Genomic DNA, 111925 nt, shown 5'->3' with positions numbered 1-111925 from the left:
CAGGGCTCCGCATATCCGGGCTTTCGTCGCGATGATCGACCATATGGATGAGGCCGAGCGATGATCGACCCGAGTGCCTATGTCTACGATGTGACGACGCTGGCGGCCGAGGATGGCGGCGGCTTTCTCGTCACCTTTCCCGACATACCGGGCGTGATCGGCATCGGCGAGAACCGGCAAGAGGCCGTCGCGGACGGTCAGCAGGCGTTGATAGCCTGCCTCGATGCGTTCAAGGCCGTCGATCGTGATCCGCCGGCCCCCTCGGCGGTCCGGCGCGTGGCGCCGCTGGCGTGATTCTTGATTGATGTCCGGGACGCGACCGCTCGAACGCTGTGGGACGAACATGCCATTGAATGAGGACGCCATCCAGGTCGGCAAATGCTACAAGACGAAGATCGCGGAGAGCTACAGGGTGATTTCGATCACGCGCGGCATCGTCACCTATCACACGCTGACCTCTCCCTTGCGCATCAATACCGGCATCAAGGCGTTCGCCGACGCCGTCTACAAGGAGATCAGCTGCCCGGGGCAGGGCTAGCTGCGCGGCTCCATGGTCGTTGTCGCGCCCGGAGGTCGGATGAAACTCGAAGAGCGCGAACATGGCGTGCTGGCGTTCGTCGATGAGGATGGCCGCATCTGGGCGCAATGCGCCAAGCCATCTCCGAATCCGGCCGACACGGATTATGTGATCGAAGGTCCCTTGAGCGGCTTCATCTATGACGAGGGCACGTTCACCGCGGACAGCGAGCAGGCGTTTCGCGCCTGGCTCGACGACCGCCTGATGAGCGACGACATCTTCTACGTCAGGGACGAGGAGACCGCCTTGAATCTGGCGAAGCGCATCGCGCTGGCGGCCCGCCAGATCCTGAAGGATCGGCCGTGCTGACCGATGATCAGCCCACGCCGGAATGATGCTGCAAATGCCCCTTCGCCGCCCGTCGAGCAAACCACCCCGCCTCCCGAAGATCTCTGTCAAGCCCTTCGGAAAAACATAAATCGTTTCGCGTTTGCCCCAAATCAGTTTTATCGTGTGCTCGTTCCGTTCCGCCGGAGGGGCGTATCGCGATCGTCACGGACGTTGGCTACGGAATGCGATGGACGCGCTGGCGCGCAGCGGAGTTATCACTTCGCCGACGAACGCGCCGATGCGGACGGCGAAATCGTGTGGTCCTGGCGTCCCGGTGCTGGCGCCAAGTCTGTAGGTCGCGACGAGCGCGCGGACGACGGGGGCAAGACAGCCGGTCCCCGGGGAGATCACGTATAAGCCGTTAAAACCATTCGCGCAGGGAGGGCCGGGCGTTTTCGGCCAGACCTGTGGTGACTGCCGCCTGCTTTTTTTGCTGCAGGCGGGCCACGGGCGCGGCCAGCGCCCGGCCTTCCCTGCGCCCTCCACATGATGAGGGCGATGCGAGACGCAAAGCTCGGACGCGTGAACGCGCCGCGAGGATGCGGGCGCTCATCTTCAGATGCTGTTTGAGATTGTGGATCAGAGATGCCACGGGCACGCTGCTCACCCTCCCCCCTCCAGGGGAGGGCGGGAGCCCCGACATCAACGTCGTGTCCGGCAGGACAGGACCAAAGACGTGGATGGCCGGGACGAAGCCCGGCCATGACGTTCCTTAGTGGGGGCGCGTCAGCGGCGCGAGCGCGTCCGTCTTCACCCCACCAGCACGGCATCCGCCGCCATCACGCTGTCGGCGGCGTCGGTGACGGTCTTTTCCAAGGACGGCGCCTGCACCGCGAAGGTCTCGGCGAAGAAGCGGGCGAGGGCGACGTGACGGGCGCCATCTGCTTCACCCTCGCTGCGCGCGGTCAGCGCCTCGTTGGCCAGCATGCAGCCGCCGAGCGCCGAGCCGAACAGCCGCAGATAAGGCGTCGCGCCGGCGAGCGCGTCGTTCGGGTTGGAGGCCAGCTTCTCCAGCAGCCAGCGGCTGGCGCGATCGAGCGAAGCGAGCGCGTCGCGCAGCTTGGCGCCGGTGGTGCCGAAGGCCGGATCGTTGGAGGCCTCGACGCGGCGGACGACGTCGGTGAGCTCGTCCATCAGCTTGAACACCGAGGCGCCGCCATTAGCGCCCAGCTTGCGGGTGACGAGGTCGATCGACTGGATGCCGTTGGTGCCCTCGTAGATCGCGGTGATACGGGCGTCGCGATAGTGCTGCGCGGCGCCGGTCTCCTCGATGAAGCCCATGCCGCCATGCACCTGCACGCCGAGATAGGCGACCTCGTTGCCGATGTCGGTGGAGAAGGCTTTCGCGATCGGCGTCAGCAGCGCGCCGCGCGCGGCGGCCTCCGTGCGCACCGCCGGGTCCTTGGCGCGCACGGCGACATCAAGGGCAACAGCGGTGGCGTAGCAGATCGAGCGCGAGGCGGCGGTCAGCGCGCGCATCTGCAGCAGCATGCGCTTGACGTCGGGGTGCACGATGATGGGGTCGGAGCCGGTGCCCTTGCTGCCGATCGCGCGGCCTTGTTTGCGCTCCTGTGCGTAGGCGAGCGCCTGCTGATAGGCGCGATCGGCGACGCCGACGCCTTCGAGGCCGACGCCGAGCCGGGCCTGGTTCATCATCGTGAACATGCAGCGCATGCCGGCATTCTCTTCGCCGATCAGATAGCCGATGGCGCCGCCGTGATCGCCCATGGTCATGGTGCAGGTGGGGGAGGCATGCATGCCGAGCTTGTGCTCGATGCCGGAGGGATAGATGTCGTTGCGGGCGCCCAGCGAGCCGTCGGCATTGACCAGGAATTTGGGGATCAAGAACAAGGAAATGCCCTTGGTGCCGGCCGGCGCATCGGGCAGCCGTGCGAGCACGAAATGCACGATGTTGTCGGTCATGTCGTGGTCGCCATAGGTGATGAAGATCTTGCTGCCGGTGATCCGGTAGGTGCCGTCACCAGCGCGCTCGGCGCGGGTTCGGAGCGCGCCGACATCGGAGCCGGCCTGCGGCTCGGTGAGCTGCATGGTCCCGGTCCACTCGCCGGAGATCAGCTTGGCGAGATAGATGCGCTTCAGCTCGTCGCTGCCATGGGCATCGAGCGCCTCGATCGCGGAGAGCGTCAGCAGCGGGCAGAGGCCGAAGGCGACGTTGGAGGCGCTCCAGATTTCCGTGCAGGCGGCGTTGATGGCGAGCGGCAGGCCCTGGCCGCCGAACGCTTCGGGGCCGGAGACGGCGTTCCAGCCGGCCTCGGTCCAGCGCCGATAGGCGTCCGGCCAGCCCGGCGCGGTCGTCACCTTGCCATCGGCCAGCTTGACGCCGTTGCGGTCGCCGATCTTGTTCAGCGGCGCCAGCACGTCGGAGGCGAACTTGCCGGCTTCCTCCAGCACGGCGGTGGTGATGTCGAGGTCGAAATCGCCGTAATGGCCGGCTTCGACGGCAGCTTTGAGCCCGGCGCCGTGGTTGAGGGCGAGCAGGATGTCGTTGATCGGCGCGCGGTAGGTCATGACGCTTCCTCGAATGGAGATTGGGATTTGGCGCCGTCTTCCCATGAAACCGCCCAAGCCTCAACTTTTTCGCGCGCTTTGCGAAGGCGCTGGGATCGCGGTTTGGGAGATCGGCGCAAGGCATTCAGAAGCTTGATGAATCCGCATCCGCCGCGGATCGGGGCGGAGGCCCCCAAAATTCCCGCCGGCAGCCGGTTGAAAACCCGGACCCGGCTCTGTAGACCACCGGGCGGAAGCCGGAATCGGCAAGGCGGCGAGGCCGCCTTTGTCCCGGTTTGTCTGGTGGGGCGTAGCCAAGCGGTAAGGCAGCGGATTTTGATTCCGCCATTCGGAGGTTCGATCCCTCCCGCCCCAGCCAGTTTAGTCTTGAAAAATCAGCAGGTTATTCGTTCGCGACTTTGTCATTCTGAACGGCATTCCCTCGCATATTCTGAATGGATGTTTCTGGTGCGTTCGCCAAGGCACGCGCTCGCATATCGGAGCCGCTCCGTCTGCCGCCTAACTCTTTGCCAATTTTCATCGGGGCTGATCCGCCACGACGTCCGCTTAAGGCGACCTACCGGGCCGGTCACTCCGAAGGCCTCCAATGATCCAAAGGCGGCATTCTTGGCTAGCGGGAGCTTGGCAACGAACGCGAGTGCTTGCTACATTTCAATGCGGGGTAGCCGTTAAAGCTATATGCTGAATTGAGGGGCACGGGTTGGCGACGCACGATCCACGCAAAGTTCTCGAAAGTCTTCGGAATCATTTGACGCAGCCGGAAGCGAATATTGCATTCCTGTTTGGAGCAGGAACGTCCTGCGCCGTGCGAGTTCCCATCATAACAGCCGAGGCTGCTGCGCCAGACGAGCCGCCAAAGACGAGGTCGCTTATCCCGAACGTTGCGGGATTGACCGATATTTGCGTCAAGGAAATCCGGAAGCTCGATCCGGAGGGAGAAAAGGAGCGGTTCGGTCCCGCTTATGATGCGATAGAAAAGGAAATCAAGCCTCCTCATCGCGCAACAAACATTGAAGACATCTTATCCTGCGTTCGCCGGAAGCTTCACGCGATCGGAGCTGCCGACACGCTTTCCGGATTATCCGCTGAGGACCTCAAACTGCTGGAAAAAACAATCCGTGCGACGATCGCTGCGCAGGTCAACCCTGATCCGACAAGCTTCCCAACGAAGCTGCCGCACGAAGACTTTGTCCGCTGGATCGCTCGCATGCCGCGCTCTCAACCGGTCGAGATTTTCACAACCAATTACGACATACTGATTGAAACTGCACTAGAGGCAGAAAGGGTCGCTGCCTTCGACGGGTTCGTGGGCTGCAATCACCCGTTTTTTTCTCACGAGAGCTTGACCCGTCCCGAGAGCGCCCCTGGTCCGGCCTGGACGCGGCTTTGGAAGGTTCACGGATCAATAAATTGGAGGCTAGATATAATCGGCGGCCGGCAGCGGGTTATTCGAACCGCGCCGCATAGCGAAGGGGAAATGATCTTACCTTCCCACCACAAATACGACGAGTCGCGAAAGCAGCCCTATACTGCGCTCTTGGACCGTCTCACGCGAGTTCTCGAAAGGGATGATGCGATCTTGTTCGTGTGCGGCTATAGTTTCTCCGACGATCATATAAACGCAATCATTTTTGATGCATTGGAAGCTAAGCGACGACCGCACGTGATTGCCCTGCAATATGCCGAGGCCGAGGTCGAAGCCGGAACTGTCTTAGCCGACCGCGCTGCCCGATATTTGAATCTGATGGCCCTTGGCCCGCGTACCGCCCACATTGGTGGCCGCCATAATGAGTGGCGTTTAGGAGAAGTCCGCGGCGCGCCACATATTGCTCAGGCGTTTCAGCTGGATGCCGTGCCAGACGGTGAGCAACCAAATGGTGCTGGCATGTTTCTATTAGGCGACTTTGCGCGCTTTGCAGGCTTCTTAAGTTCGCTTACGAGGGCCGACTAGCGTGGCCAGTACCGATCCAACTTATGTAGGTCAGGTTGCCTCGGTCACAGGCGGGATTTTGCGGGTTAGGCTGCGACGCGACCTCCCAACGACCCTCGTGCTCGTCGAGGGAGAGTCTTATCGAGTTGGGCAGATAGGCGGATTTCTCCGGATACCGGTAGGATATACCCAACTTTACGCTGTCTGTTCCCAGGTCGGCGCAGATGCGGTGCCGCCGGCGGTTTCCGGAGACGCTATTGCTCTGGAGCGAGATGTTGCTAAGGACGAAGGCCTTGCCGGTTACCGATGGATGACAATTGTTCTCTTCGGAGAGTCGACGGGCGGTCTCTTTGAACGCGGCGTTGGCCAGTATCCGACTGTCGGAGACGAGGTGCATTTTGTCACTGCATCTGACCTCGCAATCATCTATGGACGATCTCACTCGGCCACGGGCCTCACCATCGGCACCGTCTCGTCAGCAAGCGGCATTCCCGCAACACTCGATCTGGATCGGTTTGTTAGCCGACACTGCGTTATCGTCGGATCGACCGGCGCCGGAAAGTCCAATCTGGTCTCAGTGATTCTAGAGACTGTAGGTTCAGCAGCGTTTCCGTCTGCTCGGGTTTTAGTGATCGATCCACACGGAGAGTACGCAAAGATCGCTCCTGCACGCTCAAGAGTGTTTCGCATCTCGCCGGACGAGGGCGAGCACGACTTGGTAGTCCCATATTGGGCACTTCCCTTCGACGAATTGCTGACCATTACGTTTGGAGCAATGTCTCCCACCAATGAAGCGCTCGTCCGCGACATGGTTCAGGAGATGAAGCGCGCCGCGGCCAAGCTACTAGCCAGCCCGCCGCCCGCTGAAGCGATCACGGCTGATACTCCTATTCCGTTCAGTATCCGCAGACTGTGGTTCGAGCTGGATGATTACGAGAGGCAAACGTTTAAAAACGTAGCAGGGCAGCGGGTTCCCACTGACGTAGAACAGAAAGGCGATCCACAAAAGCTTATTTCAAATGTCTATCCCATCCACGGTCCCGGCGGGAAGGAGCCGTTTAAGAACCCAGCGCCACGTGGCATTGGGCGACAGCTTGAGCTCGCTCGCAGCCGATTAACAGATGTTCGCTACGCGTTTCTGTTTGACCCAAAGGGTGGATACGCGCCCGATTTGGCAGGTAGAATCGAAGCAGACATCGATGGCCTTGTAGCTTCGTGGGTTGGTCACGACAAGCCACTCACGATTGTTGATGTCTCAGAGCTGCCCTCCGACGTAGCAACCGATGTTGTTGGCCTACTCTTGCGAATTGTCTACGATACCCTTTTTTGGGCCAGCGCGCTTGCCGTCTCTGGGAAGTCTCAACCGTTGCTGATTGTTGTTGATGAAGCGCATCGCTTCCTTCCCGATGGCGGCTCCAACAGCTGCCAGCGCATTTTGACCCGAGTAGCGAAAGAAGGCCGCAAGTATGGCGTTGGCCTCACTGTGGTCACGCAGCGGCCCAGCGAGATTGACGCAACGATAATCAGTCAGTGCGGCACGATGATTGCTCTTCGAACGACTAATCCGAGCGACAGGAGTCGCGTGGCGGCCGCCTTCCCTGACGATCTCGGTGGGCTTGTCGATCTCCTCCCCTCGCTGCGGACCGGTGAGGGACTCTTTGTTGGCGAAGCCATGTTCGTCCCGTCTCGAGTTCGAGTGTGGCTTACGCAGGCGCCGGAAGGGGGCGCCGAGCCAAACGTCACGACAGCTTGGTCCAAAGATCCAAGGCCCGATCCGAAGCAATACGAACAAGCCCTCCGAAATTGGAGGAATCAATTGAAGGGATAGTATATGGATTTTATCTATGTGGATTCGAAAAGCGTCGATCAAATCGCTTACGATGAAGAACAGGGAGAAGCACACGTAATTTTTCAGCGTGGAGCACACTACATTTACAGTGGCGTGACGCAGGAGGTGTGGGACCGCTTCCGAGACTCGACGTCCAAAGGCACGTTCGTAAATGAGGAGTTCAAAGCGAAAGGTTACACGGTTCGGCGTGCGTGAGCCACGGCAGTTGCGGCTGCCGCGGTCTAGGAATCATTGATCGCCAATTTTTCCCTCTGAAACTCAGTCCCCCGCGTATTCTGAAAGCCCGCTTCCGGTGCCTTAGCCAAGACGTGCGCCCGACGCTTCCTGGTCGCGGCCAAAACGCGCTTCTCGGTGCGCTTGGCATACCCGGCATAGCTCTCCTTGGTCCGGTGGGCAGACAGCGCCCGGCCCTGGCCTTCGGTCAGCTCGGCTTCCTCCAATTCGGTCATGCCTCCGTGCCTGCAGGCATCAAGCGTGAAGTAGATCGGGAGCCCGATTTCCTTGCGGAGCCTTTGGACGATTTTCTGCATACCCGAAAAGCTGTAGGGCTTGGCATAGGCCTTGGCGCCGGGCTTGACGAAGCGCTTATCGGTGGCGGGAAGCACCTCGCGGAGGATCATGGCAGTACCTAGCCGCTTCAAATGCGCCAAGATGGCTTCGGCTTCGGGATAGAGCTGGATCACCTCGCCGTCATCGAGCACGTCTTCCAAGGGGTGGTCGATCCGCGCGCCGGTCTTGTGGTGAAAAATGCTGATGGTCGGCTTTTCAGGCTTCGCCCGGTATCCGGTCCATGTGATATGGCCAGCCAAGACGTTCTCCGGGCGCTGGAGCCATTCGAAGCAAACGACCGCCGTAGCAGCCGCGCCGACTTCGCCGCGCTCCACGGCTCCGTCGGCGAACGTGTAGACCTGATCGCGGGTGACTGCGTGCTTGGTTGCCTTGACGCGCGTCTTCACGGTGACGCCCGGCCACGGGTTAGGCACGTCCTTGGCGAATTCCTGCGGGTACAGCCGATGCACCACGCGCCACGCTTTGCGGCACAGGCCCACGAATTTCTCGCCCTTGCGGAAAAACTCGTCCTCGCCCTTATCGTTCTTGATGAACCGCTCATAGAGCTTATCGGCCGCGCGCGGCGAAATGCTCTTGATCGGCAGCGAGCCAATGCGCTCGCCCTTCTTGTTGCGCACGTCGCAAATCTGCAGCATGCTATTTTCATAACCGCCGCGCGATCGAGGCGAGACCTTTTCCAGATAGGCCTTTGAGCGCTTGTATTCGCGGAAGAGCCAATCAATCGTTCCGACGCGGGCGCCGGCAAGGTTCTCCTCGCTCGGCTTGCCAATCATCTTGTTAAACCACTCGTCAAACAGCGCGTTCAAGACGGCGGCTCGGCCGCCTTCACCGTCAGCGCCGCATGCGGTGATGTAGTCGCCAAGGGGTTCGTTCGGGATGGTGCAGCCGAGTTTTCGATATTTGGTTGGCACGGTGTAGTAGAACGCCTGCCGGCCTCCGGCGAGCGTCTTGGGCAGGACGTAGCGCGGCAGCTTCAGTGCCACAATCACAGATCCTCTGCGGCGTCGTATTCGATCGACACCGGTGCAATTGCGCGGTCCAGGTCCTCTCTTAGCCATAGCTGCCGGCGGCCCTCTTTAACTCGGGGCCATGGATACTCTTTCCCGACCCGGGTCAAGAATCCCTCAACCGTCGTTTCCCCGCAATAGCCGGCGGCGAGTGCCGCTGGCATTCGGCGCGGCCATGAGCCGTGCGGAATTTCTGAAGGGCGTTTCGGGCGGGTCATTTGGGCAGCCAGCTGTCGGGCATGGATGCTCAGTCCTCGACGTGATGGGCGGTTACGATCTCGATTTTGCGGGCGGGGTAACGGAAGCCGAGCGGCGTCAGCTCCACTTCGACCAGATGCCAACACGGCTTGCCGCAGCGCTCGATCTCGACCCGCATCTGAGCGCCGGTAAGGTTCACCTCGATGCCGTCGCGGCGAACAACGGGAAGGGTCTCGAAAACCTGCCGGGACATCACGATGGGCTCTCGGAATTCAAAATGCGGCTGGAAGGGGCGCGGCTCGATTGCGATCATCGGCCCGCCTGCAGGGGAATCGCCAAGAAAAGCTGGGTGCGGGCCGAAGGTTCTGCGGATATAGCGCCGTTCATGTTCTCACCAATCAATACTAACATAATAAGTTAGATTGAGTCGGTCGCGTACTCAACTACCTTCGCTAGATTTGCACAAAAATCGCGCCGCACGACACCATCGCGGCGTGCTCTGCTGTGCACACAAAAGCCGGCGAGGATGACTGCGCCGGCTCTGCTGCTCGCGTTATCGGCGCTGCCGATGTTTCAATCATCTTCGCGGGAAAACACCCTGCGAACTCGGCCCACAAGTTCGATGTGGGCGTTCTCCGTGTCATCCAGTCGCGCCCACTGTTGATGGTTGGGATGATCGGACTCGGGCTTGAGCCAGTAGGACCCATCAGCGGCTTGGCTCAGCAGCTTGATGGAGTCTTCCACCATGCCATCCTTGCGAGTCATCCTGACGTGGTACCGCTTGCCGGCTGCGATTTCGCCGGGCTTCTGCTCGACCTTGGACAAGATGACAATGGAACGGGGTGGATAGCGCAGGTTGTTCGATGGCCCCCTGATCTCACCCGCATAAAGCGTTGCCCCTCTTAATTTTTCATCTTCCTGTACCATGAGGTCGTACTGCTTCTCCTCGGGCAAGGTGCTTGTCTGATGCCAATTCCCTCCTTCGAACGCATGGGTGACGCGCACTCGAATGTGGTTCTTGGCAGCTGGCGGAGAGATGATTTCGGCCGGCGGCACTCCGAAGACTTCGCCGAGCACGTTCATCCACTCTTGCGAGAGCGTGGTGCTGCCTATCGCGAGTCGGTTGACCGACACCTCGTGAACGCTAGTCCGCCCGGTATCTCCACGCTCTGCTGCGAGCTTTCTGATGCGCGCTGCAACCTCGGCGTAGGTCCACTTTCTCTCTTTGGTCAGCTCGGCAATTCGGTTTGGGTAGGCCTTCGGCTTCCTGGCTTTGCGCACGGGGGCGGGGCTCTCTGCGAAAGAAATTTCATCACTCATTTCAAGACGATACTCGTTATGATTGGAAAATACACGCAACTCGCAAGATATAAATGTTGACTAAAATCTAGCGAATCAGGTTAGGAATTGCCACTGCCAAGACGGAACTCCCGTCTTGACCTGTAGATCGCTGGGCGCGCCGGCACGTTTTGATATCGGCGCGGAAGGGTTTTCAGATGGTTGGCCTGACGCCGGGCGGCATCGCCGTTTCCGGAGACGCTATCGCTTTGTCTTTCGTGGTCGCCGGCTTGCTCCTGCTCGCGTTTGTCGCGGGTGTTTGGGCGAGTCGGCGGCCGGTGGATGTCCTCGACCTCCTACAAGGGTCGCCGGACGTTATCCCGGATGCGCCGGGGCCTCTGATCATCTTGGGCTGCTGCTGCTCGGCGCGCCTGCCGTCCTGCCTCTGCGCGGTTGATGGCCTTCGCAATCCTCGCGGTGCCGGTCGCGGCCGCTGCCGCTCCTCCCATCCGCATCACTGAACCGGGGCAACAGCATGCGCGCAATTCGATTGTCGGCCGAAAAGACCGCTGAAGTTCAACAGGCATGGCATGGGACAATGACCCGCGCTCGGGTGGCGCAGGAATACGGGCTCTCCGAGAAGGCCGTCCGCACCATTTGGAAGCGCGCTCGAAAGGCCGGCCTGTTGCCTATGGCAAGCCGCCCGCATTTCGAGCCGGTGCCGTCATCGCCCGTCCACCTTGGCGCAGAGCCCGCCGCGGACCTCACCGATGCGGAGATCGTGTTTGAGGCGGCAGAGATGCATGAGGCCAACGTCCGATGTTCCGGCGGCCTGCTCGCTGCGCTCCATAGGCACCACAGCGGGGACCCCGCTGCGCATGATCGGCCCTCCGACTACGCCTTGCGTTGCGAGCTGAAGGGCGAGGCCGTCCCGACGCCGGCTGACATCATGGCCTTGTGCCGCATCCACGACCTCAACTCCAGTAACTAACAGGCCATTACCATGAAGAATGAGCGCCAAATCCCGGCGTGCGTCACCGTGCGCGGCTTCCGGGTGGACTCCACGGGTGTTTTCCCGGTCGCGCATCTGGCGGATGCCAACGTCGCCCGGATCGATATGGACGGCCTCCCGGCAGGGCTGCAAATCGACATCAGCGGTAGCGAGGGCTCCGGTCGCTTCTGGTGGATCATGCGCGCGATCGGCGAGGCTTATGCCCTCGGGAGCGACAACGGCTTTCAGAACGGACGCCGTGACGTCATCGACAAGGTTGGGAAGGTATTTGCCAACCCGCGCGTGCCGTCCAGTGGTCGGGGCGCGTGATGATCCGTCTTGTTCTCCGCATCCGCGCGATTGACGCCACTGTCACGGCGTGGCTGTCCCGCTGCAACGCCATTCGCGCTCTTTGCGGCGCCATCGAGCGCAAGCGTGAGCGGCTTCAGGCGCTGATCAATCTCGACATCCCGGGCCTGTTCGGCGGGCTCGCTCTCGGCGGCGCTGCTGTTGCCGTCGCCCGCTACGTCATCCCGCAAATCGAAGGCTCGATTGCGATTTTCAACTATGTGCTTGGGGGAATGTGAAGTGAAACCGACCGTTTATCTCGCGGGTCCGATCACAGGCGAAACCGTCGCCAGCGCCAACGATTGGCGAGGGGACATGACCGAGCGCCTTGCACGTCACGGCATCGTCGGCATCTCTCCTCTGCGCGCTCAACCCGTGCAGGGCGAGCGCTACGACCTGCATTTCCCGGACCCATGCTTTGGCATGCCCAAGACCATTGTTTCCAAGAACTACTTGGACGTGAAGCGCTGTGATTTCGTGCTCGCTTATTTCCCGGAGCCGCCGGAGGTCGCGGAGCTTGATGGCATCCTCGATCGCATGGGCGATCTGGTTGGGCAGATTGAAGAGCGGTTCGGGCCGCTTGATAGTGAGGCGCAAGACGCGGTTGTCTCGGACGTCGCTGCTCTGAAGCGTATTGCTCGCCGGGGCCTTCTGCGGACGCTCGGCACCACGGGTGAGGTTTCTTGGACCAAGCCTCTCGGGAAGCCCTGCGCCATCGTCACGGATGACCCGTTCATTGAGGATCACCCGTTCATGTCGGTACAGGCCGACTACATGCTTTCGACGTTCGATGAAGCCGAGCGGCTGATCGTTGGCCTTTTTGCGGACTATGCCCGATGAGCGCGCCTTCTGTCACCTTCGCGCCAAGGGAGGCTCGCCCCTGTCGCCTTCGCGCCGCGCCCCTGCCAGTTCGCATCACCGAGCAGGAAAGCGGCTCCAAGATCGAGCTACGCCTCGGCGTTATCACGGTCGGGCTGATCACTCCGAACCCGGCGAGCAACGGTTACTTCTACGCTGTGAACCTGCCGGGCTTCTCTCCGGCTCCTGTCCCGGCGCGCGATGTAGAAACGGCTCGCCGCGCACTGCAACGGAAGGTCCGCGAGTGGTGCGAGGCAGCATCCTTGGTGACCGAGTGGCGGGGGCGGCAATGAGTGGCGCTTCCTACACGCCGGAGGAGCTGGCTGAGTTCGACCGGCTCACGCGGGAGATGTCCTCCACGGATCAGGTGACCCGCATCATGGGCCGTCTGCATACCAGCAAGTTCGGGTCGTCGCACGGCAAGGCCAAGTGTGACGCGATGTTCGCCGAATTGAAGCGCCGGGAGGCTCGCAATGCCTGAAGCGCCTGCAACGCCGGCCTCAAAGCGCAAGGTCGTTGCCGTGGGCTGGACTGAGATGTTGGCCGCCGTGAAGAGCGAAACTGCGCGGTTCGATGCCCGCCTGATCTCCTTGAGGCAGGAACTATCGGACCCCTCCTTGACTGATCGCGAGCGCGACACAGTGCAACGGGTCATTGAGCAACAGGAGCGGCACGCGGAGGTGTTCGCAGCGGCTTGGCGTGTCCTCTGGAGCGTCCGCAGCGATGAGCGCCTGTTGAAGCGTCTCCACGAGGTGCGCCGCGCTGAGCAGGTTTCCGACGATAACCAGCCTGATCACGTTCAGTACGAATAACCAATGATCACAGATGACGCGCTGAACGCGCTCAAAGACCGCATCTCGGTTGATGCGGTTGCGAGCGAATGGGTGACTCTGCGCCGAAAAGGCAAGGGATACGTGGGGCCGTGCCCCATATGCTCGGATGACCCGCACTCGAAAACCGCTATGCGGTTCGAATGCACCGGAGACAAATGGATTTGCGCCGTCTGCCCGGACGCAGGCGACGTAATCAAGCTGATGATGAAGCGCGAGGCCATCGGCTTTCGTGACGCGATCGAGCGGCTCGGTGGCGCGAAAGAAGAGGCGCCCACGCCCAAGCTCGCCCGTATGGCCGGCAAGAGGGCTTTCAACTCGGCTGATGGTCGGTCGATGCCGGACGTTCCCGCGCCCTATGACGCCGATGCGGCCCTCCGCGTGGCTTGGTGCGCCGGGTGGACTGATGGCCGCAAGGCGGACGAAACGAACGCGATCTATCGCGAGCGCGAGCGCAAGAGGCTCCATGATGCCTTTTGGCTTCCTGCCAAGCATTGGCTCGGCACGCCGGTTGAGGCCTATCTGAGAGGCCGGAGCGTGATCCTGCCGCGCAATGCGCAGGTGCGCTATCACCCGAGCATGCCGATGTTTGCGGATGGCCGGGAGGACCGGCCGACGCTCTTGCATCGCGGCCCCGCGCAACTCGCGGCGTTCTTTGACGCCGGGCAGGTGTTTCGCGGGTTGCACATCACCTGGCTGGACCCGAGCGGCCCGAAGGGCAAGGCCGCGATCATAAACCCCGAAACGGGCGAGCTGATGCCGGCAAAGAAGATGCGCGGCACGAAAGCGGGTTGCTACATCGACCTGGGCGGCGCCGTAGCGCCTCGGCGCATCATCGCGGGGGAGGGCATAGAGACGGTAGCGGCTGTCTGCACGGCTTTGTACCGCGCCGGCCGCGATCTCTCCTCTACGGCCTTCCGCGCGGCCGGTGACCTCGGCAATCTCGCCGGCAAGGCTTCCGTGTCCCTCCCGCACCCAACGCTTAAAGACGGAAGCGGCAAGCCTCGAAAGGTCCCCGGACCCGAACCCGATATGGCCTCGCGGGCAATGCCGGTGCCCGATGGCGTCTCCGAGCTGGTGTTGCTCGGCGACGGGGACAGCGAACCAATCCTCACGCGCCTCGCGCTGGAGCGAGCTTCACACCGTCACGCAAAGGAAGGTCGAACAATTCGGGCCGCCTTCGCCCCTGACGGAACGGACTTCAACGATTTGATCAAGACACGGCGGACAGCCTGATGGACTACCATGGATATGACGATATCGTGCGCGCCGTTGAGGGCGATGGGGATTTCCCCTCCGCACCTCCCGCGCCTCCGGGGGAGCCCTCGCACACCCCCGCGCCCCCCTCAAGAGCAGAGCCAAGCGATAAAACCATCGCGGAATGCGCCCTCTTGGATGAGAGCGACACGTCAAACGGCGTTCGCCTGATGAGCTACTTCCCGGATCAGCTTCTGGTCATGAAAGTGTCCAGCGTCGCAGGAGGTGACAAGCTGATTTGGTCGGGGACGCATTGGGACATTGACGAAGGCGAGGCGGGCGCGGCTCTGATCGCGCAGAAGGTGGGCGACTACATCCAAAAAGAGGCGACCTATCTGGTCGCAACGGAGGACGAAACACGCGCTATGGCGGCCGTAACCGAGGCTGTCCTAGACGAGTTGGACGCGCTGAAAGCCATCTCGGCCAAGGAGCGCACGTCGGAGCAGCGCAGGCGGCTCCGGGAGGTCGATGCTATTGCGAAGGCTGGTCACAGCGCGGCTGCTGCTGTCAGGCGTCGTCAGGAGCGTCGCCAAAATTTCGGGGTGCAGTCCAAAGATCAAGGTCGCATCGAGAAAATGTTGGAAAACGTTTCGCCACGCCTCCGCAAGAACATTGAGGAGCTGAACGCCTCCGCGCTGTCGGTAGCAACGCGGACCCATACGCTCGTGTTCCATCAGGAGATTGACCCGGAGTGTCCGGACCCAAAGGCGACGCGCTACAAGTCCTGGATCGAAGCCCGGAAAGGCCATCGTCAGGAGGACTACATCACAGCGCTCGTGCCTGTGAATTACGACAAGAAGGCCAAGGCCCCGTTATTCGAAGCCTGGATTGAGCAGATGATGCCGGACGCGGAGACACGGCGAACACTGCAACAATTCTGCGGCTGCTCGATCCTCGGCATTCCGCTGCAGTTCTTCATGTTTCACTACGGCGAGGGCGCGAATGGAAAATCGGTGTTCCTTGAGATGCTGGTGCGGCTGCTCGGCAAGAGCTTTGCGGTTGGCCTGCCCACGGAAAGCATCATCGGCAGCGGCGAGCGCGCCGGAGGCGGTGCATCGCCCGACCTGATCAGGCTCTTTGGCAAGCGCATGGTCCGTGTTCTCGAGCTTCCGGAGGGCAAGCCGCTGCAAAGCGAACTAATCAAGAAACTGACAGGAGGCGAGGAAATCCCGGTGAGGACGCTGTACAAGGGCTATATCGACTTTATGCCTCGGGCCAAGCCTCATATGAGCGGAAACGGCCTGCCCAAGATCCTCGACACCTCAAACGGCATTTGGCGCCGAATGCTGTTCGTGAAGTGGCCGATCATGATCGCTGAGGAGGATCGCCGCGACCCTGAGGTGATGGTGCGGGAATTCCTTTCCGAGGCACCGGGCGTGTTCAACTGGCTCTGCGAGGGGGCGCGCGACTTCCTCTCGGGCGGCCAAATCTACATCGCTCCGAAAGTGAGGGCGGACGTGCAGGCGTACCGAAAGGAAATGGATATCGTGTTGCAGTTCGTTGAGGACTGCGTTGAGAAGGCGGAGGGGGAGACCGTGCAGGCCCGTGACATGTACTTGGCGTTTAAAGATTGGTGTATTGTCAACAGCAAGAATGTGGTATTCGAGACCCGTTTCGGCCGAGATATGAAGCGGCATTGTCAGAAGGACGATAAGTCCCGCGTCCGCAAATACCTTGACGTGAAGCTTCGCGAGGACCGACCGAGGCCGACCGAAAGCGAATTGCGGGCCAACAAGGCCGCTGAAATCAATAGCGACGTGGTGCCATAGCGCATTTGCGTCAGGTGTTGCCGAATGGCCGCCGAGGGTTGCGAGGGTTTTGCGAGGGTTTCGGTCCAACCCTCGCAGCTGAAAAACCGAGTCGCGCCAACTACTTTCCGAACTGAGCGAGGGTCGCGAGGGTTTTCGCGCACACGCATGTAGGCGAGCTGAAAATTCGTCAGCCCATGAAATCTGTAAGCGGCCCCATATGACACTCGTACAAACCCTCGCACCCTCGCATCATGATGTAGTTACATACATTATGTGTATGTAATTTATAGCAAATATTGTTTGCGATAGTTTTTCAAAGACCCTCGCAAAACCCTCTCACACTATCGGTTGCATAATAGCAACATTGAGAACAGCATGAAAAAGCCGATCGATATCGAAAAGCTCTTGCAGTGGGCGATCAGGGATGAGCTGCCCAAGGGTCAACGCGTTGCAGCGTCCTCATGGGACGTGATCGAGCAGTTTGGGATGCTCGGCACCAAGGTCCAAACCGGCGGCTTCAATGCGGACACGTTCGGCATGGTCCCGGGCGAGCCCGACGAAGATGCGTTGGTGATTGCCGGCGCTGTGAAGGCGCTGGAGCGCGAGGCGAGATTTGATCATCTCGCGGACGTCCAATCGTTGTTTGGCGAATGGGCGGCCATCGCTGGCGATGCTCCGGGCCTTCTGCTGATGAGCACGTTCGATCCGGCCGCGCTGGTGATCTCATGCGCGACACAGGGCACGCGTCCGAAATGGGCGTTCGAAAACCCGACGCCTCGTCAGCAATTCGCGCAGACAGCCACCAAGCCGCGTCCGATCGTTCATGGGATAGATCGCAGCGGCGAAGTGATCGAAATCAGGCCAATCAGGAAAACCGGCAAATATCCGGTGACCATGCGCCCGCGCTCGCCGCTGCTCTGGCATGATCCGGCGCCGCTTCACGTCGGCGAGTGTCGCGCTGAGTGGGTCTGCTGGCACGGTGCGCTCAACACGTTGGCCGCCGCGCTCTCCGGCAAGCTGCGGGCCTATGAGCCCACGCCTACCACTTTGCCCCTGATGCCGTGGATCACGGGCATGGATGAGCCGCGCATCCTGCAGGGCCGCGATCTATCGGCAGTGTCGGCCTTCGATCCTCGCCTAGCCCCGGTGCGGAATATCGTGACGCCCGAACCTGTTTCGTCCCCGATAGAGGCGCAAACGGCCGCCTCGTACGCAAAAGCGTCCCGTCTGAAAATGAAAAATGCGAAAGCAGCGTAATGGCTTACGGGACACATGGGCCAGCCCCCCTTTGACAGGGGGGTGATTGCTTGACATAGCTCCGGACGCCTCAAAAGGTCTCAGAGAAGAAACAAGCCCGTCGGTGCCCCGGCGGGTTTTGTGTTTCGTGCGATACAAAGCGAGGACGGACCAATGAAGTAGCAGCCGGGTTATTGGTTCATGGCTGTAGGTCGAGCGCTGGTGCTCGGCCGGGAGACGGCACCGCCGCACATGGCGGTGAAACATAGCAACCCTAGCCGCAAGGCTCTGTTGCATCCTACTGACGACGCAACGCGCTCGCCATTGAGCAGCGCAATCATCCCTGACGGGCGACCAATCGCACGGTTCGTAAAACATCGCGAGTATGCAGGGCGCTTTGATCCTGCCGACCAGCCCGGGGCGCACGCCGGGCACCCTTTCGCCCATGTAGCTCAATCGAGAGCAGCCAAACACGGCGCGTGATGGCCGTATCCATCCGTGGGCAATCCAACATCGTCACGGCGCGGCGGGCGACCGACAACAAACAACGCAGCGCAAGAGAGCACGCGCGTGACCATTCCATTCGAGGTGCAGACATGAGCAGCAAGCCAAGCAAGCGCTATGTTCTCCATCCCGGTCACGTCCGCAGCGCCTACGATGGTGATACCCACTTTATCGACGGCCTGGCGCTCGCTGGCCTCTACCACGTAGACCCTCGGGAATGCGTGTCGTGGTATCCCGGCATGCTGCCGCTCGCTGGCGCGGTGCATCTCTATCCGCGCGATGATGGCCGCTATTCGCTGGAAACGGCGGCTGCATCATGAGCGGTTTCGACGTCAAAGTTTCGGGCAACATCGGCACCATCCTTGGACCGATATCGAGCCTAGCAGCCGGCGGCGGCAGGCAGGCCCTGCAAGAGGGATTGAGCGACGGCGGCGACAAGGTGCGCACCAAGGTCCGCAAGGCGATGCGGGCGCAAACCAACCCGCTCAAATACGAAACCATCACGTCTCGTGTAGACGGCAAGCGGTTCGGTCTCGCCTACATCATCAAGGGCGATGGCAAGAAAACGCCAATCGCGCTGTTCCCGCACTCGGTGGCGGGGGCAGTGACTGCAGCGCCGTGGGGTGTCTCCCGCACATTCAAGCGGTCATTCGTTCGGCCTGACACTGGCGCGCTCTCGGCGCGAACGACTTCCAAGCGCTTCCCTGTCCGCAAGCTCTACGGGCCGAACATGGCGAAGGAAGTCGTCAAAGGGCAATCGCTGGCAGCGTTTGAGGTCGGGGTGAGCACTGATGTGCTGCCCGCGATCGAGCGGCGACTAGCGCGGCTGCTCGCCAAGGGGTGAGGGCAGGCGTTCCGGCGTCGGCGGCGGGTGTTTCGCCGTCCGGGCGCGGGTCCTTCCCGACCCCGGGGGTGCCGCGCGGCGCGCGCAGTCCGGGACTTTTCCCAATTTCGGTTTTGAAAATCAGGGTTGACGACGTTGACAGAGCACCCCCCAAAAGTTGACGGGTCGGGCCTGCCGGCGGACCCCGCGCCGTTCGCGCCGTTCATGACCGTTTCCGAAATCGCGGAGCGCGATGGCGTGTCGAAACAGGCCGTTTCGAAGCGCGTCAGAGCCATGGTCGAGATGCACGGGCTTGAGGTTGAGCTTGACGGGCAAGGCCGCGTCGCTCGCATCAACGTTGCCCAATATGACCACCTGCGCGACCGTCACGGTGACCCGTCGAAAGACCAGCGGCCGGAGACGCCGGAGCCGGCGGCGCCTGCCGCCGATAGCTACGAGGAAGCCCTACGGCTCAAGACCCACTATGAGGCCGTGCGCCGGGGATTGGAGCTTGATGAGCACATTGGAAAGCTTGTCCGAGTGGATGAGCTGGTCAAGGTCGGTGATGAGATCGGCGCGAAGGTCGCGCAAGTCATCGGCTCGCTGGACAACGAGGCGGAGGCCTTCGCCATGGCGCTCGATCGCGACGGCGCGCACGGCCTCCGCGTCCTGCTGAAGCAAACACGATATCGGATGCTGACCGAGGTGGCCGACGCGCTCTCCGCGCTCGCCAAGCTCGCCGCGCAGAAGGCGAGAGCGTCCGCAGAGGACTAACACACCATGCGTTCGCATCCGTCCGCGCTCGCCCTGGTCGCCGAGCGGATGGCGAACGTGATCAGGCCCCCGACGCCCGTTCCCGTCGCTCAATGGATGAGCGAAAACATCGTTCTCGTTGACGGCCCTGAGCAGGGCAATCTCTGGAACGCGAAAGGCGCGCCGTACCTTACGGAAATCGCCAACTGCCTTTCGGAGGACCATCCGTGCAATTTCGTCACGGTGCGGAAATCGCAACAGACCGGTGCGTCTATCTTGGCGCTGGGATGGTGCCTCTACGTGGCCGATCGCGAGCCGGCAAACCTGCTCTATGCGGTGCCCGGTATCGACGCGCTCAAGGAGGTGAACAACGGCAAGCTCCAGCCGCTGATTACCGCGTGGCAAAAGAAGATCGGCCGCAAGGTCCTGGAGTCGAAACAGGACGAAAAGGAATTCGCTGGCGGGCGGCTGATCCTTGCGAACGCCAACAGCGTCTTGGACCTGTCGTCGGTGACCATCAAGAAGGGCGTTCGCGACGAACTATCGAAGTGGACGGATATTCCTGGCTACGGAGATCCTGAAAACCTGTTCTTTGGCCGCTTCACGGCGTTCCGGCGCAAGAAGACGTTCAAAATTCTGGACATCTCGACGCCGGAAATCGACACGGGAGACGAAACGGGCGAGACCGAGGGCCATTGCCGCATTGACCGACGCTTCAAGCTGTCGGATCGGCGCTTCTGGCACTGCCTCTGCCCCGAATGCGGGCAGTTGTTCATTCATCGGGATGAATTCCTGATCGTTGATGAGCAGCATCTGCACAAGAGCCGCTATCAGTGCAGTTGCGGGCACCATATCAGCGACGCGGAGCGCATCTTCGCTATCGACAACGGCGAGTGGATACCGACCCACGCTCTTGGCGACCATCCGGGATTTCATATCGACGCTTTCATCAGCAAGATGATGTCGTATGAGGCCATCGCGGAGGAAAAGCGCAAGGCCAAGACCGAAACCGGCCGGAAGGACTACTCAAACCTTGTGCTCGGGCTCGCTTTCAGGCTTCGAAGCGACGCGCCGGAAGTCGAAAAGCTGATGATGCGCCGGGTTGAGTGGATGAAGCGCGGGCATATCCCGCCCAAAGGCATCCTCTTGACCGCAGCGGCTGACGTCCAGATGCGCGGCATTTGGCTGGAGATCGTCGCCCACGGTTCGAACCGCGAAACATGGCTTGTTGATGCGCTTTACATCGACGGCGACACCGCGAACCATCGCGGCGAGGTGTTCAAGCGTCTCCGCGAGCTGACGCTTGACCGGAAATTCCCTGACGCTTTCGGGCGGGAGCGGACGATAGACGCGCTTGCGATCGATACCGGCTACCGGGCGAACACGGTCTATGGATGGGTCAGGGAAAATCAGCGGCTGCACCCTGACACGGGTTACGAGTTGATCCTTGCGACCAAAGGCATACCCGGATGGGGCAAGCCGGCGATTGGAACGCCCACGCTGCAAGACATCGACCTTGGCGGGCGCAAGATCAAGCAGGGCGCGAAGCTTTGGGGCGTCGGCATCTGGCCCCTAAAGGCGGACTTCTATTCGTTCCTGCGCCAAGAGGGCATGAAAGCCGGCGCAGAAAAGGACCCTGACGGCTACTGCCATTTCGGCATGTGGGTGGATGAGGTCTATTTCAAACAGCTAACCGGCGACCGCCTAGAGGACGTGAAGGTCAAGGGCCGCGTCGCCGGCAAGAAGTGGGCGCAGATCAAGGACAACCATTTCCACGATTGCCGCATCTACAACGCGGCCATGGCGGAATATCTCGGCATGTCCTCCACCACGGATGAGCAATGGCGCGACCTCGCCTTGCGCCGCGGTCTGCCCGACGAACTAAGCGAGCCGAGCCTTTTCGGAGGTTCGATCGCGCCGGTTGCTGATACGTCGAACGCACCTCGCACAAATGACAGTGACGGGACGCAGCAACCGGCAAACACCCACGGCCCCGAGCCGGAGACCGATCAGCCGCATGGCGGCGAGGTCTACGAGACTTGGTTAGGTCGCGATACGAGCAATTGGCATCGCTGATCGCTCGCTGTTCGCGCTGGCGACCCGGTCGCAGCGCGGTAACCGCATCACCTGACGGCAGCCGGGCGCGCGACGGGCGCGGCGCCTGGCGCTCGGTGGTGTGGGTCAAGGCCGCTCGGACAAGCGCATGGTGGGCGCGCTGTCCGGGCGGCCTTTCTCTTTGGGAAAGGCCTTCGCGAATGTGGACGAAATCCGACCTCGACAAGCTGGACGCGGCCATCGCGACCGGCGCGAGCAGCGTGCAATTCGGCTCCGGCGACAACGCCCATAGGACCGAGTTTCGCAGCCTCGAACAGATGCTGACCATCCGCCGGCTGATCATCGCGGACGTCTACGGCACGACATCGCCCGTCACCTACGTCTCTCACACCCGGGACTGATGCATGTCGATGTTTCTGAAGGCGCTCGCGTGGGTGTCGCCGCACGCGGCTGCGTCGCGCATGGCGGTCCTGTCCGCGATTGACGTCAAGCGCTCGTATGACGGCGCGACCATGGGCAGACGCGGTGCCAGCTTCAAGGGTGCGAAGGCTGATAGCGCCAACGGTGCGTTGGGTCCAGCCCTCGCAAAGCTTCGCGAACGCTCCTCCGACCTCGTGCGCAACACGTGGATCGGCTCTCGCGCCGTTGACGTTCTCACGGCTCACACCATCGGCACGGGCATTACCGTGGCTTGGAAGGATAAGCGCCTTCAGGACCTATGGGATGAATGGTGCCTCGTTGCGGATATCGAGGGCGAGAAGAGTTTCCCCGGTATCCAGAACGTTGCCTATCGGTCGGCGCTGGAGCGCGGAGACTCGGGCGTCCGGATGGTGCCTCGCAAGATCGGCTCGGGCCGCGCGGTGCCGCTGGCACTGCAATGCGTTGAGGGCGACATCATCGCAACGGAACGCGATGGCGTGTTTGATGGAAGGCGGTCGCGGCTCGGTGTCGTGCTCGGCGATTGGAATGAGCGCCTTGGATATTGGCTCTACAAGGATCATCCTTCCGAACCGACGCTCTGGAAAACGCCGCAACTGATACCGGACTTTGTTGAGCGCCGGGACTTCTGCCACATATACCGGCCGCTGCGCGCCGGGCAGGTCCGCGGCGTCCCGCTGCTCGCGCCGGTGATGCAGAGCACGCGCGATTATTACGACGCTCTTGACGCCATGGTGGTCAAGCTCCGGATGGAAGCTTGCTACGGCATGATCATCAATTCGAATGATCCTGTTGCGGGCGTGGCGGCTGCGGCGGCTCGGAAGGATCGGGACGGGCGCAATATCGAGGGCATGGCGCCGGGGATGATTTACCGGGCGGCTCTTGGCGAGACCGTGACAGCCTTTTCGCCATCGGGGGCAGGGCAGTTCGAACCGGTCGGGATGACGGCGCTCATGGGCATCGCCTCAGGCGGCATGATCACTTACGACCAACTGACCGGGGACCTCCGGCAGGCGAGCTATTCGTCAATGAAGGCGGGCGAAAGGATCTTCAAGCGCCTCGTTGAGCAGCAACAGTGGCTGACGCTCGTGCCGATGCTGATGCACCGGGTGACAGAGCGGTGGCTTGATATCGCCATTGCCGCCGGCAAGGTGAAGGAGCGCAAGGCCCCGTACCTCCGCGAATACGTCATGCCGGCGGTGGTGCCAATCGATCCTTTGAAAGACCTGAAGGCCGATATTCTCGCCGTGCGCGCCGGGCGCATCTCGCCCCAGGAATTCATCAACGAGTGGGGCCGCGATTGGCGCAAGGTCTTGGAAGAGACCAAGCAGTTTTGGGCGGATGCCGACAAAGACGGCTTGGTGCTCGATATCGATCCTCGCCGCGTTGACCAGTTGGGCGCGGCGCAAAAGGACCCTGACGCAAAGGAAGATGCCGCGTCGGATGACGACACGCCGGCTGACGGCAAAGAGAAGCAGCCGGCAGATAGCGAGGCCTGATGAAGAAACACAAGACGCGGATGCGCTCAATGGCGCGTCCGCGAATGACGCCTGATGGCTTTGAGCCGGGATTGGTGATCGCGCGCGCCGCGACCGATGATCTTTCCGCGCGCTTCACGGCATCAAGCTACGACGCGGAGACGCATACGGTTGAGGCGGTGTTCTCGGCCGGCTCGCGGGTCGCGCGATGGGGCGCTTACGAAGAGCTGGAAATCTCCGCTCTTGCCATCGACCTCAACCGCGTGGCGCTCGGACAATGCAGGCTCCTCGACACGCACAAACAGGACTCGGTCGATAGCATTCTTGGCATCGTCGAGTCCGCACGGATCGAGGGCGGCTTGCTCGTTGGCCGCATTCGGTTCGCTGATACGGACGCCGGCCGACGCGCTGAGGGCATGGTTGTCCGCGGCGAGCTGACGGGCATTTCGGTCGGCTATCGGGTGACGACGTGGACGCTCGCGTCACTTGAAAACGAGGTTGAGGTTTGGCGCGCGGTCAAATGGGAGCTGCTTGAAGTCTCCCTTGTGGCCGTACCTGCCGACCCACAGGCGTCAATTCGATCGACGCCGGTTGAAACGCAACGGGTCGATGACCCAAATCCTACGGAGAATGACGACATGCGGCGTAATGCTGCCCCGACCGCCGAGCCTTCGGCAACGACCACGACCGTGCCCGCGCCGGAGACCCGCTCCGCGCCGGCTCCGCAGCCTGCGCCCTCGGTGGCCGCGCCTGCGCCGACCTTCGACCTGACTGCCGAACGCAGCCGCGTCGCCGACATCATGACCATCGGCACCCGCGCCAACATGTCGAATGACGACATCCGTGCAGCCATCTCCGGCGGCGTTACCGCCGACGCCTTCCGCGCCCGTGCCTTCGAAGCGCTCGCCGCTGCGGCCGACGCAACGCGCTCCAGCCCTGGCCTTTCGGTGCAGGTGACGCAGGACGAGACCGAGACCCGCGTACGCCAGTTCACGGATGCGCTGACCGTTCGCATGGGTGGCGCTTCCGCGCTGCGCGACGAAGAGGGCAACGTCCGCGCCCTGGACGCCGGGGCACGTGCCTATCTGAATTATTCGTTCGCCGAAATGGCGGCGGTGGTGATCGGCTCGCGCTCCATGCTGCGCACCTCCGCCGATCGCGAAGACGTCCTCCGCCGCGCGATGCATACGACCTCGGATTTCCCGGTCATTTTCGAGTCGACCATCAACCGCGTGCTGGCCTCCCGCTATCAGCAGGCGTCGGCGACCTACCGGGAGATTTCGGTGCGCCGGAACTTCGTGGATTTCCGGCCGCACACTCAGGTGCGCGTCGGCGACTTCCCGCAGTTGCAGCCGGTCAATGAGTCGGGCGAGATCAAGTTCGGCACGTGGGGCGAGAGCAAGGAAAGCATTTCGGTCGCGCCTTACGCCATTCAGTTCGCCATCTCCCGGCGCATGCTGATTGACGACAACATCGGCGCGATTGACCAGATGCTCGGCAGCTACGGCGATAGCGTGTCGCGTTTCGAGGAAGGCATCTTCTACAAGATGAAAGCCCTCAACGGCGGCGCCGGCCCGATGCTGCAGGAAGGCAAGAAGCCGGTCTTTGATGCCTCCCGCGAAAACCTCGCTGCGGCCGGCGGTGACATCTCGGCGGATGGCCTCTCGATCGGCCGCGCCGTGATCCGCAAGCAGACCAATCAGAGCGGCGCCAAGCTCAATCTGAAGCCGGCTATCCTGCTCGTTGGTGCTGATCAGGAAACGAACGCGGACAAGGCGCTCGCGATCATCACCCCGACCAAGGAGGGCGATGTCAACCCGTTCGGCGGCAAGCTGCGGACCGTGGTTGCGCCGCTGGACGGTGATCAGTGGGAGCTTTACGCGGAGCCCTCCGCTGCCCCGGTGTTCGTGTGGGGCATGCTGGACGGCTACGAGGCTCCGCGCATGCGCATTGAGAACCCGTTCGGTGTGCAGGGCGTCGGCATCTCGCTGGAGCATGATTTCGGCTGCGGCGCAATCGATTACCGCGGTGCCTATCGCTCGCCGAACGTCGCGAAATAATCGGCTCGCGCAAGCGGAAACCATCGGGGGCGGCCTTCGGGTCGCCCCTTTGCGTTCTCGATCAAGGAAACAACGGAAGTGAAGAACAAAATTCAACACGGCAAGGTGCTGACGTTCACGGCGCCGGCCGGCGGTGCCGTCTCGGGCAACGGCTACCTCATTGGCATCATCTTCGGCGTCGCCGCTTTCTCCGCCGACGAAGGCCAGCCCTTTGAGCTGGACCGTGAAGGCGCCTACACGCTGCCCAAGAAGACCGGCGAGGCCTGGACCGAGGGCGCGGCCCTGTATTGGGACACCGCAAACGGCGTGCTCACGGTGACCGAGGGCGTGTTGCCGCGCGTTGCAGCCGCAGCCGCTGCCGTTGCCGCCGTGGCGACGTCGGGGCCGGCGCTGATCCTGCCGCCCGCGTAAGAGGGCGCAGCATGTCTCTGTTCATGGCCTTGGTGCAGATTTCGTCAAACACTGTCGATGCTGTCATGGGCGAGCGCATCCGCATCACGCCATGGACAGAGGCGGTTTACTCGGCCGGCGGCGTGGACACGACGCGGCCGGTTGCCAATGTCACGGGCGCCTATCGAGAGACGGACAAGCAAAAGCGCATCACCAATTCGGCGCCGGAAGGTCGCGATTTCGAGCGCCGCTTCGTCACGCCCAAGATTTGGTTCTCCGTGCAGGCCTCTGAGCTGAAGGGCGTTGAATATCGCCAAGGCGACCGCATCACCCGGCTGGAGCTGCCGGGCCTGCCCGAATTCACCATTTCGCTGATCGAGCCGCTTGATGATGGGCGGCTGGCCATCAGCGTCCAGACACTGGAGCCCGCCGCATGAGCCTTGCAGTCTGCGCCGTTCGCATCTGCGCCTACATGGCGTTGAAGAACGCCACCTCTGTTGCCGATCGCGTCTTTGATAGCGTGGTCGATCCCCGCGCGTTGCTCGGCAAGGATGCGTCGCCGACCATCGTTGTGCTCGCCGAGCAGGGCAAGAAAATCATCATGGGTCGGGACCTGCTCGCCGCGGAACACTCGGTTGACTTGGCCTTTGAGATGTTCGTCGCGAAGGCGACTACCATCACAATCCCGGCGGCGCACACAGACAGCGGCGAGGATGAGCCGGCCGATATCATCGAATACGCGGCGACCGATGCGGCCTATGAAAATCGCCTGCGCCGGATCGCCTATGAAATCGACGCCGTCCTGACCGGCGACCCCGGGCCTTGGGCCGAGATGTTCCGCCGCCTTGTCGTGCGTTTTCTGCCGGAGGCGGGATGGGGCCGTGGTGCCGATAGCGACGGCGGGCGCAAGTTCAACTTCATCCGCGAAATCTATTCGGTTGAGCCGGTGGCCGACCCGGTGCGCGGCGCGCCGCTCTCCGAATTGTGGTCCGACCTTCTCGACCTGATGGCGACTGTTCCGGACTTGAAGCCGCTCTCGCTCGATTGGCGGTCGCTGATCACAACCCCGACGTTGCCCGCATGGCGCTTGGCCGCCGCGACGCTCGGCCTGACCTATCGCGAGCTACGGAGCATGGGCTTGGCCCCGGCGCTCGATCATCAGGCAACCGGCGCCGCGGAGCCCGCGGTGCTGGCCTCGGTGACGCTCGATCCGGATGATTTCGCGATCTATCAGGATGCGGCGGATGGCAGCGCTACATGAGCAAATCGTCTCGCTGATGCGGGACGTGGCGGACCTGAAGCGACGCGCTGACACGATGGTTCGCCATGGCAAGGTCGTTAAGGTCGATGCCAAAAAGCACCTGGTCAAACTCCAGATCGGCGGCACGGATGAGGAGCCGCAGGAAAGCCCGTGGGTGCCTTACGCGCAGATTGCCGGCGCGCTGAAGGTGCACACGCCTCCGAGCGTCGGGCAGCAAATGACGCTGTTCTCGCCCACGGGCGACTTTCGGCAAGGCCTGTGCCTGCCGCTGACATGGTCCGACGACAACCCGTCGCCATCGGACGCGCCGGACCAACACATTCTGACGTTTGAAAACGTCAACATCACAATCAAAAAGGACAGCGTGAAGCTCACGGTTGGTGATGCCTCGATCGAGGTCACGAAAGACTCGATCAAGAACATTGCCAAGGAAGTCATCAGTTCGAAGGTCGGCGACGGCAGCGACATCGAACAGAAGAGCGACGCGATTACCTCAACCGTCTCAGGCTCCGAGATCGAGCAAACGGGTTCGGTCGTGAACGTGACGGCCTCCGCCGTCCGCACGGTCGGACGGACGTATCTCGGTGTCGATGGTAAGGGCGAGTCTCCGGAAATGCAGGTGCTGCTGATCGGCGACATCCCGGCGAAGCAAACCTTCTCCAAGCAGTGAGAGAACATGACAAACAAAAATTACAATCTGACCGGCAATGCCCCGCGCGAGCTGAAGCGCAGGGGCAGGGCGGGCACCATCACGTTGAGCGACCGCGCGGCGCGCTTCGAGCTGCGCCGCGGAACGATCGAGCTCCCGGGCGCCGAGGCGGCGCTTACGGCGACCGTGCAGGCGGCCGCCGTCACGCCGGCTCCGTCCTCCGCCCCGACCACGGAAGCCGCTCCGGCGGCTCCGGAGGCCGCTTCCGTGGCCTCTCAGGCCATCGCCTGACCAACCGTAAGAAAGGACTTGATATGAAAGTTGCCGTCATCCTGGGCTTGTTCGCCCTCATTTGCTTCATCGGCTATCTGATCGCCCGCGCGGCGCTGCCGGCGGAGGACGCTAGAACGGTCGTCGGGGATCCCGCGACCGAGCCCGCGGATGTTTCGGACGATACAAATGCGGCGGACCCGGTGCCCTCTGTCTCGGCGCCGGTCGCCTCGGTGCCGTCCGTGCCCGTCGCTCCGGTTGAGATCCCGGCGACCTGATGGCAGGCATCAACCGCGACACCGGTAAGGCGTTGGACGGTTGGGGCCATGTGGTGCAGTCGCTGCACGTGCTGTTTACGACCCATATCGGCGCGCGCTTGATGCGCCGATATTTCGGCTCTGAGGTGCCGCCGCTGCTCGGCGAGAACCTGACTGCACGGACGGTGACGCGCTTTTGTTACGCGGTCGTCGTGGCGATCGAGCTTTGGGAGCCGCGCTTCCGAGTGACGCGGGTCTACTTCAATCCAGCCGGCAACAAAACCGACCAACTGCGCTCCGGCAAGCTCTCCATGGCAATTCATGGGCAGTACCTGCCGCGCGGCCATCTCGGCGACCCGACACCTGCGCGCGGTGACTACGTCCTCGCGATCGGCGCCGGAGATGGAAGCATAACGGTGCAAGCAGCATGACCCGCTTTACCAAGCTCGATCTATCCCAACTGGCCCCGCCGGCTCTCATTGAGACGGTCGATTACGAGGCCATCCTTGCCGATCAAAAGGCGTGGGTACAATCAACCTGGGACGCCTACCGCGTAGGGCGTCCTGATCTTCCGACCCTTGACACGCTGATGCTCGAGACCGAGCCGATCGTGATCATTCTTGAGGCCATCGCCTATCGCGAGACGCTGTTGCGGGCGCTGGTGAATGACAAGGCCCGCGCGCTGCTCCTGGCCTATTCGGTCGGAACGGACCTCGATCAAGTGGGCGCGCTCTTTGACACGCCGCGCCGGTTGATTGATCCGGTGAACAAAATCTATCAATCGGATGCCGAGTACCGCGAAGAAATCCAGATGGCTCCGGAGGCGTTCTCCGTTGCAGGCCCGGAAGGCTCCTACGTCTACTTCGCCCGGCGCTCGCATCCGTCGCTTAGCGACGCGATCGCGATCAATCCGCACTCCAACCGGGTTGATGTTGTGGTGCTGGCGCGTGACGGAAACGGCGTTGCGACATCGGAGGCGGTGACGGCGGCCTATAACGCGTTGTCGCCCAAGACCACGCGGCCCCTGACTGATGACGTGCACACCATGTCGTCAAAGCCCATTGATGCCGCGGTACGCGTCTTGATCCAGATCGGGGGCGGCCCCGCGCCTGAAACGGTGCGAGCGAACGCAACCAAGGCCTTGGACAACTACCGGCTCTTGCGTCGGCGCATCGGGATGGCCCTTCGGACTGACGGGCTGATTGGTGCGGCTCGATCCGGGGCGACGGGTATTGAGAAAGTCATCGTGGAAAGCCCGGCGGCGGACGTGATCCCGGACGGCTACAGCCACGTGCATGTCACCTCGATAACGGTTGACGTCGAGGTGATCGATGACTGACCTCGCGGAGATTGACGACCCCGACATCCATCTGTTGCCCTCGAATGCCTCTCCGCTTGAACGGCTCATGTCGGCGAGCGCTCAGAGGCGGTTCGATGGCATCCCGACGCCCATTGAAACGATCAAGCGGCCGTTCGATGCGCCGCTCAACTTTCTCCCGCATCTGGCATGGGAGGTGTCGCTAGACGTTTGGGAGGAAGATTGGCCCGAATGGCAGAAGCGTAGGGCCATCGCCAATTCGATCCATCTGCACAGGATCAAGGGCACGCTGCCAGCCCTCATCGGATGGCTGGAGCTGATCGGCGCCGAGCTGCAAAGCTATGTCATTCCGCCCGTGGGCGCCTATGCCGCGCCGAGCGCAACTCCGGAGGAGAAGGCGGCCTTTGCAGCGCAGTTCCCCGAGCTGCGGATTTATCTGGAAAGCGACTACGGCACTGCGGATGCCGACCTCTACACGAATGACGGCTTTTCGGACGATGAGTTCGTCACGGTCTCAACCGCCGCTGATCGCTACGGCAACCGGGCGTACCTCGTTGACAAGGGCGTAAGCACTCCGGTGCCGATGCTTCCGGTGACGTGGGCAGGGGCCAACGCGATCAACGAGGGCTTGGTCGGGGTGGTGATCCCGGGCGAGGATGATGGCGGGTTCTTCATCGCGGATGCGGCAGCGGATGCCTCCTTCGTCACGGCGGCCAAGATCACGTCAAAGCTGCTGACCATCGCGGCTGATCGCTCCTATGTGCCGATCACGCCGCAGCCTGTCATCTTGCCGGGCGACACCCCGCCATTGACGCTCATGAACGTCATTCCGGAAAGGATCGCGACAACGGGCATCATCGGCCTCGACGTGCTCCATATTGAGGTCGGCTATGTGGGGGATTATCTCGGCGACAAGGATAGTTCGCTCCGCATCTATGACCGCTATTACCTCTATGACGCCACGCGGCTCGTAGGGACGCCGGGAAGCGATGGCGGGTTCTTCCTCGATAGCACGCGGCTGGAAATCCCGCCGTTCTATGCAGAGATGCGGGTACACTTCGGGGGCTCGGCTCCGGTGCCGTCGTTCATGCTTGATGACGGCTTTGTTGATGAGGCCTGCACGGTCCCGGTTCAAGGCCAGTTAGACCGCGTCGCCGCAGCCCTGCGCGCCGCTAAATCCCATCGTGATCAGATTTGGTTCACGACACAAATCTCACGCCCCGTTGAATTTGACGACGCTGTCCCGCTGGACGGTTCGATCGCGTTTGACGCTGAAATTCCGCTCTACGACTGACAGAGGTGAAATGGAACAAATCGTAAAGTTCGGCGCGCGCCAAAAGGTGACCGTCGATGACATCAACAATCTCGGCCTCTACGCACGTGACAGCATGGACCATGTCGTCAGTGACGCGCTTGTCCCGACCGCGAAGTACGCCGGCGGGGACGTCTCGATCAGCGGCACCACCACCATCAAGGTTGCAACGCCATTCCGCCTCTGGAGCCAAGGCCGCGTTTACGGCAACGAGACTGACAACGGCGTCACCATTGACCTGATCGGCCAGCTTCCTACCACGGGTTTCAAGCGCATCTGTGCTATCTGCCTCGTCGGCCTTGATCAGGCGGACAAGGTTGAGGAGCGGGACTTCCTCGTCAATGCCACGACGCGCGAGACGCAGGCGCAGCCCACGGCGACCCGCGACATTCGCACGGCCTCGGTGCAGGTGGTTGCTGGCGCAGCGGCTGTTGACCCGGCTGCGCCCGCGGTGCCGATCGAAGCCCTGGTGATGGCCTATGTGACGCTGACCCCGAGCGCGGTGCAGGTGGTGACGCAGGTGACCGCCAACCGGCTCGCGTCGCTGGTGGACGTGGATGGTCGGCTCATTGTGGTCGAGCAGTGGAAGGACATCACGCAGCCGATCATTGACGGCATGCGCTCGGACATTGCCAAGCTGCAGCAGCAGGCGCAGGGCAACCAGTCCAAGGGAATGACCGTCTACCTGCTTGAGCAGGTGGCGCGCCTCTCTGACATGGTCGGCGTCGATGACGCGGCGAGCTACAGTAAGACCGATTGGTTCCTCGATCAGCGGGACTCGGACATCACGGACCCGCGCTATGTGGCGAAGGTGGAGGAGGGGCTACGCTTCGCCGATGCCAACGCGGAAACGTCCTCGCCTGTCCTGTCCAATCCGGCCGATACCAAGTTCGTGGTTGGCTCGGATGGCCTGCTGTTGCCGGCCTTCACGTCGGTGCCGCTGGTCTCGAACATCGGCAAGGATAGCGAGGTCGCGCTTTCGAATGCCGGTGCGCAGAACATCACCTCGGTGCAGCGCACGGTTTCGCAGACCCGCATTCGTTGGGGCACCACCTATCTGATTTGCACCAACTCGGCGATGTGGCAGAGCGGCCGTTATGACCCGGTGTCGGGCATCTTCACGGACGCGGCCGGCAATACCTATCAGGTGCTGGACCCGCAGCTCGCGCTGATCAATCATCAGATGATCCGGATCGAACAGTTCTGGACTGACACGTATCAGGAAATCTATTGGGATACGATCGTCACCACGGCGGCTTTTGTCGGCAACGTCTGCTCGCAAACCTTCATGGCTCCGCGCGCCGCGTGGTTGACCAAGGTGCGGCTAGGCTTCAGCCGGTTGGACACGCAAGGTGACCTCCGCATCCTCATTGCGAAGGTGACCCCGTCGTCCTCGCCTGATCCGGTCAACGTCCTGCAAACGGTCACGGTCCCGGCTTCGCAGTTGAAGCTTTACCCGACCATCACGGACATCCCCATTCCGCCGGTCTATGTGGAGGCGGGGCAGCGGGTCGCGGTGATCATGATCACGCCGGGCAATCACTGGCTCGCGATGTGCGAAAACAACAAGTACGCGCAGGGGACGTTCTTCACCTCGACCGATGGCGCGTGGTTCCAGGGCGATATCTCGCGCGATGCCTGCTTTGAAATCCAGGCTGCGGCGTTCTCCGCGCCGCGCGTGGTTATCGATCTCGATCCGTGGTCCTGCAACGGCGGCATGACGGATATCGACATGATGCTGACGCAGATTGCGCCGGACCCGACCAACATCGTCTTTGAGGTGAAGGTCAACAATGTCTGGTATCCGATTGCGGCACCTCCGACCGCTACGACGCCGCATCCGCTGACCGGGCAGCCGGCCTCGGTAGGCGCGCGCATGACGCTTAACGGCACCACGGAAGTGATGCCGGGCATCTATCTCAACCTGTCCAAGGTGACGCGCTCGCGGCCGCGCACGGATGGCGTGCACGTTTCGACCGAGCGCGACGTCCCGGGACCGGTGACCGAGGTGCAGGTGATTGCGACGCTGGAGGATTTCCAGACCGAATACAACAAGGTGGATGTGAAGCTCCTCACGGGCGGAACCTTCGCCAACCAGATCACGGCGAGCACCGTGGCTGACGTGCTCCAGCCGGACGGCTCCGTTCGGCGGACCTTCACCTATTCGGGTCTCCCGAGCCTGACCAAGTTCAAGCGCATGATCAGCATCGGCACCGACTCGCCGTTGCGGACCTTCCATGTCGCTTGCCTCACTGACGTTGCTATCCCGTAAGGAGCGGATGACATGGCAGACACCACCACAACCGGGGCGCAGGCCCCGGTTTCCACGGCGACCATCGTTCCCGTTGTGTCGTACGTTACAAACGCGATCAACACGGCAGAGACGGCCACACAGGCGTCATCCGTCGCGCCGGCTCCGAACGCTGCTCCGGTGACGGAGAACGCGTCAGCGCCTGCGGCTATCGATCCGGAGACGCAATATCGAGTGAACCTCCGGACCTCAATTCGCGTCGGGCGCGCGAAGGTGCATCCCGGGCCTCGCGTCCTGCTGCGCGGTGACATCCTGTCATCGGTGCTCGCCTCTGACGCCACCATCGTCACCGGCTACGCGAGGGCCTGACACGATCGGCCGGGGCCTGGTGCTCCGGCCGATTTCGTTCAAGGGGGACAGATGAGCGATTACACACCCTTCCTGAGCAGCCAAATGAAGGTCTTGGGCGGTGCGGCCTGGGACCGGCTGATCAGGCAGATTGCGGCCGACCTCGCCGCGCTCTTCGAAAAGGAGGACGTGCAGACGCAATTGGCGAATTCGCTGCTCGCGCGCGGCCTGCAGGTGATCGAGGATTTGGTTTCTCCGGTCGCGCTGGACGCACAGACCCGCGTTTCGGCGATCGATGCGCTGATCAATGCCGGGACCGAGGTGGTCAACACCTTCACGAAGACGTCGCAGCAACAGCTTGACCAAATCAGCGGCTATCTTTCGACCATCGAACACGGTGGCGTCACGGCCAATCTTGTGGTCGAGACCGCGGCGCGCGTGTTCGTGGATGCCGTGCTCAAGGCCAAATTGGCCGCAATGTTCGCTGGCGATGTTCCGGTCGCGCCGACGCCGGCGGCTGACGCGAGCGATGCCCAAGTCGCCAATATGGCGGCGCTGCGGGCGTTCCTGAATTCACCGAGCTTTGCGGGCGCTCCGAAGGCACCGACGCCAGACACTGACACGACGGACGACACGATCGCGACGACGGCGTTTGTTCATGCGAACGTGGATGATGTGAAGTCCAAGGCCTTCAACAAGGCCGGCGACACAATGACCGGCGCGCTCAACTTCAACACGCCGGCCGGCACGCCCATCGTGATCAGTTCCGAGCATGCTGGCGCGGCCGGGTGGACGACGTACCTTGACGACGGCGCCGGCAATTACACGCTGTCGCATGCCGGGGCGGTGGCGCTGAAGCTGGCCGCCAATGGAGCACTGACGATAAGCGGCGCGCTCGCGGCCAATGGCCTCACGGTCAACGGCGTCATGGCGACGCTCAATCAGGGTTTCCAGGCCAACAATGATAGCCGGATCGAGCGCGCCGGCACGAACACCGGTTATTTGTTGTTCGGCAACGGTGGAAGTTACCTCGGGTTTGACGGGAGCAACTTCGTTTCGACCAACTGGCTCATTGGTCCGCGCGGCCAGCGATACATGGACCTTTCGGACCAGGCGCCCAACACTGTGAGCAGCGTTCGCGGCGTATATGCCGGCCAATCTGCGCCGGCATGGAACGACTGGAGCCAAGGGCAGATTGCCCACGCGTTCTTCACCGGCGCGATGTCCAATGACGGCGGGTGGAACTTTCAAGCCCGTTACATTCAGTATCTGATCAACGGACAATGGGTCACAGCGGGGTGGGCGTCATGACGACTATCGTATCTTATGGCACGTGGTCGAGTTATGTTCCGGACCCGTGGCCGACCGGCCTGCCGAACAACATCGCCTTTTGCAAGAGCGACGCGGACGGAACCGATTGGTATGCATTCCAGGCGGCGCGCGGGCTGTCGGACGAAAGCGTTAAGCTGGTGTGCCGAGCCGATGCCAATGGCCGCATGATCGTGCAGGTGGCGACGATCGAGGGGAGCCGGCTATTCCCGGCAGGGTCTCTGCTGCTCGAAATGTACGACGCAATGGACATGACGGACCCGGCTGCGCCTGATCCAGAAACGGCTTTCGGCGGCAAGATGTACGACGCTGCCACCAACGCGCTCATTGACGCGCCGGCCCTTGTCGTGGTGCCCGATAGCGCCACCAAGCTCGGCCTGAAGCGTGCCTTTGACGAACTCGCCCAATGGAACGCCGTCAAGGCGATCATCGCGGCCGATGCCAAGACGCAAGAGGAATGGGATTTGGTGACGGAAATCAAGCGCACTGACCCATTGGTGCAAGGTGTCATCGCGGCGCTCAATCTGACAAGCGATCAGGTGGACCAACTCATCATTCGGGCACGCGCTCTCACGACGTAGCCAACCACCAACACCAGACAAATCAACCCTTCGAAGGCCGTCCGTTTCGGGCGGCCTTTTTCTTTGGAGACGAAATGACCGATCCGGTTTTTGGCATTACCATTACCCGCGACAATACCGACCCGAGGCCGGTAGTCGCATCTGACCTTTCCGTGGTGGGGCTAATCGGTCCCGCGCCCGCGGCGGACCCGAACATCTTCCCGCTTGATACGCCGGTCTATATGGCGTCCTCCGACCCCGCCATGCTGACGGCGCTGGGCGCCGGGGATCTTCAGGAACAGCTTTCGCTGCTCAACGACCAGTTGGCCGATTACGAGGTTGCCGCCAAGACCGTCATCGTTCGCACCGAGGAAGGCAAGACCGAGGCGGAGACCATCGCCAACATTCTCGGCGTTGAGGCCGATCGGAGCGGCCTTTACGCCTTTCTGCTCGGTGGCCCCGAGCTGGGCGTCATCCCGCGCCTCATTGGCGTCCCGGGCTATACCCATCAGCGCAACGGCGCCGACGCAAACCCCATCTGTGTTGCTCTGCCGGGCATATTGGACAAGCTCATCGGTCACGCGGTCGTGGAAGGCCCTGGCACCAACGCCACGGCAATCAAGGCTTGGCGCGAGACGATGAATTCCAGCCGGCTCATTCCAATCGATGCGTGGGTACGCATTCAGGCGGGCACCGAGGCCGTTTCTGCCCCGGGCGTCGGCGCGGTGCTCGGCATCGGCGTGCGCCGGGACTATGAGAACCGCGGCGTTCCGGGGAAGTCCTTTGCCAATCAGGCGGTGCAGGGAATCCTCGGTCCCAACCGTTTCGTGGCGTTCTCGCTCACGGATGGCGCGACCGAGGGGCAGGACATCTTGAGCGCCAATGTCGGCGTCCTCCTGCGCGGCGAATTGGGCGTGGAAACCGCGATCGCGGACAGCGGTTTCGTGTTCGTGGGGACGGATAACGCCGGGACGGACCCGCTATGGCAATTCTACAGCGTCACCCGTATGCGGGATTACATCCACCTCGGTTTGCTGAAAACGCTGCGGCTGTATCTCGGCGGGAACAACATCACACGCCAGACCGTGCAGGCGCTGCTCAATACGGCCTCGCGCTTCCTGCGCGATCTTGTCGCGACCGATGACATTCTCGGCTTCAAGGTCGGTTTCGAGCCGAACAAGAATTCGCCGGAGAACCTGCGCCTCGGAAAGCTGCGTTTCTACTTCCAGGCGGAGGAGCCGCCCGTCCTGCGTCGGATCGACATCGACTCACGCCGCTACGAGCACGCGTTGGAAATCCTGATCGCCGATCTTGCGGCCGACACCAACGACCTGACGGGCTGATCGGCCTGCGCCTCGCCGATCACGGCGGGGCGCTTCCTCATTCCGGAACACCAATAAGGATCACGCCACATGGCGAATACCGTTTACGTCCAGACCGCGGCCAACCTGTTTTGCGGCGACGATGACCCGACCAAGTCCAAGCACCTCACGCTTGAGGAAATGCGCCTGCCGTCGCTGGAGGAGAATTACGGCGAGCACACGCCCGGCGGCGCGCTGATCGGCGTTGAATTCTCGCTCGGCATCAAGAAGCTGGAGGCCGGCTTCAAACTGAAGGGCTTCGACCCCGACCTGTTGTCGCAATTCGGCCTCGGGGGCAAGCAGCGCAACGTCTACACGTCCTATGGCGTGATCGTTGACAAGCGCACCGGCCGGGCGATCGAGAGCAAGGCAATCATTGAAGCCCGGCTCGGCCGGATCAGTCAGGACGCGTTCCAGCGCGGTCAGTTGGCCGGCTGCGACTATGCGCTCAACGAAATCGTGAGCTATCAGCTTTGGTTCGATAACAAGGAAAAGATCGCCTGGGATTTCTTCACGAACGTCTGGCGGATCGACGGCATTGACCAGAATGCCGACGAAAACACCATTCTCCGCATCGGGACGGCCTAACAGGCCGTCTACCGCACGCGCTGTCCCATCCGAACATTCACGGACCATCACCCCATGACTGACGAAGTTGAGACCAAGGCCGCTCCGGCGTCGCCGAGCTTTGTTGACGGCCGCACCAAGACCATCCCGCTTGAATGGCCGCTCGAATACGACGGCGAGATTTATACCGACGTCACCGTGAGGCGCATGACCGGCGCGGAGGTGTCGGCGTTCTTCGCACAGCCGGAGGAGACGCGGCGGCTGCCGATGTTCAATTGCCCGGCGGAGGTGATTGACGCGCTGGACGCTGACGACGCGGCAGCGGTGAGCAAGGCGGTGATGGATTTTTTGCCCCGCTCGATGCGACCGGCGGGCGGATAAACCCGCTCGCCGTTCGCTTCTATGTGAGCTTCACGGCCCATTGGCTTCACACGCCCATTGACCGGCTGCTCGCGATGGATTGGCTCGAATTGATCGGCTGGTTTCAGCAGGCGGTTGAAATACGAAAGATGGGATAGCCAATGGCAAATCTCGTATCGAGCTTGATCATCAAGCTTGTAGACGGCATCAGCGGCCCGGCAAAGGGCGCGGCCGCATCACTCAAGCAGGTTGAGCAAACCGTCGCGCAGGTGGGCAAATCTGCGGGCGGCGCCGAAAAGGTCGCCAAGTCAATCCAGGACATCAACAAGGCCGCGTCCAACAACGCGGCCATCGGTTGGTCAAAGGGGTTTGCGGCCGACATCGGCAAGCTCGGGCTGTCGGCGGACAAGGTGAAGGAGCTGGAGCGCACCTTCAAGGAATTCTATTCGACGCTCGGCAAGGGCAAGACGCTCCTAGACAACCTGCCCAAGCTTGATGTTTGGGAAAAGGACACCCTCGCGCACCTGCGCCGGGTTGAGAGAGAGGCAAGGAAGCTCGGCGGCGGGGGCGGCTCCGGCGGAGGCGGAAACGGTTCCGGCGCGTCGGCCGGGGGCGGACAGGGCAATATCGCGGGCCTGCTTGGCCTGGCTCGCGGCGCGCTGCCGACCATCGGGGCAGGCTATGCCGCCTATAGGCTCGGCAAATTCACGGTCCACAACGAGGCGGATTGGCAGCGGGAGAAATGGCGCGGCGCGCTCTCGGGCATGACGCCCGAGGAAATCGCGGAGGCTTCTGCGAAGGCGCATGAGCTGTCCATGAAATACAAGAACGTCGGACAGCAAACCGCAATGGAGCATATCCGCAAGCTGCGCGGCACGCTCGGCGACCAGCATCATGCCTTGGAATTTGCCGAGCAGATCGTCCAGGCGCAAAGCGTGCTGTCGTCCGGTCCCGGCGGCGCTGAAGGCGGGCAACACGACCTTGAGCAGCTGACGAAAGGCTTGGAGGGCGCGGGTTATGCCGGTTCGCCTGACAAGTTCGGGCGCATGCTCAACGCCTTCGTGAAGGCCAAAAACCTCTACGGCGAGACGTTGAGCGGCGAGGACTTCCGTACCTATCTGCAGCGGTCGAAGTCATCAAAGCTCGGTCTTGATGAGGAATATCTTGCGCTGGTTGCGCCGACGATGATCCAGCATGAGGGCGCGGACCAATTCGGTACGGCGCAGGCGACTACGTTTAGCTCGCTGATCGGCAAGCGCCAAACGGATGCGGCAAAGAAACGGCTTCGCGATTTCGGCGTGCTCGGCAAGGGCGATCAGCTGAAGGAAAAGGAGCTGTTTATCCGCAATCCCTACGAATGGGCGACAAAGTTTCTCAAGCCCAAGATGGAAGCGGCGGGCATGAAGCTGGAAACCGATGCCGGTTCGGCGGAGCGCAACAAGGCGGTTGACTTCCTGGCAACGCATTTCAGCAACCGGAACGCGGGCGAATATTTTGCCTCGCTGCTCGCCAATCAGGGCGTCATCGAAAAGGATAAGCTGAACCTGCAGAAGGCGAAGGGCATGGAAGCGGCGCAACAGACGACGCAGAATGACCCTTATCAGGCTTGGGCGTCCGTGGTTGAGCAATCGAAGAACCTTGCAACGAACATCTTCGAAAACGTCACCATCATCACCAACGGCCTCAACGGTTTGGCTTCCGCCCTGGCGACGCTCGCGGACTACTTCAAGGGCGATTGGTGGCAGAAGGTCAAGCCGGAAGACAAGAAGGCCTATGAAGACAAGGCATCGACCGGCTACCCGGGCGAGGGTCTGACATTTAGCCCCGATGATGCGGACAAAGCGGAGAAGGCGCGCAGAGACGCGGAGGCTGCGGAGCGTGACAAGCGGCGATCGGAGAACCCGAACACCTTCAATTTCGGCATGTTCGGCGATCAGAAGGGCAGCGAGGCGGCAGCGGCCGGCGAGAAGACCGGCTCCAGCTTCCGCGAGAACCTGCAAGGCCAGCTCAAGGGCGCGGAGGACGACATCAACGCCTTTGTGGCGAAGGCCCTGAGTAGTTTGAGCTTCAGCGCATCGCCAACGGTGACGCCGCAGATTGGCGGCGTACCGCCAACCTCCGGCCCCGCGCCGGCAACGGCAGCATCAGGCCGCAAGAGCAAGAAACAGAGCGCCTATGACGCGTCGATGCATCTCGGCGCGCTTACGGATGATCACATGCTCGGCAGCCTCCATGACCATGAGTTCGCATAATGCTGTACGCACTCGGGCCGCTCGATTTCGAGGTGGCGCCCTTCAATACGCATCAGTTCGGCCGCGACCACGCAGCCGACTTCGCGCCAAAGGACTTGCTCGGCTCGCGCCGCGGTCATGAGTTCGTCGGCGATGGCGAGGAAATCATCAAGATGGTGGGCAAGCTGTTTCCGCACAAGCTCGGCGGGCTGGACTCGCTCGATATGCTCGGGGCACTCCGGGAAAGCGGTGCGCCTCAATTTCTTCTGCGCGGCGATGGCGTCCCGCTCGGCTGGTATTTGATCACGCACGTAAGCGAGACGTCGACCCATCTGGACGGGCAGGGCGTCGGGCGCATGATCGACGTTGAAATTGAGCTTGTGAAGGATGATCCGCCGGACCCGGCTGATTACGTCGCCTCGCTCTTCACGCTGTTCGGGTGACGCATGGCCGCAGCAACCGAAACATTGGTTGTGACCCGTGAGGGCATGACGCTGGACCTTCTCCTCTGGCAGCACTACCGGCGCGAGGTCCCGGGCCTCGTTGAGCAAACGCTTGACCGAAACCCGACGCTGCCGCGTCAAGGAGTGGTGATGGCCGTGGGCACGAAAGTGGTTGTCGTGGTGCCGCGGCCTCCGGAGGCGACGGCAACGAAGGTCATCTCGCTTTGGGATTGACGACATGGCTGTAAGACGCAAGGCCGCCTTCATGGTGACGGTTGGCGGCCGACCGGTTAGCTCTGCCTTCAATAGGCTGCTGACCGAAATTCAAGTCACCGACTCGGCGGGGCAGACGGCGGACACGGCAGCAATCTTGCTGTCGGACAAGGGCGGCGTGATCCTGCTGCCGTCAAAAAATGACCCGCTGCAAATTGCGCTCGGTTGGGAGGGCGGAACGCTCGGTGTCGTGTTCGATGGCAAGATTGAGGAGGTGCGCTCGACGGGCGGGCGGTCGCAAGGCCGAATGCTCTCGATCAGCGCCAAGTCTGCCGACACGGACAGCAAGATCAAGGAACACCGGGAAAAGCATTGGGACGATAGCACGCTCGGCGACGTCATGCAGGATGCCGGCAGCTATGCCGGCGTCTCGGTGCAGGTGCATCCGTCGCTGGCCTCGATCAAGCGCGATTGGTGGGGCATGAATGGGCAAAGCTTCATCGCGTTCGGCGACAAGATCGCCCGCGAGGTCGGCGGAATGTTCAAGATCAGGAACAACCAAGCCATCTTGGTGCCTCGCAATGAAGGCATTGGCGCCGGCGGCGCCGCGCTGACGACCATCACGGCACAATGGGGCAGGAACCTCATTGAATGGGACCTGACCCCGGCGCGCGGCCGGCCGCAGTTCTCCAGCTTCGTGACGCGCTGGTATGACTACACGAAAGCCAAATGGAATAGGAAATCGGTAGACGGGCAACAGGCGGCGCAAAGCGCCTCAACCGACCGATATTCCGAGTATGACGAAGACACGGCAGGCAACCGCGCAGGATCTTCGAAAAAGGGCGGAGACCGCGAAAAGGGCGGGGGCACTGTCGTGATTGACGGCGAGCCCAATGCCAAGGCTGAAGCCAATTGCAACGTCATCGGAGCTCGTCCCGGTATTGACGGCACCTACCGCATTGACAGCGCAAAACATCAGTACAGCCGCAGAGGCGGTTACGTCACGTCGCTAACGGTCAAGGAGCCGGACGGCGACGCGGGCACCGATGGCCGGACGCCAACCGATGGCGGCGGCGGATCATCAGGCGGCACCCCGGAAGCTGGTCAAGCCGCCGGCGCGGGCAACGTCGGCTAACTCAACACACGTTCAAATCACAGGACTGACCATGCGAATGCTTTTCGCAATGGTGGTGCTTTGCCTGATCGCAAGCAACGCCAGCGCTCGGCCGCGCGTGCATCACGCGCGGCACGATCACACGCACCACCATCATCACCACAAGCGGCATCACAAGGCGACGCCCTCGGCGGTCCCGGCGCATAGGGAGGCCATCGGCGGACGTCCGATGGCCTGCGCCGGCATCCCCTGGTGTGGCTGCTGGTTGCGGCTCCGTCACGGCCTCAATGACGTGCGGCTCAATCTCGCGGCGCGATGGGCGAGGCTGGGAAGCCCGGCAAGCACCTGTCGGCCGGGGCTCATTGCCGTGTGGCCGCATCACGTCGGCGAGGTCACGGCCTGCCTGGGTAATGGATCGATCCGGATGATTTCGGGAAATGACGGACACGCCGTGCGCGATCGCGTGCGGCCGCTGGGTCGCGCTGTTCTCCGCGACCTTCATTAAGGGGGACCATGAAAATCCGATTGGTTGAGGATTGGGAGCGCGTGCTGCGTCACGCGTGGTCAGTCCGATTGCTCGCGCTGTCGTTCCTATTCGACGGCCTTGAGGCGGCGTTCTCGGTGCTTGCCGACAACCCGCCGTTACCTCGCGGGACCTTCGCCCTGCTGTCGTTCTTCACGACCGTTGCAGCCGGCGCGTTCCGCTTCATCTCGCAAAAGGAATTCAGAAATGGCGAAAACTAGGAAGGTAGCGGGCTTGTCCGCCGCCGGCGCCGTGCTTGCAGGCGCGCTGGTGTCGCATTGGGAGGGCATGAACCTGACAGCGGTGCATCTGAGCTTTGATCCGCCGGGCGTCGTCACGGTGTGCGGCGGCATCACGAACTATGACTGGCCTTGGCTGAAGGTCGGCGACAAGTTCACCAAAGAGCAGTGCCAAAGCGCGTTGCAAGAAGCGGCAGAGCGCTACGCTGATAAGGTCGTCGTATGCGTGCCGTCGCTTCCGACCATGCCGCCGCATCGGCAGGCTGCTATTGCGTCGTTCGCGGTGAACCTCGGGCCGAGCAAGGTTTGCGGCACGTCGATTGCTAGCGACCTCAACGCTGGCCGGATCAAGCAAGCCTGTGACGCGATGGTGAAATACGTCAACGCGAACGGCAAGTTCCTGCAAGGTCTCTACAACCGCCGCACGGATGCCATGTGGGGTGAGCGGCCGTGGTGCTTGCGCGATGACTGATATGCTTTGGTCGCTCGCAACCTCGAATCTGGCGCTCGGCATCATCGGCTGTGTGTTGGCGGTGGCGCTGGTCATCGGCTTCATGCCGTTGCTGTCCTACTTTCCGGTGATCGGGCCTTATGTCCCGGTCTCCAAGCTCGTTGCGTTTCTCCTGTTCGGTCTCCTCTGCGCCCTGATTGATCGGCGCTCGGCCGATAGCCGCGAGCAGATAGCGACGCTGCAAAAAGACCTCGCGTTTTCGCAACTCCAATTGAACAACTCGAGCGCTGCGGCAGCGGACAAGGCGCGCCTTAATGAGGCGTCAAAAGCGGCTGCTGCAGCCGATGACCTGAAAGCAAAGACCTATGAGCAATGGCTTAAGACGCAGCCTGCCTCTCCGGCTGGTTGCGATGACCTGTCTGACGACGATGTGCGGTGGTTGCGCGACATGCAACCTCGCCGCGCTGCAGGCTCCATCAAAGCCGGCCATTAACCTGCCTCGCGATTGCGAGGACTTGGCGAGGGACCCGACCATTCCACAGCCGGTCAAGGGGCAGAGCCGCAAGGTGCTGTTGATGCGAACGCGCAAGGCGCTGGTTGAGGCGGCAGATAGCATCGGCGACACGCGGGAATGTCAGGCGCGGCAACGCGAGCGGCTGGCGAAAGGCGTATGGTGATGACGACGCACGATAATGCCGCGCTCGCGGCGGACGTTGCCCGATTGGAGGAAGGGCACGCCGCGGTGCGCGGCGAGGTCCGAGAGCTGAAATCCGACATGCGCTCTTTGGAGGGCAAGGTTGACAGCGGGTTCGCCATGCTCGGGCAGAAGCTGGACGCGAAGACAACGCCGCAATGGCAGCCAATCACCATCGCTGTGACCGTGCTGCTGTTTATTGGTGGCGTGTTCATTTCCTCGATCAAGGAAGCCCTCAACAAGAATGAGAACGCCTTGGCGGAGCTGCGCCGGGAGAATGAGGCCCGCATCATCAAGCTTTGGGACGCGGAGAATGCCACAGCGCGCGCGGTAGCGACCATGCAAGGGCAGTTTAATCCGCTGCCCGGCAAACCATAAAGCTGCTATCGCCCCGCACGTCGCAAGCATTGCAGCTGGCGATGTTTACAAAGAACGTGCGCGCGGCGGCGAGAGCCGCCGCCACAGAGGCGCGCTCGCGAAAGCTACTGGTCGACGTCGCTAAAGATTGAACGGGGATGAGGAGACGCGTTGCTTCTCGTATCCTCCGCGGGCGGCACGGTTACTTGGGATTGGGACCGTGAACGAGTGCTTTCGTCCAGTTCTTCCCACATCCAATCGTCGCGCTCGCGCTCTCGCTGGCGCTTTTCCTTATTTTCAGCGACTCTCTCGATCCCATTTTCAATTGAGTTACTGAGCATTTGTGCGCTTAGCAGCGCGTCAGAATCTTTATCATCGAGGAAATGCTGTAGATCAGTCACTGCCGAGGATAGATCCTCGAAGTTGTCACTTGGCTCAAGATCGAGATCGGCATCTTCGACGCACGTTTCGATGGCTTCCTCGTATTTGGGAATAAGCTCGTTCTTTATTCGAGAGACTAAGCCTAAAAGCGTTGATGTTGAAAAAAGCTCCAAGATGCGATCATCATCCAAGAACGAGACATCCATTTCGTCAAATAGATCGTCTTCGAGGACAGCGGCCATCGTTAGTCGCGCTTGTGGCGGAAGAATATTGAGGCTGTGGGCGCGTGCGCATGCGCGAAGTTTTGGATCATAACCAGCGCGATGACTAGCGATTGCTTTACGATCGAATAGTCCTGGAGCTTTGGCGAATAAAGCTCGGAGGACGGAATCTGATGCTTTATCAGCTAGAAAACTGAATAGCTGACGATTCAGGCCGGGTTCATCCGGTGTTTCGAGCAGGCGTTCCACCAAGAGACCATCGAGAGTTTCCGGTATTAGAACGAAATTGCCAATCACGGGTTCAGACACGCATGCGGTATTAGACAGAACGGTTTCGACCTTTACGCCGCGCAAATACAATTCACGCATTCCTTCGGTCTCACCGAGTGTAGAGGCGAGAGCGTCGGCAAGCGTTGGGTGCTTGAACGTCCAAAACAGTTGGCCGCCATCCGTTTTCTCCACGAGAAACGAGCCTTTCAGATGGCCAAGGGCCTCTCCGAGTGCTTCGCGATCTATATCGTAATGGCGGATGACAAGTTCCTGCATATTCGGAGACGGATTTCCAATGGCCATCTTGCCGCCATGTAAAAAAACCATCGTGAGCGCAGCGCGACTGTCCTTCGAGAGCTCTTTGATTGTTTCGTTTAAGAAAGTGCGATTGTCGCGGATAAAATGAAGGAGAGAGTCTCGAGTAAGTTGAACCCTCTGGGTATAGGCTCGGTCGCCGAGCTGCCGGGCGATCTCTGGGATTAATAGTGCTTCCCTAGCAAGTTCCTCCACGTGATTGTTTTTAAGATGCGTTTTCCAATGCTTTGGCTGATTGCCAGCTTTAATGTGATTGTAGAGAATCTGACTGCGCTCGCCCTGTGTCAGATCGCCAACCTGGACGATTGCGTCCTCGTTTCGAAAAAGTGGATGGTTGCGCGAGCCTAGCTTGGGCTTTGCAGCCTCGTAGATGTGCCGCCGCGATGTAAGAACGAACGAATTGCCTCCCACAATTGCTGCTTGAACTTTGGGCATCATTGTTATCCATGCATCGACGAAATCCTGCCTTAGCTGGTTTGGCCCAAACGCGTCATCAATCCAATACAGTGCCCCGCCTTCGTCAGGATTCCAGTTTGCCATCAGTTCAATAGGGCCATCTGCCTTGAAGCAACGATGGCGTGGGTTGTCAGCTGCGACTGTTGCTAAAACCGCCGCTATAGTTGACTTACCAGTCGCAGGGTCTCCGAGGAGCAAGACGATCTTGTGCTTTGCGAGCGAACGCACGGCTTTAACGTGTGGTGCGGTGGTTACATAGGTGCGCAGCGAGCTTTGGAGGTGACCAAGAACAGCTTTGGCCTGTTTTGCGCGCCGATCATCCAGGATGATTGAAAGATCGCCAAGGCCGTAGACAAGCGGCACGAGCGCGCGGAGCTTGCTGCTGCCGCGGATCACTCTCGTCAAAAATTCCTTCCCAAAAACGTGAGGGCGCTTTACGCCAAGTTCTCTTAACCGTTTCCGTACTTTGACGGCCGCCGGCGCGGAAACGGACATGTTCGTCATTAGTATGTATCGGTCAGAAAGCCCCGCTCGCGTTAGCTCTTCAATGTGTTCTTCCTCGATTGCCAAATCACTCGGCTTCAAGGTGCGGCTGGCAACCGCGCTAAATTTGCATTGGACCGTTGTGGGTTGTTCTACACCCCGCGCGTTTTTCGAGTTTAGAACGGCATCCTGGCCGTCGTCATGCGCTTCGCGGAAAACCTCTACCGGTGTACGGAGAACATCCTCCATGACATGTGCGCATAGGTCTTGAAATGCTTTCCAACCGATCGTGTGGAGGGCTAGGTCTCGGTAGGGACCTTGAGCTTGACCGCGAGATGCGGTTTGACCAATTTTTGGCACGCTCAAATAACTCCGTTTATCGTGTCCTTCGGTTGTATCGTTCGATACAATCAGGCACTGTCCTCTTTTCTCTGCTGTTTGGCGTGGGCCTCGATCAGGCGGCGTACCTGATCCGGCGTCAAAAGGCGCAACAGGATTGCGATGGGCATTGGGATATCTGTCGAATATCCACCCTCAGTTACCTTGAGCCATTTGCGGAGGGTGCTGGCGTTAACTCCGATCGCGCGAGCGAATGAAGTTTGAGACACCTCAAGCCGTTCGTCTAGATGCCACCGAGCCTCCTCCGGCCCCATGCGCGACACGTCAAGCGGCTTTTCCTTCGATCCCGACGCCATCGTTCCTTACCGATCCCTACGGCCGCAGCGTTGCCAGAACCATCCCTGCGCCGCGTCCCGCTCGTTCGATCCGCCGCTGTTGTCCAAGGCGCAGACATCGGCCATGAACCGTTGCAGAGCCTGATCTGGCTTGAGGCCTTCATCCCCGCATTTCTCGGCGAATTCGTTAGGTATGGCAATCGTGATGCGCATAGTTTCCCCCTCCTATCAATGCTGGTCGGCGTATTCGTTGGCGCCGCTCAAAATGGCGGCTATCTCCGCCCGGTCGCTCCAATCGTGGATGACGTCGCAGCCGTTGCCCCAAATGAAGGTGACGGAGCCGATGCGGCCTCCCGGCCCGGTTCGGAAGGTCAAGACGTCGCAATCGGTCGAAAACATCGCCTCCAGCACCTGCCGCTTGCTGTAGCAGCGCTTCAAGGTGGTTTCTCCGCCGTCATAGACGTCGATAGTGTAGCCGGCGGCGAGTGCGTCGCTGATGACGCGGTCGGCAATGCGCTTTTCAAGGTCCAAGGTACTCATGGCGTCGGGTCTCAGTTGAAGAAAGATGTTGTGGTCGATGATGAAGCCAATGGCGGCCCCAAGGGGGGCCGACAACGGGGGGTGTAAACGTTGATGGGTATCAGTCCTCTGTGCCTTCGTCGTCTCCGCCCATCGCGGTGCACTCCATGGAGACTTCGCAGTCTCCACATATGAGGCTTGCCGACGCCTTGGCCCATGCCTTCGCGCTGCAATCGGGGCACACGAACGCGGCTTTGCTCGCTGCCTTCTTCGCCCGCTTCTTCTTCGTCTCCTCCGACTCCTCCCAAAGATCGGCGAACAGGGCGCCGATGCCCTGTGCCTCCAGCTCAGCGAAGGCAAGATCAAACGAGCCGCCCTCAACAATGTAGTGGGTCATCTGCTGCCCGGTTTCTTTCCCGCCCGGCGCGCCAGTGTTGGACGGATAAAGGCCGATGGCTTTCATCTTCGTGCCCCATTCCTTGTTGTGGTAGCCGTTGCGCGAGGGCGAACCGAAGTTCTGTTGCCACAGGTGCGCCATCTCATGGGCGAGCGTTGAAAGGATTTGCTTGACCGTGCGGCGGGCGAAGGTGGTCGGGTTGAGCGCGATTTCGTGCACGACGTTTTCGCCATCCAGGGTGCCAAACCGCTCCGGAGCAAAGAAGCCGAGCGCACCCTTGTGACGCTGCAGGGTGATCAGGCAGCGGGGAAGCTCGTTGCCGAACAGCCGCTCATTGAAGAAATCATAGGCCTTGTCAAAGCCGCCGTAGGTGTGCCCGGTCGGGTTCATGGCGGGGGAGGTTTCGAGGAACATTGTCTGCCTTGCATCTCAGCCGCGCTCTAGTCACGCTGACCGTGAAATGAGAGATAGCGAAATATTCGCTATACGTCAAGTACAGATTGCATCGGACGATACAAAACGCTTCCCCTGGTCCGTCACCAGCCGCGGCGGATCAGGGGTGTAGGCGATGGCGGGACGCGCACCGCTATTGCTTGCGGCGGATATCGCGCGTCGTGATATACGCTGCGCAGTCAAGCGGTCGCTGATGATGAATGCCGATTAGTTGAGGTCGGAAGCCGAGACCGTTCGTGGACTCCACCTCAAACGTTCGATAGCGGGCGAGTCATCGTAACGGAATCGGAGGTCGAACGGTGCAGGGCGTTGAGTGCGTCGCCTACTATCGGGTATCGACGGCGTGGCAGGGGCGTTCGGGCTTGGGATTGTCCGCAGCGTAGCGGCTTCACTGAAGCTTTGTTCCGGTTCTTCTCCTTCGCGGCCGACGCCACCACGCAACGATGGCCGGGGAGACCGCAAGGTGCTCGGAAAAATTCGGTGTCGCCGGCAATAAAAAAACCCGCCTTGTGGGCGGGTCTTTGTCTCAGGCGACGGCCTATCAGGCCGCCATTGCTTTCTTTGCAGCAAGCGCGAGGAAGCCCGATCGCGTATAGCCTTCGTGCTCGGCGTGGGCGTCGATCGCGCTAAGGACATCGGCGGGCAGGGTGATGTTTACCCGCACGCTCTTGACCTCCGCCGCCGGGGCCTCGATCAAGACGGCCACGGCGTCCTTGTTCTGGGCGTCGGCCATGATCTCCTCAAGGCTCGACGGATCTGGAACGGCCTCTCCGTCTTCGGCCATACCCCGGAGATGAAGGGCAAGGGCTTCAACCGCCATGGCCCGGGCTTCGTCTACAGTGCTGCCGGCGGAGATCACGCCGGGAAGATCGGGAAAGGAAACGCCGTAGTCGCTATCGGCGTCCTTATGGATGAGAGCGATATAGTGCCTCATTGGACTTTTTCCTATGTCAGGGCGAGCCGCGATGGCTCGGCAGTGCCCGGCCTCCGCCGGGGTGGTCTCCGGCCTCCGCCGGACTGGTCAGAGCCGGCGAGGCGCCGGCTGCTGTCACTTCAACTTCAAGCCCGATTGCTTTTCGATGCTCTTGAGCGTTCCTATCGGGATGTCCTTTTTTGGGTGCGGAACAGTTACTCGGCCTTTCTTCTCTGGGTGCTTGAATTGAACGTGGCTCCCCTCTTGAGCAACCTGGGTCCAACCGTCTGCCTTCAAGGCTGAAATAATGTCCGCTGATTTCATGTGTGTACATGTACACACTTATACGGTGCTCGTCAAGTGTATAAATACACACTGTACGGTATCGGTTCCATCCAACTTGCAGACTGGACTCTGTGTTCCTTTTTTGTTCTAATTCGCCAATCCAGAATTTAGCGGGATTAGGCCATGGCGGAATTGGACCGCATCAATGGCGAGATCGAGCGCGCCCGCAAGGCTGTCGCCCGTCTGCGCCGGGACATCGCGGCTCTCAAGAGGGCCAACAGGGCCACGGCTGTGACCGAGGCGGACTTGAACCTGGTTTTGAAGCGCGTCGATGCCCTCATTGGCGAGCGCAATAGGCTGCAGGCTCTGGTGATGCGCCCGGTAACAAGGCCCCGCGTGCTCGGTGGTCGCAAGTGGTGATGCGCCGCCTCGAAAGTCCGTGGTTCATTGAGGAGTTTCCAAGCTCCTTCGTGATCCGGACGGCTAACGCCTTGGTCGTGTCCGTCATCTATGCGGATGAGGAGTCCAAGCGCGCCGGCTTGTCCCTGACGCATAAGGAGGCTCGCTGGGTTGCGCTCGCAATTTCGCGCTTGCCGGAATTGCTCGACCTTGAGCGCGATGTTCGCCGCAGCGAGCCGGGCTCGGATGACGACCTTGAGGGCGAGGCCTAGTGTCGCCGTTCGTGCGCCGGCAGCTATTGCAGGCCTTCCTATGCGCCGGGCTTCTCGCGGCCTATTGGTTGTCGACCGCGCTGCAATCGCCAACCGCGACTCGTGCTGTTGCCGGAACCGAGTTGAAACCCGGCTCCGCCGCGAGGTAGCTTGGTTGTAACCGCAATGGAGAGGGCGACGCGATGGCCGGTGATGATGAGGCGGAGCGCTTTAGCAAGGCTATAGACGACATGCTTGAGGTGGACGAGTTCAAGAAGAGCCTCCCCGGGGGATTTCCCGGCATGCCGGCTGTTGATGTTGATGTGAAAAAGGCACGGGACGCGCTCGAAAAGGCTGGCGACGATATCGGCACAGGTTCCGAGCCGGATAGCGGCGAGACGTCGCAGGAATAAACGCCTAGCGGATGATCCTGGCGGGCTTAGCCTTCTTGAGCCGGGCTTTCTTCGGCCTGGGTTTCTCATGGTTCAAGGCCTGCATCATCCCGATATGGGCAAGCATGGTTGGCCCCGTTTTGCTCTCGACCACCAAGAGCAGGGCCTGTGCAGCCGCCTGCCAATAGTCCTTAGCCTGCTCGCTTTCGGACAAGCCGCGGATGTACTCGCCGGCATCGCGCAGGGTGACTAGCTTCCGGCCGTCGGGCAGGGTGATCGGGCTATCGAAATGGCGGGACCAAGACACAACGCAATTCGGAGCGGGGAGGGCTCAGTCGAACCGCCAGATGATAGCGGAAACCACCAGCGCGAGGGTGGTAGCGGAGGCCTCTCGTTGCTCCGCATGAAGACTTTGCGCCACAGTTCGCGTCAGTTGGTTAGGTCCTACCACCTCGCCAGTGCGGTGAATATTTCGGCGCGGCAGGAGATTGGCCTTCTGAATCACCCGCTAACGTATTGAAACTACTGGGGATGAAATCTGCGTCATATTCAGAATTGGCGTTGATTTTACAGCGGACACCCGCAGCTTTTGATTCCGCCATTCGGAGGTTCGATCCCTCCCGCCCCAGCCAGTTCGCCGATCTCGGGAACGATCGGCCGTCGCTGCTCGTTAATCCTTCATGATGACGAGCATCTCCAAGGACACCCGCGACATCCGCTCCGGCGCCTACGACCCCATCAACAAGGATGGCTTGCCGCAAGGCCACCAGGTGAAGGACGCGACCACGCCGCGCCAGCGCGAGCAATGGGGCGCCGATGTGCGCGCCGAGCCGCTGCCGGGCACCGAGCCGGTGTTGCCGGAAGGGTTGCTCCGCGAACGGCGCGATCCGCTCAATCGACGCACCGGCCGGCGCGCAACGGATTAGGCGCGCTGCGGCCAAGGCGGATCGATCGGCGGGTGGTTTTAGCGGCGCGGCGAACCGCGTTTGCCCTCGCGCAGCGGCCGTGTTGCAAATATTTGAAGGTTAAAATATCGTCCCGCATCGAATGGTCGGCAGATGCGAGGAGGACGCGCATGTCGGGTTTGCCTGTTTCGGCCCATGCGCTGGTCACCGGCGGTGGCCGCGGCATCGGTCGCGAGATCGCGCGTGTCCTGAAACAGGCCGGCGCCACCGTCACGATCGTCGGTCGCAATGCCGCAACTTTAGAAGAGGCGGTCGCGGGTGGCTGCGCCGATCATGCCGCGGTGGCTGATGTCGCCGACCAGGCGGCGCTGAACGCCGCGGTGGCGGGCGCCGCGGCACGGCAGCCGATCGATATTTTGATCGCGAATGCGGGCAGCGCGGAATCCGCGCCGTTCGTGAAGTCGGATGCGGCGCTGTTTCGTCGCATGATCGACGTCAATCTCATGGGCGTTGTGCATGCCGTGCAGGCGGTGCTGCCCGCGATGAAGGAGAGGCCTTACGGCCGCATCGTCACGGTGGCTTCGACCGCCGGACTGAAAGGCTACGCTTACGTCACCGCGTACGCGGCGGCCAAGCACGCGGTGATCGGCCTGACCCGGTCGCTGGCACTTGAGCTCGCAGCGACAGGCGTCACCGTCAACGCGGTCTGCCCGGGCTTCACCGACACCGATCTCGTGGCCGGCAGCATCGAGACCATCATGAAAAAGACCGGCCGCAGCCGCGAGCAGGCCGCCGCCGAGCTCGCCAGGCACAATCCGCAAGGACGCCTCGTCACGCCGCAGGAGGTCGCCGACACCGTGTTGTGGCTCTGTGGCGAGCACGCCAGCGCGATCACCGGCCAGGCGATTGCGGTGGCCGGCGGCGAGATTTGAAGCGGGTCGAGGGATAGGAAGCAGAGGGAGTATTCATGATGAGACCGGCCAATCCCGTCACCGTGCCGTTGGCGGACTACAAGCCGAGCCATTTCCTGCTGACGGTGACGGACCGGGTCGCGACCGTGACGCTGAACCGTCCCGAGCGGAAGAACCCGCTGACCTTCGAGAGCTATCGCGAACTGACCGACTTCTTTCGTGCCTGCGCGTTCGACGATGAAGTGAAGGCGATCGTGGTGACCGGCGCCGGCGGCAATTTCTCCTCCGGCGGCGACGTGTTCGAGATCATCGGCCCGCTGGTGCAGATGGATACCAAGGGGTTGACCGCTTTTACCCGCATGACCGGCGATCTGGTCAAGGCGATGCGAGCCTGTCCGCAGCCGATCTTAGCTGCCGTCGAGGGAATCTGCGCCGGCGCCGGCGCGATCGTCGCGATGGCGTCGGACATCAGGCTTGCCGCCGCGAGCGCCAAGGTGGCTTTCCTGTTCAACAAGGTCGGGCTCGCCGGCTGCGACATGGGCGCTTGCGCGATCCTGCCGCGCATCATCGGCCAGTCGCGCGCCGCCGAGCTGCTCTACACCGGGCGCTTCATGAGCGCGGAAGAGGGCGAACGCTGGGGCTTTTTCAGCCGCCTCGTCGCGCCGAGCGAGGTGCTGTCCCAGGCTGAGGCGATGGCGCGCGAGATCGCGCATGGGCCGACCTTTGCCAATACCATGACGAAGCGCATGCTGGCGATGGAATGGGCGATGTCGGTGGAGGAGGCGATCGAAGCGGAGGCAGTTGCCCAGGCGTTGTGCATGACCACAGAGGATTTCAAGCGCGCCTTCGAAGCGTTCGCCGCCAAGACCAAGCCGGTATTTCAAGGCAATTGACGGTGCCGAGTGGGCGGGGGACTTGTCAGAATATATTTTAGGTTTAAAATAATTCGAGGTTGGCTCGGCATCGGTCGGGAGGCATGAATGAAGATCGCGATCATCGGCGGTGGACCGGCTGGTCTCTATGCGGCGATCCTGCTCAAGAAGCAGCGCCCGAGTGCCGACATCGCGGTCTACGAACGCAACCGCGCCGATGACACCTTCGGTTTCGGCGTGGTGTTTTCCGACGCGACGCTCGACAATTTCGAGAAATACGATCTGCCGAGCTACCGTCGCATCACCGAGGAATTCGCCTATTGGGACGATATCGCTGTCCACTTCCGCGGCACCGTGCATCGCGTCGGCGGCAATGGCTTTTGCGGCTGCTCGCGCCGGACTTTGCTGACGATCCTGCAGGAGCGCGCACGCGAACTCGGCGTTGTCATCCATTTCGAGGTTGAGATCGATGATGAGGCGCGGTTTGCCGATGCGGATCTCATCATCCTCGCCGACGGCATCAACAGCCGTTTCCGCGAGAAATATTTCGACCACTTCCAGCCCGAGGTCGATCTCCGCAGCAACAAGTTCGCCTGGATGGGGTCGACCAAGCCGCTCGATGCCTTCACCTTCATTTTCCAGGAGACCGAATGGGGCCCGTTCATCGCGCACGCTTATCAGTACGAAGCGGGCCGTTCGACCTGGATTTTCGAGACCGATCCTGAGACGTTCGTGCGCGCCGGGCTCACCGGCCTTGATGAGCGGCAGTCTGCCGATCGGATGAAGGAGATCTTCGGCTGGTTCCTGGGCGATCACCCGCTCCTGACCAACCGTTCGATGTGGCGCAATTTCCCGATGATCCGCAACAAGCGCTGGGTCAAGGGCAACATGGTGCTGCTCGGCGATGCCAAGGCCAGCGCGCATTTCTCGATCGGTTCGGGTACCAAGCTCGCGATGGAGGACGCGATCGCGCTGGCGGATGCCATGCAACATGCGCCTGATGTCATGGCTGCGCTCGATGTCTATGAGCACGGACGGCGCGAGGAGGTCGAGAAGACCCAGCATGCCGCCGACGTTTCGCTGGTCTGGTTCGAGCACGTCGACCGGTTCTGGGATTTCGATCCGGTGCAGTTCGCCTTCGGCGTGATGACGCGCTCCAAGGCGATCACCTATGACAATCTGACACTACGTGCGCCTGATTTCGTCGCCGAGGTCGACAAGGCGTTCGCTCGCCAGGTTCGCGCCAAGGGTTTTGACGTCGATGTCGGAAAGCCGGCGGCGCCGATGTTTCAGCCGCTGCGTCTGCGCGAGATGACGCTGGCGAACCGTGCGGTGGTCTCGCCGATGTGCATGTATTCGGCGGCTGAGGGTGTGCCGGGCGACTTTCATCTTGTGCATTACGGCTCGCGCGCAATCGGTGGCGCCGGATTGATCTTCACAGAGATGACCTGCGTCGGCCGCGACGCGCGGATCACGCCCGGCTGCGCCGGCTTGTGGAACGATGAGCAGGAAGCGGCGTGGAAGCGGATCGTCGATTTCGTCCACGCCAATTCGCACGCGAAATTTGCGCTGCAGCTTGGCCATGCTGGCCGCAAGGGCGCGACCAAGCTGATGTGGGACGGCATCGATCGGCCGCTGGAAGAGGGCGGCTGGGAAGTGGTGTCGGCATCGCCATTGCCCTATTTCCCGGACAGCCAGGTGCCGCGCGAACTCGACCGCGCGGCGATGGATCGAATCAAGGCCGAGTTCGTCGCGGCGACCGAGCGCGGCGTGGCCTGCGGCTTCGACATGCTGGAGCTGCATTGCGCCCATGGCTACCTGCTCGCGAGTTTCATCTCGCCGCTGACGAACAAGCGGACCGACGCGTATGGCGGCTCGCTGGAGAACCGGCTGCGCTTTCCGCTCGAAGTCTTCAGCGCGATGCGCGCCGCCTGGCCGGCGCATAAGCCGATGTCGGTGCGCCTCTCCGCCACCGACTGGGCCGAGGGCGGCATCACAGGCGATGATGCGGTGCTGATCGCGCGGGCCTTTGCCGAGGCGGGCGTCGATCTCGTCGACGTCTCCACGGGGCAGACCGTGCGCGACGCTCAGCCAGTCTATGGCCGCATGTTCCAGACTCCGTTCTCCGATCAGGTCCGCAACGAGGCGCGCGTCGCCACCATGTGCGTCGGCAACATCACCACGGCCGACCAGGTCAATACGATCCTCGCCGCCGGCCGCGCTGACCTCGTCGCGCTCGGACGGCCGCATCTGGTCGATCCGTCCTTCACCATCAAGGCTGCTGCCTGGTACGGCGCGGAGGTGTACTGCCCGCCGCAATATCTGCCGGGCAAAGAGCAGATCTTCCGCAACAGCGTGCGCGATCGGCAGGATTTCGAGGACCTGAAAATTAAGGCTAAGCCGAAGACCCGGGCCGAGCTGAAATTGGCGGCGACGAAGCCGCTTGCGGCGGAGTAAGCCGCCGTGCCACGCTGGTGCCGGCGAGGTCTTGTGCGAGTGGAGTAGAGGCGATGAAGGCGATCATCGTGGGCGGCGGTATCGGCGGACTGACCACCGCGTTGATGTTGCGGGCGCGCGGCATCGATTGCGAGCTGTTCGAACAGGCCGATGCGATCCGCGAGCTTGGCGTCGGCATCAACACCTTGCCGCATGCGATCCGCGAGCTGGCACAGCTCGGGTTGCTCGATCGGCTCGACCAGGCCGCCATCCGCACTTACGAGCTGTTCTACTTGACCCGTCACGGCCAGCAGGTCTGGCACGAAAAGCGCGGGCTCGACGCCGGCCATGACGTGCCGCAATTCTCGATCCACCGCGGCCGGCTGCAGGGTGTCATCCATCAGGCGGTGCTGGAGCGGCTCGGACCGGAGAAGGTTCACACCGGCTGCCGACTTGGATCCTTCACCGAGGATGAGGGCGGGGTGGCCGCCTATTTCTTCGACCGCTCCGGTGCTCATGTTCATACCGCGCGGGGCGATATTCTGATTGGCGCCGACGGCATCCATTCCAAGGTGCGGCAGACCTTGTTCCCGAACGAAGGCCCGCCGTGCTGGAACGGGCTGATGCTGTGGCGCGGCGCGACCGACTGGCCGGTGTTCCTGACCGGGCAGTCGATGATTATCGCCGGCGGGCTCAACGCCAAGGCCGTGATCTATCCGATCGCGGAAGGCTCGAGCCCGGCCACGCGGCTCACCAACTGGGCGGTCTTGGTGCGCATCGGCGATGCCAACACCGCGCCGCCGCGCCGCGAGGACTGGTCGCGGCTCGGCCGGGCCGACGAACTGATGCCGCATGTCGCGGGCTTCCATATTCCCCAGCTCGATTTCGGCGCGCTGGTGCGCGCGACGCCGGAGTTCTGGGAATATCCCTGCTGCGACCGCGATCCCTTGCCCTATTGGAGCAGTGGCCGGGTGACGCTGCTCGGTGACGCCGCCCATCCGATGTATCCGGTCGGATCGAATGGCGCCTCGCAGGCCATCCTCGATGCACGCGCCTTGGCCGATGCGCTGGCGCAGGCCGAGCATCCGCGCCAGGCGCTGATGGCCTATCAGCAGAAACGGCTGCCGATGACCGCCGATATCGTCGCCTCGAATCGCCGCGGCGGCCCGGAGGGGGTGATCGATGCGGTCGAGCAGCTCGCACCGCAAGGCTTCAGCGACGTCGACACCATTCTCAACTTTGAGGCCCGCGAGGCGATCGTGCGCGGCTATGCCGCCCGGGCCGGCTTTGCCGCGCGCATGCTGACGCGGCAAGCCTCTTGATCCCTCCGCTTATTGCGGAGGGGGCGGCAGGAAGTGGATGTTGTATTCGGCCGCAAGCTTGACGACATCATCCGGGTTCTGCTCGCGCATGTTGTGGATGGCCCAGAACAGGTCGTACAGCCGCCGCGTCGGCGACACCCAGAACAGGGTCTTCGCGGTCTGACCTGACTTGTTGAAGATGCCATGTGGTTTGCCCATCGGCAGCCGCACTGTATCGCCGGCCGTCGCATATTCGTCGGCGCCGTCGAGCATGAAGTCGAGCCGACCTTCCAGGATGTAGAGATATTCGTCCTGGTCCGGATGGATGTGCGGCGGCACGAAGGTGCCGTTCGGAAACGTCGCGTGCCAGGAGAAGCTGTGCTCGGTGCGGTTCTTCGGCACATAGGTCTGGCCCAGGATGCTCCAGGAAATGCCCTGGATGCCTTCATTGGCGCGGGTGATGCCGGCGATTTCCGGATGGCTCATATGTTTCGCTCCCTTTGTTACTTGGCTGGGCAGTCTTTGGCGTAACGATCGCCGTAATTCTCGAATACCTTCTGCACGATCTCGGTCTGGAATTTTCCGTCCGGACGCTTGGCGACCTTGGTCAGGTAGAAGTCCTGGATCGGATAGCCGTTGCTGTTGAACTTGAAGTTGCCGCGCAGCGAGGTGAAGTCGGCCTTCTTCAAGGCTGCGGACACGGCGTCCTTGTTGCCGAGATCGCCGCCGACGGCCTTCACCGCGCTGTCGATCAGAAGCGCTGTGTCATAGGCCTGCATCGCGTAGGTGCCGGGCACGCTGTGATAGGCTGCCTCGTAACCTGCCACGAACTTCTTGTTCTGGGGATTGTCGAGATTGGGCGCCCAATCGGCGCCGCCGAACATGCCGACCGCGGCGTCCTGCTGCGCCGGCAGAGTCGATTCATCCACTGTGAACGCCGACAGCACCGGGATGCTCTCTGCGAGGCCGGCCTGCTTGTACTGCTTGACGAGATTGACGCCCATGCCGCCTGGCATGAAGGTGAACACGGCATCGGGCTTCTGCGAGGAGATCTTGGACAGCTCCGGCTGGAAGTCGAGCGTGTTCAGCGGCACGTAGGACTCTTCGACGATCTCGCCCTTATAGTCGAGCTTGAAGCCGGCAACCGAGTCGCGGCCGGCCTGATAGTTCGGCACCAGGAGATAGACCCGCTTGTAACCGCGGTCCTGCGCGACCTTGCCCAGGACCTCATGCACCTGATCGTTCTGGTAGGAGGTGACATAGAAGAACGGGCTGCACTCCTTGCCAGCGTAGCTCGATGGTCCTGCGTTCGGGCTGATCAGGAAGGTCTTGTTCTCGATGACCGGACGGTGGATCGCCTGCAGCATGTTGGAGAAGATCGGGCCGACCACGAAGTCGACCTTGTCGCGCTCGAGCAGGCCCTTCGCCTTGGTAATGGCCGCATCCGGCTTCAGTTCGTCGTCGGCGACGATGACCTCGACGTCCTTGCCGCCCATCTTGCCGCCGAGATCCTTGACCGCGAGGTTGAACCCATCACGGACCTGCTGGCCCAGTGCGGCGGCAGGTCCCGACAGCGTCACGATGACGCCGATCTTGATCTTGTCGGCCGCGATGGCCGGCTGCGCAATCAGCGCGGTGGCAACGCCAAAACTGGCCAGCTTCAGAAACGCTTTCATGACAACTCCCCCGGATTCAGACATTCGACACGGTGCTGTTGCACTCGGCCAGGCAAATGCTTCCACCTCAAGCCTAGTCCGATGCAGCCCTTCGCCGCAAGCAAGACGCAGCGCCTGGAGGCGGGCGACGCAGACATGCAAGCAACGCGCCAATTACTTGAAGCCTAAAGGAATTGCAGACGAGATATGGTATTCGATGTCGAACGCACGTTTTCCCTTGCGCCATCGATGCGCGGAAGGCCAGAATGATTCTCCGCTTACAACTTTCGATTTCACGCCGATGATGCTGACATGACCCTTGATGCCGAAACCAAGGCTGTCGAAATGCCCGAGGACCACGCCGAGGAGCTGCGGCTGTGGCTGCGACTCCTGACGTGCACCAACCTGATCGAGGGCGAGATCCGCAGCCGGCTGCGCGAGCGCTTCGACGTGACCCTGCCGCGCTTTGACCTGATGGCGCAGCTCGACAAGGCGCCCGACGGCATGACGCTGTCGGACGTGTCGAAGCGCATGATGGTATCGAACGGCAACGTGACCGGGCTGGTCGAGCGCCTGGTGGACTCCGGCCATCTCGACCGCCGGACCTCGGATACCGACCGCCGGGTTCAGGTGATCCGGCTGACCAAGCTCGGCCGGGCCGAATTCCGCAAGATGGCAGCCGAGCACGAAACCTGGATCGCCGATATCTTCGGCGAACTGACCGAAAAGGACGTGCGCGACCTGATGCGGCTGCTGGCGAAGACCAAGGGGTCGGCGCAGAAAGCCGTGCAGCGGCGGGAAGCATGACGTGAGCAGTGCAGGCGCAATCGACTACGAAGCCGAGTACAACAATCGCGCGCGGGTGCCGGAAAACCCGCAGCTGATGGCGGGGTGGGCGAGGGATGCTGCCGCCTACCGCGAGCAGAACGCGCCGCGCCGGATGACTTACGGTCCCGGGCCGCGCCATATCGTCGATCTGTTCGAAGCTGGGGGCGACGGTCCGATCGTCGTGTTCATTCACGGCGGCTACTGGCAGGCGCTCGACGGCTCCTCCTTCAGTCACTGTGCGCGCGGCCTGAATGCGCACGGCGTCACGTTGGCGGTGCCGACCTACGATTTGTGTCCGCAGGTTTCGGTCGCTGCGATCATCGACGAGATGCGCGAGGCGATGCGCGCGCTCGGCGGGCTCGGACGCCCGCTCGTCGTCAGCGGGCATTCTGCCGGCGGGCATTTGGCTGCCTGCATGCTCGCAACCGACTGGCCCGCACGCGACGCTGCGCTGCCGAAGGATCTGGTGATCGCCGCCTACAGCATTTCCGGCCTGTTCGAGCTCGAGCCGCTGGTCGGGACCTCTATCAACAAGGCGCTCGGGCTCGACGCTGCGGCTGCGCGCGCGGCGAGCCCCTTGTTCTGGATGCCGCCGACAACTGGCAGCCTCGATGCCGTGGTCGGTGCCGAGGAGAGCGCGGAATATCTGCGCCAGAGCCGGACCATCGTCGAGCGCTGGGGGGCGGCCGGCGCTGCGACGCGTTTCGGCACCGTACCCAGCGCTAATCATTTCACCGCGATCGCACCGCTCGCCGATCCCGCCTCCGCCATGGTGTTGCGGCTGAAGACGTTGGCCGGGCGCTGACCGCCTAAAGAACGTGCGCGCACTGCACAATGTTCGGCTCTTGCGTCCAAATGTTTTAAGCCTAAAATGTTTAGGACTGAAACGTGCCGGGCGTCCCTTGAACGAGAGGAGCGTGCGATGGCCAGTGCCGCCAAAGCCCAGATGCCGGAAAGCTTGAACTCCAAGGCCGCGACGGCCCATACGGATACGTTCGCGCGGGACAATCTGCCACCGCGCGAGCTGTGGCCCGAGTTCGTATTCGCGCGCCCCGAGTTGCAGTATCCGCCGCGACTGAACTGCGTGACGCATTTCCTCGACCGCTGGGTCGAGGAGGGGCGGGGGGATGCGCCCTGCATCATCAGCCCTGAAATCAGTTACAGCTATGGCGATCTGCAGGCGCTGGTGAACAGGATCGCGAACGCGCTGGTGAACAAGCTCGGGCTGGTCACCGGCGGTCGCGTGCTGCTGCGCTCCGCGAACAACCCGATGATGGTGGCGACTTATCTTGCGGTCATCAAGGCCGGCGGCATCGTGGTCGCCACCATGCCGCTGCTCCGCGCCAAGGAGCTCGCTTATCCGATTCAGAAGGCGCAGATTGCGCTGGCGCTGTGCGACGGCAAGCTGGCCGATGAAATGGAAAAAGCCAAAGAGAGCGCGCCGGCGCTGCAGCGCGTGGTCTATTGGGGCACCGGGCGGGCGGATTCGCTGGAGGCGCTGATCGCCGATCAGAGCGCGGAGTTCGCCGCCGTCGATACCGCCTCGGATGATCTCTGCCTGATCGCCTTCACGTCGGGCACGACCGGCGATCCGAAGGGCACGATGCATTTTCACCGCGACATGCTCGCGGTCTGCGACGGCTATGCGCGCAACGTGCTGCGGGCGCGCCAGGAGGACCGCTTCATCGGCTCGGCGCCGCTCGCCTTCACCTTCGGCTTCGGCGGCGTGCTGTTTCCGATGCATATCGGTGCGTCCTACGTGGTGCTGGAAAAGACCTCGCCCGACGATCTGCTCGCCGCGATCGAGCGTTACAAGGCGACCGTCTGCTTCACCGCGCCGACCGCCTATCGCGCCATGCTGGGCAAGCTCGCCGGCCGCGACGTCGCGTCTCTGCGCAAATGCGTCTCGGCCGGAGAGACCTTGCCGAAGGCGACGTTCGACGCCTGGTTCAAGACAACCGGATTGAAGCTGATGGATGGCATCGGATCCACCGAGATGCTGCACATCTTCATCAGTGCGGTCGAGGACGAGATTCGCCCCGGCGCGACCGGCAAGCCGGTGCCGGGCTATGAGGCGAAGATCGTCGACGACGAGGGGCGCGACGTGCCGCCGGGCACCATGGGACGGCTCGCCGTGCGTGGCCCGACCGGCTGCCGCTATCTCGCCGACGAGCGCCAGCGCAAATATGTCCAGAACGGCTGGAACATCACCGGCGATACCTACCTGATGGATGAGGACGGCTACTTCTGGTACCAGTCGCGCTCCGATGACATGATCGTGTCGGCTGGCTACAACATCGCGGGCCCCGACGTCGAGGCGGCACTGCTCAGTCATCCGGCGGTTGCCGAGTGCGGCGTGGTCGGCGCGCCGGACGAAGCCCGCGGGATGGTCGTGAAAGCCTATGTCGTGCTGGCACCGGGCGGCGTCGGCAATGATGCGCTGGTCGCCGAGCTTCAGGAGCATGTCAAACGCGAGATCGCGCCTTACAAATATCCGCGCGCAATCGAGTTCGTGCCCCATCTGCCGAAGACCGAGACCGGCAAACTGAAGCGCTTTGCGCTGAGACAGATTGCGCAAACTCAAGCCGAGAACCAGGCCTCGCCCGGCGCGGCCGCATAACAGGGAGAGACGTTCGTGAGCACGCCGAAAGCACCCACACTTGCGCTTACGAAGCCGCAAGGGGCCAATGGTCCGCGGGTGCTGCAGCCGAGCGGCTGGCCGATGCCGAAGGGTTACGCCAACGGAATGACCGCCGAGGGGCGCCTCGTCGTCACCGGCGGCGTGATCGGCTGGGATCAACACGAACGGCTGCCGGACGGCTTCCTGGCGCAGGCGCGGCAGACGCTGTCGAACATCGCAGCCATTCTGGCCGAGGGCGATGCACGGCCGGAACACCTGGTACGGCTGACCTGGTACGTCGTCGACATGGACGAATATCTCGCGAACCTGAGGGAGCTCGGGGCTGCCTATCGCGAGATCTTCGGCAGCCATTATCCGGCGATGGCACTGGTCCAGGTGGTGCGGCTGGTGGAGCCGGCCGCGCGGCTGGAGATCGAAGCCACTGCCGTTGTCCCGCACTGATGGTGGGAGCCCTTTCGGGGCGCGCCACCAATTAGGAACGACTGCGTGGTTCGTGCCTTCTCCGATATGGCACGTTTGATCTGCAACGATTTCCGCGACCCCGCCGCCGCTGAGGCCTATGAGATCGCGCTGGACTATCTCTGGCGCACCGGCGTCGTGCGCAACGAGTTCGAGACCTACCGGTTTCTGGCCTGTCAGATCTCGCAGATGATCGACCATGGCCAGACCAACAAGCTCCGGATGGCCAACAAGGCGATTTCCGAATATGAGCGGCGCTTCGGCTGAAGCTGCATGCACTGGAGCGGCCGGTCCTGATCGGCCCAGGCGACGTCCGGCAAGATCGCGACCGCCCGGCGTCCACGGTCGGGCTGCAAGCTGATCCGAAGGCATACATCTGCGTCCTCGCGGCATGGCCTGCCCGAGTTTTGTGTGATCGCGACCCTCCGAAAATCGAGAGGGCGCAGGGAAGGCCGGGCATCGGCTGATGCCCGTGGCCCCCGTGCGTGAGAAAAGCACGGGGCAGGAACCACAGGTTCAGCCGGAGTGCTCCGGCCTTCCCTGCGCGATGGCTTACGGCTTATACGTGATCTCCTCGGCGCGCCGGGCTGTTTGGCCACCGTGTCGCGACGACGCGCAAAGCGCGTCGCGCTGGATACCAGCGTCGGGGTATCAGGACCACACGATTTCGCCGTCCGCGTTTGTGCCAGTCGTCGGCTGTCACTCACACGTCCACCGCATCCCGCACTCCACGTATCGTGACGACGCGTACGCCCCTCTTCGATGAGGCGGGATGCGCGAGATCATCGTCGTGATTTGCCCGACGCGGCAAGCCCGGCGCGCTGCGACACGTTAACGCGACGGGCAGTCACACAAGGGATCACAGTACGTCGGGGGGCACTTGGGGTGGGCTGCTAGCCGAAGCCAAACAAACAACAGATGTCGTCCCGGCGAACGCCGGGACCCATACCGCGGAATCTCTTTTAGGCCCGCGTGGCTGAGATGAAGCGCTGCAACATCGCACGGTGAGTATGGGTCTCGGCTCAAGGCCGGCACGACAGCGGAGATATTATCGGCTTCTGTTCACTTCACGCCCGACTCGCGCTCGTGCCGGACGATGCCTCGCGTTGCGGGAAGTTCGTTTGACTAGGACGGGGGTTGATCACATAGCACGGTGCCTCATCGCCGTCATTGCGAGGAGCGGAGCGACGAAGCAATCCAGAATCTTGCCTGCAGGGCTGGATTGCTTCGCTTCGCTCGCAATGACGGATGCTGCAAGCGAACAAATTTGCGCAAGGCGACCTAACGGTACGTCGCGACGATGTCGCTGACGGCGCGCTCGAGCTGTTGGGCCGTGGCACATTGGCGCACGACGTTGCAGAAGGTTTGGTAGCGCGGCATCTCGGAATCGCCCCAGCCCCAGGTCATGCGCCCTTCCGGATTGAGCCAGACCACGCGCTTGGCGCGTTCGGCGATGCGCTTCAAGATGTCGGCGCGCGGATCGAGATTGTTGCTGCGGGCGTCACCAAGCACGATCACCGTGGTCTGCGGCGTCACCGAGGCCATGAACGCCTTCTCGAAATCGGCGAGCGAGGTGCCATAGTCGGAAGAGCCGAAGCCGACCTTGCTCATGATCTCGGCCATCGCTTCCTCGGCCGGCTTGCCATTGAGGATTTCGCTGACCTCGATCAGGTGGCCGGAGAAGGCGAAAGAGCGCACGTCGCTCACCACCTCATGGAGGCTGTGGATCAGCAGCAGGAAGAAGTCGGAGACGCGGGCCACTGAACCCGACACGTCGCAGAGCGCGACGATCTTGGGCTTGTCGCGATGGCGGCGTTTCCAGGCGGTGAGGAACGGAACGCCGCCCCAGGCCGCATTACGGCGGAGCGTTCGGCGCACGTCGAGATGGCCGCGGCGTTGCCGCTTGCGCGGCTTCGAATAGCGCTCGCGCAGGCGACGCGCGATCTGCCGGATCAGGGCCCGCATCTCCGCGATCTGGCGCGGTTCGATCCGGGACAGCGGCGCATTGCGCAGCACGTCATGCCGCAGGTTCTCCGCTTCCTCACGGCCGTAAAGCGCGAGCGCCTGCGCCACCGTCTCTCGCACGGTCTCGCGCAGGGCTTCGGTCGCGTCCTGCAGCCGCTCGGCTAGCGCCGGATTCTGCTCAGCGAGGGCGTCCAGATCATCGCGCAGCCGCTGGATCCCCATCAGGTCGAGCATGCGGCTGGAGAACAGGCCGCGCTGGGTGAAGTAGCGAATCCCGGACAGGCCGGCCGCGGCCGAGGCGTTGGCGAACGCCGCCGACATTTCGGTGCGGTCTTGCGACAGCAGCATCTGGGCCAACGATCCCAGGGCCTGGCTTGTTGCCTCGTCAGCGCCTGCTGAAGGCTGCGGGATTGCATCTAGGCTCTTGTCGTTCGCTTGACCCTGGCTCTCCGGCTGCGATGGCTGAGGCTCGGCAAAGAACAGATCGAAACAGGCGCCGAGCGCCTTCTTCTCGTCCTCGCTCTTGGCGAGCGTCAGCAGCAGGCAGTCGCGTAGCACCGCGCGATCGGCAAGGCCGACGCTCGCGACAGCCCGCATCGCATCGATGCTCTCGGCGGGCGAGACGTGCACGCCGGCGCCGCGCGCGGCGCGAAAGAAGCGATGCAGGTTCTCCTGCATCGGATTTTAGAACGCGTGCTGGCGCTGGGCCTTGGCGACGAAGTTCGTCACCTGCGGCAGCGCCACCTCGATGTCGGACTCGTATTTCAGCAGCACGTTGAGCGTGTCCTTCACCATCTCGTGGCCGAGTTCGGCGGCCTGCAGCAGCACCAGCACCCGCGCCCAGTCGATGGCCTCGCTGACCGACGGCTGCTTCTTCAGGTCCAGCGTCCGGATGTCGTGGATGAAGGCGACGAGCTGGCGGCGCAATGTCTGCGAAATGCCCGGCACGCGGCTCTCGACGATGCGTTCCTCGAGCCTCTGTTCGGGGAAACCGATATGCAGATGCAGGCAGCGCCGCTTCAAGGCGTCGCCGAGATTGCGTTCGCTGTTCGAGGTCAGGATCACGGTCGGCGGCGCGGCCGCGGCGACGGTGCCGAGCTCGGGGATGGTGACCTGGAAGTCGGAGAGGATTTCGAGCAGCAGCGATTCGAACTCGGCGTCGGACTTGTCGATCTCGTCGATCAGCAGCACGCAGCCTTCAGGCTGCAGCAGGGCCTGCAACAGCGGCCGCGGCTCGACGAATTCCTTGGAAAAGAACACATCGCCGAAGCTATGCAGCTGCTCGAGCGCAGCAGGCAGGGTTTGCGCGCCGCCCAGCACCTCGCCGAGCTTGTCCTTCAGGATCTGGGTGTAGAGCAGCTGCTTGGCGTATTTCCACTCGTAGAGCGCCTTGGCCTCGTCCAGGCCCTCATAGCATTGCAGCCGGATCATCTTCAGGCCACGCCAGGCGGCGATCGCCTTGGCCAGCTCGGTCTTGCCGACGCCGGCGGGGCCCTCGACCAGGATCGGCTTCTCGATGGCCTGGCTGAGGTAGACGGCGGTCGCGATCTGGCGGCTGGCGATATAGCCCTGGGCGGCGAGGCCGGATTCGACGGCTTCGATCGAGGCGACGGCGTGGGAGGCGGGCCGGGGATCAGCCAGGGAATTAACCAAGGAATGCGCTCCGATCTTACGGGCGAAGCGGCGATCTCTGCGTTTCCGGCCCATGGAATTGCCGACAGCAAGCCGTGGTATTAATGCCCTGGCATGACCGGTCTTTGTGTTATCTCCTGGCTACGCGCCTCGGGCTGGAATGTCCAGCGCACGCGGGGCGCGGGTGCCGGATGTCGCATCACGCCGAGTGGAACATCACGTCGAGTGGAATATGAAACGATCCATCCTGCCTCTCATCGTCCTGTTGGTCCTCGTGGTCGGGGGAGGGTGGATCATCGGCGCGTCCAACCTGCCGGGCCCCTGGTACGGCTCGTTGGACAAGCCGCCGTTCACGCCGCCGAACCGGTTGTTTCCGGTCGCCTGGACCGTGCTCTATGTGCTGATCGCGATCGCAGGCTGGCGGACCTACGAGCGGGTCGGCAGCGGCGTCGTCATGCAGGTCTGGTGGGCGCAACTGCTCCTCAACTTCGCCTGGTCGCCGATCTTCTTCACCGCGCATCTGATGTGGGTGGCGCTCGGCGTGATCGTGGCGATGTTCGCGCTGATCGTCGCGTTCATCGTGATGTCGTGGCGGGAGGATCGGATCGCGGCGCTGTTGTTCGTGCCCTACGCCCTGTGGGTGGCATTTGCGTCGGTGCTGAATGCGTCGCTGAACGTGATGAATTTGAGATGAGGGACAATCTGCAGCCGCGATGCGTAGGGTGGGCAAAGGCGCGCAGCGCCGTGCCCACCGGCTTTCGGAATGCAGAACGAAGGTGGGCACGCTTCGCTTTGCCCACCCTACGAACTCATAACCCGCTGTCGTCCCCGCGAACGCCGGGACCCATACTGCTGATAGTCAATGGCTGGAAAAGGCTCGGGGTCGTCCTTCTTAGTCGACAACGGGCGCCGGGGGCTATGGGTCCCGGCGTTCGCGGGGACGACAGTTCGGGGCGTCGCCCGCAGCTGTGCGAGATCACGCCTGATGTCCGGGCCTCACTCCCATGAACCTCAGGCAGCTCGAATATTTCGTGCAGGTTGCCGAGCTCGGCTCGTTCAGCAAGGCGGCTTCCGTGCTCGAGGTGGCGCAGCCGGCGCTGTCGCGGCAGGTGCGCGCGTTGGAGTCCGAATTGAAGCAGCAGCTGTTCGCGCGCAACGGCCGCGGCGTCGCGCTGACCGAGGCGGGCAAGCGGCTGTTCGATCACAGTGTCGCGGTGCTGCAACTGGTCTCGCATGCCCGTGAGGATCTCGGCGCCAGCCGCGATGCGCCAGTCGGGCGGGTGACGATCGGGCTGCCGCCGAGCATCGCCCGGCAACTGACGCTGCCCTTGATCGATCGCTTCAAGCGCGAATTTCCGGCTGCGCGCCTTGCGGTGGTCGAGGGGCTGTCGACCCACATCGTCGAGTGGGTGACGACCGGCCGGATCGATGTCGGCATGGTCTATAATCCGGAGGCGCAGCCGGGCATCGAGATCACGCCGGTGCTGCAGGAGGCGCTCGCGCTGGTCAGCCACGCGCCGAAGGGCAAGCGCCGCGTCAGCGCGCCGCTGCCGATGAAGGAGCTGTCGCGCCATCCGCTGATCGTGCCGGAGCGGGTGCATGCGATGCGCCGGCTGCTGGAGACGCAGGCCGCACTCGCCGGCGTCAAGCTCGACATCGCCTGGGAGGTGTCGAGCGTGCCTTCGATCATCGATCTCGTCTGCGCCGGCTACGGCCATGCGGTGCTGACGCCGAGCGGGGTCGCCGCCTCCGGCCGGGCCGGCGAGCTCGCGATCCGGCCGCTGACAGATCCGACGCCGACCAGCGTGCTCTGCCTGGTCACCTCCGCGCACAAGCGCCCGACGCCGCTCGCCCAAAGCACCATGAAGCTCGCCTCGGCGCTGATCCGCAAGCTGCCGCGGTAGCCGACGGATCTGGCTCGGCTTGGAAGGCGCCACCCGCCCCTGGAGGGCAGGGCGGTTGCATATGGCGTCAAGCAGAGGCGGGGCCTCATGGTTCGAGACGCGTGGCTTTGCCGGCCTTGCCTTGGATTGGAGCCATTCCAATTCCAGTATGGCTTGTGGAAATATTATACCATTTTGGAATATCTGATATAGGCGCCCGGCGCTGGCGCCGGCTTCCGCGCTGCGTCACATACCCCGGTAATCACACATCCGGGCGGAGCCGCCGCGACCTGCGCTCGCCGGATCGAAGAAATTTTTCGAAATCAATCCCAAGGAAGCGCACGACGATGCCTGCGACCAGCCGAGTCGATGTTCAAACCTTTCTCGACGAGCACCCGTTCTCGCCGTTCCAGTGGCTGATCTTCGGCCTGTGCTTCGTGATCGTGCTGCTGGACGGTTTCGACACCGCGGCGATCGGCTTCATCGCCCCGTCGCTGCTCAAGGAGTGGGGCGTCGAGAAGTCGGCGCTCGGCCCGGTGCTCAGCGCCGCGCTGTTCGGACTCGCCGCCGGCGCGCTGTTCTCGGGGCCGCTCGCCGACCGTCTCGGCCGCAAGGTCGTCCTGGTCGGCTCGGTGCTCGTGTTCAGCATCGCCTGCCTCGCCTCCGCCTTTGCGACCAACCTGACCGAGCTCACCGTCCTGCGTTGCGTCACCGGCATCGGCCTTGGCGCCGCGATGCCCAACGCGGTGACGCTGCTGAGCGAATATTGTCCGCAGCGGCTGCGCGCCACCATGACCAACCTGATGTTCTGCGGCTTTCCGCTCGGCGCCGCCTTCGGCGGCTTCCTCGCGGCCTGGATGATCCCGCAATGGGGCTGGCGCAGCGTGCTGCTGCTCGGCGGCGTCACGCCGCTGATCCTGACCGTGGGGCTGGTCGTGATCCTGCCGGAATCGGTCCACTATCTGTTGTCGCGCGGCGCCTCCGTCGAGCGCGTCCGCAACGTGATGCGGAAGATCTCGGAGGCGGCATCAAAGGTCAGCCAGTTCGTGATGCTGGAGCCGGAGCATGCCGAGGTGACCAAGCGGGTCAATGCCAGCGGCATCGGCATGGTGTTGTCGCCGGTGCTGCGCGCGGGCTCGCTGATGCTGTGGATCGCCTATTTCATGGGGCTCGTGATCTTCTACGCGCTGATCAACTGGATGCCGATCCTGTTCAAGGATGCCGGCCTCAATCCGCAGACCGCGACCCTGATCTCGGCGCTGTTCCCGCTCGGCGGGGTCGGCGCGGTGTTCTTCGGCTGGCTGATGGACCGCTTCAACGCCAATCTCATCATCGCCGTGGGCTATGCCCTGACCGCGGTCTCGATCTTCTTCATCGGCCAGGCAGCGGGCCAGGTTGGCCTGCTGATGGCCGCGGTGTTCCTGGCCGGCGTGCTGATGAATACGGCGCAGTCCTCGATGCCGGCGCTGGCGGCGGCGTTCTATCCGACGCAAGGGCGCGCCACCGGCGTGTCCTGGATGCTCGGCATCGGCCGGTTCGGCGGCATCGCCGGTTCCTTCCTGGTCGCCGAGATGACGGCGCGGCAGCTCTCCTTCAGCCAGATTTTCGCGGTGATGGCCATTCCCGGCGCCATCGCGGCGGTCGCGCTTGTGGTAAAGCAGTTCGTGGGACCGGGACGGTCGAGCGACAAGGGGATCGGCGCTGCGGTCGCAGCCCATTGAAACGGCGCGCCTGCCACGCGTTAAAAGGTTAGGGAGAGACTGACGTGATCATCGACGTGCACGGCCATTACACCACGGCTCCGAAGGCGCTGGAGGAGTGGCGCAACCGGCAGATCGCGGGCATCAAGGACCCGTCCGTTGCGCCTAAGGTCAGCGAGCTCAAGATCAGCGACGACGAGCTGCGCGAGAGCATCGAGGCCAACCAGCTGAAGAAGATGAAGGAGCGCGGCAGCGATCTCACCATCTTCTCGCCGCGGGCGAGCTTCATGGCGCATCATATCGGCGACTTCCAGGTGTCCTCGACCTGGGCCGCGATCTGCAACGAGCTGTGCTATCGCGTCAGCAAGCTGTTCCCGGACAATTTCATCGGCGCGGCGATGCTGCCGCAATCGCCGGGCGTGGATCCCAAGACCTGCATTCCCGAGCTGGAGAAGTGCATCAAGGAGTACGGCTTCGTCGGCATCAACCTGAACCCCGATCCCTCGGGCGGGCATTGGACCTCGCCGCCGCTGTCGGACCGGCACTGGTATCCGATCTATGAGAAGATGGTCGAATTGGACATCCCCGCGATGATCCATGTCTCGACCAGCTGCAACGCCTGCTTCCACACCACCGGCGCGCATTACCTGAACGCCGACACCACCGCGTTCATGCAGTGCCTGACGTCGGACCTGTTCAAGGACTTCCCGACCTTGAAGTTCCTGATTCCGCATGGTGGCGGCGCGGTGCCGTATCACTGGGGCCGCTTCCGCGGCCTCGCCCAGGAGCTGAAGAAGCCGCTGCTGAAGGATCACCTGCTCAACAACATCTTCTTCGACACCTGCGTCTATCATCAGCCCGGCATCGACCTGCTCACGGGCGTGATCCCGGTCGACAACATCCTGTTCGCCTCGGAGATGATCGGGGCGGTCAGGGGCATCGATCCCGAGACCGGCTTCTATTACGACGACACCAAGCGCTATATCGAGGGCGCGAAGCTCACGGCCGAGCAGCGCCACCAGATCTACGAAGGCAATGCGCGGCGGGTGTTCCCGCGGCTCGACGCCGCGTTGAAGGCCAAAGGCAAGTAAGTTAGGGACCGCGGATATGAGCACTCCCATGAACAATCTCGGCATCGTCAAGAAGACCATCACCCGCGCCGACAAGGCGGCGGTGGAGAAGCTGTCGCAGTTCGGCGTCGCCACCATCCACGAGGCGATGGGCCGCGTCGGCCTGATGCAATGCTACATGCGGCCGATCTATCCCACCGCCAAGATGTGCGGCACGGCGGTGACCGTGCTGCTGCAGCCCGGCGACAATTGGATGCTGCATGTGGCGGCCGAGCAGATCCAGCCCGGCGACGTCGTGGTCGCGGCCTGCACGGTCGAGAACACCGACGGGTTCTTCGGCGATCTGCTCGCGACCAGTTTTCGCGCCCGCGGCGCCAAGGGCCTCGTGATCGATGGCGGCGTGCGTGACGTGGCAGATCTCACCGAGATGCAGTTCCCGGTGTTCTCGAGGGCGATCTCGGCGCGCGGCACCGTCAAGGCGACGCTCGGCTCGGTCAACATCCCGGTGGTCTGCGCCGGCGTTTCGGTCAATCCCGGCGACGTGATCGTCGCTGATGTCGACGGCATCGTGGTGGTGCCGGCCGCGGTGGCGCATCAGGCCGCGGATGCCGCCGCTGCGCGCGAGGCCAACGAGGCGGACAAGCGCGAGAAGCTCGCCTCCGGCGTGCTCGGGCTCGACATGTACAAGATGCGCGAGCCGCTGGCGAAGGCGGGACTCAAATATATCGATTGAGCACCATGACCAGCGCCTCCAACCCGAATCCTTCGAACCAGTGGCATGTCGGGATCGTCGGTTACGGCGAGGTCGGCAAGATCCTCGCCGAGGACCTGCGCAGGGACGGCGTGCGCGTGTCGGCCTATGACGTCAAGCTGCGCGACGAGCGCGGGAATGCCATGCGCGAGCACGCCGCGCGCATCGGCGTGACGCTCGCGGCCTCGCATGCCGCGCTGTCGGCGCAAGCCGACTTCATCGTCTCGGCGGTGACCGCGAGCCAGGCGGTGCCGGTGGCGCAGGCTTGCGCCGACACAGTGAAGCAGGGGGCCTGGTTCCTCGACTTCAACTCGGCCTCGCCCGGCGCCAAGCAGCGCGCGGCTGCGCTGATCGACGGTGCCGGCGGACGCTATGTCGAGGGCGCGGTCATGACCTCGGTGCCGCCCTATCGGATCAAGGTGCCGCTGCTGCTCGGCGGCCCCGGTGCGCGCGAGCTGGCGCCGCTGCTCAATGATCTCGGCTTCGCCGCCAAGCCCGCCAGCGATAAGCTCGGCGTCGCCTCGGCGACCAAGATGTGCCGCAGCATCATGATCAAGGGCCTCGAGGCCATGGTCATCGAAAGCTTCACCACCGCACGCGCCTATGGCGTCGAGGACGCGGTGCTGGCCTCGCTCCAGGAGACGTTTCCCGGCATCGACTGGGAGAAGCAGGGCGCCTATTTCTTCCAGCGCGTGATCGAGCACGGCCGTCGTCGCGCCGAAGAGGTGAGGGAGGTCGCGGAGACCGTGCGCGAGGCCGGGCTGACGCCGTGGTCGGCGCAGGGCACCGCCGAGCGTCAGGCCTGGGTCGCCGATCTCGCCGATGAGGGCCTGTTCGGCGAACGCGGCACGAAAGAGTTCGCCCGCAGCCCCGACTGGCGCACCGAGGCCGACCGCATTCTCAAGAACATCAAGTCCAAGGAGTAACGGACGTTATGGAGTTTCAGAAAACGCCGGGTTGGCTGGACTGGTATCAAGGTCCGTCGAAGCCGCGCTTCAAGGTGCCGGCGGGCAGCGTCGACGCGCATTGCCACGTGTTCGGACCCGGCGCCGAATTTCCGTACGCGCCCGAGCGCAAATATACCCCGTGCGATGCGTCCAAGCATCAGCTCTACGCGTTGCGCGATCATCTCGGCTTCGCGCGCAATGTCGTGGTGCAGGCGACCTGCCACGGCGCCGACAACCGCGCCATGGTCGATGCGCTCGTGCATGCCAACGGTAAGGCGCGCGGCGTCGCCACGGTCAAGCGCAGCGTCACCGACGACGAGCTGAAGGCGATGCACGAGGCCGGCGTGCGCGGCGTCCGCTTCAACTTCGTCAAGCGGCTGGTCGATTTCACGCCCAAGGACGAGCTCAACGAGATCGCCGGGCGCATCAGTAAGCTCGGCTGGCATGTCGTGATCTATTTCGAGGCGGTCGATCTGCCGGAGCTGTGGGACTTCTTCACCGCGCTGCCGACCACCGTCGTGGTCGACCACATGGGCCGCCCTGACGTCACCAAGCCGGTCGATGGTCCGGAGTTCGAGCTGTTCGTGAAATTCATGCGCGAGCACCAGAATGTCTGGTCCAAGGTGAGCTGCCCGGAGCGGCTGTCGGTGAAGGGACCGACGGCGCTGGACGGCGAACAGAACGCCTATCGCGACGTGGTGCCGTTCGCGAAGCGCATCGTCGAGACCTTCCCGGATCGTGTGCTGTGGGGCACCGACTGGCCGCATCCGAATTTGAAGGGTCACATGCCCGACGATGGCCTGCTGGTCGATTTCATTCCGCATATCGCGGTGACGCCGGAGCTGCAGAAGAAGCTCCTGGTCGAGAACCCGATGCGGCTCTATTGGCCCGAAGAATCCTAGCGCGAAGAATCCTAACGAGGAGACGATCGATGTCGCTCGACAAACCCTATACCGACGTTCCCGGCACGACCATCTTCGACGCCGACATGTCGCGGATGGGCTATCACCTCAATCAGTTCTGCATGTCCTTGATGAAGGCGGAAAACCGCGCCCGCTTCAAGGCCAATGAGCGCGCCTATCTCGACGAATGGCCGATGACGGAAGAGCAGAAGCAGGCGGTGCTGGATCGCGATCTCAATCGCTGCATTGCGCTCGGCGGCAATATCTACTTCCTGGCCAAGATCGGCGCCACCGACGGCAAGAGCTTCCAGCAGATGGCCGGCAGCATGACCGGTATGACCGAAGACCAATACCGCGACATGATGGTGAAGGGTGGCCGCTCGGTCGAGGGCAACCGTTACACCAAGGAGAAGAAGTGATGGCCCATATCTCGGCTAGCGTCTACACCTCGCATGTGCCGGCGATCGGCGCCGCGCTCGACCTCGGCAAGACCGGCGAGGATTATTGGAAGCCGGTGTTCCAGGGCTACGACTTCACCAAGCAATGGGAGAAGGAGCAGAAGCCGGACGTCGTGTTCCTGGTCTTCAACGATCACGCCACCGCCTTCAGCCTGGAGATGATCCCGACCTTCGCGATCGGCACCGCCGCCGAATATCAGCCGGCCGACGAGGGCTGGGGTCCGCGTCCGGTGCCGAAGGTGATGGGCCATCCGAAGCTCGCGGCGCACATCGCGCAGTCGGTGATCCAGGACGATTTCGATCTCACCATCGTCAACAAGATGGATGTCGATCACGGCCTCACCGTGCCGCTCAGCCTCGTGTTCGGCCAGGTCGATGCCTGGCCGTGCCCGGTGATCCCGTTCGCCGTCAATGTCGTGCAATATCCGGTGCCGTCGGGGCGCCGCTGCTTCATGCTCGGCAAGGCGATCCGCAAGGCGATCGAGACCTATGACGAGCCGCTCAACGTGCAGATCTGGGGCACTGGCGGCATGAGCCATCAGCTGCAGGGTCCGCGCGCCGGCCTGATCAATCGCGAGTGGGACAACAAGTTCCTGGACCGGCTGATCAGCGATCCCGAGGGGCTCTCGAAGGTGCCGCACATCGAATATGTCCGCGAGGCCGGGAGCGAGGGCATCGAGCTCGTGATGTGGCTGATCGCGCGCGGCGCCATGAGCGATGTCAGCGACACCAACAAGGGCAAGGCGCCGACCGTGCGCCACCGTTTCTATCATGTGCCGGCGAGCAACACCGCGGTCGGCCATCTGATTCTGGAGAACAACTGATATGGCCAAGACGATCAAGGTCGCACTGGCCGGCGCCGGTGCGTTCGGTATCAAGCACCTCGACGGCATCAAGAACATCGCTGACGTCGAGGTGGTCTCGCTGGTCGGCCGGAGGCTGGAGCCGACCAAGGAAGTCGCCGACAAATACGGCATCAAGCATGTCGCCACCGAGCTCGCCGACAGCCTGAAGCTGCCGGAGGTCGACGCCGTGATCCTCTGCACGCCGACCCAGATGCATGCGGCGCAGTCGATCGAATGCATGAAGGCCGGCAAGCACGTGCAGGTCGAGATTCCGCTGGCGGACTCCCTCAAGGATGCCCAGGCGGTGGTCGAGCTGCAGAAGAAGTCCGGGCTGGTCGCGATGTGCGGCCACACCCGCCGCTTCAACCCGAGCCATCAATGGGTGCACAAGAAGATCAAGGCCGACGAATTCCACATCCAACAGATGGACGTGCAGACCTACTTCTTCCGCCGCACCAACATGAACGCGCTCGGCCAGCCCCGCAGCTGGACCGATCATCTGCTCTGGCATCATGCCGCGCACACGGTCGATCTGTTCGCCTATCAGGCGGGGTCGCCGATCGTGAAGGCCAATGCGGTGCAGGGGCCGATCAACCCCGCGCTCGGGATCGCGATGGACATGTCGATCCAGCTCAAGGCGGCCAACGGTGCGATCTGCACGCTGTCGCTGTCCTTCAACAATGACGGCCCGCTCGGCACCTTCTTCCGCTACATCGGCGACACTGGCACCTACATTGCCCGCTACGACGATCTCGTGAACGGCAAGGAGGAGAAGATCGACGTCTCCAAGGTCGATGTCTCCATGAACGGCATCGAGCTGCAGGACCGTGAGTTCTTCGCCGCCATCCGCGAAGGCCGCGAGCCGAATGCCTCAGTCGCGCAAGTGCTGCCGTGCTATCAGGTGCTGCACGATCTCGACGAGCAGCTCGCGCAGGGCTGAGCTGTCAATGGCGTTCGTAGGGTGGGCAAAGCGAAGCGTGCCCACCGCTATTTTGCGATGAGGCGAGACGGTGGGCACGCGCCGCCTGACGGCGGTGCTTTGCCCACCCTACGTCTGTTGCAGCGTGGGAAGTGCGCTCCCTCTCCCCTTGTGAGGGAGGGTTGGGGAGGGCGGACCGCAGGCATCGCTGGTTGTGGCTACCCCCCAACCCCTCCCCGCAAGGGGGAGGGGAGCCCAGCAGGCCCGCTGCGGCCGTGATGATTCTAATTCTGTATTGGTCCGCTATTTCCCTTCGGCACCTTCTCCCGATAGCCGCCGGCGGGAGGCCGGTCACACACTCAACTGCGGCTTCGTGCTAGGCGCCGATCGAACGCCTGCCGTGCCGTCTCGACCTCCGGCAGCTTGGCGATGGTCCAGGCATAGAGCGCGCGAAACGGTGGCTGCAGCGTGCGCCCGAGCGGCGTGATCTCGTATTGAACCGCGACCGGCGAATCCGCGATCACTTGGCGCGATAACAAGCCGTTGCGCTCCAGCCGCCGCAGGCATTGCGTGAGCGCCTTCTGGGTGACGCCCTCGAGTTGCTTCTTGATGGCGTTGAACCGCAACGGTCCCGCATCGAGCACCGCCAGCACCATCATCGACCATTTGTCGGCGATCTGGTCGATCAGCACGCGGCTCGGACATTCCGATGAGAAGTGCTGCGGTTTGCAGTTCAGCATCATGCGCGGTGTCCTCGCGTATACCTGAGCGACTTGGAGTGCCTTATTGACAGAAGGTTTACGAAGTATACTTGGTTCGCTCCGTTTTCAATGGAGCTCTTTCGAATGTCCGACCTCGATACCAGCGTTCTGTTTCGGCCCTTTCGTCTGAAAACGCTGGAGCTGAAGAACCGCATCGTCATGGCCCCCATGACGCGCAACGCGGCGCCGAATGGTGTCCCCGGCGACGCCAATGTCGCCTATTACCGCCGTCGCGCCGAGGGCGAAGTCGGGCTGATCCTCTCCGAAGGCACCGTGGTCGATCGTCCGGCCTCCAGGAATGAGCCGGGCATCCCCTTCTTCCATGGCGAGGCGGCTCTCGCGGGCTGGCAGCGCGTCGCTGCCGCCGTTCATGCTGCGGGCGGCCGCATGGGTCCGCAGATCTGGCACACCGGCTCGACCAAGGGCATGAGCGGCTGGCAGCCGGACGCGCCGGTGGAAAGCCCATCCGGACTGTTCGCGCCGGACAAGCCGCGCGGCCAGGCGATGACCGAACAGGACATCGCCGACACCGTTGCGGCCTTCGCGAAGGCCGCCGCTGATGCCAAGCGCGTCGGGTTCGATACGGTCGAGATTCACGGCGCGCACGGCTATCTGATCGACGAGTTCTTCTGGTCCGGCACCAACAAGCGCGAGGACCGCTATGGTGGCGCGACGATCAAGGAGCGGTCGCGCTTTGCCGGTGAGGTCGTGGCCGCCATTCGTGCCGCCGTCGGCCCCGATTTTCCGATCATCCTGCGCGTCAGTCAGTGGAAGCAGCAGGACTATGCCGCGCGCCTCGCTGAGACGCCGGAGCGTATGGCGGACTGGCTGCAGCCGTTGGTCGATGCGGGCGTCGATATCCTGCACTGCTCGCAGCGCCGCTTCTGGGAGCCGGAGTTTCCGGAGATCGATGGCGAGAAGGGCCTGAACTTCGCCGGCTGGGCCAAGAAGATCACGGGGGCCGCCACCATCAGCGTCGGCTCGGTCGGCCTCTCCGGCGACTTCTTCGGCGCCTTCGCGGGTAAGCCGTCCACGACCGCCGATCTCGACAATCTGCTCGAGCGGATGGCGCGCAACGAGTTCGATCTCATCGCGGTCGGCCGCGCCCTGATCAGCGATGCCGGATGGGTCGCCAAGATCAAGTCCGGCGACAAGGCGGACCTCAAGGGGTTCGATGCGGCGGATCTGAGGGAGCTGGCCTGAACGGCAAGTCTGGGTGGTGGGCCAGTTCGGCCCGCCCCCTTCGTTCAATCGCGATTGGTCGCGCTGCGGCCAACGCTCGGGGGTGCAAGCGGACCGCGGAGATGGAGTTCGCTGGGGCTCACCCGCCTTTCACCACCTTCTCGCGAAAGCTCCGCGGTGAAAGTCCCGTCGCGCCGGCAAACACCCGGCTGAAATAGGCGGGGTCGTTGAAGCCGAGTTCATACGCGATCGTCGACACCGAGAGGTTGGTGTAGACCAGATTGCGCCGCGCCTCGCGCACGATGCGCTCCTGGATCAGCTCGGAGGCGGCATGTCCGGTTGCCGCCTTCGTCAGCCGGCTGAGATGGGTGGCCGTGATCGAAAGCGCTTTGGCGTAATCTGCCACCGACCAGTGATCGAGAAAGTGCCGCTCCAAGAGAGTCTCGAAGCGCCTGAACAGGTCCGTGCTTCCCGCGCTGTGCGTGGTGCTCTCATCGGCCAGCTCACGTGCAACGAGCCCGAGGAGCGCTGCCGACAGCGCGCGCAACATGTGCGCGCGTGCGAAATGCCGCGCGCTATATTCTTTGTAGATCTGGCGCATCAGGTCGCGCATCTGCGTTGAGGCCCGGATCACGGTGGAGTCCGCAAGCGCACGTCGCAGGCCTTCCGCCGGGGTCAGCGCCTCGTCGAGCATCTCCACCGCAATGGTCAGCACAAAGCCCTGCATGCCCGGCGTGAAGGAGAAGCCGTGGACGTGGCCGCTCGGAACATTGACGGCCCGCATCGCCTTCAATGGATGGGCGCGGCCGTCCAACGTGGCCTGCCCATTGCCTTTCTCGACCAAGAGGATTTGATGCAGCCGCGCATGCCGGTGGGGGGCGAACTCCCATTCATGCAGCTGCGAACGTGCGGCAATGGTTTCGCAATGCACAACGTCCGGCAGGTCGCCGGCTTCGCCGAACAGGTTATAGGTGCGGATCGAGGCCGGATGGGGCAGCCGACGGGTCATGTTCGATTTGTACAAGACAAAGCGAGTTTGATCCATTCAATCCAGCGAAAAACTGGATCAATTTGTCCAAGAGCAAACAACAGCAGCAGGAGGAGACAATGAAGGTCCAGGTGTGCATCATCGGCGGCGGGCCGTCCGGCCTCATGCTGTCGCAGCTTCTGCATCTGCAGGGCATCGACACCATCGTCCTCGAGAAATCCAGCCGCGAGCACGTGCTGTCGCGCATTCGCGCCGGCGTGCTCGAGCACGGCTTTGCCAAGCTGATGCGCGAGGCGCAATGCGGCGAGCGGATGGACCGGGAGGGCGAGATCCATCACGGCTTCTTCATCGCTCACGACGGGATGCTCGACCGCGTCGACCTGCACAAATATTCGGGCGGCAATTCGGTGATGGTGTATGGCCAGACCGAGCTGACCCGCGATCTCTATGAGGCGCGCGACCGGCTCGGCGGCAAGGTTGTGCACAATGCCGCCGACGTGACGCCGCATGACATCGCCTCCGACCACCCCTACGTGACCTATCGCGTCGGCGACGAGACCATTCGGGTCGACTGCGATTACATCATCGGCGCCGACGGGTTCCATGGCGTCAGCCGCAAGTCGATCCCGAAGGACAAGCTGACCGAATATGAGCGGGTCTATCCGTTCGGGTGGCTCGGCGTGCTGTCCCGCACCAAGCCGGTGTCGCCGGAGTTGATCTATGCCAAGCATGAGCGCGGCTTCGCGCTGTGCTCGCTGCGCTCCCAGGTGCTGAGCCGCTACTACATTCAGGTGCCGCTCTCCGACACGGTCGAAGGCTGGAGCGACGATGCGTTCTGGGAGGAGCTGAAGCGCCGCCTGCCGCCGGAAGTGGCCGCAAAGCTGATCACCGGGCCGTCGATCGAGAAGAGCATCGCGCCGTTGCGCAGCTTCGTCGCCGAGCCGATGCGCTATGGCCGCCTCTTCCTGGCCGGCGATGCCGCCCATATCGTGCCGCCCACCGGTGCGCGCGGTTTGAACTCGGCCGCCTCCGACATCTACTACCTCTATCACGCGCTGGTCGATCACTACAAAAAGGGCGACGACAAGGGCATCGACGGCTATTCTCAGCGGGCCCTGGCGCGGATCTGGAAGGCGCAACGCTTCTCCTGGTGGATGACGATGCTGTTGCATCGCTTCCCCGACCGTCTGCCCTACGACGACAAGCTGCAGGACACCGACGTCGCCTATCTCTTCTCCTCGGAAGCGGCGCAACGATCGCTGGCGGAGAATTATGTCGGTCTGCCGTTCTGAGTTTGTGCTTCGAACGCTAAATCTCTAAATTGCTGATGCTGGCCTCATGGTTCGAGAGGCGTCGCGAATGCGACGCCCCTCGCCATGAGGTTTGGCATGTCGACGAAGTCCCATCCTGAGAAGCCCGCCGAACGTGGGTCGTCCCAAGGATGGACAAGATATCACTGCCACTGCGAGCCAGTGACAAATGCCCGACGATCGATCGGACAAACAGGGGAAGGAAACGAGATGATACGGATGAGCGCGCCGCGCGCATGCGGCGCAGCATTGATGCTGTCTGTGGCGGTCTCACCGGTGAAGGCCGATGGTTTCGTCGGCGATGCGGCTGCGACCTGCAGCGGGCTTGCTGCTCCGGCACAGGGATCTGTGCATATCGACTCCGCGTCCATGCAAGCGCCGTCGACGTTGTCGGTGGCAGAGAAGGCCGGCTCGCCTGCGGCGCGCATCTCTCCAGCCAATCCCGCCTTCTGCAAGGTGCTCGGTCACATTGCCCCGCGCGACGCCAATGCGCCGCCAATCAAGTTCGAGGTCAATCTGCCTGCCGATTGGAACGGGCGCTCGCTGCAATATGGCGGCGGCGGCTTCAACGGGGTGCTGATCTCGGGCCTTGGCCTGCCGCCTGCCTATCCGTTTGACAAGTCCTCCCCACTGGCGCGAGGCTTTGTCACCTACGGCACCGATTCCGGTCACGAGGCCAAGCCGGGTGAGCCGCCGCAGACCTTTGCGCTCAACGACGAAGCCTTCGAGAATTTCGCGCACGCCGCCTACAAGAAGGTGCGGGACGCTGCCGTCGATCTAATGCAGCGGGCCTACGGCAAGCGGCCTACCAAGATGTACTTCATGGGCTCCTCGGAAGGCGGCCGCGAGGCGCTGACCATGGCGCAGCGTTATCCCGACGATTTCGACGGCATCTTCGCGCGCGTGCCCGTGATCAACTGGGTCGGCCTGCAACATGCGGGAACGCGCAGCGGCCTGGTGACCATGGGGGAGGGCTGGATCAACCCGGCTCAGGTGAAGCTCGTTGCCGCAGCCGTGCTGAAGGCCTGCGACAAGGCGGACGGCGCGGAAGACGGACTGGTCGCGAACGCGGTGGCCTGCAAGGCAAGCTTCAAGCCCGAGACCCTGCGCTGCGCCGTGGGGCAGAGCGGAGACCAATGCCTCAACGACGCGCAGATCAAGGCCATCGACACGCTGCATGACGTCTACCAGTTTCCGTTCGCGCTCGCCAATGGTCTCGACGACTATCCCGGCTGGGGCGTTTCGGGCGAGGGCACACCGCCTGCGGCCTCGGCCGGCGGTTGGATGGCGTGGTGGCTCGGGACGGCGGCACCGACGCAGCCACCGACCCCGGCGAACGGCATCGCCTGGATCTTCGGCGCCGGCGGCATGCAATATGTCTTCGCCCGCGATCCTAAGCTGGATGTGACCACCTACAGACCGGAGGATCACAAGGCGCGGCTGCTCGAAGTCTCCAGCCTGATGGACTCCACCAATCCAGATATCAGTGCCTTCCGCGCGCATGGCGGCAAGCTCATCATGCTCGAGCACATGGCGGATTATGCGCAGAGCCCTTACGCCGGCATCCGCTATTTCGAGAGCGTGGAACGAAAGCTGGGAAAGGCCGAGACCGCGGAGTTCGCCCGACTCTATACCGCGCCGGGCGTCGATCATGTTGGCAGCGGTGCGCCGGCCAATGTCGACATGCTGAGCGTGCTGGTCGATTGGGTCGAGAACGGCAAGGCGCCGGATAACCTCGAAGTGGTCGAACAGAAGATCGAGGCGCCGGCCTTTGCCACCACGCGCGGCCTGCCGCTATGCCGCTGGCCGGCGTGGCCGCACTACACGTCCGGTCCGACCGAAGCGGCGAGCAGCTTTAGCTGCGCGCCCTAAACGGGCCGCAACCAAAGCAATCAAGAGCGATCGATTGAAAGGCGCGGTGGGGCTCCCACCGCGCCTTTTCCTTTGGTCGCTGCTCGGCGGCTGCGTTCGCGCGAACCTCAAAAATGAGTTGCGTACCTCAAATTTCTGGATAAGGTCATCAACCAGAGGGAGAGGCATGAACGCGCCGCTGACATTGCGGGACATTGCGCGGCAGGCAGGGGTCAGCTTGGCCACCGTCGATCGCGTGCTGCACAACCGACCGGGGGTCCGGCCCGACACGGTGCGACGGGTGCGCGACGCCATGGAACGCAGCGCGTTCCACCCCCATGCTGCGGCTTCCGAACTCGCACGGGCCCGCGCCCGGCGCTTTGCCCTCGTGATGCCGTCCGGCGCCAACCTCTTCATGCAGCAGATTTTGTCGCATCTCGGCGAGATGACCGGCTGGGTGGCGGCGCGGCGCTTGACCATCGATACCGTCCTGACCGACGTGTTCGATCCCGCGGTGCTGGCCGCAAAGCTCGAGAGCCTGATCGGGCAGGTCGACGGCGTCGCCCTGGTCGCGCTCGACCATCCGAGTGTGCGCGCGGCGGTCAACGATCTGGTCGATTCCGGCGTCAAGGTGGTGACGCTGGTGTCGGACGTGCCGTCGTCGCGGCGACATCACTATGTCGGGATCGACAATATCGCCGCGGGCCGCACCGCCGGTGCGCTGGTCGGCCGCTTCATCGGCGGACGCAAGGGCCGCGTCGCCATCGTCGCGGGATCGCAGGGGCTGCGCGACCATGCCGAGCGCATCTTCGGCTTCAGCCAAGTCATGGCATCGGAATTTTTGCAACTCGAAGTATTGCCGGTCGTTGAGGGGCATGATGACGATGATCGCTCAGAACGCATCACGACGAGGCTGCTGAAGGAGTATCCCGATATGATCGGCCTGTACAATGTCGGGGCCGGCACGCCGGGCGTGGCAAAGGCGCTGGCCGATTCCGGGCGAGCCGGCGAGGTGGTGTTCGTCGGCCATGACGTCACCATCGTGACGCGGCGGCTGCTGTTGAACGGCGTGATGGACGCCGCGATCTCGCAAAACCCCGGCCATGAGGCGCGGTCGGCGTTGCGCGTGCTGCTCGCGCTGGCGCGCGGCGAACCGATCTTGAGCGAACAGGAGAAGATCCGCATCGACATCGTGATGCGGGACAATCTGCCGTGAGCCGTTGAGGCCTGCGGCCGCTTCGGTCGCGCCAAGCGGGGCAGGGCAGGCGAGAAAAAGGCAGGCGAGAAAGTCGAGGCAAGGCGACAGAGATCGCCGGTGACGAACGGATGGCGTGGGAGGAGTTGCGTGTATCTCGGATTGGACGTCGGCACATCCGGCGTGAAAGCCGTGCTGGAGGACGAGACGGGCGCGCTGGTCGCCACCGCCTCGCGGCCGCTTGCGCTGTCACATCCGAAGCCGCTGTGGTCCGAGCAGAATCCGGAAAGCTGGGTCGATGCCGCAATCGGTGCTGTCGACGATCTCGTGCGCGCGCATCCGCGCGAGACGGCAGCGGTGCGCGGCATCGGATTGTCCGGACAGATGCACGGGGCGACGTTGCTTGGCGCCGATGGTCATCCGCTGCGGCCGGCCATTCTCTGGAATGATGGCCGCTCACACGCCGAATGCGCCGAGCTCGAGCGGCGCTGTCCCGAGCTGCACGCCATCGCCGGCAATCTCGCAATGCCCGGCTTCACCGCGCCCAAGCTGTTGTGGGTCGCGCATCACGAGCCGGAGGTCTTTGCAAGAGTAGCGAAGGTGCTGCTGCCGAAGGCCTATGTGCGCTATCGCTTGAGCGGTGAAATGGTCGAGGACATGTCGGACGCGGCCGGCACGCTGTGGCTCGATGTCGGTCATCGCCGCTGGTCGGAAACGCTTCTCGCCGCGACCGGCCTCGATCTCAGTCATATGCCGCGGCTGGTCGAAGGCAACGAGCCCTGCGCGGTGCTTTCTCCTGATCTGGCGCGGCGCTGGGGCATGAGCTCTGGCGTGGTCATCGCCGGCGGCGCCGGGGACAACGCGGCGAGCGCGATCGGCCTCGGCGCGATCGCGCCCGGTGATGCGTTCCTCTCGCTCGGGACTTCGGGCGTGCTGTTCCGTGTCACCGATCGCTTCGCTCCGGCACCGGCTTTGGCGGTACATGCTTTCTGCCACGCGCTCGCCGGGCTCTGGCACCAGATGGGCGTGATGCTGTCGGCCGCGGCGTCGCTGGGCTGGCTCGCGCGTATTCTGGATAGCTCCGAGGCCGATCTTCTGGCGCCGCTCGGCGACGCCGTCACGCGGCCGAGCCAAGTACAGTTCCTGCCCTATCTCGATGGCGAGCGGACCCCGCACAATGACGCGACTGCCGCAGGTGCCTTCGTCGGCCTGCGTAGCGCGGCCGGACGAAACGAGCTGGTGCAGGCGGTGCTCGAAGGCGTTGCCTTTGCGGCGCGCGACATGCTGGTGGCGCTCGGCGACGGCGGACGGCCGATCACGGAGCTGGATTTCGTCGGCGGCGGCTCGCGCTCGCCGCTGTGGGCGCAGATCGCCGCCGACGTGCTCGGCGTGGTCGTGCACCGGGTCGAGGAGGGCGAGGTCGGCGCCGCGGTGGGCGCTGCGCGGCTCGGCCGCCTCGCTGCAACCGGCGCTGATCCCGCCGAGGTCTGCCGACGACCCCTGCGGCTGGCAAGCTACGTCCCGCGCGCGCCGCTCGTTGCCGCCTATGACGACGCCTATGCGCAATGGCGCAAGCTTTATCCTGCCTTGAAGGAGTGTGCCTCGTGAACATCTCTGCTCCATTCTTTCAGACCGGCACGACGGTCTCCTATGGCGGCGCGGATGCGCGCAGTCCGCTGGCGTTCCGCTGGTACGACAAGGACCGTCTGGTCGGCGGCAAGCGCCTGGAAGACCAGCTGCGCTTTGCCGTCTGCTACTGGCACTCGTTCTGCTGGCCGGGCAGCGATCCGTTCGGCGGCGAAACATTCCTGCGACCCTGGCAGCATGGCGATGACGCGATGGCGATGGCGCGCGCCAAGGCCGATGTCGCCTTCGAGCTCTTCCGCCTGCTCGACGTGCCGTTCTTCACATTCCACGATGTCGATGCGGCGCCGGAAGGGGCGACGCTCAAGGAGTCCGTGGCAAACCTGAACGCGGTCGCCGATCTGTTCGAGCAGAAGATGGCGTCCGCCAAGGTGCGGCTGCTGTGGGGCACCGCCAACCTGTTCTCGCATCGCCGCTACATGGCGGGCGCCGCGACCAATCCGGATCCGGAGGTGTTCACCTATGCCGCCGGCCAGGTGCGTGCCGCCCTCGAGGTCACGCATCGGCTCGGCGGACAGAACTACGTGTTGTGGGGCGGCCGCGAGGGCTATGAGACGCTGCTCAACACCGACATCAGGCGCGAGCTCGACCAGCTCGGCCGCTTCGTCTCGTTGGTGGTCGAGCACAAGCACAAGGTCGGCTTCAAGGGTCCGATCCTGATCGAGCCGAAGCCGAAGGAGCCGACCAAGCATCAGTATGATTTCGACGTCGCGACCTGCTACGGCTTCCTGGAACGTTACGATCTGCTCGACGACGTCAAGCTCAACATCGAGCAGAACCACGCCATCCTCGCCGGCCACTCGTTCCAGCACGAGATCGCGCTGGCGCAGGCGCTGGGCGTGTTCGGCTCGATCGACATCAACCGCGGCGACGACCTGTTGGGCTGGGACACGGACCAGTTCGCGATGAACGTTCCCGAACTTGCGCTTGCGTTCCACGAGATCATCAAAGGCGGCGGCTTCACCACCGGCGGGCTCAATTTCGACGCCAAGATCAGGCGGCAATCGATCGACCCCGATGACCTGATCCACGCCCATGTCGGCTCGATGGATGCCTGCGCGCGCGCGTTCCTGGCGGCTGCCGATATGCTCGATGCCGGCGCGCTGACCGCCCCGCTCGCTGAGCGTTACGCCGGTTGGCAGAGCGAGGAGGGGTGCGCCATTCTCACCGGCCAGCGCTCGCTCGCCGATCTGGCCGATCGCGCTGTTGGCTCCGGCCTTGATCCGAAGCCGCGCTCGGGCCGGCAGGAATATCTGGAAGGTGTGGTGAACCGTTACGTCTGACGACCAGAACGACAGCCGAACGTCTGCAATAGACAAACAAAACAACAAATAATCCATGGGAGGACCGCCATGAACACGGCGGCGACCGGACAACCGGTTCTGGAGCTGAAGGGAATCGGCAAGCAGTTCGGCGCGATCCGCGCGCTGCAGGGCGTCGATCTCGACGTCCGTCCCGGCGAAGTCGTCGGACTGATGGGCGATAACGGCGCCGGCAAGTCGACCCTGGTGCGGATTATCGCCGGCAATTTTCCACCGAGCCACGGCGATATCCATTTCGACGGCAAGCGCGTGCATTTCTACCGGCCGGTGGATTCGCGCAGCGTCGGCATCGAGGTCGTCTATCAGGACCTCGCACTCGCCGACAATCTCACCGCCGCCGCGAACGTCTTTCTCGGCCGCGAGCTGAAGCGCAGGTTCGGCCCGCTCGCGCTGCTCGACCACAAGGCGATGGAGGCGCGCGCGCTGGAGCTGTTTCGCGAACTGCGCTCGGAGACGCGGCCGCATGATCTCGTCAAGGACATGTCGGGCGGCCAGCGCCAGGCGGTGGCGATCGCGCGCACGCGCCTGTCGAATGCCAAGCTCGTCATGATGGACGAGCCGACCGCGGCGATCTCGGTACGGCAGGTCGAGCAGGTGCTGAGCCTGATCCACCGGCTGAAGGAGCAGGGCATCGCCGTGATGCTGATCTCGCATCGCATGCCCGACATCTTCGCGGTGTGCGACCGCGTCATTGTGATGCGCCGCGGCGAGAAGCGGGCCGACAAGCCGATCACCGACACCAGTCCCGAAGAAATCACCGCGCTGATCACCGGCGCCAAGGAGGCTGCGTGATGTCCGTGCCATCAGATGCCCAGATCTCCTTCACCAATATCGGTCCCGTCAAGTGGTGGCACCGCGGCCTGTTCGCCTCGCAGACCGCCTATGTCACCCTGGCGCTGCTGATCCTCATCGTGGTGATGAATTTCGCCAGCCCGTATTTCTTCACCGAGGGCAATCTGCAGAACGTCGCTAAGAACTTCTCGTTCATCGCGATCGCGACCCTCGGCATCACCTTCGTCATCATTACCGGCGGCATCGACCTCTCGGTCGGTTCGATGATGTGCTTTGCCGCGATGATCACCTCGATGGTGATGACGGCGCTGTCCACTCCGGGCGAGCCGCTCGCGTCGTGGTTCGTGCATCTCGCCGCCGATGGCAAGACGGTGGTCGCCAATGTGCCGGGGCTGATCCTGCTGATCTCGGTGTTGTGCGGGCTTGCGGTGTCTCTGATCGTCGGCCTCGTCAACGGCGTCTGCATCGCGATCCTCGGCCTGTCGCCGTTCGTCACCACGCTCGGCATGCTCTCGATCGTGCGCGGACTGGGATACGTGATCTCGAACGGCAAGGGCAGCTTCCCGGGCGGCCCGGACGCGGACTATTTCTACGCGCTCACCCAAGGCGACGTGTACGGCCTGCCGATCCCCTTCATCTATCTCATGGTGCTCGCAGCGCTGATGGGGCTGGTGCTGCACCACACGAGCTTCGGTCGCCACGTATTTGCGATCGGCGGCAATGAGAAGGCGGCTGAGCTCACCGGCGTCGCGGTGCGGCTGGTCAAGATCGAAGTCTATGTGATCGGCGCGCTGGCGGCCGGGCTGCAGGGCATCATCATCTCCGGCTGGCTGGGCTCGGCGCCGGCGAACATGGCAACCTCCTACGAGCTCAACGTGATCGCCGCCGCCGTCATCGGCGGCGCCAATCTCGCCGGCGGCATCGGCGGGCCGCTCGGCGCTATCGTCGGCTGCGTACTGCTCGAAGTGATCCGCAACGGGCTCGTGCTCGCGCAGGTCAGCTCGTACTGGCAGCAGGCCTTGGTCGGCGTGATCATCATCGCTGCGGTGCTGGTCGATCGCCTGCGCTCGCGGCTGCTGTGACCCCAATACTGGCCGGGATGTGAATGTCAGTCTATCCGCGCCCGGCCAGACAATCACAGGGATAGACATGGAGGGAAGGCTATGAGGAAACTGCTCTATGCGGCTGCAGCGCTCGCAGTCATGCTGGCCCCGGCGCATGCGGAAACAAAATACCGCTTCGTGATCGTGCCGAAGGCCATGAACAATCCGTTCTTCGACGTCGCCCGCGACGGTTGCGAGAAGCGCGCCAAGGAGCTTGGCAATGTCGAGTGTATTTACAAGGGGCCGGTCGAGCACGAGCCCGCGACCCAGGCCCAGATCATCCAAGACTTCATCACCCAGAAGGTGGATGGTCTCGCGATCTCGGTGGCCGATGTCGCCGCGATGACCAAGTCGATCGACGAAGCGACCGCGGCGGGCATTCCCGTCATCACCTTCGATTCCGATGCGCCGGGGTCCAAGCGCATCGCCTATATCGGCACCAACAACAAGGATTTCGGTGTCGCGCTCGGCAAGCAGCTGCTGCAGCTGAAGCCGGAAGGCGGCAAATACGCCATGGTCTCCGGCGGTCCCGGCGCCAAGAACCTTGCGGAGCGTGTCGACGGCGTGCGCGAAGCCTTGAAGGGCTCCAAGTGGGGCGAGGTCGCGGGTTCTCCGACCTTCTGCAACGACGATCCGGCGCTCGCGGTCCAGCAGATGACCGATCTTCGCACGGCCACGCCTGATCTTGCGGCGATCATTCCGGTCGGCGGCTGGCCGATGTTCGCGCCGGAGGGTTACAAGGCCTTCGTCAACCAGAACCGCAAGGACATCAATGCCGGCAAGCTGACGCTCGTGGTCGCGGATACGCTGAAGATGCAGCTCGAATTGCTGCGCGACGGCTATTCCAACGCGCTCACGGGACAGCGGCCGTTCGAGATGGGCGAGAAGGCGATGGACACGCTGCTCGCGATCAAGAAAGGCCAGAAGGTGCCGGAGATCATCTACACCGGCCTCGACCTCGTGACCAAGGACAACGTCGCGCAGCTCTTACACTGAATATTGTTCTAACGCGTTTTCTTTGGGCGAACCGGTAACCACTTCGCTTGAAAACGCTTTGGTTCCTCCCGGGGAAAACTGGCGGCCCTCGCTTCGGCTTTGGTCGATGCTTGGGTCGCCTCTTTTTCTGATGGGCCAGCCGAACCAACCAAGGCTCGTGCTAGCTAGACCGCGCGGAGGTGCGCGGCAGGGGGGCAATGAGTCCGGACCAAGACTCAATGGTCAATTGCGGCCCGCGGGCACCAGGCCGGGCCACTGCGCCAGGAATGGCTGCGAGAGTTGCGGCCCGGTTTCGGGAGCGCGCATTGCCCGTCTGACACGATGAGTCCTGTGAGGCCGGCCGATCGAGCTGGTCGCGTCGCGGGCTATTTCGATACGCGCGATCTGCTGGCGCATGTCGCCGGTGCTCGCGCGCAGTTCGTCGATGCCGATCTGATTGTTCGCCGCAGTCGCCTGGAGGCTGCCCAGCTGGCCCGCAGTGTCTTCCTGTGCCGTGCGCAGGCGGATCGTCAGGCGCTTCAGCATCGCGATATTGGATTCGATCTTATCGGCGGTGTCGCGGCGGCGCACCTCGCTCTCGTCGGCGGCCGTGCGCAGCGTGGCGAGGCCGGTCTCGGCACCGCTGAGGCTGGCGCGGAGCTGGAGGAGCTCTCCGGAGGTGTCGTCTTGACGCTCGCGCAGCTTGGCCGTCTCGGCCTTGAGTTCGCTGAGTTCCGACGTCAGGGCGGCAACGCGCGTCTCGAGGGTGGGCGCCTCGTCGCGTGCGAAGGAGAAATCCTTGGCTCCGCCGGTGCTCCACCACACTGCTCCAGCGCTCACGGCGAGTGCCAGACTCATGACGATTCGTGATGAGGCCGCACCGCGGCTCGGCGGAAGCTGCGGCGTCTTGGCGGGTTTGCGCATCGACAGGTCTCCGGGATTCGATTGAGAGCATTATGATCAAATTAAGGTTGCCAATGTTCTAAGCGTGCCCGGCCAGCGGAGCATTTTCTCCACATAGATTTGCGGAAGAGCACGTGCTTTGCAGCGCAGCTACAGAGACGTAGCTCGGCGGATATTGCGGGGGTAAATCACTGCCAGAGGTTGAGTTTTCTGTTCGAATAGCCGACGGCTCGTTGAAGGCGGGCGCGGCGAGCTGATGCTGGTGTGCCCATTCCGGGCTCCGGAAAAAACTCGCACCTCCTCCGGATCATGTTCTAAAATCCGACCATGACCGACACCCCGACTCCTGCCGTACCGTCGGCTTTCGACGAGCTCGCCGAGGCGATCAGGCATCGCCGCTCGGTCTACGGCCATATCAGCGGCCTCAGGATGGACCGCTTCGCGCCCGGCGAAGCCTGGTCGACCCTGCCTTATCGTCCGGTGTTCGTCGGTGACAGCGACACCGGCGTGATCCATGGCGGCGTCGTCACCGCGATGCTCGACGAGAGCTGCGGCATGGCGGTTCAGCTCGCGCTGGACGGCACGCGCGCGATCGCCACGCTGGATCTGCGCATCGATTATCAAAAGCCGGCAACGCCGGGGCTCGACATCAAGGCGCATGCCGTTTGCTTTCGCGTCACGCGCTCGATCGCCTTCGTACGTGCAACGGCCTATCAGGGGGAGGAGAGCGCGCCGGTTGCCACCGCGACCGCCTGTTTCATGATCGGCGCCAACCGCACCAACATGCTTACCGACCGGCCGGCCTTCACCGGCGCGCCGCCGCCGCTCGAGGCGCCCGAGGATGCGACAGGGCCGTTCGCCACCAGCCCGTTCGCGCGCTGCCTCGGCATCCGTCTCGCCGAGAACGAGACGCTCATCATGCCGTTCTCGCAGCAGATCATAGGCAATCCCGTGCTGCCTGCGATCCATGGCGGCATGACCGGCGCGTTCCTCGAGACAGCTGCGATCGTCACGGTGATGCGCGAGCTCGATACCGCCGCGCTACCAAAGCCGATCGACCTGACCATCAACTATCTTCGCTCGGGGCGGGCGCTCGACAGCGTTGCGTCAGCGTCGATCGTCAAGCAAGGCCGCCGCGTGGTCGCCTTCGAGGCCCGGTCCTGGCAGGACGATCCGGCCAAGCCGATCGCAACCGCATTCGGCCATTTCATGCTGCGGCAGACGCCGGGACAGGATCAGGACTGACGACATCCGCCTCAGGCACCAGGGCGCAGGCTGGAAGTGCCCGTCGGGTTTGCCGTTATTTGACCGGCAGGACCCGTCCTTCCTGGACGGTGCCCCAGACCGGAATGTCCTTGATCTTCGCTGGATCAACGGTCAGCGGGCTTTCGCCGAGGATCGTGAAATTGGCGAGCTTGCCCGGGACGATGCTTCCAACTTCATTTTCCAGTCGCAGCGCGTAGGCGGCTTCGAGCGTGACCGCCTTGAGCGCGGACAGGCGGCTAATGCGCTGATCGGGCCCTGCCACGCGGCCGGATACGGTGGTCCGGTTGACGGCGCAGTGCATCAGGAACAGTGGCTGGCCGGGGGCCATGGGCATGTCCGAGTGGAGGGAATAGGAGATGCCGGCCCGTTCGACGTCGCCGAGGCGGACCATGTTGTCGGCCCGCTCGGGACCGAGCCCTTCCTTGGCGTACACATCCGCCAGTGCGGTCACGTAATAGGGGTTGCCGCTGACGATGGCGCCGAGCCGCTTGATCCGCTCGATCTGATCCTGCTGTGAAATCGCGAAGTGGACTGCGACGGTACGGTGGTCATAACGCGGATGACGGCGCATGTTGGCCTCGAGATTGTCGAGGACCAAGTCCAGGCCTGCGTCGCCCGTCGCATGGATGTGGATCTGATAGCCGGCCTCCCAGTAGACCTGGAACGCCCTGGCGAAGAGCTTGGGATCCATGATCCATTGGCCGGGATGCCGATCGAGATAGGGTTCGCGGACCTGCATGGCCAGGGAATAGACAGCGCCGTCGGCGAACAGCTTGATCGCCCTGGGTATCATGACAGTCATGCCCTGGCCCCAGCCGAGCACCTTCTCTGTCTCGCTGATGGCGGTGTCCGGGAAGGCCGCAATGATCGACTTCCCATCAGGGATGAAGTAGAAGCGGAAGGGACTTTCCGGTCGGGATAGGACCGCATTCTGGGCATCCTGCATCCGCTTCGAGTACAGGCCGCCGGGTTCGCAGGCGAGAGTGACGCCGTTGGCGTGGTAATACCGCATGACGAATTCGAGTCCGTGCTGAACCCGTTCGGGAGTCGCAATGGCCGGAAGCAGCTTGGGGACGACCCCGAACATGCCGCCTTCCCAGAAGTGACCTTCGTCCAGATTGGATTGTTTCTGGGCTTCCGTTGACATGGCTCCGACGAACGCCGCATCGATGCCATAGGTTTCCAGCGCCTTGGTGTTCACGATGAACTCGTGGGCGGACCGGTGCCAGACGATGATGGGCCGCGTGCCGCTGAGCTTGTCGAGATCCGAGCGGGTCAGATCACCGTGGAAGCTGGGATCATAGCCCCAGGTGACCAGCAGCTCGTTCGGGTCCTTCAGCTTTGCATTCGCTTCCGCAAGCCTCTTGCGATAGTCCTCGCGGTTCTTCGCTGCCGGTATGGTTCCGGAAGGCAGCACCCAGTCTTCGATGGCGATGATCTCCGACATCATCGTCAGGCCGGTCAAAAGCGGATGGTCGTGCTGAGCGAGGAAGCCGGGCGCAATCACTTTGTCGGCGAATGTGTCGTCGATGATGTAGGGCTGGCCACCGGCCGCGGCTTTCAGTTCCTCGAGCGAGCCGACCGCGAGAATACGGTCGCCTAGCACTGCGACGGCGGTTGCCGCCGGCCGAACCGGGTCAAGGGTAATGATCTCCTTGGCGCGAAAGATCGTAGCCACCGGCAGCTTTTTCGGATCGAGCTGATCGAGCATATCCTGAAAGGATGCTGTCTCGGCCAGTGCCGCACCGGATCCAACCGCCTCACATAACAGAGCTCCGGTCGTCATCGTCGCCGCAGATTTCAGGATCTGCCGGCGTGACGACAACGAGATCGTCCGAAGTCCCTCGGCAAATGCCGAATTGCACATGATGCACATGGCGATTTGACCTTCTGGGCTGCTGCAAGTCGGGGGCGAGTGACGCTCGAACTATGCCCCGCCTCTGCGAAGCAGGAGATTGATCCATCTCAAAGGCACCTCGGTTGGGGAACTGTCGTCAGGCGCCTAGCTGCTGCCCCGCCCGTAGCCTGCGTCCGTCGTGCACTGCATGCAGTGCGTCTCAGCGTATCGGTGGCGCGAATACTGTGCTATAAGTGCGTTGATCGTAACTTTAGCCGGCAGCGATACTACGCACTGTTGTCGCCGTGACAAGGCTGAGACTTCTCGAGGGCATCGATGGCCTCGACCTGAAGGGAAAGAAGCCGCGAGACCGATATCACATCCGATGTTCTGCCGGAACCGGACATGGTTGCGGCAATCGGATTGTTCTTGCTGTCCAATGGCGGACAAATCGAGTTTCCCTATGGCAGATCAATCGGTCTCGGCAACCATTGGCGGACTTAGGCTGGAGGGGGCCGATGCCAGAAGACACATCGCTTCTTGATAAACGACAGAGCGCCTTGCTTGCGGAAATCGTGACGGACGAGAAGCGCTACCTTCGCTTTGCAAGATCAAACTATTTCTCGGCGCAAGGATTACTCTGGGCCTCGCTGATTGCTGGGAGTCTAGCCGCGCTTTTTGGGCTCGTTCCATCATTGTCCGACGAGGTCGAGAAATGGCAGCTGGGTTTGGTTTCAGCGTTATCCGTGGCATTCACCACCTTCAGTCGCCAGGTGGGATTTCAGCAAAAGGCGAATTGGCACTATCGGAAAGCGGATGGACTCCGGGCATTGAGGAGGCGGCTCCAATACGAACTTCCAGCCTCGCCAACAGCAGATAACATAGCCGCCGTCTCAAATTCACTGTCGACGATGGATTTGCAGATGTCCAAGGAGTGGGAGGACATGAAGTCGGAGCCAGCGGCAGAGAAGCCCTAAAGCAAACAAGTTGATTGGTGAAGAAGATCCTGAAGCGACATATGAGGATGAAGGGGCTGTCGTTGTGGCTGATCTTGCTTGCGACGTTCAACGTCGCGCACGCCGATGACACCGCCTTCAAGGTTGGTGTCACTACGCGCGATGTCAGACCGGCCGAGCCTTACGACTGGCGAGGGGCCAAGACGCACGTCCTCCGTGCGATGATCTGGTATCCGGCCGAGGCCGATGTGCAAGAGGAGCCGCAATGGATCGGCCCGCCTTTCGTTCCATACTTCAGCGCCGGGCGGGCTGCCCCTGACGCGGTGCCTGCGGCCGGGTTGAAGCGTCCGCTCATTTTGCTCTCTCACGGCGCCGGCGGGACCGCGGCGGGGATCGGCTGGCTCGGCACGGCGCTCGCCGCCCACGGCTTTATCGCGGTCGCAGTCGATCATCCCGGCAACAACGCCCGGGAGAATACCGTCGACGGCTTTTCGCTGTGGTGGCTGAGGGCCGTCGATCTCAGCGTGACTCTTGATGCTATGCTCGATGATAAGACCTTTGGCAGTCGGATCGATCCCGCTCGCATCGGCGCCGCCGGTCATTCCGCCGGCGGCTACACTGTCATCGCGATCGGGGGCGGCATCACCGATCCGGCGGAGTTCCAGGCGTTCTGTCGCTCGCCGCGCGCCGACGAATCGTGCAAGCCGCCGCCGGAATCGTCCGACCTGCAAAAAAGAAGGTTGGTGCGCCTGAACTCGGATCCCGAATTCCGCCAACGCTACGCCGGTGCCACCCGATCCTATCGCGATGAACGTATTCGTGCCGCCTTCGTCATGGCACCGGGGCTGGTGCCGATGTTCACGCCGGAGAGCCTCGGTCGGATCTCGCTTCCAGTTGCGATCATCAGCGGCGATGCCGACGAGATCGTGCCGCCGGCATCCAATGCCTCGGCTCTCGCCAAAGAGATCCCACATGCGACGCTGAAGCTCGTCCCGCACGCCGGCCACTATGTGTTCTTTGGCACGTGCACCCTGGCGGGACGCGTGATGCTCCGAGCTGCCTGCCGCGACCCGGAGGGTGTCGACCGCGAGGCGGTCCACGCCGAAACGGTGCGATCGGCGATCGATTTCTTCACGGCGCATCTACGCTGAGCGTGGAAGCCAAATTCTCTTCCATTAGCCGTGCACCGCACTTCTGAACGCCGCCGACAGCGCCGCCAACGCATGGCCCCGTCCGTCCTTCGCTCGCGTGTGAAGCAGCACCGGCAGGCGCGGCAGATCGGCCAGCCCGAGCTTGGGCCTGACATCGACAGCGCCGAACGGTAACGTCTGCGGAGCCAGGGCAGCAAACGCCGAGCCCCGCCATGACGGCCGCGGCCTCGCGTTGTCCGCATGGCGTCAGCCGCGAGCGTGAAGCTGCCAGGCTCGGCGATACGGACGAAAACCCGGACGGCATCCAGGTCGAGGGGCGGTTCAGTCATCTTGAAGCGTTATCACTGAAATCAATATCGATAACGTACCAAAATAGTCGGCATCCGACTAACGTGCGGGAACAAGAAAGGACCCGCGATGCCGCTCATTCACATCTCTCTCCGTGCCGGCAAGCCGGACGCCTACCGGCAGGCGATCTTCGACAGCCTTTACCGCGCGATGCGCGATGCGCTTGATGTGCCTGAAGACGATCAGTTCATGACGATCACCGAGCATGAGCCTGCGAACTTTCGCTACGGCTCGGCCTTCGGCGTCGCCCGCAGCGACGATCTCGTGTTCATCCGGATCACTGTGCTCGACACCCGCACCGTGGAGCAGAAGAAAGCCCTGTTCCGGCGCATCGCGGAACTGCTTGGTGAAAGCCCCGGCATTCGGCCGGAGGATGTATTCGTGAACGTTCTCGACGCTCCAACAGAGAACTGGTCTGTCGGTCACGGACTTGTCCAATTCGCGTGAGGTCGTTCAGGGCGCGCGTTCACGCCATCGCCGGCATGTACTCCGCGGCGGCCGCAAGGCACGGCGCCACCACGAGCTCGAGCTGCTGGCGAAGCCAGCGATGCATCGGGTCGTCCTGATGACGCAAGTGCCAGACCATGTACATCGGCATGTCGGGGCATGCGACCGGCACCGGCGCCACGGCGAGCCCGCGCAGCAGATGCGCACGCAAAAGGCTCGGTAGTGTCGCGATCATCCGGCTGCCGCGCAGGAACGGCCCGATGCCGCCGAAGCCGGGCACTTGTGCGACGAAGCGCCTGACGATGCCTTGCTCGGCGAGCACGTCGTCGATATCGAGGCGGCGCTGCGGCTCGTACAGCACGGTGACGTGATCCGCAGCGAGATAGTCCTCCAGCGTCGTGGGCGCCTCGCGCTGTGTGGCGTCGTAAAACACGCGGTAGATATCCGTAAATAGCCGCTTCTGCAGAATGTCGCTGCCCGCCGGCGGCCGCGGCGTGATGATCAGCTCGCAGTGCTCCTCGCGCAGCAGCTCCGGCGCCGGTGCGCCCGAGCGGATCACGCGCAGCCGCAGGCCCGGCGCCTGCGCGCGCACATAGCGCAGGAAGGACGGCAGCAGGAGATCGCGCTGCAGATCGTTGGCCGCGATCGTCACCGCTTGCGAAATCCTGGCCGGGTCGAACACCGATGCATGGGAGAAACTTCTGAGGTCGTCGAGCAGAGCGCGGGCGCGAACGGCCAGCAATTGCGCATGCGCCGTCGGCACGATGCCGCGGCCGGATTTGACGAACAGCGGATCGCCGGTGATCGCGCGCAGCTTGTCGAGCAGGTGGCTCACGGCGGACTGAGTAACGCCGAGCCGCAGCGCGGCACGCGTCACCGAGCCTTCCTCGATCACGGCAAGCAGCAGCTGCAGCAGATGGCCGTCAAGGTCCAAATGATCGAATTGGCTCATGGATCAGATCGAAGGCGGCGCCTTTATTCCGGGAGGTAGCGTCGGAATAGTGCAGGGATGAGCGGCGCGGCGTTTGATCCAGCTCAAATCGCGCGTGCCACCATGCGATCAAGGGAGAGGACGATGCCCACACCGAGCGCCCGGCAGCCCGTGCCCGGCACCACCATCTTCGACGGCGAGCAGGCTCGCAAAGGCTATGCGCTGAACAAGATGTGCTACTCGTTCAACGAGGCCGCCAACCGCCGGGCCTTCGTCGAAGACGAAGACGGCTATTGCGCCAAATACGGCCTGAACCCGCAGCAGCGCGAGGCGATCAGGAGCCGCAACGTGCTTCAGCTGATCGAGGCCGGCGGCAATGCCTATTACCTCGCCAAGTTCGCCGGTATTTTCGGGCTCGACATGCAGGACATCGGCGCGCAGCAGACCGGGCTCACCAAGGAACAGTTCAAGGCCAAGCTCTTGGCGGCAAGGGGATAGGGGGCTCACATGGCCAAGATCGTAGGATGCATCACCACCTCGCACGTGCCCGCCATTGGCGGTGCGATCGCCAAGGGTCTGCAACAGGATCCCTATTGGAAGCCGTTCTTCGACGGCTTTCCGCACGTGCGCGAATGGCTCGGCAAGGTGAAGCCGGATGTCGTCGTGCTCGTCTATAACGACCACGGGCTGAACTTCTTCCTGGACAAGATGCCGACCTTTGCGGTCGGCGCCGCCGATGAATATCGCAACGCCGACGAAGGCTGGGGCATTCCGCAGACGGCGCCGTTCAAGGGCGATTCCGAACTGTCCTGGCATCTGATCGAGCATCTGGTGGCGGAGGATTTCGACCTCACGACCTGCCAGGAGATGGTGGTCGATCACGCCTTCACGCTGCCGATGGCGCTGTGCTGGCCGGACCAGAAATGGCCGGTGCGCGTCGTGCCGGTCGTGGTCAACACGGTGCAGGCGCCGCTGCCGTCGGCGGCGCGCTGCTACAAGCTCGGGCAGGCGCTGGCGCGGGCGATCGAGTCCTGGCCTGGGGATGAGCGCGTCGTCATCATGGGTACCGGCGGGCTGTCGCATCAGCTCGACGGCGAGCGCGCCGGCTTCATCAACAAGGATTTCGACCTGAAGTTCATGGACAGCATGGTCAACGATCCGGCCTGGGCGACGAAATATTCGACCACCGAGCTGGTCGAGCTGTCCGGCACGCAAGGCGTCGAACTGCTGAACTGGATGGTCGCGCGCGGCGCGTTGCCCGAGAAGGTGCGCAAGGAGCATGCGAACTACCACATCCCGATCTCGAATACCGCGACCGGACTGATGGTGCTGGAGCCCGCGTGACGTTCTTCCTCTTCCCGCCTGCGGCATGGCCACGGCGTATGAGGACTTAAGCTTATGGTCATCTGTCTCCGCGTCGTCATGCCCGGGACAAGCCCGGGCATGACGAGTAACTAATTGATATGCTTGTTTATGAGGGAGGCGAGCGCACCCATTCGCCTCGGACCGATGTGGCCCGAGCGCTAGACTAGATCGCCTGGTCGCCGCCGCCTTCCGTCTCGCCCTCGATCTCGGCGAGGGCGCGGTTGAGAATGTCGCTGACGCGCTTGGTCTCGTCCTCGCTCCAGCCGGAAGCATGGAAGGCGAGCGCCATCTTCAGGGTCTGCATGGCCTGGAAGACTTGTTCCGGCGGCCGCATGCCGCCCATGGTCCGCGCCATGATGCGCAAACGGCTCAACAGGCCTTCGATCGCCGCGGCGTCATCCTTCAAGACTTGCCGCCCGGCCTCGGTGATCGCGAACAGCTTCTTGCCGCCGTCGCTCGGCGTCGCTTCGATCTGGCCGAGATCTTCGAGCAGGCTGAGGATCGGATAGACCGATCCGGGGCTCGGCGAATAGGCGCCGCCGACGAGCTGCTCGACCGCCTTGATCAGGTCGTAGCCGTGGCGCGGCTTCTGGCCGATCAGCCAGAGCAGGAGGGCGCGCAGATCGCCGGGTCCGAAGAAGCGCCCGCCGCCGCCGCGGCCGAACTCCTCGCGCGGACCACGGCCGCCGCGTCCAAAGAAGCCAGGGCCGCGATGTCGGCCAGCGCCGGGGCCGCGCTCGCCGAGCCTCGCTTCGTCGGCGCCGTGGTGACAGCCGTGACCATGTCGGCCCTGGTACTCCCAGCCTCGGTCGTCGCGCTCGTCATGTCGGCTGCCGTACCGGAAACCCCAGTGATGGCGATGATGTCTCATGTGAGATAGCCTCCGTTATACATAAACGATATATCGTTTAACGGCTTCATTTGTCAATGCCATCGGAGAGGATTTGCCGAGAGATACTCCAAGTCTTTGAAGTAAATGACAAAATAAAAGGGGCGCCTGCTGGGCGCCCCTTTTGATGCTGGTTGGATCAGGTCGTCCGCAAAGCGCCGCTTAATGCGTCGCGCCCGCTGGCAGAGCCTCGGCATGGGCCTCGGTGTGCGCGCCGCGCCGGGCGATCAGTGCGTAGGCGACCGGCACCACGAACAGCGTGAACAGGGTGCCGATGGCGAGTCCGGTCGCGATGACGAGGCCCATATTGTAGCGCGACACTGCGCCGGCCCCGCTCGCCGTGATCAGCGGGATCACGCCGAGCACCATCGCCGCCGTTGTCATCAGGATCGGCCGCAGCCGGATCGACGCGGCCTCGATGATGGCCTCGTTGCGATCCTTGCCTGCTGCGCGCAGCTCGTTGGCGACCTCGACCATCAGGATGCCGTGCTTGCTCACCAGCCCCATCAGCGTCACCAGGCCGACCTGGGTGTAGATGTTGATGCTGGCGCCGCCGATGCCGAGGCTGATGAACATCAGCGCGCCCGCCAGCGACATCGGCACCGAGACCAGGATGATCACGGGATCGACGAAGCTGTTGAACAGGGCAGCCAGCGCCAGGAAAATGATGATCAGCGCGAACACGAAGGTGGTAACGAAGCCGCCGGATTCCTGCTCGAGCTGCCGCGACGCCCCGCCATAGTCGATCGAGTAGCCCACCGGCAGCGACTTCGCGAGACCCTTCAAGGTCGCCAGCGCGTCGCCCATCGCAACACCGGGCATCGCCACGCCGGAGATCGTTGCCGCGTTGATCTGCTGGAAGTGGTTTCGCGATTCCGGAATGGTCTTGTGTTCGAGATGCGCGACCGTCGAGAGCGGCACCATCGAATTGTCGCTGGCGCGGATGTAGTAGTTGAGCAGCTGATCGGTGGTGAGGCGGTCGTTCTGCTTCACCTGCGCGATCACCTTGTAGGAGCGGCCGTCCAGGCTGAAGTAGTCAATGTAATTGCCGCCCAGCATGGTGGCGAGCGCACCGCCGAGATCGCTCATCTTCAGGCCGAGATCGGCGGCTTTTTCGCGGTCGAACACGACCGTGGTCTGCGGCTTGTCGATCTTGAGGTCGTTGTCGAGGAAGATGAACTGGCCGCTCGCCAGCGCCTTGGCCATGAAGTCGCGTGCGACATCGTTGAGCTCGTCGAACGAGCCGGTGGTGCCGATGACGAACTGGATCGGCAGGCCGTTGCTGCCGGGCAGGGGCGCCGGCTGGAACGCGACCGAGCGGGTGCCGGCAATGGTGTTGAGCAGCTGCTGGAACTCCGGCTGCAAGGTCTTGGTGGTCGCCGTGCGCTGATCCCATGGCTTGAGCACCCAGCCGCCAATCACCTGGGTGGAGGTATCGATCTGGAAGACGGTCTTGGTTTCGGGGCGATTGGCGATGAGATCATTCAGCTGCTGATCGTAGAACAGGCGCTGCTCCAGCGTCGCCGATGGAGAGGCGTAAGTCAGAGAGAGCACGACGCCCTGATCCTCGTCCGGCGCGAGCTCGCTGGTGGAGCTCGAATAGAGCCAGGGGATCATGGCGAGCAGCAGCAGGGCAAACACGGCCACCACCGGCTTCATCCGGAACATCGCCTCGAGACGACGGCGATAGGCGCCGGCGAGCCATTCCATCACGTGATCGATGGCGCGCACCAGGCGGGCTTCGAGATTGGTCGCGTCACGCTCGGTCCGCCGCAACAGCCAGGCGCAATTCATCGGCGACAGCGTCAATGCGATCACCGCCGAGACCGTCACGGCGCCGGCCAGCGTGAACGCGAACTCGGTGAACAGCGCGCCGGTCAGGCCGCCCTGGAAGCCGACCGGGACATAGACGGCGATCAGCACCACGGTCATGGCGATGATCGGGCTCGCCAGGGCGCGCGCCGATTGGATCGCGGCCTCGACCGGCGTTTCGCCCTCGTCGATCAGGCGGTGCACGCTTTCCACCACGATGATGGCGTCGTCGACCACGAGGCCGATCGCGAGCACCAAAGCGAGCAGGGTGAGCAGGTTGATGGAAAAGCCCATCAAGAGCATCAGCGCGAAGGTGCCGATCAGGGACAGCGGGATCGCAATGATCGGGATCAGCACCGAGCGCCACGAGCCGAGGAACAGGAAGACCACGACGATGACGATGCCGATGGCTTCCGCCAACGTATGGACCACTTCACTGATCGAAGAGTTCACGAAATCGGTGGAGTCGTAGATGATCTCGCTGTTGATGCCGTTCGGCAGCTGCTTCTGCAGGTCCGGAAACACCGCCTTCACGCCGTTGACGACGTCGAGCAGGTTGGCGGTCGGCGCCACCTGGATGCCGATATAGACCGCGGTCTTGCCGTTGAAGCGGGTGGCGGAATCATAATCATCATTGCCGAGCGTGACGCGGGCGACGTCCTGCAGACGGATGATGGCGCCGTTGACCTGCTTGACGACGAGATTGCGGTATTGCTCCAGCGAATGCAGATTGGTCGCCGCGGCCAGATCGACCTGCACCAGCCGGCCCCGCGTCGTTCCGAGACCGGAGATGTAGTCGTTGCCCGACAGCGCGGCTGAGACGTCGCTCGCGGTCAGGCCATAGGCGGCGAGCTTGTCCGGATCGAGCCAGGCGCGCAGCGCGAATTTCTTGGCCCCGAGCAGCTCGGCGGTCTGCACGCCCGCGACTGCCTGCAGCTTGGGCTGCACCACGCGGGTCAGGTAGTCGGTGACCTGGTTCGGCGCCAGCACGTCGCTGGCAAATCCGATATACATCGCGTCGATGGTCTGGCCGACCTTCAACGTCAATGTCGGCTGCTGCGTGCCGGAGGGCAGCTGGTTGAGCACCGAGTTCACCTTGGCGTTGATCTCGGTCATCGCCTTGCCGGAGTCGTAGTTCAGCCGCAGGTTCACGGTGATGGTGCTGGCGCCGGTCACGCTGGTCGACGTCATGTAGTCGATGCCGTTGGCCTGGGCGATCGCGTTTTCGAGCGGCGTGGTGATGAAGCCGGCGATGATGTCGGAATCCGCGCCAGCATAGGTGGTCGAGACCGTGACGATGGCGTTCTGGGTACGCGGATATTGCAGGATGGGCAGCGTCGTCATCGAGCGCAGCCCGAGCACGACGATCAGGGCGCTGACCACGAGCGCCAGCACGGGCCGGCGGATGAAGATGTCAGTAAAGCGCATAACGGGGGCTCTCAATCCGTCGCTTGGGAGACGATGCCGGTCTTATTGATCGACGATATCAGGCGCGGTCTCCGCGACCGGCACGTGGGAATTGTCGACCTTGACCGGACTGCCGTTGCGCAGCTTGAGCTGACCCGCGATCACCACCGTCTCGCCCGCTTTCACGCCTTCGGTCACGACGATGTGGTCACCTTTGGCCGGCTTGGTCTTGACGAACATCTGCCGCGCGATGCCCTGGCCGTCCTTCAGATTGTCGACGACATAGACGAGATCGCCATAGGGGTTGTTGACGACAGCAGTCAGCGGCACGGTGACGAGCTGTTCCGGTTTGCCGACGGCAATCTCGACCTTGGCGAACATGCCGGGCAGCAGGCGGGCGGGGTCGTTGTGTAACGTCGCGCGCACCTGCACATTGCGGCTGGTCGAATCCACTTTCGAGTTGATGGCGCTGATCTGTCCGGTGAAGCGCTCACCGGGATAAGCATCGACCTTCGTCGTGACATCCTCGCCGATCTTGATGACTTCGAGCGCCTGCTGCGGCAGGTAGAAATCGACATAGATCGGGTCGAGGCTCTGCAGCGTGACGATGCTGGTGCCGGCGCTCAGATACTGCCCGAGGTCGACGGCGCGAATGCCGAGCCGGCCGGCGAAGGGAGCTTTCAGCGTCTTCTGCTCCACGATCGCCTTCTGCTGCTCGACCAGCGCCTGGGCATTCTTCAGATTTGCCTTGTCGCTGTCGAGCGTCGCCTGGCTCACCGCGCTGAACTTGATCTGCTCTTGGTCGCGCTTGAGCACGATCGCGTAATTCTCGGCGGTCGCCTCCAGCGACTGCAGCTTGGCGATGTCGTCGGTCGCGACGAGCTGCAACAGCGGCTGGCCTGCTGCGACCGTATCACCGGAGTTGAACTGGATGTTCTGCACGATGCCGGAGGCTTGTAGCGCAAGATCCGCGCCGTTGACGGCGCGCAGGGATCCGACGGCGGTCAAGGAGGACTGCCAGGGCGCCGTGGCGGCGACGACAGTGGAGACGGTTTGCGGTGGGTTGGCCATGGCACCAATCGCCTTCTTGATCATGACGCCTTTGAAGACCTGGAAGCCGTAGAGGCCGCCGAACAAGAGGCCCATCACGGCGAGCATGATTGTCATGCGTTTGATCATCGCATTGCTTCCTGGGAATTGCGGTCGGGACCTGAGAAATAGCCGGGGTTTGCGCGCGGCACGGAATCCGGCGTCTGATCGTTGCGTTTCCACCAGCCGCCGCCGAGCGACTGGAACAGCGCCGCGGTGTCGGTGAAGCGCGTCGCCTGGGCCTTGATTCGGGTCACGCGCGCGTTGAGATAGTTCTGTTGGGCGGTGATGACGTTGGCGTAAGGAATCGCACCGGTCTTGAACTGCTCGATCGACATCGCAAGGCTGTCGGCGGTGGCTTTCTCCGCGGCGGCATCGGCCTTCAGCGCCTCGGCGTCGTATTGGACGGCACGCAGTGAGTCCGCGACGTTCTGGAACGCGGTGATCACAGTGCTCTTGTACAACGACAGATCCTGCTCGAAGGTCGCGACATCCGCTTCCTTGGTGTGATAGAGCGTGCCGCCGTCGAACAGCTTCTGCGTGACGCTCGAGGCCGCGCTCCAGACGATCGTGGTCGGCGTGAACAGCCGCTCCGGCGCGTTCGCGCCGTAGCTGCCGGACAGTGTGACCTGCGGCAAGAGGTCGGCGACACCGACGCCGACCGTGGCGGTCGCCTTGTGCAGCGTCGACTCGGCCTGGCGGATATCGGGTCGCTGCCGGACCAGCGAGGAGGGCAGCGAGACCGGAAGCCGGCCGGGCAGACGCAACTCGGCGAGGGTCACGTGCTCGCCGCGGTCCTGGCTCGGCAGCCGACCGAGATAGGCCATCAGCTGATTGCGCTGCTGGGCCAATTGTTTCTGCAGCGGCGCCAGCGTGGCTTTGGCCTGCGCCAGCGTCGATTCCTGCGACAGCACGTCGGCCTTGGTCACCGCACCGACATCGAACTGGCGCTGGATGCGGGTCAGCTGATCGGTCTCGGCCTTGATGATGTCTTCCGTCGCGGCGATCTGATCGCGCAGAGATGCGTCGGTGATCGCTGATGTCACCACATTGGCGGTCAGCGCCAGATAAGTCGCTTCGAGCGTGAAGGCCTGGTAGTCGGCTTGCGCCTGAAGCGATTCGACTTGGCGTCGCGTGCCGCCCCAGAGATCGAGCGTGTAGGATACGCTGACCGAGGCGTTGTAGAGGGTGTAGTTGGATGTCTGACCCGGCCACGCGCCCTGCTGTGTGGTCGAGCTCTGATCATGTTCCGCCGACCCGGTGGCCGAAATCTGCGGAAACAGTGATCCCTGCTGCGACAACGCGTTTTCGCGCGCCGCGCGCAGTGCGAACTGGGCGGCCCGAACGTCCGGATGATTGCGAATGGCTTCTTCGACAAAGGCATTGATTTGTCGGGAGCGAAGCAGCGTCCACCAATGCCCGGGCAGATCGGCGCCCGGCGCAAAGCCCTGCGCGTTGCCGCCCGGCGTCGCCGCGCTTGCTGTCGTCGGCAGACGACGCTCGCTGACATAGCCGGTGACATCGGGCGCCGCCGGTGCAACGAAGTCCGGACCGACTGCGCATGACGCCAGCAGCATCCCAGGCAGCAGGATGCCGGCCGAGCGGCCGCATCTGCGCATGCGGTCGGTGCGCCATACCACACAGGGTTGAGGTGGAGCAGTCATAAAACTAAACCGTTTTGTTTCTGTTGCGGCAACATGCGTTGTGGCCTAAGTGGAGTCAAGTCACAAGGGTGCCAGGAGGAACATGCCCACATCCAAGCTCCAAGCAGCAGCCTCGCAACGCGTGGCGGACGAGCCCGATACCGTCGAGACGACACGCGCCGATCGCAAGCACCGCCAGATTCTCGACAGCGCGCGCACGCTGTTTCTCGCGCATGGATTCGATCCGACCAGTGTGGATGCGATCGCGCGCCACGCGCGCGTTTCGAAAGCGACGCTCTACTCGCACTTTCAGGACAAGGAGACATTGCTGCTTGCGCTTGTCGAGGACGAGTGCCGGAACGTCGGCGGACCCTTGTGGAAGCCCCATGACGGCCCGATCGAACTGGAGAAGGAGCTGCGTGCGATCGCGCGAAGCTTCCTGTCCTTCTTCATGGACGGCCGGGGCCTGGCGATGCACCGACTGATCATGTCCTGCGCGTCACGATATCCCGAGATTGCCGATGTCTTCATGAAGGTTGGCCCGGACCGCTGCGATGCAGAGGTTGCGGCCTTCTTGCGCGCGGCGCAGGCGCAAGGCCTGTTGCACATTCCCGACATAGCGCTCGCCGCGATGCAGTTTCTGTCACTCATCCAGGGCCGGCTGATTCTGAAATGGTCGCTGTCAATGCAGTCGCCGAGCCCCGCCGAATACCGCATGCTGGTCGATGGAGGCATCAAGGTCTTTCTTGCAGCCTATAGAGCGGCTGATCGCAAGCCGCATGCGTGCGCCACCCGAACACGGCGGCAATGAACGCCGCCCCTTAACTAATGGCTGATTCGCAAAGCCAGCGCATCCGGGTTCGCCCGGAGCGCTGTTCGCGTCAGGTGATGGACGATGCGATCGCTGATCGTACAGGCAGATCGCGCTGACGATTCGGCCGCCGCAGCCGGCGGCGGCTCCAGATCAGGACACCGGTGACGAGCAGGGCGAGCAGCGCCAGCGAGATCAACAGGTTGGCGGCGCTGCCGATCAGCGACCAATTGCCTTCGTGCAACAGCCGTGGCCAGTTGCGCGGCAGGGCTGTCATGCCGTCCGCGGTCACGGCGTAGTTGCGCAATTCATCGCCTTCGATGACTCGCGCCATAATCCGTCCGCCGCGGTTGCCGATCGAGTTGACCGCTGCGAGATCATGGTCTCGGGCGACGATCGCAACGGCCTCCGGCAGAGAGATGCGTGTGCCCGGCGCCGCTGCGCCGCCGCTCTGGAACGTCAGCCCGAACGCCATGCACAGGCCGGTGAGCGGACTCAGCAGGATCAGCGGCAGGGTGAACCAGGCGATGCCCTTGTGCCAGCCGGACAGCGTTTTGCGCAGCCTCGGCAGTCCCATCAAGATGCCGATCAGCATCACGATGGCCATGGCGGCGGTGGAAGCGATCACCAGCCAGGACATCGCGATCAGATGCTCGTGCATCATGCGCGCCCATCTGAACAGGCTCGACGTCATCGGCTTCGACGTCAAGCCGCCGTTGGTCAGATCGATTTCGGCGCCCGGGGTGCCCTGCAAGGTCAGATGCTGTGCCGCTGCGTCGATGGTGATGCCGCGCGCCTTGCCGTCAGGATCATACTGCCGGATCAGGTCGATCACGCGTGTCGCATCGATCGCTTGCGGTTTCACCGCTGCGACCTGGACCATCGGCTCGAATGACAGGATCAGGCCGGTCGTAATGATCAGGAGCAGTGGCACTGCGAACGTCAGGCTGATCCAGCGGTGCAGCTTGAGCAGAAATTGCTTGTTCATCGTCGTCTCCCGAAGGATCGTCGCCATCCTGCGACGCGATCGTGCTGCCCTGCTGCGCGCTTCCTCCCCGCCTGTTTGTGTAGCCGCCGTTTCTGTTCGTGTCTGTTAGTTGTGACCGGCTGGCACAGCGACTCGATTGCTGTGCCACAGAACTAGTGGAGCGACGGCGGCTGGAGAAGAACAAAGATATTAATTTTGCGTCATGCGCCGCTTGATCTGCATCATATCCGATGCAGTTGCGATCCGTCCTATTAAGCGAGAACGATTCTCAATTCGTCGCAGCCGGCACCTCGCCGGCGTTGAGCACCCGCTTGAGGCGCTCGTGATCGAGCGCATTCTCCCAGCGCGCGATGACCACGGTGGCGACCGCATTGCCGATCAGGTTGGTCGGCGTCAGGCCCTGCGACATCAGCCGGTGGATGCCGAGCACCAGCGCGACGCTCGCAACCGGTATCGTGCCGGTGGCGGCGAGCGTTGCGGCGAGCACGACGAAGGCGGCGCCAGCGATGCCGGCAGCGCCCTTGGATGTGACCAGCAGGATGATCAACAGGCCGATCTGGTGCTCGATATCAAGATGCGTGTTGGTGGCCTGCGCCAGGAACACGGCTGCCGTCGCGAGGTAGAGGCAGGTGCCGTCGAGATTGAATGAATAGCCGGTCGGGATCACGAGTCCGACGATGCTGCGTTCGCAGCCCAATGCTTCCATCTTGGCGAGCATGCGCGGCAGCACGGTCTCGGACGAGGTGGTGGCGATGCAGACCAGGATCTCGTCCCTGATGTAGCGGATCAGCTTCCACAGGCTGAAGCCGGAGAGAGCGGCGATCGGCCCGAGCACGACCGCGATGAAGAGGATGCAGGTCACGTAGAAGCCACCGAGCAGGCGGCCGAGGGAGGAAAGTGATCCGAGTCCGAACTTGCCGACGGTGAAGGCGATCGCGCCGAAGGCGCCGAGCGGGGCCGCCCACATCACGATCCGTACGATGCCGAAGATCATCTGTCCGCCGACGTCGATCACGTCGGTGACGACCTTGGCGCGCTCGCCGAGCCAGATCAGCGCGAAGCCGCAGAGAACGGAGATGAACAGCACCTGCAGGATGTTGCCTTCGGCGAAGGCGCCGACGAAGCTGTGCGGAATGATGTTGAGCAGGAACGGCACCAGGCCGACCGCCGCCGTCTGCTTCACATAGGGCTCGACCACGCTGGCGTTTATGGTGGCGGGGTCGATATTCATGCCGGCGCCGGGCTGCCACAGGTTCACCGCTGCAAGCCCGATGATCAATGCGAAGGTCGTGATCACCTCGAAATAGATCAGCGCCTTGACAGCGACGCGGCCGACCCTGGCCATGTCGGCCATATGCGCGATGCCGTTGACCACGGTGCAGAAGATGATCGGCGCGATCAGCATCCGGATAGCCTTGATGAAGGCATCGCCCAGCGGCTGCATCTGAGCCCCGAGCTCGGGCCTGACAGCGCCGAGCACGATGCCGGCGGCCATCGCGATCAGCACCTGGATCCACAGCTCCTTCCACCAGGCGCGGCGCGGACTGCTTTTGCTCTCGGCAGCCAGGGTCGATGCGGTCATCACCAGTTCTCGTCAGGGTTTGCTTGTCGCCATGCGCCGACACCGCGCTGCGGGTGGGCCAGCCTTCATTAAAGCTTCGGGCAGGGGCGTCAAATCCGATGCACGATCCGGCCGAGGGACGCCGGTTCCGAAAGCGGAGGGCGGCCGGCAAGCGTGGCGGCGCCGGGAAAGGACAATGGAACGAGCCCCGTGCGTTACGGTTGGCATTGCAGCGGAGACGCTCGTTTGCGAGTCTCAGGTGTAAGTTTTGGGGGTGAACCTTGGGCCCCGGTCGCGCCGCATGCCGAGAATGATACAATCACAGGGACATTCCGTTTTTTGAAGGTCGCTGAGATTGTGTTTTGGAGCGAAAGTCTTTCCTACCGTCCGGATGGTGGTCGGGCGTCTTGATCGCGCGATAACCTTTGCGGGATGAAGAAGGAATTCGTGCTTGTTCGCTGGAAAATAGCGGGTTATGGCCTCAGATGAGGCCGATCCATAGAATAAATGGCTGCTCGTGCTGTCGACATTCGCACACATCATCGATCGCAAGGGGCCTAACCGGTTTGTGACCAGGCTGCGCGCGCTGCTGCGCAGCAACGAGTTTTACCTGATTCCGTTGGCGCTGGTGATCGGGGTTGCGACGGGGGCCACCGTGACGGTGATCACTCTGCTCGCGCAGTTTGCCCATGTGTTCATCTTCGGCATTCCGATCGACGTCCGCCTGAGCGCCAACTCCTGGGTCAATCCCGTGATTGCAGTGATTGCGCCTGCCTGCGGCGGCTTGGTGCTCGGTATCATGGAATGGCTGCGCCGGCGCTGGAAGCTCGGCGCCGCCGTCGACCCGGTCGAGGCCAACGCGCTGCGTGGCGGACGGCTGTCCATGCGCGACAGCGTGGTGGTGACCGGCCAGACGCTGGTCTCCAATGGCTCCGGCGCATCTGTCGGCCTCGAGGCCGGCTACGCCCAGATCGGCGCCGGCCTAGCGTCGCTGCTTGGACAATATCTGACGCTCCGGCGCAATGACATGCGCCTGATTGTCGGCTGTGGCGCGGCGGCTGCGATCGCCGCGGCCTTCGGCGCGCCGATCACCGGCGCCTTCTATGCCTGCGAGCTGATCGTCGGCGTCTATGCCGTCGGCAGCGCGGCGCCGATCCTGGCCGCTTCGCTATCCGGCGCACTGACCTCGCAATATCTCGCCGGCGCACCCTATTCGTTGGAGATCGCCAAGGTTGGCTCGGTCGGGCTCGAGCAATATCTGGCCTTCATCGTGCTGGCCCTGATCGTCAGCGGCATCGGCATCGTCGTGATGCGCTCCTCGCCGGCGGTCGAACGGTTGTTCGTACGGATTCCGGTCTGGCTGAGGCCCGCGATCGGCGGCGTCTGCGTCGGCGCGATGGCGATCGTCACGCCGCAGGTGTTGGCGGCCGGTCACGGCGCCATGCTACTCGACCTGCATCGCGAGATGGCGGCCGGCATGATCGCCACCATCATCGTGCTCAAGCTCGCGGCCTGCCTGATCTCGCTGGCCTCCGGCTTTCGCGGCGGCCTGTTCTTCGCCTCGCTGTTCATCGGCAGCCTGCTCGGCAAATTGTTCGCCGCGCTGCTCGCCATCGTCCTTCCAAGCTTCGCCGTCGATCCCATGGTGGCGATGCTGACCGGCATGGCGACGCTGGGCGTGGCGATCGTCGGCGGTCCGCTGACCATGTCGTTCCTGGTGCTGGAGATGACGCGCAGCGTCGACGTCACCGCGGTGGTTTTGGCCGCCTGCATCGTCACCAGCATCTGCGTCCGCTTCATGTTCGGGCATTCGTTCTCGACTTGGCGCCTGCATCTGCGCGGCGAGACCATCCGCAGCGCCAACGATGTCGGCTGGCTGCGCAACCTGACGGTCGAGCGCCTGATGCGCACCGACGTCGCCAAATGTCCGACCTCCACCACGATCGCGGCTGCGCGGCGCGAATTCGTGCTCGGCTCGCGCCAGGCGATCATTGTCGTCAACAACAGTGACGATTATTGCGGGCTGGTGTCGTTGCCGGACCTGTTCTCCGGGGAGCTTGATTCGATCGCGGACGACATCCAGGTGGTCGAACTCGCCAAATATATCGATGTCGCGTTGCTGCCCGAAATGAATGTCAAGACCGCGATGAAGATCTTCGACGACGAGGGCGCAGAGGTGCTCGCGGTGCTGGAATCCGAGAACAGCCGCAAGGTGATCGGATTCCTCACCGAATCCTTCGCGCGCCGCCGCTATGTCGAGGAGATCGACCAGGCGACGCGTGGCGTGCTGGGTGCGCTGTCGTAAGGGCGTCACGCGCGCAATATGTGATCTCGTCAGCAGGAACATTGGCGGCAACCGCGGCTTGAGGGGCGATGACGCGCAACGACGATATGGTGGGATGCGTTCGGGCTTTGGTTGCAGCGGCAGTTGCCGGGCTGACGATCGCCGCAGCCGCAGCCGAGCCCGCCGTGCTCAAGGGCAAGGATGCGTTCGGCAGCTGGCAGAACGATGTACCCGGCACCATCCGCCTGATCCGCCCCGAGGACCTGCCAAAGCCCGGCGCCACGCCATCGGCTGCCAATGTTTCGCGCGTGGTGGCGCGGCCGGCTTCTGCCACACCGCAGGCCCCGGAAGGATTCAAAGTCGCGCTGTTCGCCGAAGGTCTGAGTGGACCGCGCATCATGCGCGTGGCGCCCAACGGGGATGTCTTCGTCGCCGAGACGCGTGCGAACCGTATCCGCGTGCTGCGCCCGAGCGACGACGGATCGAAGCCGGCTTCCAGCGAGATCTTCGCCGACAGGCTCAATCACCCGTTCGGCATCGCATTCTTTCCAGCAAAGGACCCGCAATGGGTTTACGTCGCCAACACCGGCAGTGTGGTGCGCTTTCCCTATCACGCGGGCGACATGAAGGCCTCCGGCGCGCCGGAGACGGTGGTTGCCAATCTGCCGGCCGGTTATGGCCATTCCACCCGTGACATCGTGTTCACGCCGGACGGCAAGCGCATGCTGGTGTCGGTCGGCTCCGTCGGCAATGCAGGGGAAGGGATGGGCGAGCCGCCGGGCGGCCTCGCGGCATGGAGCAGCGCGCATACGCTCGGCGCCGCCTGGGGCGAAGAGACCAACCGCGCCGCCGTCCTTGCCTTCGATCCGGACGGCAAGAATCAGACGCTTTACGCCGCTGGCATCCGCAACTGCGTCGGCCTCGCGATCCAGCCCGCGACCGGCGCGCCCTGGTGCTCGACCAATGAGCGCGACGGGCTCGGCGACAATCTCGTGCCTGATTATGTGACCAGCGTGAAGGAGGGCGGGTTCTACGGCTGGCCCTGGTACTATATCGGCGACAATCTGGACACGCGGCATGAGGGGGCGCGGCCCGATCTGAAGGGCAAGATCACCGTTCCCGACGTGCTGCTACAGGCGCACTCGGCCTCGCTCGGCCTGACCTTCTACGACGCCAGCCTGTTTCCCCCCGACTATCGCGGCGATGCCTTTGCCGCCGAGCACGGCTCCTGGAACAGGTCCAAGCGCACCGGCTACAAGGTGATCCGCATCCGCCTGAAGGATGGCAAGCCGACCGGTGAATATGAGGATTTCGTCACCGGCTTTGTCATCAATGACCGCGAGGTCTGGGGCAGGCCGGTCGGCGTCGCGGTCGCGCGCGACGGCAGCCTTTTGATCTCCGAGGACGGCAACGGCACGATCTGGCGCGTGAGCCGCTGATCCTGATCACGCTCAAATCTCGCGCGCCTGTTTGCGTA

Annotated in this window: 118 protein-coding genes and 1 tRNA gene (2 of these 119 only partly in view); 90 read left to right on the top strand and 29 right to left on the bottom strand. The window is 62.9% G+C overall.

What is annotated here, in order from left to right; genetic code table 11:
• The 4 genes in view from QXZ85_RS01575 to QXZ85_RS01560 are tightly spaced (at most 49 nt apart) and all read left to right on the top strand, a layout consistent with a single transcriptional unit that may run on beyond the window.
• On the top strand, positions 1-64 hold the end of the coding sequence (locus QXZ85_RS01575; RefSeq protein WP_316173524.1) for a hypothetical protein. It extends 542 nt beyond the left edge of the window; the window shows 64 of its 606 coding nt (coding positions 543-606); its start codon lies off the left edge, out of view; the stop codon is at positions 62-64.
• Complete coding sequence (locus QXZ85_RS01570) at positions 61-294, top strand: type II toxin-antitoxin system HicB family antitoxin (RefSeq protein ID WP_315769303.1); 234 nt, start codon at positions 61-63, stop codon at positions 292-294. The genes QXZ85_RS01575 and QXZ85_RS01570 overlap by 4 nt, the downstream gene beginning before the upstream one ends.
• Positions 295-343: 49 nt before the next feature.
• Positions 344-538 carry a hypothetical protein gene (locus QXZ85_RS01565; RefSeq protein WP_315765061.1) on the top strand — a complete coding sequence of 65 codons (195 nt, stop codon included), beginning with the start codon at positions 344-346 and terminating at the stop codon, positions 536-538.
• A 39-nt stretch (positions 539-577) separates the two neighbouring features.
• Entirely contained in the window at positions 578-886 is a 309-nt protein-coding gene (locus QXZ85_RS01560; RefSeq protein WP_316173526.1) for a hypothetical protein, read from the top strand.
• A gap of 382 nt (positions 887-1268) precedes the next feature.
• Here the strand turns inward: QXZ85_RS01560 and QXZ85_RS01555 are convergent, their stop codons facing one another.
• Entirely contained in the window at positions 1269-1499 is a 231-nt protein-coding gene (locus QXZ85_RS01555; RefSeq protein ID WP_315732862.1) for a hypothetical protein, read from the bottom strand.
• A gap of 158 nt (positions 1500-1657) precedes the next feature.
• On the bottom strand, positions 1658-3436 hold the full coding sequence (locus QXZ85_RS01550) for an acyl-CoA dehydrogenase (protein WP_315765060.1): 1779 nt from the start codon (positions 3434-3436) through the stop codon (positions 1658-1660).
• A gap of 283 nt (positions 3437-3719) precedes the next feature.
• On the opposite strand from QXZ85_RS01550, the gene QXZ85_RS01545 reads away from it, so the two are divergent.
• The 4 genes from QXZ85_RS01545 (at position 3720) to QXZ85_RS01530 (ending at position 7410) form a co-directional block, all read left to right on the top strand.
• A tRNA-Gln gene (locus QXZ85_RS01545) sits at positions 3720-3794 on the top strand.
• 342 nt (positions 3795-4136) lie between these two features.
• Positions 4137-5387: an SIR2 family protein gene (locus tag QXZ85_RS01540; RefSeq protein ID WP_316173528.1), complete on the top strand. Its 1251-nt coding sequence runs from the start codon at positions 4137-4139 to the stop codon at positions 5385-5387.
• Positions 5388-5676: 289 nt separating this feature from the next.
• The gene (locus tag QXZ85_RS01535) at positions 5677-7194 is read left to right on the top strand and encodes an ATP-binding protein (protein WP_316173530.1); all 1518 of its coding nucleotides are present in this window, start codon (positions 5677-5679) and stop codon (positions 7192-7194) included.
• A gap of 3 nt (positions 7195-7197) precedes the next feature.
• Entirely contained in the window at positions 7198-7410 is a 213-nt protein-coding gene (locus tag QXZ85_RS01530) for a KTSC domain-containing protein (protein ID WP_316173532.1), read from the top strand.
• Positions 7411-7436: 26 nt separating this feature from the next.
• On the opposite strand, the gene QXZ85_RS01525 is transcribed toward QXZ85_RS01530, so the two are convergent.
• From QXZ85_RS01525 to QXZ85_RS01515, 3 genes are all read right to left on the bottom strand, one after another.
• Positions 7437-8768 carry a hypothetical protein gene (locus tag QXZ85_RS01525; protein ID WP_316173534.1) on the bottom strand — a complete coding sequence of 444 codons (1332 nt, stop codon included), beginning with the start codon at positions 8766-8768 and terminating at the stop codon, positions 7437-7439.
• 271 nt (positions 8769-9039) lie between these two features.
• A complete protein-coding gene (locus QXZ85_RS01520) occupies positions 9040-9303 on the bottom strand; it encodes a hypothetical protein (RefSeq protein ID WP_316173536.1) in 264 nt (87 codons plus the stop codon).
• Between the two features lie 260 nt (positions 9304-9563).
• The gene (locus QXZ85_RS01515; protein WP_316173538.1) at positions 9564-10310 is read right to left on the bottom strand and encodes a hypothetical protein; all 747 of its coding nucleotides are present in this window, start codon (positions 10308-10310) and stop codon (positions 9564-9566) included.
• Between the two features lie 493 nt (positions 10311-10803).
• Here QXZ85_RS01515 and QXZ85_RS01510 point away from each other — a divergent pair, with 493 nt between their 5' ends.
• The 41 genes from QXZ85_RS01510 (at position 10804) to QXZ85_RS01310 (ending at position 44169) form a co-directional block, all read left to right on the top strand.
• On the top strand, positions 10804-11259 hold the full coding sequence (locus QXZ85_RS01510; protein ID WP_316173541.1) for a helix-turn-helix domain-containing protein: 456 nt from the start codon (positions 10804-10806) through the stop codon (positions 11257-11259).
• Between the two features lie 12 nt (positions 11260-11271).
• Positions 11272-11589: a hypothetical protein gene (locus QXZ85_RS01505; protein ID WP_316173543.1), complete on the top strand. Its 318-nt coding sequence runs from the start codon at positions 11272-11274 to the stop codon at positions 11587-11589.
• A complete protein-coding gene (locus QXZ85_RS01500) occupies positions 11589-11846 on the top strand; it encodes a hypothetical protein (RefSeq protein WP_316173545.1) in 258 nt (85 codons plus the stop codon). The genes QXZ85_RS01505 and QXZ85_RS01500 overlap by 1 nt, the downstream gene beginning before the upstream one ends.
• Before the next feature lies 1 nt (position 11847).
• Positions 11848-12447: a hypothetical protein gene (locus QXZ85_RS01495; protein WP_316173547.1), complete on the top strand. Its 600-nt coding sequence runs from the start codon at positions 11848-11850 to the stop codon at positions 12445-12447.
• A 307-nt stretch (positions 12448-12754) separates the two neighbouring features.
• Entirely contained in the window at positions 12755-12946 is a 192-nt protein-coding gene (locus QXZ85_RS01490; RefSeq protein ID WP_316173549.1) for a hypothetical protein, read from the top strand.
• Complete coding sequence (locus QXZ85_RS01485; protein ID WP_316173551.1) at positions 12939-13277, top strand: hypothetical protein; 339 nt, start codon at positions 12939-12941, stop codon at positions 13275-13277. Before QXZ85_RS01490 ends, QXZ85_RS01485 begins: the two co-directional genes overlap by 8 nt.
• Positions 13278-13280: 3 nt before the next feature.
• On the top strand, positions 13281-14531 hold the full coding sequence (locus QXZ85_RS01480; protein WP_316173553.1) for a CHC2 zinc finger domain-containing protein: 1251 nt from the start codon (positions 13281-13283) through the stop codon (positions 14529-14531).
• Positions 14531-16321, top strand: a complete 1791-nt coding sequence (locus QXZ85_RS01475) for a phage/plasmid primase, P4 family (RefSeq protein WP_316173555.1) — start codon at positions 14531-14533, stop codon at positions 16319-16321. The genes QXZ85_RS01480 and QXZ85_RS01475 overlap by 1 nt, the downstream gene beginning before the upstream one ends.
• A gap of 357 nt (positions 16322-16678) precedes the next feature.
• Entirely contained in the window at positions 16679-17560 is an 882-nt protein-coding gene (locus tag QXZ85_RS01470; protein ID WP_316173557.1) for a hypothetical protein, read from the top strand.
• A 461-nt stretch (positions 17561-18021) separates the two neighbouring features.
• Positions 18022-18363 (top strand): hypothetical protein, encoded by a 342-nt coding sequence (locus QXZ85_RS01465; RefSeq protein ID WP_316173559.1) that lies wholly within the window; start codon positions 18022-18024, stop codon positions 18361-18363.
• Complete coding sequence (locus tag QXZ85_RS01460) at positions 18360-18887, top strand: hypothetical protein (protein ID WP_316173561.1); 528 nt, start codon at positions 18360-18362, stop codon at positions 18885-18887. Before QXZ85_RS01465 ends, QXZ85_RS01460 begins: the two co-directional genes overlap by 4 nt.
• A gap of 126 nt (positions 18888-19013) precedes the next feature.
• Positions 19014-19640 carry a winged helix-turn-helix domain-containing protein gene (locus tag QXZ85_RS01455; RefSeq protein ID WP_316173563.1) on the top strand — a complete coding sequence of 209 codons (627 nt, stop codon included), beginning with the start codon at positions 19014-19016 and terminating at the stop codon, positions 19638-19640.
• Positions 19641-19646: 6 nt separating this feature from the next.
• A complete protein-coding gene (locus tag QXZ85_RS01450; protein WP_316173566.1) occupies positions 19647-21695 on the top strand; it encodes a terminase gpA endonuclease subunit in 2049 nt (682 codons plus the stop codon).
• A 179-nt stretch (positions 21696-21874) separates the two neighbouring features.
• Positions 21875-22075: a phage head-tail joining protein gene (locus tag QXZ85_RS01445; RefSeq protein ID WP_316173568.1), complete on the top strand. Its 201-nt coding sequence runs from the start codon at positions 21875-21877 to the stop codon at positions 22073-22075.
• Positions 22076-22078: 3 nt separating this feature from the next.
• Positions 22079-23611, top strand: a complete 1533-nt coding sequence (locus QXZ85_RS01440; protein WP_316173571.1) for a phage portal protein — start codon at positions 22079-22081, stop codon at positions 23609-23611.
• A gap of 29 nt (positions 23612-23640) precedes the next feature.
• A complete protein-coding gene (locus tag QXZ85_RS01435) occupies positions 23641-25650 on the top strand; it encodes a prohead protease/major capsid protein fusion protein (RefSeq protein ID WP_316173573.1) in 2010 nt (669 codons plus the stop codon).
• 78 nt (positions 25651-25728) lie between these two features.
• Entirely contained in the window at positions 25729-26061 is a 333-nt protein-coding gene (locus tag QXZ85_RS01430; protein WP_316173575.1) for a DUF2190 family protein, read from the top strand.
• Between the two features lie 23 nt (positions 26062-26084).
• Entirely contained in the window at positions 26085-26477 is a 393-nt protein-coding gene (locus tag QXZ85_RS01425; protein ID WP_316173576.1) for a hypothetical protein, read from the top strand.
• A 35-nt stretch (positions 26478-26512) separates the two neighbouring features.
• Positions 26513-27301: a hypothetical protein gene (locus QXZ85_RS01420; protein ID WP_316173577.1), complete on the top strand. Its 789-nt coding sequence runs from the start codon at positions 26513-26515 to the stop codon at positions 27299-27301.
• Positions 27285-27971 (top strand): phage baseplate assembly protein V, encoded by a 687-nt coding sequence (locus tag QXZ85_RS01415; RefSeq protein ID WP_316173579.1) that lies wholly within the window; start codon positions 27285-27287, stop codon positions 27969-27971. Before QXZ85_RS01420 ends, QXZ85_RS01415 begins: the two co-directional genes overlap by 17 nt.
• Before the next feature lie 6 nt (positions 27972-27977).
• Positions 27978-28241, top strand: coding sequence for a hypothetical protein (locus tag QXZ85_RS01410; RefSeq protein ID WP_316173580.1), 264 nt, complete (start codon positions 27978-27980; stop codon positions 28239-28241).
• Positions 28242-28264: 23 nt separating this feature from the next.
• Complete coding sequence (locus tag QXZ85_RS01405) at positions 28265-28498, top strand: hypothetical protein (protein WP_316173582.1); 234 nt, start codon at positions 28265-28267, stop codon at positions 28496-28498.
• A complete protein-coding gene (locus tag QXZ85_RS01400) occupies positions 28498-28908 on the top strand; it encodes a GPW/gp25 family protein (protein WP_316173583.1) in 411 nt (136 codons plus the stop codon). The genes QXZ85_RS01405 and QXZ85_RS01400 overlap by 1 nt, the downstream gene beginning before the upstream one ends.
• Entirely contained in the window at positions 28905-29816 is a 912-nt protein-coding gene (locus tag QXZ85_RS01395; protein ID WP_316173584.1) for a baseplate J/gp47 family protein, read from the top strand. The genes QXZ85_RS01400 and QXZ85_RS01395 overlap by 4 nt, the downstream gene beginning before the upstream one ends.
• 34 nt (positions 29817-29850) lie before the next feature.
• Positions 29851-31089, top strand: a complete 1239-nt coding sequence (locus tag QXZ85_RS01390) for a phage tail protein I (protein WP_316228786.1) — start codon at positions 29851-29853, stop codon at positions 31087-31089.
• A 10-nt stretch (positions 31090-31099) separates the two neighbouring features.
• Positions 31100-33379, top strand: coding sequence for a hypothetical protein (locus QXZ85_RS01385; protein WP_316173587.1), 2280 nt, complete (start codon positions 31100-31102; stop codon positions 33377-33379).
• Positions 33380-33391: 12 nt separating this feature from the next.
• Positions 33392-33727 carry a hypothetical protein gene (locus tag QXZ85_RS01380; protein WP_316173589.1) on the top strand — a complete coding sequence of 112 codons (336 nt, stop codon included), beginning with the start codon at positions 33392-33394 and terminating at the stop codon, positions 33725-33727.
• 51 nt (positions 33728-33778) lie between these two features.
• Complete coding sequence (locus tag QXZ85_RS01375) at positions 33779-35017, top strand: hypothetical protein (RefSeq protein ID WP_316173591.1); 1239 nt, start codon at positions 33779-33781, stop codon at positions 35015-35017.
• Positions 35005-35616: a hypothetical protein gene (locus QXZ85_RS01370; RefSeq protein WP_316173592.1), complete on the top strand. Its 612-nt coding sequence runs from the start codon at positions 35005-35007 to the stop codon at positions 35614-35616. The genes QXZ85_RS01375 and QXZ85_RS01370 overlap by 13 nt, the downstream gene beginning before the upstream one ends.
• A 74-nt stretch (positions 35617-35690) precedes the next feature.
• Positions 35691-36938: a phage tail protein gene (locus QXZ85_RS01365; protein WP_316173594.1), complete on the top strand. Its 1248-nt coding sequence runs from the start codon at positions 35691-35693 to the stop codon at positions 36936-36938.
• 69 nt (positions 36939-37007) lie between these two features.
• Positions 37008-37544: a phage major tail tube protein gene (locus tag QXZ85_RS01360; RefSeq protein WP_316173596.1), complete on the top strand. Its 537-nt coding sequence runs from the start codon at positions 37008-37010 to the stop codon at positions 37542-37544.
• A gap of 54 nt (positions 37545-37598) precedes the next feature.
• The gene (locus QXZ85_RS01355) at positions 37599-37904 is read left to right on the top strand and encodes a hypothetical protein (RefSeq protein ID WP_316173598.1); all 306 of its coding nucleotides are present in this window, start codon (positions 37599-37601) and stop codon (positions 37902-37904) included.
• A 140-nt stretch (positions 37905-38044) separates the two neighbouring features.
• Positions 38045-40135: a hypothetical protein gene (locus QXZ85_RS01350; protein WP_316173599.1), complete on the top strand. Its 2091-nt coding sequence runs from the start codon at positions 38045-38047 to the stop codon at positions 40133-40135.
• Positions 40135-40557 (top strand): phage tail protein, encoded by a 423-nt coding sequence (locus QXZ85_RS01345; protein ID WP_315773012.1) that lies wholly within the window; start codon positions 40135-40137, stop codon positions 40555-40557. Before QXZ85_RS01350 ends, QXZ85_RS01345 begins: the two co-directional genes overlap by 1 nt.
• A 3-nt stretch (positions 40558-40560) precedes the next feature.
• Positions 40561-40791: a tail protein X gene (locus QXZ85_RS01340; RefSeq protein WP_316173600.1), complete on the top strand. Its 231-nt coding sequence runs from the start codon at positions 40561-40563 to the stop codon at positions 40789-40791.
• Between the two features lie 31 nt (positions 40792-40822).
• A complete protein-coding gene (locus tag QXZ85_RS01335; protein WP_316173601.1) occupies positions 40823-41905 on the top strand; it encodes a late control protein in 1083 nt (360 codons plus the stop codon).
• A gap of 31 nt (positions 41906-41936) precedes the next feature.
• Positions 41937-42389 carry a hypothetical protein gene (locus QXZ85_RS01330; RefSeq protein ID WP_316173603.1) on the top strand — a complete coding sequence of 151 codons (453 nt, stop codon included), beginning with the start codon at positions 41937-41939 and terminating at the stop codon, positions 42387-42389.
• Between the two features lie 8 nt (positions 42390-42397).
• Complete coding sequence (locus QXZ85_RS01325; RefSeq protein ID WP_316173604.1) at positions 42398-42628, top strand: hypothetical protein; 231 nt, start codon at positions 42398-42400, stop codon at positions 42626-42628.
• Positions 42629-42641: 13 nt separating this feature from the next.
• Positions 42642-43118 (top strand): lysozyme, encoded by a 477-nt coding sequence (locus QXZ85_RS01320; protein WP_316173605.1) that lies wholly within the window; start codon positions 42642-42644, stop codon positions 43116-43118.
• Position 43119: 1 nt separating this feature from the next.
• On the top strand, positions 43120-43590 hold the full coding sequence (locus QXZ85_RS01315; RefSeq protein WP_316173607.1) for a hypothetical protein: 471 nt from the start codon (positions 43120-43122) through the stop codon (positions 43588-43590).
• A gap of 177 nt (positions 43591-43767) precedes the next feature.
• Positions 43768-44169, top strand: coding sequence for a hypothetical protein (locus QXZ85_RS01310; protein ID WP_316173608.1), 402 nt, complete (start codon positions 43768-43770; stop codon positions 44167-44169).
• Positions 44170-44273: 104 nt separating this feature from the next.
• Here the strand turns inward: QXZ85_RS01310 and QXZ85_RS01305 are convergent, their stop codons facing one another.
• The 7 genes from QXZ85_RS01305 to QXZ85_RS01275 all read right to left on the bottom strand — a co-directional run bounded on the left by QXZ85_RS01305 (position 44274) and on the right by QXZ85_RS01275 (position 49554).
• Entirely contained in the window at positions 44274-46523 is a 2250-nt protein-coding gene (locus QXZ85_RS01305) for a hypothetical protein (protein ID WP_316173610.1), read from the bottom strand.
• Positions 46524-46684: 161 nt separating this feature from the next.
• A complete protein-coding gene (locus tag QXZ85_RS01300) occupies positions 46685-46969 on the bottom strand; it encodes a hypothetical protein (protein WP_316173612.1) in 285 nt (94 codons plus the stop codon).
• Between the two features lie 6 nt (positions 46970-46975).
• On the bottom strand, positions 46976-47161 hold the full coding sequence (locus tag QXZ85_RS01295) for a hypothetical protein (protein WP_316173614.1): 186 nt from the start codon (positions 47159-47161) through the stop codon (positions 46976-46978).
• 15 nt (positions 47162-47176) lie between these two features.
• The gene (locus tag QXZ85_RS01290; RefSeq protein WP_316173616.1) at positions 47177-47488 is read right to left on the bottom strand and encodes a hypothetical protein; all 312 of its coding nucleotides are present in this window, start codon (positions 47486-47488) and stop codon (positions 47177-47179) included.
• Positions 47489-47588: 100 nt separating this feature from the next.
• On the bottom strand, positions 47589-48278 hold the full coding sequence (locus QXZ85_RS01285; RefSeq protein WP_316173618.1) for a SprT-like domain-containing protein: 690 nt from the start codon (positions 48276-48278) through the stop codon (positions 47589-47591).
• Positions 48279-48858: 580 nt separating this feature from the next.
• Positions 48859-49251, bottom strand: coding sequence for a type II toxin-antitoxin system HicB family antitoxin (locus tag QXZ85_RS01280; protein WP_316173620.1), 393 nt, complete (start codon positions 49249-49251; stop codon positions 48859-48861).
• Positions 49252-49365: 114 nt separating this feature from the next.
• Positions 49366-49554 carry a type II toxin-antitoxin system HicA family toxin gene (locus QXZ85_RS01275; RefSeq protein ID WP_315762014.1) on the bottom strand — a complete coding sequence of 63 codons (189 nt, stop codon included), beginning with the start codon at positions 49552-49554 and terminating at the stop codon, positions 49366-49368.
• Positions 49555-49698: 144 nt separating this feature from the next.
• Between QXZ85_RS01275 and QXZ85_RS01270 the strand changes: the two genes are divergently transcribed.
• The 3 genes from QXZ85_RS01270 to QXZ85_RS01260 all read left to right on the top strand — a co-directional run bounded on the left by QXZ85_RS01270 (position 49699) and on the right by QXZ85_RS01260 (position 50578).
• Entirely contained in the window at positions 49699-49935 is a 237-nt protein-coding gene (locus tag QXZ85_RS01270) for a hypothetical protein (protein ID WP_316173622.1), read from the top strand.
• A 50-nt stretch (positions 49936-49985) separates the two neighbouring features.
• Positions 49986-50186: a hypothetical protein gene (locus tag QXZ85_RS01265; protein ID WP_316173623.1), complete on the top strand. Its 201-nt coding sequence runs from the start codon at positions 49986-49988 to the stop codon at positions 50184-50186.
• 182 nt (positions 50187-50368) lie between these two features.
• Entirely contained in the window at positions 50369-50578 is a 210-nt protein-coding gene (locus tag QXZ85_RS01260) for a hypothetical protein (protein WP_316173625.1), read from the top strand.
• Between the two features lie 4 nt (positions 50579-50582).
• Here QXZ85_RS01260 and QXZ85_RS01255 read toward each other — a convergent pair whose 3' ends face one another.
• Positions 50583-50864, bottom strand: a complete 282-nt coding sequence (locus QXZ85_RS01255) for a hypothetical protein (RefSeq protein WP_316173628.1) — start codon at positions 50862-50864, stop codon at positions 50583-50585.
• A gap of 373 nt (positions 50865-51237) precedes the next feature.
• Between QXZ85_RS01255 and QXZ85_RS01250 the strand changes: the two genes are divergently transcribed.
• From QXZ85_RS01250 to QXZ85_RS01230, 5 genes are all read left to right on the top strand, one after another.
• Positions 51238-51483, top strand: coding sequence for a hypothetical protein (locus tag QXZ85_RS01250; protein WP_315765057.1), 246 nt, complete (start codon positions 51238-51240; stop codon positions 51481-51483).
• A 149-nt stretch (positions 51484-51632) separates the two neighbouring features.
• Complete coding sequence (locus tag QXZ85_RS01245) at positions 51633-52394, top strand: SDR family oxidoreductase (protein ID WP_315706983.1); 762 nt, start codon at positions 51633-51635, stop codon at positions 52392-52394.
• 35 nt (positions 52395-52429) lie between these two features.
• Positions 52430-53266: an enoyl-CoA hydratase family protein gene (locus QXZ85_RS01240; protein WP_315706984.1), complete on the top strand. Its 837-nt coding sequence runs from the start codon at positions 52430-52432 to the stop codon at positions 53264-53266.
• A gap of 87 nt (positions 53267-53353) precedes the next feature.
• On the top strand, positions 53354-55702 hold the full coding sequence (locus QXZ85_RS01235; RefSeq protein WP_316173630.1) for a bifunctional salicylyl-CoA 5-hydroxylase/oxidoreductase: 2349 nt from the start codon (positions 53354-53356) through the stop codon (positions 55700-55702).
• A 53-nt stretch (positions 55703-55755) separates the two neighbouring features.
• Positions 55756-57003: a flavin-dependent oxidoreductase gene (locus tag QXZ85_RS01230; protein WP_316173632.1), complete on the top strand. Its 1248-nt coding sequence runs from the start codon at positions 55756-55758 to the stop codon at positions 57001-57003.
• 9 nt (positions 57004-57012) lie between these two features.
• On the opposite strand, the gene QXZ85_RS01225 is transcribed toward QXZ85_RS01230, so the two are convergent.
• Complete coding sequence (locus QXZ85_RS01225) at positions 57013-57468, bottom strand: cupin domain-containing protein (protein WP_315706987.1); 456 nt, start codon at positions 57466-57468, stop codon at positions 57013-57015.
• A gap of 17 nt (positions 57469-57485) precedes the next feature.
• Positions 57486-58658 (bottom strand): ABC transporter substrate-binding protein, encoded by a 1173-nt coding sequence (locus tag QXZ85_RS01220; protein ID WP_315706988.1) that lies wholly within the window; start codon positions 58656-58658, stop codon positions 57486-57488.
• A 291-nt stretch (positions 58659-58949) separates the two neighbouring features.
• On the opposite strand from QXZ85_RS01220, the gene QXZ85_RS01215 reads away from it, so the two are divergent.
• From QXZ85_RS01215 to QXZ85_RS01195, 5 genes are all read left to right on the top strand, one after another.
• A complete protein-coding gene (locus tag QXZ85_RS01215; RefSeq protein ID WP_315706989.1) occupies positions 58950-59444 on the top strand; it encodes a MarR family transcriptional regulator in 495 nt (164 codons plus the stop codon).
• Between the two features lies 1 nt (position 59445).
• A complete protein-coding gene (locus QXZ85_RS01210) occupies positions 59446-60270 on the top strand; it encodes an alpha/beta hydrolase (RefSeq protein WP_315706990.1) in 825 nt (274 codons plus the stop codon).
• Positions 60271-60387: 117 nt separating this feature from the next.
• Positions 60388-62085: a benzoate-CoA ligase family protein gene (locus QXZ85_RS01205; protein ID WP_315741610.1), complete on the top strand. Its 1698-nt coding sequence runs from the start codon at positions 60388-60390 to the stop codon at positions 62083-62085.
• A gap of 15 nt (positions 62086-62100) precedes the next feature.
• Positions 62101-62547: a RidA family protein gene (locus QXZ85_RS01200; protein WP_315706992.1), complete on the top strand. Its 447-nt coding sequence runs from the start codon at positions 62101-62103 to the stop codon at positions 62545-62547.
• 45 nt (positions 62548-62592) lie between these two features.
• Positions 62593-62832, top strand: a complete 240-nt coding sequence (locus QXZ85_RS01195; RefSeq protein WP_315706993.1) for a hypothetical protein — start codon at positions 62593-62595, stop codon at positions 62830-62832.
• Positions 62833-63846: 1014 nt separating this feature from the next.
• Here the strand turns inward: QXZ85_RS01195 and QXZ85_RS01190 are convergent.
• Both QXZ85_RS01190 and QXZ85_RS01185 read right to left on the bottom strand, forming a co-directional pair.
• A complete protein-coding gene (locus QXZ85_RS01190) occupies positions 63847-65208 on the bottom strand; it encodes a vWA domain-containing protein (RefSeq protein ID WP_315769293.1) in 1362 nt (453 codons plus the stop codon).
• Positions 65209-65214: 6 nt separating this feature from the next.
• Positions 65215-66183, bottom strand: coding sequence for an AAA family ATPase (locus QXZ85_RS01185; protein WP_409977534.1), 969 nt, complete (start codon positions 66181-66183; stop codon positions 65215-65217).
• Positions 66184-66436: 253 nt separating this feature from the next.
• On the opposite strand from QXZ85_RS01185, the gene QXZ85_RS01180 reads away from it, so the two are divergent.
• From QXZ85_RS01180 to QXZ85_RS01135, 10 genes are all read left to right on the top strand, one after another.
• Complete coding sequence (locus QXZ85_RS01180; protein WP_315707102.1) at positions 66437-66856, top strand: TspO/MBR family protein; 420 nt, start codon at positions 66437-66439, stop codon at positions 66854-66856.
• 310 nt (positions 66857-67166) lie between these two features.
• Positions 67167-68066, top strand: a complete 900-nt coding sequence (locus QXZ85_RS01175) for a LysR substrate-binding domain-containing protein (RefSeq protein WP_315764982.1) — start codon at positions 67167-67169, stop codon at positions 68064-68066.
• A gap of 326 nt (positions 68067-68392) precedes the next feature.
• On the top strand, positions 68393-69766 hold the full coding sequence (locus QXZ85_RS01170) for an MFS transporter (RefSeq protein WP_315707091.1): 1374 nt from the start codon (positions 68393-68395) through the stop codon (positions 69764-69766).
• Positions 69767-69810: 44 nt separating this feature from the next.
• A complete protein-coding gene (locus tag QXZ85_RS01165) occupies positions 69811-70836 on the top strand; it encodes an amidohydrolase family protein (protein WP_315707090.1) in 1026 nt (341 codons plus the stop codon).
• 16 nt (positions 70837-70852) lie between these two features.
• Complete coding sequence (ligK, locus tag QXZ85_RS01160) at positions 70853-71548, top strand: 4-carboxy-4-hydroxy-2-oxoadipate aldolase/oxaloacetate decarboxylase (RefSeq protein WP_315769290.1); 696 nt, start codon at positions 70853-70855, stop codon at positions 71546-71548.
• A gap of 5 nt (positions 71549-71553) precedes the next feature.
• A complete protein-coding gene (locus QXZ85_RS01155) occupies positions 71554-72492 on the top strand; it encodes a DUF1932 domain-containing protein (protein WP_315769288.1) in 939 nt (312 codons plus the stop codon).
• Positions 72493-72500: 8 nt separating this feature from the next.
• Positions 72501-73415 carry an amidohydrolase family protein gene (locus QXZ85_RS01150; RefSeq protein WP_315769286.1) on the top strand — a complete coding sequence of 305 codons (915 nt, stop codon included), beginning with the start codon at positions 72501-72503 and terminating at the stop codon, positions 73413-73415.
• A 29-nt stretch (positions 73416-73444) separates the two neighbouring features.
• Positions 73445-73834: a protocatechuate 4,5-dioxygenase subunit alpha gene (ligA, locus tag QXZ85_RS01145; RefSeq protein ID WP_315769284.1), complete on the top strand. Its 390-nt coding sequence runs from the start codon at positions 73445-73447 to the stop codon at positions 73832-73834.
• Entirely contained in the window at positions 73834-74697 is an 864-nt protein-coding gene (locus tag QXZ85_RS01140) for a class III extradiol dioxygenase subunit beta (RefSeq protein ID WP_315707085.1), read from the top strand. Before ligA ends, QXZ85_RS01140 begins: the two co-directional genes overlap by 1 nt.
• A 1-nt stretch (position 74698) precedes the next feature.
• Complete coding sequence (locus tag QXZ85_RS01135; protein WP_315741603.1) at positions 74699-75658, top strand: Gfo/Idh/MocA family oxidoreductase; 960 nt, start codon at positions 74699-74701, stop codon at positions 75656-75658.
• Between the two features lie 338 nt (positions 75659-75996).
• Here QXZ85_RS01135 and QXZ85_RS01130 read toward each other — a convergent pair whose 3' ends face one another.
• A complete protein-coding gene (locus QXZ85_RS01130; RefSeq protein WP_315765492.1) occupies positions 75997-76377 on the bottom strand; it encodes a helix-turn-helix domain-containing protein in 381 nt (126 codons plus the stop codon).
• Between the two features lie 105 nt (positions 76378-76482).
• Between QXZ85_RS01130 and QXZ85_RS01125 the strand changes: the two genes are divergently transcribed.
• Positions 76483-77601, top strand: coding sequence for an NADH:flavin oxidoreductase (locus QXZ85_RS01125; RefSeq protein WP_315741602.1), 1119 nt, complete (start codon positions 76483-76485; stop codon positions 77599-77601).
• A 118-nt stretch (positions 77602-77719) separates the two neighbouring features.
• On the opposite strand, the gene QXZ85_RS01120 is transcribed toward QXZ85_RS01125, so the two are convergent.
• Positions 77720-78625 carry a helix-turn-helix domain-containing protein gene (locus tag QXZ85_RS01120; protein ID WP_315707081.1) on the bottom strand — a complete coding sequence of 302 codons (906 nt, stop codon included), beginning with the start codon at positions 78623-78625 and terminating at the stop codon, positions 77720-77722.
• 62 nt (positions 78626-78687) lie between these two features.
• On the opposite strand from QXZ85_RS01120, the gene pobA reads away from it, so the two are divergent.
• The 8 genes from pobA (at position 78688) to QXZ85_RS01080 (ending at position 88781) form a co-directional block, all read left to right on the top strand.
• Complete coding sequence (pobA, locus tag QXZ85_RS01115; RefSeq protein ID WP_315707080.1) at positions 78688-79860, top strand: 4-hydroxybenzoate 3-monooxygenase; 1173 nt, start codon at positions 78688-78690, stop codon at positions 79858-79860.
• A 270-nt stretch (positions 79861-80130) separates the two neighbouring features.
• Positions 80131-81750: a tannase/feruloyl esterase family alpha/beta hydrolase gene (locus QXZ85_RS01110; RefSeq protein ID WP_409977540.1), complete on the top strand. Its 1620-nt coding sequence runs from the start codon at positions 80131-80133 to the stop codon at positions 81748-81750.
• Positions 81751-81916: 166 nt separating this feature from the next.
• Positions 81917-82945, top strand: coding sequence for a LacI family DNA-binding transcriptional regulator (locus QXZ85_RS01105; RefSeq protein WP_315707079.1), 1029 nt, complete (start codon positions 81917-81919; stop codon positions 82943-82945).
• 129 nt (positions 82946-83074) lie between these two features.
• A complete protein-coding gene (gene xylB, locus QXZ85_RS01100) occupies positions 83075-84532 on the top strand; it encodes a xylulokinase (protein ID WP_315707078.1) in 1458 nt (485 codons plus the stop codon).
• Positions 84529-85851, top strand: coding sequence for a xylose isomerase (gene xylA, locus QXZ85_RS01095; protein ID WP_315769282.1), 1323 nt, complete (start codon positions 84529-84531; stop codon positions 85849-85851). The genes xylB and xylA overlap by 4 nt, the downstream gene beginning before the upstream one ends.
• Positions 85852-85920: 69 nt before the next feature.
• Positions 85921-86682, top strand: a complete 762-nt coding sequence (locus tag QXZ85_RS01090; protein WP_315769280.1) for an ATP-binding cassette domain-containing protein — start codon at positions 85921-85923, stop codon at positions 86680-86682.
• The gene (locus tag QXZ85_RS01085; protein WP_315769278.1) at positions 86682-87764 is read left to right on the top strand and encodes an ABC transporter permease; all 1083 of its coding nucleotides are present in this window, start codon (positions 86682-86684) and stop codon (positions 87762-87764) included. The genes QXZ85_RS01090 and QXZ85_RS01085 overlap by 1 nt, the downstream gene beginning before the upstream one ends.
• 81 nt (positions 87765-87845) lie before the next feature.
• Positions 87846-88781 (top strand): sugar-binding protein, encoded by a 936-nt coding sequence (locus QXZ85_RS01080; protein WP_315707074.1) that lies wholly within the window; start codon positions 87846-87848, stop codon positions 88779-88781.
• Positions 88782-89003: 222 nt separating this feature from the next.
• On the opposite strand, the gene QXZ85_RS01075 is transcribed toward QXZ85_RS01080, so the two are convergent.
• Entirely contained in the window at positions 89004-89684 is a 681-nt protein-coding gene (locus tag QXZ85_RS01075; protein ID WP_315741598.1) for a hypothetical protein, read from the bottom strand.
• 306 nt (positions 89685-89990) lie between these two features.
• Here QXZ85_RS01075 and QXZ85_RS01070 point away from each other — a divergent pair, with 306 nt between their 5' ends.
• Positions 89991-90908 (top strand): PaaI family thioesterase, encoded by a 918-nt coding sequence (locus tag QXZ85_RS01070; RefSeq protein WP_315741597.1) that lies wholly within the window; start codon positions 89991-89993, stop codon positions 90906-90908.
• Positions 90909-90963: 55 nt separating this feature from the next.
• On the opposite strand, the gene QXZ85_RS01065 is transcribed toward QXZ85_RS01070, so the two are convergent.
• Positions 90964-92754 carry an amidohydrolase gene (locus QXZ85_RS01065; protein ID WP_316228785.1) on the bottom strand — a complete coding sequence of 597 codons (1791 nt, stop codon included), beginning with the start codon at positions 92752-92754 and terminating at the stop codon, positions 90964-90966.
• Between the two features lie 530 nt (positions 92755-93284).
• Between QXZ85_RS01065 and QXZ85_RS01060 the strand changes: the two genes are divergently transcribed.
• The 3 genes from QXZ85_RS01060 (at position 93285) to QXZ85_RS01050 (ending at position 95668) form a co-directional block, all read left to right on the top strand.
• Complete coding sequence (locus tag QXZ85_RS01060; protein WP_315769274.1) at positions 93285-93743, top strand: hypothetical protein; 459 nt, start codon at positions 93285-93287, stop codon at positions 93741-93743.
• A gap of 17 nt (positions 93744-93760) precedes the next feature.
• Positions 93761-94873: an alpha/beta hydrolase family protein gene (locus QXZ85_RS01055; RefSeq protein WP_315769272.1), complete on the top strand. Its 1113-nt coding sequence runs from the start codon at positions 93761-93763 to the stop codon at positions 94871-94873.
• A gap of 417 nt (positions 94874-95290) precedes the next feature.
• Positions 95291-95668: a tautomerase family protein gene (locus QXZ85_RS01050; RefSeq protein WP_315769271.1), complete on the top strand. Its 378-nt coding sequence runs from the start codon at positions 95291-95293 to the stop codon at positions 95666-95668.
• A 19-nt stretch (positions 95669-95687) separates the two neighbouring features.
• On the opposite strand, the gene QXZ85_RS01045 is transcribed toward QXZ85_RS01050, so the two are convergent.
• Positions 95688-96620 (bottom strand): LysR family transcriptional regulator, encoded by a 933-nt coding sequence (locus QXZ85_RS01045; RefSeq protein WP_315741593.1) that lies wholly within the window; start codon positions 96618-96620, stop codon positions 95688-95690.
• Positions 96621-96743: 123 nt separating this feature from the next.
• Here QXZ85_RS01045 and QXZ85_RS01040 point away from each other — a divergent pair, with 123 nt between their 5' ends.
• Entirely contained in the window at positions 96744-97097 is a 354-nt protein-coding gene (locus QXZ85_RS01040; RefSeq protein WP_315769268.1) for a protocatechuate 4,5-dioxygenase subunit alpha, read from the top strand.
• A gap of 9 nt (positions 97098-97106) precedes the next feature.
• A complete protein-coding gene (locus tag QXZ85_RS01035) occupies positions 97107-97943 on the top strand; it encodes a class III extradiol dioxygenase family protein (RefSeq protein ID WP_315707065.1) in 837 nt (278 codons plus the stop codon).
• A gap of 184 nt (positions 97944-98127) precedes the next feature.
• Here QXZ85_RS01035 and QXZ85_RS01030 read toward each other — a convergent pair whose 3' ends face one another.
• The 4 genes from QXZ85_RS01030 to QXZ85_RS01015 all read right to left on the bottom strand — a co-directional run bounded on the left by QXZ85_RS01030 (position 98128) and on the right by QXZ85_RS01015 (position 104780).
• Complete coding sequence (locus QXZ85_RS01030) at positions 98128-98835, bottom strand: PadR family transcriptional regulator (protein ID WP_315707064.1); 708 nt, start codon at positions 98833-98835, stop codon at positions 98128-98130.
• 180 nt (positions 98836-99015) lie between these two features.
• The gene (locus QXZ85_RS01025; protein ID WP_315707063.1) at positions 99016-102093 is read right to left on the bottom strand and encodes an efflux RND transporter permease subunit; all 3078 of its coding nucleotides are present in this window, start codon (positions 102091-102093) and stop codon (positions 99016-99018) included.
• A 42-nt stretch (positions 102094-102135) separates the two neighbouring features.
• Positions 102136-103251: an efflux RND transporter periplasmic adaptor subunit gene (locus QXZ85_RS01020; protein ID WP_315707062.1), complete on the bottom strand. Its 1116-nt coding sequence runs from the start codon at positions 103249-103251 to the stop codon at positions 102136-102138.
• Positions 103248-104780: an efflux transporter outer membrane subunit gene (locus QXZ85_RS01015; RefSeq protein WP_315707061.1), complete on the bottom strand. Its 1533-nt coding sequence runs from the start codon at positions 104778-104780 to the stop codon at positions 103248-103250. Before QXZ85_RS01015 ends, QXZ85_RS01020 begins: the two co-directional genes overlap by 4 nt.
• A gap of 127 nt (positions 104781-104907) precedes the next feature.
• Here QXZ85_RS01015 and QXZ85_RS01010 point away from each other — a divergent pair, with 127 nt between their 5' ends.
• Positions 104908-105615: a TetR/AcrR family transcriptional regulator gene (locus QXZ85_RS01010; protein ID WP_315707060.1), complete on the top strand. Its 708-nt coding sequence runs from the start codon at positions 104908-104910 to the stop codon at positions 105613-105615.
• A gap of 70 nt (positions 105616-105685) precedes the next feature.
• Here QXZ85_RS01010 and QXZ85_RS01005 read toward each other — a convergent pair whose 3' ends face one another.
• Positions 105686-106603 carry a PepSY-associated TM helix domain-containing protein gene (locus QXZ85_RS01005; protein ID WP_315707059.1) on the bottom strand — a complete coding sequence of 306 codons (918 nt, stop codon included), beginning with the start codon at positions 106601-106603 and terminating at the stop codon, positions 105686-105688.
• A 268-nt stretch (positions 106604-106871) separates the two neighbouring features.
• A complete protein-coding gene (dctA, locus tag QXZ85_RS01000) occupies positions 106872-108185 on the bottom strand; it encodes a C4-dicarboxylate transporter DctA (protein WP_315707058.1) in 1314 nt (437 codons plus the stop codon).
• Positions 108186-108681: 496 nt separating this feature from the next.
• On the opposite strand from dctA, the gene QXZ85_RS00995 reads away from it, so the two are divergent.
• Together QXZ85_RS00995 and QXZ85_RS00990 are read left to right on the top strand one after the other, a co-directional pair.
• Entirely contained in the window at positions 108682-110469 is a 1788-nt protein-coding gene (locus tag QXZ85_RS00995) for a chloride channel protein (protein WP_315707057.1), read from the top strand.
• 86 nt (positions 110470-110555) lie between these two features.
• Positions 110556-111887, top strand: coding sequence for a sorbosone dehydrogenase family protein (locus QXZ85_RS00990; RefSeq protein ID WP_315707099.1), 1332 nt, complete (start codon positions 110556-110558; stop codon positions 111885-111887).
• 12 nt (positions 111888-111899) lie between these two features.
• Here the strand turns inward: QXZ85_RS00990 and QXZ85_RS00985 are convergent, their stop codons facing one another.
• Positions 111900-111925 carry the 3' end of an anti-sigma factor gene (locus QXZ85_RS00985; protein WP_315769267.1) on the bottom strand. The gene runs 748 nt beyond the window's last position, so 26 of the gene's 774 nt are visible here — the last part of the coding sequence; the start codon falls outside the window, past its right edge; it ends in the stop codon at positions 111900-111902.

Source organism: Bradyrhizobium sp. SZCCHNGR1005 (genome assembly GCF_032489995.1).
Taxonomy (GTDB): domain Bacteria; phylum Pseudomonadota; class Alphaproteobacteria; order Rhizobiales; family Xanthobacteraceae; genus Bradyrhizobium.
The sequence above is the reverse complement of the archived record's forward strand: the minus strand, read 5'-3'. Positions and strand labels throughout refer to the sequence as shown.

What these genes read in the sequence shown, in the direction of transcription:
- QXZ85_RS01230 (WP_316173632.1), top strand. Translation starts at nt 55,756, where the DNA reads ATGAAGGCGATCATCGTGGGCGGCGGTATCGGCGGACTGACCACCGCG.
- QXZ85_RS01535 (WP_316173530.1), top strand. Translation starts at nt 5,677, where the DNA reads ATGACAATTGTTCTCTTCGGAGAGTCGACGGGCGGTCTCTTTGAACGC.
- QXZ85_RS01330 (WP_316173603.1), top strand. Translation starts at nt 41,937, where the DNA reads ATGCGAATGCTTTTCGCAATGGTGGTGCTTTGCCTGATCGCAAGCAAC.
- QXZ85_RS01500 (WP_316173545.1), top strand. Translation starts at nt 11,589, where the DNA reads ATGATCCGTCTTGTTCTCCGCATCCGCGCGATTGACGCCACTGTCACG.
- QXZ85_RS01140 (WP_315707085.1), top strand. Translation starts at nt 73,834, where the DNA reads ATGGCCCATATCTCGGCTAGCGTCTACACCTCGCATGTGCCGGCGATC.
- pobA (WP_315707080.1), top strand. Translation starts at nt 78,688, where the DNA reads ATGAAGGTCCAGGTGTGCATCATCGGCGGCGGGCCGTCCGGCCTCATG.
- QXZ85_RS01365 (WP_316173594.1), top strand. Translation starts at nt 35,691, where the DNA reads ATGACCGATCCGGTTTTTGGCATTACCATTACCCGCGACAATACCGAC.
- QXZ85_RS01015 (WP_315707061.1), bottom strand. Translation starts at nt 104,780, where the DNA reads ATGCGCAGATGCGGCCGCTCGGCCGGCATCCTGCTGCCTGGGATGCTG.
- QXZ85_RS01465 (WP_316173559.1), top strand. Translation starts at nt 18,022, where the DNA reads ATGGCCGTATCCATCCGTGGGCAATCCAACATCGTCACGGCGCGGCGG.
- QXZ85_RS01040 (WP_315769268.1), top strand. Translation starts at nt 96,744, where the DNA reads ATGCCCACACCGAGCGCCCGGCAGCCCGTGCCCGGCACCACCATCTTC.
- QXZ85_RS01435 (WP_316173573.1), top strand. Translation starts at nt 23,641, where the DNA reads ATGGCGCGTCCGCGAATGACGCCTGATGGCTTTGAGCCGGGATTGGTG.
- QXZ85_RS01355 (WP_316173598.1), top strand. Translation starts at nt 37,599, where the DNA reads ATGACTGACGAAGTTGAGACCAAGGCCGCTCCGGCGTCGCCGAGCTTT.
- QXZ85_RS01290 (WP_316173616.1), bottom strand. Translation starts at nt 47,488, where the DNA reads ATGAGTACCTTGGACCTTGAAAAGCGCATTGCCGACCGCGTCATCAGC.
- QXZ85_RS01135 (WP_315741603.1), top strand. Translation starts at nt 74,699, where the DNA reads ATGGCCAAGACGATCAAGGTCGCACTGGCCGGCGCCGGTGCGTTCGGT.
- QXZ85_RS01530 (WP_316173532.1), top strand. Translation starts at nt 7,198, where the DNA reads ATGGATTTTATCTATGTGGATTCGAAAAGCGTCGATCAAATCGCTTAC.
- QXZ85_RS01450 (WP_316173566.1), top strand. Translation starts at nt 19,647, where the DNA reads ATGCGTTCGCATCCGTCCGCGCTCGCCCTGGTCGCCGAGCGGATGGCG.
- QXZ85_RS01335 (WP_316173601.1), top strand. Translation starts at nt 40,823, where the DNA reads ATGGTGACGGTTGGCGGCCGACCGGTTAGCTCTGCCTTCAATAGGCTG.
- QXZ85_RS01280 (WP_316173620.1), bottom strand. Translation starts at nt 49,251, where the DNA reads ATGAGGCACTATATCGCTCTCATCCATAAGGACGCCGATAGCGACTAC.
- QXZ85_RS01490 (WP_316173549.1), top strand. Translation starts at nt 12,755, where the DNA reads ATGAGTGGCGCTTCCTACACGCCGGAGGAGCTGGCTGAGTTCGACCGG.
- ligA (WP_315769284.1), top strand. Translation starts at nt 73,445, where the DNA reads ATGTCGCTCGACAAACCCTATACCGACGTTCCCGGCACGACCATCTTC.
- QXZ85_RS01190 (WP_315769293.1), bottom strand. Translation starts at nt 65,208, where the DNA reads ATGCAGGAGAACCTGCATCGCTTCTTTCGCGCCGCGCGCGGCGCCGGC.
- QXZ85_RS01085 (WP_315769278.1), top strand. Translation starts at nt 86,682, where the DNA reads ATGTCCGTGCCATCAGATGCCCAGATCTCCTTCACCAATATCGGTCCC.
- QXZ85_RS01080 (WP_315707074.1), top strand. Translation starts at nt 87,846, where the DNA reads ATGAGGAAACTGCTCTATGCGGCTGCAGCGCTCGCAGTCATGCTGGCC.
- QXZ85_RS01245 (WP_315706983.1), top strand. Translation starts at nt 51,633, where the DNA reads ATGTCGGGTTTGCCTGTTTCGGCCCATGCGCTGGTCACCGGCGGTGGC.
- QXZ85_RS01445 (WP_316173568.1), top strand. Translation starts at nt 21,875, where the DNA reads ATGTGGACGAAATCCGACCTCGACAAGCTGGACGCGGCCATCGCGACC.
- QXZ85_RS01110 (WP_409977540.1), top strand. Translation starts at nt 80,131, where the DNA reads ATGCTGTCTGTGGCGGTCTCACCGGTGAAGGCCGATGGTTTCGTCGGC.
- QXZ85_RS01550 (WP_315765060.1), bottom strand. Translation starts at nt 3,436, where the DNA reads ATGACCTACCGCGCGCCGATCAACGACATCCTGCTCGCCCTCAACCAC.
- QXZ85_RS01415 (WP_316173579.1), top strand. Translation starts at nt 27,285, where the DNA reads ATGGCAGCGCTACATGAGCAAATCGTCTCGCTGATGCGGGACGTGGCG.
- QXZ85_RS01030 (WP_315707064.1), bottom strand. Translation starts at nt 98,835, where the DNA reads ATGAGACATCATCGCCATCACTGGGGTTTCCGGTACGGCAGCCGACAT.
- QXZ85_RS01295 (WP_316173614.1), bottom strand. Translation starts at nt 47,161, where the DNA reads ATGCGCATCACGATTGCCATACCTAACGAATTCGCCGAGAAATGCGGG.
- QXZ85_RS01025 (WP_315707063.1), bottom strand. Translation starts at nt 102,093, where the DNA reads ATGCGCTTTACTGACATCTTCATCCGCCGGCCCGTGCTGGCGCTCGTG.
- QXZ85_RS01125 (WP_315741602.1), top strand. Translation starts at nt 76,483, where the DNA reads ATGTCCGACCTCGATACCAGCGTTCTGTTTCGGCCCTTTCGTCTGAAA.
- QXZ85_RS01385 (WP_316173587.1), top strand. Translation starts at nt 31,100, where the DNA reads ATGGAACAAATCGTAAAGTTCGGCGCGCGCCAAAAGGTGACCGTCGAT.
- QXZ85_RS01275 (WP_315762014.1), bottom strand. Translation starts at nt 49,554, where the DNA reads ATGAAATCAGCGGACATTATTTCAGCCTTGAAGGCAGACGGTTGGACC.
- QXZ85_RS01560 (WP_316173526.1), top strand. Translation starts at nt 578, where the DNA reads ATGAAACTCGAAGAGCGCGAACATGGCGTGCTGGCGTTCGTCGATGAG.
- QXZ85_RS01485 (WP_316173551.1), top strand. Translation starts at nt 12,939, where the DNA reads ATGCCTGAAGCGCCTGCAACGCCGGCCTCAAAGCGCAAGGTCGTTGCC.
- QXZ85_RS01260 (WP_316173625.1), top strand. Translation starts at nt 50,369, where the DNA reads ATGGCCGGTGATGATGAGGCGGAGCGCTTTAGCAAGGCTATAGACGAC.
- QXZ85_RS01070 (WP_315741597.1), top strand. Translation starts at nt 89,991, where the DNA reads ATGACCGACACCCCGACTCCTGCCGTACCGTCGGCTTTCGACGAGCTC.
- QXZ85_RS01045 (WP_315741593.1), bottom strand. Translation starts at nt 96,620, where the DNA reads ATGAGCCAATTCGATCATTTGGACCTTGACGGCCATCTGCTGCAGCTG.
- QXZ85_RS01305 (WP_316173610.1), bottom strand. Translation starts at nt 46,523, where the DNA reads ATGGAGGATGTTCTCCGTACACCGGTAGAGGTTTTCCGCGAAGCGCAT.
- QXZ85_RS01425 (WP_316173576.1), top strand. Translation starts at nt 26,085, where the DNA reads ATGGCCTTGGTGCAGATTTCGTCAAACACTGTCGATGCTGTCATGGGC.
- QXZ85_RS01510 (WP_316173541.1), top strand. Translation starts at nt 10,804, where the DNA reads ATGCGCGCAATTCGATTGTCGGCCGAAAAGACCGCTGAAGTTCAACAG.
- QXZ85_RS01175 (WP_315764982.1), top strand. Translation starts at nt 67,167, where the DNA reads ATGAACCTCAGGCAGCTCGAATATTTCGTGCAGGTTGCCGAGCTCGGC.
- QXZ85_RS01105 (WP_315707079.1), top strand. Translation starts at nt 81,917, where the DNA reads ATGAACGCGCCGCTGACATTGCGGGACATTGCGCGGCAGGCAGGGGTC.
- QXZ85_RS01020 (WP_315707062.1), bottom strand. Translation starts at nt 103,251, where the DNA reads ATGATCAAACGCATGACAATCATGCTCGCCGTGATGGGCCTCTTGTTC.
- QXZ85_RS01375 (WP_316173591.1), top strand. Translation starts at nt 33,779, where the DNA reads ATGAGCGATTACACACCCTTCCTGAGCAGCCAAATGAAGGTCTTGGGC.
- QXZ85_RS01395 (WP_316173584.1), top strand. Translation starts at nt 28,905, where the DNA reads ATGACCCGCTTTACCAAGCTCGATCTATCCCAACTGGCCCCGCCGGCT.
- QXZ85_RS01075 (WP_315741598.1), bottom strand. Translation starts at nt 89,684, where the DNA reads ATGCGCAAACCCGCCAAGACGCCGCAGCTTCCGCCGAGCCGCGGTGCG.
- QXZ85_RS01460 (WP_316173561.1), top strand. Translation starts at nt 18,360, where the DNA reads ATGAGCGGTTTCGACGTCAAAGTTTCGGGCAACATCGGCACCATCCTT.
- QXZ85_RS01380 (WP_316173589.1), top strand. Translation starts at nt 33,392, where the DNA reads ATGGCAGACACCACCACAACCGGGGCGCAGGCCCCGGTTTCCACGGCG.
- QXZ85_RS01130 (WP_315765492.1), bottom strand. Translation starts at nt 76,377, where the DNA reads ATGCTGAACTGCAAACCGCAGCACTTCTCATCGGAATGTCCGAGCCGC.
- QXZ85_RS01155 (WP_315769288.1), top strand. Translation starts at nt 71,554, where the DNA reads ATGACCAGCGCCTCCAACCCGAATCCTTCGAACCAGTGGCATGTCGGG.
- QXZ85_RS01215 (WP_315706989.1), top strand. Translation starts at nt 58,950, where the DNA reads ATGACCCTTGATGCCGAAACCAAGGCTGTCGAAATGCCCGAGGACCAC.
- QXZ85_RS01405 (WP_316173582.1), top strand. Translation starts at nt 28,265, where the DNA reads ATGAAAGTTGCCGTCATCCTGGGCTTGTTCGCCCTCATTTGCTTCATC.
- QXZ85_RS01570 (WP_315769303.1), top strand. Translation starts at nt 61, where the DNA reads ATGATCGACCCGAGTGCCTATGTCTACGATGTGACGACGCTGGCGGCC.
- QXZ85_RS01400 (WP_316173583.1), top strand. Translation starts at nt 28,498, where the DNA reads ATGGCAGGCATCAACCGCGACACCGGTAAGGCGTTGGACGGTTGGGGC.
- QXZ85_RS01310 (WP_316173608.1), top strand. Translation starts at nt 43,768, where the DNA reads ATGGTGATGACGACGCACGATAATGCCGCGCTCGCGGCGGACGTTGCC.
- QXZ85_RS01520 (WP_316173536.1), bottom strand. Translation starts at nt 9,303, where the DNA reads ATGATCGCAATCGAGCCGCGCCCCTTCCAGCCGCATTTTGAATTCCGA.
- QXZ85_RS01470 (WP_316173557.1), top strand. Translation starts at nt 16,679, where the DNA reads ATGAAAAAGCCGATCGATATCGAAAAGCTCTTGCAGTGGGCGATCAGG.
- QXZ85_RS00990 (WP_315707099.1), top strand. Translation starts at nt 110,556, where the DNA reads ATGGTGGGATGCGTTCGGGCTTTGGTTGCAGCGGCAGTTGCCGGGCTG.
- dctA (WP_315707058.1), bottom strand. Translation starts at nt 108,185, where the DNA reads ATGACCGCATCGACCCTGGCTGCCGAGAGCAAAAGCAGTCCGCGCCGC.
- QXZ85_RS01150 (WP_315769286.1), top strand. Translation starts at nt 72,501, where the DNA reads ATGGAGTTTCAGAAAACGCCGGGTTGGCTGGACTGGTATCAAGGTCCG.
- QXZ85_RS01300 (WP_316173612.1), bottom strand. Translation starts at nt 46,969, where the DNA reads ATGGCGTCGGGATCGAAGGAAAAGCCGCTTGACGTGTCGCGCATGGGG.
- QXZ85_RS01205 (WP_315741610.1), top strand. Translation starts at nt 60,388, where the DNA reads ATGGCCAGTGCCGCCAAAGCCCAGATGCCGGAAAGCTTGAACTCCAAG.
- QXZ85_RS01565 (WP_315765061.1), top strand. Translation starts at nt 344, where the DNA reads ATGCCATTGAATGAGGACGCCATCCAGGTCGGCAAATGCTACAAGACG.
- QXZ85_RS01010 (WP_315707060.1), top strand. Translation starts at nt 104,908, where the DNA reads ATGCCCACATCCAAGCTCCAAGCAGCAGCCTCGCAACGCGTGGCGGAC.
- QXZ85_RS01050 (WP_315769271.1), top strand. Translation starts at nt 95,291, where the DNA reads ATGCCGCTCATTCACATCTCTCTCCGTGCCGGCAAGCCGGACGCCTAC.
- QXZ85_RS01120 (WP_315707081.1), bottom strand. Translation starts at nt 78,625, where the DNA reads ATGGATCAAACTCGCTTTGTCTTGTACAAATCGAACATGACCCGTCGG.
- QXZ85_RS01220 (WP_315706988.1), bottom strand. Translation starts at nt 58,658, where the DNA reads ATGAAAGCGTTTCTGAAGCTGGCCAGTTTTGGCGTTGCCACCGCGCTG.
- QXZ85_RS01505 (WP_316173543.1), top strand. Translation starts at nt 11,272, where the DNA reads ATGAAGAATGAGCGCCAAATCCCGGCGTGCGTCACCGTGCGCGGCTTC.
- QXZ85_RS01345 (WP_315773012.1), top strand. Translation starts at nt 40,135, where the DNA reads ATGCTGTACGCACTCGGGCCGCTCGATTTCGAGGTGGCGCCCTTCAAT.
- QXZ85_RS01225 (WP_315706987.1), bottom strand. Translation starts at nt 57,468, where the DNA reads ATGAGCCATCCGGAAATCGCCGGCATCACCCGCGCCAATGAAGGCATC.
- QXZ85_RS01475 (WP_316173555.1), top strand. Translation starts at nt 14,531, where the DNA reads ATGGACTACCATGGATATGACGATATCGTGCGCGCCGTTGAGGGCGAT.
- QXZ85_RS01410 (WP_316173580.1), top strand. Translation starts at nt 27,978, where the DNA reads ATGACAAACAAAAATTACAATCTGACCGGCAATGCCCCGCGCGAGCTG.
- QXZ85_RS01440 (WP_316173571.1), top strand. Translation starts at nt 22,079, where the DNA reads ATGTCGATGTTTCTGAAGGCGCTCGCGTGGGTGTCGCCGCACGCGGCT.
- QXZ85_RS01285 (WP_316173618.1), bottom strand. Translation starts at nt 48,278, where the DNA reads ATGTTCCTCGAAACCTCCCCCGCCATGAACCCGACCGGGCACACCTAC.
- QXZ85_RS01240 (WP_315706984.1), top strand. Translation starts at nt 52,430, where the DNA reads ATGATGAGACCGGCCAATCCCGTCACCGTGCCGTTGGCGGACTACAAG.
- QXZ85_RS01515 (WP_316173538.1), bottom strand. Translation starts at nt 10,310, where the DNA reads ATGAGTGATGAAATTTCTTTCGCAGAGAGCCCCGCCCCCGTGCGCAAA.
- QXZ85_RS01170 (WP_315707091.1), top strand. Translation starts at nt 68,393, where the DNA reads ATGCCTGCGACCAGCCGAGTCGATGTTCAAACCTTTCTCGACGAGCAC.
- ligK (WP_315769290.1), top strand. Translation starts at nt 70,853, where the DNA reads ATGAGCACTCCCATGAACAATCTCGGCATCGTCAAGAAGACCATCACC.
- QXZ85_RS01250 (WP_315765057.1), top strand. Translation starts at nt 51,238, where the DNA reads ATGATGACGAGCATCTCCAAGGACACCCGCGACATCCGCTCCGGCGCC.
- QXZ85_RS01090 (WP_315769280.1), top strand. Translation starts at nt 85,921, where the DNA reads ATGAACACGGCGGCGACCGGACAACCGGTTCTGGAGCTGAAGGGAATC.
- QXZ85_RS01060 (WP_315769274.1), top strand. Translation starts at nt 93,285, where the DNA reads ATGCCAGAAGACACATCGCTTCTTGATAAACGACAGAGCGCCTTGCTT.
- QXZ85_RS01035 (WP_315707065.1), top strand. Translation starts at nt 97,107, where the DNA reads ATGGCCAAGATCGTAGGATGCATCACCACCTCGCACGTGCCCGCCATT.
- QXZ85_RS01325 (WP_316173604.1), top strand. Translation starts at nt 42,398, where the DNA reads ATGAAAATCCGATTGGTTGAGGATTGGGAGCGCGTGCTGCGTCACGCG.
- QXZ85_RS01360 (WP_316173596.1), top strand. Translation starts at nt 37,008, where the DNA reads ATGGCGAATACCGTTTACGTCCAGACCGCGGCCAACCTGTTTTGCGGC.
- QXZ85_RS01480 (WP_316173553.1), top strand. Translation starts at nt 13,281, where the DNA reads ATGATCACAGATGACGCGCTGAACGCGCTCAAAGACCGCATCTCGGTT.
- QXZ85_RS01005 (WP_315707059.1), bottom strand. Translation starts at nt 106,603, where the DNA reads ATGAACAAGCAATTTCTGCTCAAGCTGCACCGCTGGATCAGCCTGACG.
- QXZ85_RS01235 (WP_316173630.1), top strand. Translation starts at nt 53,354, where the DNA reads ATGAAGATCGCGATCATCGGCGGTGGACCGGCTGGTCTCTATGCGGCG.
- QXZ85_RS01270 (WP_316173622.1), top strand. Translation starts at nt 49,699, where the DNA reads ATGGCGGAATTGGACCGCATCAATGGCGAGATCGAGCGCGCCCGCAAG.
- QXZ85_RS01420 (WP_316173577.1), top strand. Translation starts at nt 26,513, where the DNA reads ATGGCGTTGAAGAACGCCACCTCTGTTGCCGATCGCGTCTTTGATAGC.
- QXZ85_RS01340 (WP_316173600.1), top strand. Translation starts at nt 40,561, where the DNA reads ATGGCCGCAGCAACCGAAACATTGGTTGTGACCCGTGAGGGCATGACG.
- QXZ85_RS01350 (WP_316173599.1), top strand. Translation starts at nt 38,045, where the DNA reads ATGGCAAATCTCGTATCGAGCTTGATCATCAAGCTTGTAGACGGCATC.
- QXZ85_RS01315 (WP_316173607.1), top strand. Translation starts at nt 43,120, where the DNA reads ATGCTTTGGTCGCTCGCAACCTCGAATCTGGCGCTCGGCATCATCGGC.